The organism is Mycobacterium sp. MOTT36Y (assembly GCF_000262165.1).
GTDB lineage: Bacteria > Actinomycetota > Actinomycetes > Mycobacteriales > Mycobacteriaceae > Mycobacterium > Mycobacterium intracellulare.
On the sequence record NC_017904.1, the window covers coordinates 2577818 to 2693160 of the forward strand.

At 66.5% G+C, this 115343-nt stretch carries 108 protein-coding genes and 2 pseudogenes (2 of these 110 running past the window's edge); 58 read left to right on the forward strand and 52 right to left on the reverse strand.

Translation table 11 applies throughout. The features are described 5' to 3' along the window. Positions 1 to 9311 carry the 3' portion of a type I polyketide synthase gene (locus W7S_RS11800; RefSeq protein WP_014711554.1) on the forward strand. Its footprint begins 3235 nt before the window's first position, so 9311 of the gene's 12546 nt are visible here — the last part of the coding sequence; its start codon lies beyond the left edge, outside the window; the stop codon is at positions 9309 to 9311. Between the two features lie 26 nt (positions 9312 to 9337). Beyond that, positions 9338 to 11947: a sugar epimerase family protein gene (locus W7S_RS11805; protein ID WP_036455748.1), complete on the forward strand. Its 2610-nt coding sequence runs from the start codon at positions 9338 to 9340 to the stop codon at positions 11945 to 11947. On the opposite strand, the gene W7S_RS11810 is transcribed toward W7S_RS11805, so the two are convergent. The 10 genes from W7S_RS11810 to W7S_RS11855 all read right to left on the reverse strand — a co-directional run bounded on the left by W7S_RS11810 (position 11944) and on the right by W7S_RS11855 (position 20329). Beyond that, positions 11944 to 13170: a cytochrome P450 gene (locus tag W7S_RS11810; protein WP_014711556.1), complete on the reverse strand. Its 1227-nt coding sequence runs from the start codon at positions 13168 to 13170 to the stop codon at positions 11944 to 11946. The genes W7S_RS11805 and W7S_RS11810 overlap by 4 nt on opposite strands. Before the next feature lie 19 nt (positions 13171 to 13189). Next, a complete protein-coding gene (locus tag W7S_RS11815) occupies positions 13190 to 14149 on the reverse strand; it encodes an SDR family NAD(P)-dependent oxidoreductase (protein WP_014711557.1) in 960 nt (319 codons plus the stop codon). Between the two features lie 211 nt (positions 14150 to 14360). Further along, a complete protein-coding gene (locus tag W7S_RS11820) occupies positions 14361 to 14783 on the reverse strand; it encodes a hypothetical protein (RefSeq protein WP_014711558.1) in 423 nt (140 codons plus the stop codon). After that, on the reverse strand, positions 14780 to 15829 hold the full coding sequence (locus tag W7S_RS11825) for a dihydrodipicolinate reductase (protein WP_014711559.1): 1050 nt from the start codon (positions 15827 to 15829) through the stop codon (positions 14780 to 14782). The genes W7S_RS11820 and W7S_RS11825 overlap by 4 nt, the downstream gene beginning before the upstream one ends. Before the next feature lie 13 nt (positions 15830 to 15842). After that, positions 15843 to 16274, reverse strand: coding sequence for a hypothetical protein (locus W7S_RS11830; RefSeq protein ID WP_014711560.1), 432 nt, complete (start codon positions 16272 to 16274; stop codon positions 15843 to 15845). A gap of 13 nt (positions 16275 to 16287) precedes the next feature. Then, positions 16288 to 17013, reverse strand: a complete 726-nt coding sequence (locus W7S_RS11835; protein WP_008256388.1) for a hypothetical protein — start codon at positions 17011 to 17013, stop codon at positions 16288 to 16290. Next, positions 17010 to 17138: a hypothetical protein gene (locus tag W7S_RS27705; protein WP_007770904.1), complete on the reverse strand. Its 129-nt coding sequence runs from the start codon at positions 17136 to 17138 to the stop codon at positions 17010 to 17012. The genes W7S_RS11835 and W7S_RS27705 overlap by 4 nt, the downstream gene beginning before the upstream one ends. A 17-nt stretch (positions 17139 to 17155) precedes the next feature. After that, complete coding sequence (locus tag W7S_RS11845) at positions 17156 to 17950, reverse strand: CbbQ/NirQ/NorQ/GpvN family protein (protein WP_014711561.1); 795 nt, start codon at positions 17948 to 17950, stop codon at positions 17156 to 17158. 22 nt (positions 17951 to 17972) lie between these two features. Continuing rightward, the gene (locus W7S_RS11850) at positions 17973 to 19502 is read right to left on the reverse strand and encodes a nitric oxide reductase activation protein NorD (protein ID WP_014711562.1); all 1530 of its coding nucleotides are present in this window, start codon (positions 19500 to 19502) and stop codon (positions 17973 to 17975) included. A gap of 179 nt (positions 19503 to 19681) precedes the next feature. Then, entirely contained in the window at positions 19682 to 20329 is a 648-nt protein-coding gene (locus W7S_RS11855) for a hypothetical protein (RefSeq protein ID WP_095532428.1), read from the reverse strand. Between the two features lie 389 nt (positions 20330 to 20718). On the opposite strand from W7S_RS11855, the gene W7S_RS11860 reads away from it, so the two are divergent. Continuing rightward, complete coding sequence (locus W7S_RS11860; RefSeq protein ID WP_008256395.1) at positions 20719 to 21822, forward strand: dihydrodipicolinate reductase; 1104 nt, start codon at positions 20719 to 20721, stop codon at positions 21820 to 21822. A gap of 7 nt (positions 21823 to 21829) precedes the next feature. Here W7S_RS11860 and W7S_RS11865 read toward each other — a convergent pair whose 3' ends face one another. Continuing rightward, positions 21830 to 22429 (reverse strand): TetR/AcrR family transcriptional regulator, encoded by a 600-nt coding sequence (locus W7S_RS11865; protein ID WP_036428842.1) that lies wholly within the window; start codon positions 22427 to 22429, stop codon positions 21830 to 21832. A 209-nt stretch (positions 22430 to 22638) separates the two neighbouring features. Between W7S_RS11865 and W7S_RS11870 the strand changes: the two genes are divergently transcribed. The 4 genes from W7S_RS11870 (at position 22639) to W7S_RS11885 (ending at position 26124) form a co-directional block, all read left to right on the forward strand. Beyond that, the gene (locus W7S_RS11870; protein ID WP_008256400.1) at positions 22639 to 23427 is read left to right on the forward strand and encodes an SDR family NAD(P)-dependent oxidoreductase; all 789 of its coding nucleotides are present in this window, start codon (positions 22639 to 22641) and stop codon (positions 23425 to 23427) included. A 62-nt stretch (positions 23428 to 23489) separates the two neighbouring features. After that, complete coding sequence (locus W7S_RS11875) at positions 23490 to 24572, forward strand: dihydrodipicolinate reductase (RefSeq protein WP_014711564.1); 1083 nt, start codon at positions 23490 to 23492, stop codon at positions 24570 to 24572. Position 24573: 1 nt separating this feature from the next. Then, positions 24574 to 25392 carry a mycofactocin-coupled SDR family oxidoreductase gene (locus tag W7S_RS11880; RefSeq protein WP_036455750.1) on the forward strand — a complete coding sequence of 273 codons (819 nt, stop codon included), beginning with the start codon at positions 24574 to 24576 and terminating at the stop codon, positions 25390 to 25392. Between the two features lie 111 nt (positions 25393 to 25503). Continuing rightward, complete coding sequence (locus tag W7S_RS11885; protein WP_008256406.1) at positions 25504 to 26124, forward strand: hypothetical protein; 621 nt, start codon at positions 25504 to 25506, stop codon at positions 26122 to 26124. 12 nt (positions 26125 to 26136) lie between these two features. Here W7S_RS11885 and W7S_RS11890 read toward each other — a convergent pair whose 3' ends face one another. Then, a complete protein-coding gene (locus W7S_RS11890) occupies positions 26137 to 26766 on the reverse strand; it encodes a TetR/AcrR family transcriptional regulator (protein WP_008256409.1) in 630 nt (209 codons plus the stop codon). 92 nt (positions 26767 to 26858) lie between these two features. Here W7S_RS11890 and W7S_RS11895 point away from each other — a divergent pair, with 92 nt between their 5' ends. After that, positions 26859 to 28082, forward strand: a complete 1224-nt coding sequence (locus W7S_RS11895) for a cytochrome P450 (protein WP_036455752.1) — start codon at positions 26859 to 26861, stop codon at positions 28080 to 28082. Positions 28083 to 28184: 102 nt separating this feature from the next. On the opposite strand, the gene W7S_RS11900 is transcribed toward W7S_RS11895, so the two are convergent. Further along, a complete protein-coding gene (locus W7S_RS11900) occupies positions 28185 to 28853 on the reverse strand; it encodes a hypothetical protein (protein ID WP_179945108.1) in 669 nt (222 codons plus the stop codon). Between the two features lie 79 nt (positions 28854 to 28932). Here W7S_RS11900 and W7S_RS11905 point away from each other — a divergent pair, with 79 nt between their 5' ends. The 5 genes from W7S_RS11905 (at position 28933) to W7S_RS11925 (ending at position 34026) form a co-directional block, all read left to right on the forward strand. Further along, positions 28933 to 30450, forward strand: a complete 1518-nt coding sequence (locus tag W7S_RS11905; RefSeq protein ID WP_014711567.1) for a carboxylesterase/lipase family protein — start codon at positions 28933 to 28935, stop codon at positions 30448 to 30450. Between the two features lie 18 nt (positions 30451 to 30468). Beyond that, complete coding sequence (locus W7S_RS11910; RefSeq protein WP_014711568.1) at positions 30469 to 32472, forward strand: phosphotransferase; 2004 nt, start codon at positions 30469 to 30471, stop codon at positions 32470 to 32472. Continuing rightward, positions 32469 to 32963 carry a gluconokinase gene (locus W7S_RS11915; RefSeq protein WP_014711569.1) on the forward strand — a complete coding sequence of 165 codons (495 nt, stop codon included), beginning with the start codon at positions 32469 to 32471 and terminating at the stop codon, positions 32961 to 32963. The genes W7S_RS11910 and W7S_RS11915 overlap by 4 nt, the downstream gene beginning before the upstream one ends. Before the next feature lie 70 nt (positions 32964 to 33033). Further along, positions 33034 to 33423: a hypothetical protein gene (locus tag W7S_RS11920; protein ID WP_008256419.1), complete on the forward strand. Its 390-nt coding sequence runs from the start codon at positions 33034 to 33036 to the stop codon at positions 33421 to 33423. Between the two features lie 24 nt (positions 33424 to 33447). Beyond that, positions 33448 to 34026 (forward strand): AAA family ATPase, encoded by a 579-nt coding sequence (locus W7S_RS11925; protein WP_014711570.1) that lies wholly within the window; start codon positions 33448 to 33450, stop codon positions 34024 to 34026. Positions 34027 to 34035: 9 nt separating this feature from the next. Here W7S_RS11925 and W7S_RS11930 read toward each other — a convergent pair whose 3' ends face one another. After that, positions 34036 to 35103 carry a DoxX family protein gene (locus W7S_RS11930; protein WP_020822441.1) on the reverse strand — a complete coding sequence of 356 codons (1068 nt, stop codon included), beginning with the start codon at positions 35101 to 35103 and terminating at the stop codon, positions 34036 to 34038. Positions 35104 to 35198: 95 nt separating this feature from the next. Between W7S_RS11930 and pncA the strand changes: the two genes are divergently transcribed. Together pncA and W7S_RS11940 are read left to right on the forward strand one after the other, a co-directional pair. Further along, complete coding sequence (gene pncA / locus W7S_RS11935) at positions 35199 to 35759, forward strand: pyrazinamidase PncA (protein ID WP_014711572.1); 561 nt, start codon at positions 35199 to 35201, stop codon at positions 35757 to 35759. Continuing rightward, positions 35759 to 36559: a ketosteroid isomerase family protein gene (locus W7S_RS11940; RefSeq protein WP_020822443.1), complete on the forward strand. Its 801-nt coding sequence runs from the start codon at positions 35759 to 35761 to the stop codon at positions 36557 to 36559. The genes pncA and W7S_RS11940 overlap by 1 nt, the downstream gene beginning before the upstream one ends. A gap of 11 nt (positions 36560 to 36570) precedes the next feature. Here the strand turns inward: W7S_RS11940 and W7S_RS11945 are convergent, their stop codons facing one another. Next, positions 36571 to 36921 carry a DoxX family protein gene (locus W7S_RS11945; protein ID WP_008256426.1) on the reverse strand — a complete coding sequence of 117 codons (351 nt, stop codon included), beginning with the start codon at positions 36919 to 36921 and terminating at the stop codon, positions 36571 to 36573. A gap of 165 nt (positions 36922 to 37086) precedes the next feature. Here W7S_RS11945 and W7S_RS11950 point away from each other — a divergent pair, with 165 nt between their 5' ends. The 6 genes from W7S_RS11950 to W7S_RS11975 all read left to right on the forward strand — a co-directional run bounded on the left by W7S_RS11950 (position 37087) and on the right by W7S_RS11975 (position 43295). Further along, positions 37087 to 38058 (forward strand): sigma-70 family RNA polymerase sigma factor, encoded by a 972-nt coding sequence (locus tag W7S_RS11950; RefSeq protein ID WP_008256428.1) that lies wholly within the window; start codon positions 37087 to 37089, stop codon positions 38056 to 38058. Positions 38059 to 38070: 12 nt separating this feature from the next. Then, positions 38071 to 39396, forward strand: coding sequence for a sugar ABC transporter substrate-binding protein (locus W7S_RS11955; RefSeq protein ID WP_008256430.1), 1326 nt, complete (start codon positions 38071 to 38073; stop codon positions 39394 to 39396). Beyond that, a complete protein-coding gene (locus W7S_RS11960) occupies positions 39393 to 40361 on the forward strand; it encodes a carbohydrate ABC transporter permease (RefSeq protein WP_008256432.1) in 969 nt (322 codons plus the stop codon). The genes W7S_RS11955 and W7S_RS11960 overlap by 4 nt, the downstream gene beginning before the upstream one ends. Positions 40362 to 40395: 34 nt before the next feature. Further along, a complete protein-coding gene (locus W7S_RS11965) occupies positions 40396 to 41190 on the forward strand; it encodes a carbohydrate ABC transporter permease (RefSeq protein ID WP_014711574.1) in 795 nt (264 codons plus the stop codon). 2 nt (positions 41191 to 41192) lie between these two features. Next, positions 41193 to 42263, forward strand: coding sequence for an ABC transporter ATP-binding protein (locus tag W7S_RS11970; RefSeq protein WP_008256437.1), 1071 nt, complete (start codon positions 41193 to 41195; stop codon positions 42261 to 42263). 66 nt (positions 42264 to 42329) lie between these two features. Next, positions 42330 to 43295 (forward strand): patatin-like phospholipase family protein, encoded by a 966-nt coding sequence (locus W7S_RS11975; RefSeq protein ID WP_014711575.1) that lies wholly within the window; start codon positions 42330 to 42332, stop codon positions 43293 to 43295. A 21-nt stretch (positions 43296 to 43316) separates the two neighbouring features. On the opposite strand, the gene W7S_RS11980 is transcribed toward W7S_RS11975, so the two are convergent. Further along, entirely contained in the window at positions 43317 to 43604 is a 288-nt protein-coding gene (locus W7S_RS11980; protein ID WP_008256440.1) for a DUF3349 domain-containing protein, read from the reverse strand. A 222-nt stretch (positions 43605 to 43826) separates the two neighbouring features. On the opposite strand from W7S_RS11980, the gene W7S_RS11985 reads away from it, so the two are divergent. The 10 genes from W7S_RS11985 (at position 43827) to W7S_RS12030 (ending at position 52949) form a co-directional block, all read left to right on the forward strand. Continuing rightward, on the forward strand, positions 43827 to 44660 hold the full coding sequence (locus tag W7S_RS11985) for a DUF3097 family protein (RefSeq protein WP_014711576.1): 834 nt from the start codon (positions 43827 to 43829) through the stop codon (positions 44658 to 44660). 85 nt (positions 44661 to 44745) lie between these two features. Then, positions 44746 to 46314, forward strand: coding sequence for an iron uptake transporter permease EfeU (gene efeU, locus W7S_RS11990; RefSeq protein WP_008256458.1), 1569 nt, complete (start codon positions 44746 to 44748; stop codon positions 46312 to 46314). Between the two features lie 68 nt (positions 46315 to 46382). Continuing rightward, positions 46383 to 47561 (forward strand): iron uptake system protein EfeO, encoded by a 1179-nt coding sequence (gene efeO / locus W7S_RS11995; protein ID WP_170320562.1) that lies wholly within the window; start codon positions 46383 to 46385, stop codon positions 47559 to 47561. Positions 47562 to 47563: 2 nt separating this feature from the next. Then, a complete protein-coding gene (gene efeB / locus W7S_RS12000) occupies positions 47564 to 48880 on the forward strand; it encodes an iron uptake transporter deferrochelatase/peroxidase subunit (protein WP_008256463.1) in 1317 nt (438 codons plus the stop codon). A 162-nt stretch (positions 48881 to 49042) separates the two neighbouring features. Then, a complete protein-coding gene (locus W7S_RS12005) occupies positions 49043 to 49567 on the forward strand; it encodes an OsmC family protein (protein ID WP_008256466.1) in 525 nt (174 codons plus the stop codon). Positions 49568 to 49591: 24 nt separating this feature from the next. Further along, complete coding sequence (cynS, locus tag W7S_RS12010) at positions 49592 to 50077, forward strand: cyanase (protein WP_014711577.1); 486 nt, start codon at positions 49592 to 49594, stop codon at positions 50075 to 50077. Continuing rightward, positions 50074 to 51141: an acyl-CoA dehydrogenase family protein gene (locus tag W7S_RS12015; protein ID WP_008256472.1), complete on the forward strand. Its 1068-nt coding sequence runs from the start codon at positions 50074 to 50076 to the stop codon at positions 51139 to 51141. The genes cynS and W7S_RS12015 overlap by 4 nt, the downstream gene beginning before the upstream one ends. Before the next feature lie 10 nt (positions 51142 to 51151). Continuing rightward, the gene (locus W7S_RS12020) at positions 51152 to 51772 is read left to right on the forward strand and encodes an RNA polymerase sigma factor (protein ID WP_008256474.1); all 621 of its coding nucleotides are present in this window, start codon (positions 51152 to 51154) and stop codon (positions 51770 to 51772) included. After that, positions 51769 to 52038, forward strand: a complete 270-nt coding sequence (locus tag W7S_RS12025; RefSeq protein WP_008256475.1) for a hypothetical protein — start codon at positions 51769 to 51771, stop codon at positions 52036 to 52038. The genes W7S_RS12020 and W7S_RS12025 overlap by 4 nt, the downstream gene beginning before the upstream one ends. Then, positions 52035 to 52949, forward strand: coding sequence for a formate/nitrite transporter family protein (locus tag W7S_RS12030; protein ID WP_008256477.1), 915 nt, complete (start codon positions 52035 to 52037; stop codon positions 52947 to 52949). The genes W7S_RS12025 and W7S_RS12030 overlap by 4 nt, the downstream gene beginning before the upstream one ends. Before the next feature lie 12 nt (positions 52950 to 52961). On the opposite strand, the gene W7S_RS12035 is transcribed toward W7S_RS12030, so the two are convergent. Next, entirely contained in the window at positions 52962 to 54269 is a 1308-nt protein-coding gene (locus tag W7S_RS12035; protein WP_008256479.1) for an acyltransferase, read from the reverse strand. Between the two features lie 96 nt (positions 54270 to 54365). On the opposite strand from W7S_RS12035, the gene W7S_RS12040 reads away from it, so the two are divergent. Next, positions 54366 to 55337: an aldo/keto reductase gene (locus tag W7S_RS12040; protein ID WP_008256480.1), complete on the forward strand. Its 972-nt coding sequence runs from the start codon at positions 54366 to 54368 to the stop codon at positions 55335 to 55337. Beyond that, positions 55337 to 56314, forward strand: coding sequence for an NAD-dependent epimerase/dehydratase family protein (locus W7S_RS12045; RefSeq protein WP_008256482.1), 978 nt, complete (start codon positions 55337 to 55339; stop codon positions 56312 to 56314). Before W7S_RS12040 ends, W7S_RS12045 begins: the two co-directional genes overlap by 1 nt. Here the strand turns inward: W7S_RS12045 and W7S_RS12050 are convergent. The 3 genes from W7S_RS12050 to W7S_RS12060 all read right to left on the reverse strand — a co-directional run bounded on the left by W7S_RS12050 (position 56311) and on the right by W7S_RS12060 (position 58805). Continuing rightward, positions 56311 to 57411 (reverse strand): NAD(P)-dependent oxidoreductase, encoded by a 1101-nt coding sequence (locus W7S_RS12050; RefSeq protein ID WP_008256485.1) that lies wholly within the window; start codon positions 57409 to 57411, stop codon positions 56311 to 56313. The two genes, W7S_RS12045 and W7S_RS12050, sit on opposite strands and share 4 nt — an antisense overlap. Positions 57412 to 57417: 6 nt before the next feature. Continuing rightward, positions 57418 to 57936: a nuclear transport factor 2 family protein gene (locus tag W7S_RS12055; RefSeq protein ID WP_008256487.1), complete on the reverse strand. Its 519-nt coding sequence runs from the start codon at positions 57934 to 57936 to the stop codon at positions 57418 to 57420. A gap of 62 nt (positions 57937 to 57998) precedes the next feature. After that, the gene (locus W7S_RS12060) at positions 57999 to 58805 is read right to left on the reverse strand and encodes an acyl-CoA thioesterase II (protein WP_008256489.1); all 807 of its coding nucleotides are present in this window, start codon (positions 58803 to 58805) and stop codon (positions 57999 to 58001) included. A gap of 125 nt (positions 58806 to 58930) precedes the next feature. On the opposite strand from W7S_RS12060, the gene W7S_RS12065 reads away from it, so the two are divergent. The 5 genes from W7S_RS12065 to W7S_RS12085 all read left to right on the forward strand — a co-directional run bounded on the left by W7S_RS12065 (position 58931) and on the right by W7S_RS12085 (position 63379). Next, complete coding sequence (locus W7S_RS12065) at positions 58931 to 59320, forward strand: DUF1801 domain-containing protein (RefSeq protein ID WP_008256496.1); 390 nt, start codon at positions 58931 to 58933, stop codon at positions 59318 to 59320. 79 nt (positions 59321 to 59399) lie between these two features. Beyond that, positions 59400 to 60647, forward strand: a complete 1248-nt coding sequence (locus tag W7S_RS12070) for an acyl-CoA dehydrogenase family protein (protein ID WP_008256505.1) — start codon at positions 59400 to 59402, stop codon at positions 60645 to 60647. Continuing rightward, on the forward strand, positions 60644 to 61510 hold the full coding sequence (locus W7S_RS12075; protein ID WP_008256507.1) for a hypothetical protein: 867 nt from the start codon (positions 60644 to 60646) through the stop codon (positions 61508 to 61510). The genes W7S_RS12070 and W7S_RS12075 overlap by 4 nt, the downstream gene beginning before the upstream one ends. A gap of 78 nt (positions 61511 to 61588) precedes the next feature. Beyond that, entirely contained in the window at positions 61589 to 62518 is a 930-nt protein-coding gene (locus W7S_RS12080; RefSeq protein ID WP_008256508.1) for a TIGR03564 family F420-dependent LLM class oxidoreductase, read from the forward strand. Positions 62519 to 62596: 78 nt separating this feature from the next. After that, on the forward strand, positions 62597 to 63379 hold the full coding sequence (locus W7S_RS12085; protein ID WP_008256510.1) for an SDR family oxidoreductase: 783 nt from the start codon (positions 62597 to 62599) through the stop codon (positions 63377 to 63379). A gap of 73 nt (positions 63380 to 63452) precedes the next feature. Here W7S_RS12085 and W7S_RS12090 read toward each other — a convergent pair whose 3' ends face one another. The 6 genes from W7S_RS12090 to W7S_RS12115 form a co-directional block, all read right to left on the reverse strand. Further along, positions 63453 to 66356, reverse strand: coding sequence for an RND family transporter (locus tag W7S_RS12090; RefSeq protein ID WP_008256513.1), 2904 nt, complete (start codon positions 66354 to 66356; stop codon positions 63453 to 63455). Next, complete coding sequence (locus W7S_RS12095; protein WP_269147570.1) at positions 66353 to 66787, reverse strand: MmpS family transport accessory protein; 435 nt, start codon at positions 66785 to 66787, stop codon at positions 66353 to 66355. The genes W7S_RS12090 and W7S_RS12095 overlap by 4 nt, the downstream gene beginning before the upstream one ends. A 299-nt stretch (positions 66788 to 67086) precedes the next feature. Then, a complete protein-coding gene (locus tag W7S_RS12100) occupies positions 67087 to 67695 on the reverse strand; it encodes a TetR family transcriptional regulator (protein ID WP_008256516.1) in 609 nt (202 codons plus the stop codon). Positions 67696 to 67884: 189 nt separating this feature from the next. Then, positions 67885 to 68811 (reverse strand): alpha/beta hydrolase, encoded by a 927-nt coding sequence (locus tag W7S_RS12105; RefSeq protein ID WP_008256517.1) that lies wholly within the window; start codon positions 68809 to 68811, stop codon positions 67885 to 67887. Positions 68812 to 68964: 153 nt separating this feature from the next. Continuing rightward, positions 68965 to 69633, reverse strand: a complete 669-nt coding sequence (locus tag W7S_RS12110) for an enoyl-CoA hydratase-related protein (RefSeq protein WP_008256518.1) — start codon at positions 69631 to 69633, stop codon at positions 68965 to 68967. 34 nt (positions 69634 to 69667) lie between these two features. Continuing rightward, positions 69668 to 70297: a TetR/AcrR family transcriptional regulator gene (locus W7S_RS12115; protein ID WP_008256519.1), complete on the reverse strand. Its 630-nt coding sequence runs from the start codon at positions 70295 to 70297 to the stop codon at positions 69668 to 69670. Between the two features lie 136 nt (positions 70298 to 70433). Between W7S_RS12115 and W7S_RS12120 the strand changes: the two genes are divergently transcribed. The 4 genes and pseudogenes from W7S_RS12120 to W7S_RS12140 all read left to right on the forward strand — a co-directional run bounded on the left by W7S_RS12120 (position 70434) and on the right by W7S_RS12140 (position 75170). Next, positions 70434 to 71441, forward strand: coding sequence for a GTP-binding protein (locus tag W7S_RS12120; protein WP_008256520.1), 1008 nt, complete (start codon positions 70434 to 70436; stop codon positions 71439 to 71441). A 26-nt stretch (positions 71442 to 71467) separates the two neighbouring features. Further along, positions 71468 to 72292: an acyl-CoA thioesterase II gene (locus W7S_RS12125; RefSeq protein ID WP_008256521.1), complete on the forward strand. Its 825-nt coding sequence runs from the start codon at positions 71468 to 71470 to the stop codon at positions 72290 to 72292. Between the two features lie 1813 nt (positions 72293 to 74105). Beyond that, a pseudogene (locus tag W7S_RS27545) lies at positions 74106 to 74210 on the forward strand (GMC oxidoreductase); the annotation flags it as partial. Between the two features lie 132 nt (positions 74211 to 74342). Next, positions 74343 to 75170, forward strand: coding sequence for a DUF1906 domain-containing protein (locus tag W7S_RS12140; RefSeq protein ID WP_008256524.1), 828 nt, complete (start codon positions 74343 to 74345; stop codon positions 75168 to 75170). Positions 75171 to 75529: 359 nt separating this feature from the next. On the opposite strand, the gene W7S_RS12145 is transcribed toward W7S_RS12140, so the two are convergent. The 3 genes and pseudogenes from W7S_RS12145 to istA all read right to left on the reverse strand — a co-directional run. Beyond that, entirely contained in the window at positions 75530 to 75769 is a 240-nt protein-coding gene (locus tag W7S_RS12145; RefSeq protein ID WP_014382512.1) for a hypothetical protein, read from the reverse strand. 640 nt (positions 75770 to 76409) lie between these two features. After that, the gene (locus W7S_RS27155; RefSeq protein WP_238535852.1) at positions 76410 to 77150 is read right to left on the reverse strand and encodes an ATP-binding protein; all 741 of its coding nucleotides are present in this window, start codon (positions 77148 to 77150) and stop codon (positions 76410 to 76412) included. Between the two features lie 72 nt (positions 77151 to 77222). Continuing rightward, positions 77223 to 78773 (reverse strand): annotated as a pseudogene (gene istA, locus W7S_RS27845) (IS21 family transposase); the annotation flags it as partial. A gap of 212 nt (positions 78774 to 78985) precedes the next feature. On the opposite strand from istA, the gene W7S_RS12160 reads away from it, so the two are divergent. After that, the gene (locus tag W7S_RS12160) at positions 78986 to 79681 is read left to right on the forward strand and encodes an aminoglycoside phosphotransferase family protein (protein WP_008256532.1); all 696 of its coding nucleotides are present in this window, start codon (positions 78986 to 78988) and stop codon (positions 79679 to 79681) included. Between the two features lie 180 nt (positions 79682 to 79861). Here W7S_RS12160 and W7S_RS12165 read toward each other — a convergent pair whose 3' ends face one another. The 8 genes from W7S_RS12165 to W7S_RS12200 all read right to left on the reverse strand — a co-directional run bounded on the left by W7S_RS12165 (position 79862) and on the right by W7S_RS12200 (position 85942). After that, a complete protein-coding gene (locus W7S_RS12165; RefSeq protein WP_008256546.1) occupies positions 79862 to 80470 on the reverse strand; it encodes an LGFP repeat-containing protein in 609 nt (202 codons plus the stop codon). 118 nt (positions 80471 to 80588) lie between these two features. Next, positions 80589 to 81278 (reverse strand): type 1 glutamine amidotransferase domain-containing protein, encoded by a 690-nt coding sequence (locus W7S_RS12170; protein WP_008256548.1) that lies wholly within the window; start codon positions 81276 to 81278, stop codon positions 80589 to 80591. Further along, positions 81275 to 82231, reverse strand: coding sequence for an SAM-dependent methyltransferase (locus W7S_RS12175; protein ID WP_036428858.1), 957 nt, complete (start codon positions 82229 to 82231; stop codon positions 81275 to 81277). Before W7S_RS12175 ends, W7S_RS12170 begins: the two co-directional genes overlap by 4 nt. Positions 82232 to 82376: 145 nt before the next feature. Further along, positions 82377 to 82805, reverse strand: a complete 429-nt coding sequence (locus W7S_RS26215; RefSeq protein ID WP_080588015.1) for a cellulose-binding domain-containing protein — start codon at positions 82803 to 82805, stop codon at positions 82377 to 82379. A 118-nt stretch (positions 82806 to 82923) separates the two neighbouring features. Continuing rightward, positions 82924 to 83313 (reverse strand): hypothetical protein, encoded by a 390-nt coding sequence (locus W7S_RS12185; RefSeq protein ID WP_008256554.1) that lies wholly within the window; start codon positions 83311 to 83313, stop codon positions 82924 to 82926. Further along, the gene (locus W7S_RS12190; RefSeq protein WP_008256555.1) at positions 83310 to 84101 is read right to left on the reverse strand and encodes an SDR family oxidoreductase; all 792 of its coding nucleotides are present in this window, start codon (positions 84099 to 84101) and stop codon (positions 83310 to 83312) included. The genes W7S_RS12185 and W7S_RS12190 overlap by 4 nt, the downstream gene beginning before the upstream one ends. A 3-nt stretch (positions 84102 to 84104) precedes the next feature. Further along, positions 84105 to 85013, reverse strand: coding sequence for an RNA polymerase sigma-70 factor (locus W7S_RS12195; protein WP_008256557.1), 909 nt, complete (start codon positions 85011 to 85013; stop codon positions 84105 to 84107). A gap of 119 nt (positions 85014 to 85132) precedes the next feature. Then, positions 85133 to 85942, reverse strand: coding sequence for a PPOX class F420-dependent oxidoreductase (locus W7S_RS12200; protein WP_008256558.1), 810 nt, complete (start codon positions 85940 to 85942; stop codon positions 85133 to 85135). Positions 85943 to 86116: 174 nt separating this feature from the next. Between W7S_RS12200 and W7S_RS12205 the strand changes: the two genes are divergently transcribed. After that, on the forward strand, positions 86117 to 86824 hold the full coding sequence (locus tag W7S_RS12205; RefSeq protein ID WP_008256559.1) for a DUF899 family protein: 708 nt from the start codon (positions 86117 to 86119) through the stop codon (positions 86822 to 86824). Next, entirely contained in the window at positions 86821 to 87297 is a 477-nt protein-coding gene (locus W7S_RS12210; protein ID WP_008256560.1) for an SRPBCC family protein, read from the forward strand. Before W7S_RS12205 ends, W7S_RS12210 begins: the two co-directional genes overlap by 4 nt. A gap of 36 nt (positions 87298 to 87333) precedes the next feature. Here the strand turns inward: W7S_RS12210 and W7S_RS12215 are convergent, their stop codons facing one another. Beyond that, positions 87334 to 87972 (reverse strand): maleylpyruvate isomerase family mycothiol-dependent enzyme, encoded by a 639-nt coding sequence (locus tag W7S_RS12215; RefSeq protein ID WP_008256561.1) that lies wholly within the window; start codon positions 87970 to 87972, stop codon positions 87334 to 87336. Positions 87973 to 88451: 479 nt separating this feature from the next. Between W7S_RS12215 and W7S_RS12220 the strand changes: the two genes are divergently transcribed. The 7 genes from W7S_RS12220 to W7S_RS12250 all read left to right on the forward strand — a co-directional run bounded on the left by W7S_RS12220 (position 88452) and on the right by W7S_RS12250 (position 94599). Beyond that, entirely contained in the window at positions 88452 to 89210 is a 759-nt protein-coding gene (locus tag W7S_RS12220) for a TetR/AcrR family transcriptional regulator C-terminal domain-containing protein (protein WP_014380107.1), read from the forward strand. A 187-nt stretch (positions 89211 to 89397) separates the two neighbouring features. After that, positions 89398 to 90147, forward strand: a complete 750-nt coding sequence (locus tag W7S_RS12225; RefSeq protein WP_036455759.1) for a cutinase family protein — start codon at positions 89398 to 89400, stop codon at positions 90145 to 90147. Between the two features lie 83 nt (positions 90148 to 90230). Further along, the gene (locus W7S_RS12230; protein WP_014711581.1) at positions 90231 to 91115 is read left to right on the forward strand and encodes an MEDS domain-containing protein; all 885 of its coding nucleotides are present in this window, start codon (positions 90231 to 90233) and stop codon (positions 91113 to 91115) included. A gap of 198 nt (positions 91116 to 91313) precedes the next feature. Further along, positions 91314 to 92057 carry a GAF and ANTAR domain-containing protein gene (locus tag W7S_RS12235; protein ID WP_014711582.1) on the forward strand — a complete coding sequence of 248 codons (744 nt, stop codon included), beginning with the start codon at positions 91314 to 91316 and terminating at the stop codon, positions 92055 to 92057. Positions 92058 to 92179: 122 nt separating this feature from the next. After that, complete coding sequence (locus W7S_RS12240) at positions 92180 to 93325, forward strand: PP2C family protein-serine/threonine phosphatase (protein WP_041298225.1); 1146 nt, start codon at positions 92180 to 92182, stop codon at positions 93323 to 93325. 69 nt (positions 93326 to 93394) lie between these two features. Beyond that, positions 93395 to 93721, forward strand: coding sequence for a hypothetical protein (locus tag W7S_RS12245; RefSeq protein WP_014711584.1), 327 nt, complete (start codon positions 93395 to 93397; stop codon positions 93719 to 93721). A 167-nt stretch (positions 93722 to 93888) separates the two neighbouring features. Further along, entirely contained in the window at positions 93889 to 94599 is a 711-nt protein-coding gene (locus W7S_RS12250; protein ID WP_014941907.1) for a cutinase family protein, read from the forward strand. A gap of 55 nt (positions 94600 to 94654) precedes the next feature. Here the strand turns inward: W7S_RS12250 and W7S_RS12255 are convergent, their stop codons facing one another. From W7S_RS12255 to W7S_RS12280, 6 genes are all read right to left on the reverse strand, one after another. Next, complete coding sequence (locus W7S_RS12255) at positions 94655 to 95629, reverse strand: PPE family protein (RefSeq protein ID WP_041297831.1); 975 nt, start codon at positions 95627 to 95629, stop codon at positions 94655 to 94657. 23 nt (positions 95630 to 95652) lie between these two features. Further along, complete coding sequence (locus tag W7S_RS12260) at positions 95653 to 96810, reverse strand: metallophosphoesterase (RefSeq protein ID WP_014711587.1); 1158 nt, start codon at positions 96808 to 96810, stop codon at positions 95653 to 95655. 29 nt (positions 96811 to 96839) lie between these two features. Further along, positions 96840 to 97631: an ABC transporter permease gene (locus W7S_RS12265; protein WP_014711588.1), complete on the reverse strand. Its 792-nt coding sequence runs from the start codon at positions 97629 to 97631 to the stop codon at positions 96840 to 96842. 64 nt (positions 97632 to 97695) lie between these two features. Further along, positions 97696 to 98430, reverse strand: coding sequence for an ABC transporter ATP-binding protein (locus W7S_RS12270; RefSeq protein WP_014711589.1), 735 nt, complete (start codon positions 98428 to 98430; stop codon positions 97696 to 97698). 75 nt (positions 98431 to 98505) lie between these two features. After that, positions 98506 to 99525 (reverse strand): ABC transporter substrate-binding protein, encoded by a 1020-nt coding sequence (locus W7S_RS12275; protein WP_014711590.1) that lies wholly within the window; start codon positions 99523 to 99525, stop codon positions 98506 to 98508. Positions 99526 to 99732: 207 nt separating this feature from the next. Further along, a complete protein-coding gene (locus W7S_RS12280; RefSeq protein WP_014711591.1) occupies positions 99733 to 102087 on the reverse strand; it encodes a hypothetical protein in 2355 nt (784 codons plus the stop codon). Between the two features lie 94 nt (positions 102088 to 102181). Between W7S_RS12280 and W7S_RS12285 the strand changes: the two genes are divergently transcribed. Both W7S_RS12285 and W7S_RS12290 read left to right on the forward strand, forming a co-directional pair. Beyond that, entirely contained in the window at positions 102182 to 103129 is a 948-nt protein-coding gene (locus tag W7S_RS12285) for a LysR family transcriptional regulator (protein ID WP_238535847.1), read from the forward strand. A 516-nt stretch (positions 103130 to 103645) separates the two neighbouring features. Continuing rightward, the gene (locus W7S_RS12290) at positions 103646 to 104896 is read left to right on the forward strand and encodes a PPE family protein (RefSeq protein ID WP_041297832.1); all 1251 of its coding nucleotides are present in this window, start codon (positions 103646 to 103648) and stop codon (positions 104894 to 104896) included. Here the strand turns inward: W7S_RS12290 and W7S_RS26220 are convergent. The 4 genes from W7S_RS26220 to W7S_RS12305 all read right to left on the reverse strand — a co-directional run bounded on the left by W7S_RS26220 (position 104868) and on the right by W7S_RS12305 (position 108090). Further along, a complete protein-coding gene (locus tag W7S_RS26220) occupies positions 104868 to 105170 on the reverse strand; it encodes a hypothetical protein (protein WP_238535848.1) in 303 nt (100 codons plus the stop codon). The genes W7S_RS12290 and W7S_RS26220 overlap by 29 nt on opposite strands. Positions 105171 to 105432: 262 nt before the next feature. After that, on the reverse strand, positions 105433 to 106083 hold the full coding sequence (locus tag W7S_RS12295) for a zeta toxin family protein (protein ID WP_014380118.1): 651 nt from the start codon (positions 106081 to 106083) through the stop codon (positions 105433 to 105435). Positions 106084 to 106094: 11 nt separating this feature from the next. Continuing rightward, complete coding sequence (locus tag W7S_RS12300; protein ID WP_014711594.1) at positions 106095 to 106451, reverse strand: type II toxin-antitoxin system prevent-host-death family antitoxin; 357 nt, start codon at positions 106449 to 106451, stop codon at positions 106095 to 106097. Between the two features lie 136 nt (positions 106452 to 106587). After that, the gene (locus W7S_RS12305) at positions 106588 to 108090 is read right to left on the reverse strand and encodes a condensation domain-containing protein (RefSeq protein WP_041297833.1); all 1503 of its coding nucleotides are present in this window, start codon (positions 108088 to 108090) and stop codon (positions 106588 to 106590) included. Positions 108091 to 108658: 568 nt separating this feature from the next. Between W7S_RS12305 and W7S_RS12310 the strand changes: the two genes are divergently transcribed. Next, positions 108659 to 109201: an FKBP-type peptidyl-prolyl cis-trans isomerase gene (locus W7S_RS12310; protein ID WP_369751749.1), complete on the forward strand. Its 543-nt coding sequence runs from the start codon at positions 108659 to 108661 to the stop codon at positions 109199 to 109201. Between the two features lie 30 nt (positions 109202 to 109231). Here W7S_RS12310 and W7S_RS12315 read toward each other — a convergent pair whose 3' ends face one another. Beyond that, a complete protein-coding gene (locus W7S_RS12315; RefSeq protein ID WP_014711597.1) occupies positions 109232 to 109675 on the reverse strand; it encodes a limonene-1,2-epoxide hydrolase family protein in 444 nt (147 codons plus the stop codon). Between the two features lie 157 nt (positions 109676 to 109832). Beyond that, positions 109833 to 110594: an SDR family NAD(P)-dependent oxidoreductase gene (locus tag W7S_RS12320; RefSeq protein WP_014711598.1), complete on the reverse strand. Its 762-nt coding sequence runs from the start codon at positions 110592 to 110594 to the stop codon at positions 109833 to 109835. A gap of 359 nt (positions 110595 to 110953) precedes the next feature. On the opposite strand from W7S_RS12320, the gene W7S_RS12325 reads away from it, so the two are divergent. After that, complete coding sequence (locus W7S_RS12325) at positions 110954 to 111637, forward strand: GAP family protein (RefSeq protein WP_014711599.1); 684 nt, start codon at positions 110954 to 110956, stop codon at positions 111635 to 111637. Between the two features lie 51 nt (positions 111638 to 111688). Further along, complete coding sequence (locus tag W7S_RS12330; protein ID WP_041297835.1) at positions 111689 to 112456, forward strand: class I SAM-dependent methyltransferase; 768 nt, start codon at positions 111689 to 111691, stop codon at positions 112454 to 112456. On the opposite strand, the gene W7S_RS12335 is transcribed toward W7S_RS12330, so the two are convergent. Both W7S_RS12335 and W7S_RS12340 read right to left on the reverse strand, forming a co-directional pair. Beyond that, on the reverse strand, positions 112453 to 113688 hold the full coding sequence (locus W7S_RS12335) for an osmoprotectant NAGGN system M42 family peptidase (protein WP_008256614.1): 1236 nt from the start codon (positions 113686 to 113688) through the stop codon (positions 112453 to 112455). The genes W7S_RS12330 and W7S_RS12335 overlap by 4 nt on opposite strands. Positions 113689 to 113770: 82 nt before the next feature. Continuing rightward, positions 113771 to 114652 carry a CoA ester lyase gene (locus tag W7S_RS12340; RefSeq protein WP_014711601.1) on the reverse strand — a complete coding sequence of 294 codons (882 nt, stop codon included), beginning with the start codon at positions 114650 to 114652 and terminating at the stop codon, positions 113771 to 113773. Positions 114653 to 114831: 179 nt separating this feature from the next. Between W7S_RS12340 and W7S_RS12345 the strand changes: the two genes are divergently transcribed. Further along, a protein-coding gene (locus W7S_RS12345) for a class I SAM-dependent methyltransferase (RefSeq protein WP_014711602.1) crosses the window boundary here: on the forward strand, positions 114832 to 115343 show its 5' portion. 412 nt of this gene lie beyond the right edge of the window; only the first 512 of its 924 coding nucleotides appear in the window; its start codon is at positions 114832 to 114834; its stop codon lies beyond the right edge, outside the window.

A 115343-nucleotide genomic window follows, 5' to 3' on the forward strand; every position in this document is an offset into this window, starting at 1 on the left:
GTTACGGTTACGGCCCGGCGTTCCAGGGCCTGACCGCGGCCTGGGTGCGCGGCGACGAGATCTTCGCCGAGGTGCGGCTGCCCGACGCCGCCGGGAGCGTCAACGGGTTCGGCGTGCACCCGGCGCTGCTCGACGCGGCCATGCACGCGCTGGTCATCGGCCACCAAATGGCCGACCACACCGACGAAGTGGTGTTGCCGTTCTCCTGGCAGGGCGTGTCGCTGCACGCCGCGGGCGCGTCGGCGGTGCGCGCACGCATCGCGCCGGCCGCGGCCAGTGCGGTGTCGATCGAACTGGCCGACGGCCTCGGATTGCCGGTGCTGTCGGTGCGCGCGATGGTGGCGCGCTCGGTGAGCGAGCGGCAGCTGCGCGCGGCGGTGTCGGCTTCGGGTCCCGACCGGCTCTTCGAGCTGGAGTGGTCGCCGGCGACCGCCGGCGCGGGCGAGACGCCCCCGCACGAAGTCTTCGAATCCCTTGCGGCCGAGGAAGACCCGATCACGGGATCGTATCGTCGCACGCATGAGGCCCTGGCCGCCGTGCGGTCGTGGTTGTCCGAGCGCGACTCCGGGCTGCTGGTCGTCGCGACGCGCGGCGCGATGGGACTGGCGGGGGAGGACGTCTCCGACCTGGCCGGCGCGGCGGTGTGGGGGCTGGTCCGGTCGGCGCAGACCGAGCATCCCGGCCGGATCGTGCTGGTGGATTCCGATGCCGCGCTGGACGATAGCGCGATAGCGACCGCTCTCGCCGTCGGCGAGCCGCAGGTGCTGCTGCGCGACGGCAAGGCCCACACCGCACGAGTGCGCGGCAGCCGTGCGGTCGACGGCATCATGACACCCCCGGAGAACGGCCCCTGGCGGCTGGGGATCAGCAGCGCGGGCACCTTCGAAAACCTGCAACTCGAGCCGGTGCCCAACGCCGACGTTGCGCTGGAGCCGGGTCAGGTTCGGGTGGCTCTGCGCGCGATCGCCACCAACTTCCGCGACGTCATGATCACCCTGGGCATGTTCACCCACGAGGCGCTGCTCGGCGGCGAAGGCGCCGGAGTCGTGGTCGAGGTCGGACCGGGAGTCACCGAATTCGAGGTCGGCGATTCGGTGTACGGCTTCTTCCCCGACGGCAGCGGCACCCTGGTGCCCGGCGACGTCCGTCTGCTGCAGCGCAAGCCGGCCGACTGGTCCTACGCCGAAGCCGCCGGCATCTCAGCGGTTTTCACCACCGCATACATGGCGTTCATCCACCTGGCCGAGGTCCAGCCCGGGCAGCGGGTGTTGGTGCACGCCGCCGCCGGCGGGGTCGGGATGGCCGCCGTCCAGCTCGCCCGGCACCTCGGCCTGGAGGTGTTCGCCACCGCGAGCCGCGGCAAATGGGACACGTTGCGGGCCATGGGCTTCGACGACGACCACATCTCGGACTCCCGCAGCCTCGAGTTCGAGGACAAGTTCCGCTCGGTCACCGGCGGGGCCGGCATGGACGTGGTGCTGGACTCGCTGGCCGGCGAATTCGTCGACGCCTCCCTGCGCCTGGTCGCCCCGGGCGGCATGTTCCTGGAAATGGGCAAGACCGACATCCGCGACCCGGGCGCGGTGGCCCAGGAATACCCGGGCGTCCGCTACCGCGCCTTCGACCTGTTCGAGCCCGGACGTCCCCGCATGCATCAGTGGATGATCGAGCTCGCCGGCCTGTTCGAGGCCGGGGTTCTGAAACCGTTGCCGGTGACCACCTTTGACGTGCGGCGCGGTCGCGTCGCCTTGCGGTACCTGAGCCAGGCCCGCCACATCGGCAAGGTCGTCATGACTGTGCCTACCGGACCGGGTGCCGGCCTGGCCTCGGGCACCGTGCTGATCACCGGCGGGACCGGCATGGCGGGATCGACGCTGGCGCGCCACCTGGTGGCGCACCACGGCGTCGAGGACCTGGCGCTGCTGAGCCGGCGCGGACCGGACGCGCCGGGAGCCGCCGAGCTGGTCGCCGAGCTGGAAGCGGCCGGCGCCCGGGCGCGAGTGATCGCCTGCGACGCGGCCGACCGGACGGCGCTGGCCGCGGTGATCACCGAACTCTCGGCGACCCGGCCGCTGTCCGGCGTGATCCACGCGGCCGGCGTCCTCGACGACGCGATGCTCACCTCGCTGACACCCGAGCGGATCGACGCGGTGCTGCGGGCCAAGATCGACGCGGCCTGGAACCTGCACGAGCTGACCCGCGACCTGAATCTATCGGTGTTCGTGATGTTTTCCTCGATGGCCGGGCTGGTGGGTTCGTCGGGCCAGGGCAACTACGGCGCCGCGAACTCGTTCCTCGACGCGCTGGCGGCGCATCGGCGCGCGCACGGGCTGCCGGCGATCTCGCTGGGCTGGGGCCTGTGGGACCAGGCCAGCGCCATGACCGGCGGGCTCGACGCCGCCGACCTCGCCCGGCTGGGCCGCGACGGGATCCTGGCGCTGTCCTCGGACGAGGCCATGGAACTGTTCGACACGGCATTGATCGTCGACGAACCCTTCCTGGCGCCCGCCCGCATCGATCTCGGCGCGCTGCGCGCCCACGCGGTCGCGGTGCCGCCGATGTTCGCCGACCTGGTCAACGCGCCCACGCGGCGCCGGGTCGACGACTCGCTCGTGGCCGCGAAGTCCAAATCGGCTCTGGCGCATCGCCTCGACGGCCTGTCCGAGGCCGAGCAGCACGCCGTGCTGCTGGACCTGGTGCGCTCCCACATCGCCACCGTGCTGGGCAACACCTCCGCCGAGGCGATCGACCCGGACAAGGCGTTCCAGGAGTTGGGCTTTGACTCGCTGACCGCGGTCGAAATGCGCAACAGGCTCAAAACCGCGACGGGACTGGCGCTTTCGCCCACGCTGATCTTCGACTACCCGACACCCAACGGCCTGGCCGGCTACATCCGCACCGAACTCGCCGGGGCGCCGCAGGAGATCAAGCACGCCCCGGTCGCGCGCGCCACCGAGGACGATCCGATCGTTATCGTCGGCATGGCGTGCCGCTATCCCGGCGGGGTGAACTCCCCCGAGGATCTGTGGCAGATGCTCACCGAGCGCCGCGACGTCCTCTCCGATTTCCCGACCGATCGCGGTTGGGATCTGGCCGGCGTGTACAACCCGGATCCCGACGTCCCGGGCACCTGCTACACCCGGACCGGCGGTTTCGTCGACGGTGTCGCGGATTTCGATCCGGCCTTCTTCGGCATCGCGCCGAGTGAAGCCCTGGCGATGGATCCGCAGCAACGCATGTTCCTCGAGCTCTCCTGGGAAGCCTTGGAGCGGGCCGGAATTGAACCCGGCGCGCTGCGTGGCAGCGCCACCGGCATGTTCGCCGGCGTGTACACACAGGGCTACGGCATCGACGCCGCACCCACCGCGGAGGGCTTCCGGCTGACCGGTCAGTCCTCGAGTGTGGCCTCGGGGCGGGTGTCGTATGTGCTGGGGCTGGAGGGTCCGGCGGTGTCGGTGGACACGGCGTGCTCGTCGTCGTTGGTGGCGTTGCACATGGCGGTGCAGTCGCTGCGTTCGGGGGAGTGCGATCTGGCGCTGGCCGGCGGCGTCACGGTCAACGCGACGCCCGACATCTTCGTCGAGTTCAGCCGCATGCGCGGGTTGTCCGTCGACGGCCGGTGCAAGGCGTACGCCGGCGCCGCCGACGGCACCGGATTCTCCGAGGGCGGCGGCATGCTCGTGGTGGAGCGGTTGTCGGATGCGCAGCGGTTGGGACATCCGGCGTTGGCGGTGGTGCGGGGTTCGGCGGTCAATCAGGACGGCGCCTCCAACGGGTTGACTGCGCCCAATGGTCCGTCGCAGCAGCGGGTGGTGCGTGCGGCGTTGGCCAATGCGGGGTTGTCGGCGGCCGAGGTGGATGTGGTTGAGGGGCATGGCACCGGGACGACGTTGGGTGATCCGATCGAGGCGCAGGCGTTGTTGGCGACTTATGGGCAGGATCGGGGTACTAGCGGGCCGTTGTGGTTGGGGTCGATCAAGTCGAACATGGGTCACACGCAGGCCGCCGCGGGTGTGGCGGGTGTGATCAAGATGGTGCAGGCCATGCGCCATGAAACGCTGCCCGCGACATTGCATGTCGATGAGCCCAGCCCGCATGTGGATTGGTCGGCGGGTGCGGTGTCGTTGCTGACCGAGGCCCAGCCCTGGGGTGCGCAGCGCCCGCGCCGGGCGGGGGTGTCGTCGTTTGGCATCAGCGGCACCAACGCCCACGTCATCATCGAGGCTGTCCCATCTGAGGCCCTTCCGAGCCCTGTTCAGGTCACCGAGCGCCCCGAGGTGCCGGTCCTCCCGTGGGTGGTGTCGGCGAAATCGCCGTCGGCGTTGAGGTCTCAGGCCGCCCGGCTGGCGACCCATCTGCGCGCCCACCCGGATCTGGACGCCGTCGATGTGGGCTGGACGCTGGCGGGCCGGTCGACCTTCGAACAGCGGGCCGTCATCGTCGCCGACGACCGTGACCGCCTGCTGGCCGGGCTGGACGAGCTGGCCGCAGACGAACTGGCCCAATCAATCATTCGCGGGACGGCGGCGCCCGGCGGCAAGACCGTGTTCGTCTTCCCCGGTCAGGGCTCCCAACTACTCGGCATGGGTAGGGGATTGCACGACGCGTACCCGATGTTCGCCGAGGCCTTCGACGCCGTCCTGGCCGAACTGGACCAGCACCTGCTGCGCCCCCTGCGCGACGTCATCTGGGGCAGCGACGAAAGCCTGCTGAACACCACCGAATTCGCGCAGCCGGCGCTGTTCGCGGTGGAAGTTGCGCTGTTCCGGCTGCTCGAATCCTGGGGCATACACCCCGACTTCGTGATGGGCCACTCGATCGGCGAGCTGTCCGCCGCCCACGCCGCCGGCGTCCTGTCGCTGAAGAACGCCGCCGTCCTCGTCGCCGCCCGCGGCCGATTCATGCAGGCGCTGCCTTCGGGCGGGGCGATGGTCGCCGTGCAGGCCACCGAAGACGAGGTGCGGCCGCTGCTCGTGTCCTCCGAACAAGACAGCGTGGGCATCGCTGCCGTCAACGGGCCTGCCTCCGTGGTGATTTCGGGAACGCAAGGCGCGGTGACCGCGATCGCGGACCAGCTCCGCGCCGAGGGCCGCCGCGTCCATCAACTCGCCGTCTCGCACGCTTTCCACTCCCCGTTGATGGACGCCATGATCGACGAATTCGGCACCGTGGCGGCGGGACTGACCATCGGCAAGCCGACCATCCCGATCGTGTCCAACGTGACCGGCGGGCTGGCCACCGATGACTTCGGAACCGCGGCGTACTGGAAGCGGCACGTCCGCGAGGCGGTGCGATTCGCCGACAGCGTCCGATTCGTCCATGCGGCCGGCGGCAACCGATTCCTCGAAGTCGGGCCGAGCAGCGGTCTGACGGCGTCGATCGAGGAAACGCTGGCCGACAACCCGGTGACGGAGATTTTTGCGATGTCCGCGCTCCGCAAGGACCGGCCGGAGCCGACGGCCCTTGTCAACGCCGTCGCGCACGGGTTCGTCGCCGGCATGGCGGTGGACTGGCGCGGCGCCATCGGCACGGCGAATCTCGTCGAACTGCCCACGTATGCCTTTGACCGGCGGCGCTTTTGGCTCTCGCGCGACGACGCCCCCGCCGATGCCGCGGGCCTGGGCCTGGCCCCCGGCGAACACGCCCTGCTGGGCGCGGTGGTCGAACTGCCGGCGTCGGGTGGGGTGGTGTTGACCGGTCGGTTGTCGCCGGGTACGCAAGGCTGGCTGGCCGATCATGCCGTCGGCGGTGTCGTGCTGTTCCCGGGTGCGGGATTCGTCGAGTTGGCCATCCGCGCCGGCGACGAGGTGGGCTGCGGAATCCTCGACGAGTTGAATCTGGCCGCGCCGCTGGTGCTCCCGGCCGGCGGCTCCGTCGCGGTTCAGGTCGTGGTCGGTGGCCCGGACGACTCGGGTGCGCGCGCGGTATCGGTGTTCTCACGCGCCGAAGCGGGCTCGGGCTGGTCGTTGCACGCCGAAGGCGTGCTGCGCGCGGGGTCGGTGGAGCCGGGCGCGGACCTGTCCGCGTGGCCGCCCGCGGGTGCGGTCCCGGTGGAGGTCGGCGACGGGTACGAGCAACTGGCCGAGCGTGGTTACGGGTACGGGCCCGCGTTCCGTGGCCTGACCTCGATGTGGCGCCGTGGCGACGAAATTTTCGCCGAAGTGACCCTGCCGTCCGACGCCGGGGTGTCGGTGAGCGGGTTCGGGGTCCACCCGGTGCTGCTGGACGCGGCGCTGCACGCGGTCATCTTGTCGTCCGAGAGTGACGAGCTCGCCCCGGGTTCGATACTGGTGCCGTTCTCCTGGCAGCAGGTGTCGTTGCACGCCGCGGGGGCGGCGGCGGTGCGCGCCCGGATCATGCCCGTGGGCGCCTCGGCGGTATCGATCGAACTGGCCGATGGGCTCGGACTGCCGGTGCTCTCGGTGGCATCGATGGTGGCCCGTCCGGTGACCGATCAGCAGCTCCTGGCCGCGGTGTCTAACTCGGGACCGGACCGGCTCTTCGAGCTGATTTGGTCCGCTCAGCCGACATCGACGGTGCAGCCGGTGTCGGTAAGCGCTTGGGGTGCACCGGAATCCGCGGAATCCGACAACGGCGAGGCCGGACAATCCGTGGTGCTGTTCGAATCGGAGCCGGTGTCGGGCGACGTGATCACCGAGGTGTACGCGGCGACGCGAGCGGTGCTGCCGGTGCTGCAGTCCTGGTTGTCCCGCGACGTCGCCGGGACGCTGGTGGTGGCGACCCGGGGTGCGATGACGTTGCCCGGGGAGGACGTCACCGATTTGGCCGGCGCGGCGGTGTGGGGCCTGGTGCGGTCGGCGCAGACCGAACACCCCGGCCGCATCGTGCTCGTCGACACGGACGCGCCGCTGGATCCCGACGCGATCGCCGCCGTGTTGGCGGTCGGCGAGCCACAGGCGTTGCGGCGCAACGGGATGGTCTACACCGCGCGGGTGCTCGGCAGCCGCGCGGTCGGCGGCCTGCTGACGCCGCCCGAGCAGGGCCCGTGGCGGTTGGGCATGAGCAGCTACGGCACGATCGAGAACCTGCGGATAGAGCGGATTCCGGACGCCGACGCGCCGCTGGGACCCGGGCAGGTGCGGGTGGCGCTGTCGGCCATCGCCGCCAACTTCCGTGACGTCATGATCGCGTTGGGCCTCTATCCCGACCCGGACGCGATCATGGGCATCGAGGCCGCCGGCGTGATCACCGAAACCGCCTCGCAGGACGGGCGTTTCGAGGTCGGCGACCGCGTCATGGGGCTGTTCCCGGACGGCACCGGAACGATCGCCAAAACCGACGAACGACTGCTTGTCAAGGTGCCGGCGGGATGGTCACACACCGCCGCGGCGACTGCTTCGGTGGTGTTCGCCACGGCGCGCTACGCCCTGGTGGATCTGGCCGCCGCGAAGCCCGGTCAGCGGGTGCTGGTGCACGCCGCCGCCGGCGGGGTGGGAATGGCCGCGGTCCAGCTGGCCCGCCAGATCGGGCTGGAAGTGTTCGCGACGGCAAGCCGTGGCAAGTGGGACACGCTGCGGGCCATGGGGTTCGACGATGACCACATCGGCGATTCGCGCAGCCTTGAGTTCGAGGAGAAGTTCCGCGCGGTCACCGGCAGGACCGGCACGGCCGGGATGGATATCGTGCTCGACTCGCTGTCCGGCGAATTCGTGGACGCCTCCCTGCGGCTGGTCGCGCCCGGCGGGGTGTTCCTGGAGATGGGCAAGACCGACATCCGCGACCCCGAGGTCGTCGCGCGCGACCACTCCGGGGTGCGTTACCGCGCCTTCGATCTCTTCGAAGCCGGACCGGACCGCATCGCCCAGATGCTCGACGAGCTGGCCGCCATGTTCGCCGAAGACGTGCTGAGGCCGCTGCCGGTGACCCGATTCGACGTGCGCCGTGCGCCCGCCGCACTGCGCTATCTGAGCCAGGCCCGCCACGTCGGCAAGGTCGTCATGACCATGCCGGACGCGTGGACGGCGGGCACCGTGTTGATCACCGGCGCCACCGGGATGGCCGGTTCGGCGGTCGCGCGGCACGTCGTGACCCGTCACGGCGCGCGGAACGTGGTGTTGGTCAGCCGGCGCGGTCTTGATGCGCCGGGGGCGGCGGAGCTGGTGGCCGAGCTGAGGGCGGCCGGCGCGCACGCCGAGGCGGTGGCCTGCGATGCCGCCGACCGCGAGGCCTTGGCCAAGGTGATCGCCGACATCCCGATGCAACGCCCGCTGACCGGGGTGATCCATGCCGCCGGCGTCTTGGACGACGCGGTGGTGACGTCGCTGAATCCCGAGCGGATGGCTGCGGTGCTGCGTTCCAAGGTCGATGCGGCATGGAACTTGCACGAGTTGACCCGCGACCTGGATGTGTCGGCCTTCGTGATGTTTTCGTCGATCGCCGGCCTGGCGGGCGCCTCGGGTCAGGCCAACTACGCCGCCGGCAACTCGTTCCTGGACGGGTTGGCCGCGCATCGACGCGCCCACGGCCTGCCGGCGATCTCGCTGGGCTGGGGGCTGTGGGATCAGGCCAGCGCCATGACCGGCGGGCTGGGCGCCGCCGACCTCGCCCGGTTCGGCCGGGACGGGATCGTCGCGATGTCCTCGGAGCAGGCGCTGGAGCTGATGGACACCGCGCTCATCGTCGACGAGCCGTTCATGCTGCCCGCCCACATCGACCTCGCGGCGCTGCGGGTCAAGTTCGACTCGGGCACGCTGCCGCCCATGTTCGTCGATCTGATCAACGCGCCGACGCGGCGCCAGGTCGACGACTCGCTGGCCGCCGCCAAGTCGAAATCCGCTCTGCTGCAACGCCTCGAGGGGCTCCCCGAGGACGAGCAGCAGGCGATCCTGCTGGACTTGGTGCGTTCGCACATCGCCACCGTGCTCGGCAGCTCCAGCCCGGAGGCGATCCACCCGGACCGGGCGTTCCAGGAGCTTGGCTTCGACTCCCTGACCGCAGTCGAGATGCGCAACCGCCTCAAAGCCGCGACCGGGCTGGCGCTTTCACCCACGCTTATCTTCGACTATCCGAACTCGGCGGCGCTGGCGGGCTACATGCACCGAGAACTCGTGGGGGCGTCGGAACAAACCCCGGGGGGCGCGGCGCCGGGCGAAGCCGAGATCCAGCGCGTCGTCGGGTCGATTCCGGTCAAGCGGCTCCGACAGGCCGGCGTGTTGGAACTGCTGCTGGCGCTGGCCGACGAATCCAACGGCAACGCGCAGTCCGCGGCGCCGGCGACCACCGAAAAGGACATCGCCGACATGGACCTCGATGACCTGGTCAACGCGGCGCTGCTGGACGACGACGACTAGCCACCTATGACCACCAAAGGCATTCAGTGAGAATTGCTGTCACCGGGGCCAGCGGAGTGCTCGGCCGCGGACTCGCCATGCGGCTGCTCACCCAGGGCCACGATGTCGTCGGCCTTGCCCGCCACCGCCCCGAAAGCTGGCCGAGCGCAGCCGACTTCGTCGACGCCGACATCCGTGATGCCGCCGCGGTCAAGCGCGCCCTGGCGGGCGCGGAAGTGGTTGCGCACTGCGCGTGGGCGAACACTCCCGGACCAGACGAACGGATCGGTCACGAGGTCAACATCGACGGCGCCCGCAACGTGCTCGACGCGATGGTCGAGACCGGGTCCAGAAGAATCGTTTTCGCGTCTTCGGCACACGTCTACGGCGGCGGCGGTGCGCCCAAGGCCGAACACGAGGCCTTGACCCCGGTCACCGTCGATGGCCAACTCAATGCCCAGGTCGAACGCATGGTCGCGGAAGCGGGCACGGAATGGGTCGTGATCCGCTCCGCGCTGATCCTCGGCCGAAGCGTCGACAATTGGGTGCGCCGGATGCTGGCGCTACCGGTGTTTCCCGCCCGGTCCAGCGATCCCCGCATGCAAGTCGTCCATCTCGACGACGCGCTTCGGCTGTTCAACCAGGCGATCGTGGACGGTGGAATCGACAGCGGCCCGGTCAATCTCGCCGCTGCCGGACAGGTGACCTTCCGGCAGATCGCCGCCGCTCTCGGGCGCCCGGTCGTGCGGCTGGGCTTCGAGCCGGGCGAACTGCAACGGGCGAAGGGCGCTCCACTCATGGATCTCTCGCGGTTGCGGCACGAGTGGGGATTCCGGCCCGCGTGGGAATCCGGCGAATGCATCGACGATTTCGCGCTGGCCGTGCGCGGCCGGGTCACCGTGGGCAAGCGGGTGATATCGCTGCCCTGGCGGCTGGCCACCATCCAGGACCTACCCTCGGTCGACGCGCCGAGCGACGACGGCGTCAAGCCGAATTTGGCGGGCGCAGCGGGGGATAACGGGGAATTCGACACACCGATCGACCCGCGCTTTCCGACGTTTTTGGCCACGAACCTGTCGGAGGCACTACCCGGCCCGTTCTCGCCGGCGTCGGCGTCGGCGACGGTCCGGGGACTGCGGGCCAGCGCGGTGTGCGTCGCCGAGCGGTTGCGCCCGGGGGGCACGATCCAGCGCGAAATCGCGATGCGCATGGTCGCGGTGTTCGCCCACCGCCTGTACGGCGCGATCACGACCGCGCACTTCATGGCCGAGACGGTGCCTTTCGTGAAGCCCACGACGGTGGTGAGCAACAGTGGATTCTTCGGCCCCAGCATGGCCGCCTTGCCGATCTTCGGTGAGGAACATCCGCACTCCGACACCGATCGAATCCGCAAGCGACTGCGCACCGTCCGCAACATCGGGGTATTCGGCGTCAACCTGATCGGCCTGTCGGCCGGCGCGCCCGCCGACACCCGCGAATTCGTTGCCGACGTCGATCGCCTGGAACGCCTGACCGAAGGGGACCTCGCCGGAATCGACGATCGCCGGCTGCTGAGCCTGATCTTTCTGGCGCGGGACCAGGTGGTGCACGGCTGGGTGCTGGCCGCCGGCTCATTCCTGCTGTGCGCGGCGTTCAACGTGCTGCTGCGTGGTCTGTGCGGGCGGGACGTCGCCGCCCCCGGTGGGCCCGAATTGGTCAGCGCGCGTTCGGTCGAGGCGATGCAGCGGTTGGTGGTTGCCGCGCAGCGCGATCCGAAAGTGACGGCGCTGCTGGCTGAACCAGGGGACCGGCTGGACAAGCTGGCCGTCGAGGCTCCGGAATTCCATGCCGCGCTGCTGGCCGAGCTGGCGCTCATCGGCCACCGTGGGCCCGCCGAGCTCGAGATGCTGTCAACCAGCTACGCCGACGACCCCGAGCTGCTGGTCCGGATGGTGACCAGGGCGATGAGCGCGCCGTCGGCGCAGCAACCCCAGCGCCCCCAGATTCCGTTGCACGCCAAGCCAATTGCGGTGCTGGCCACCCAGCAACTGCGCGACCGTGAGGTCCGCCGCGACAAGGTGGTGCGGGCCAACTGGGTTCTGCGCACGCTGCTGCGCGAGTACGGGCGCAGGGCGGTCGAGTCGGGCGTCTTCGAAGCCGCCGATGATGTCTTCTATCTGCTCGTCGACGAACTGGATGCCCTGCCGGCGGACGTGGGCGCGCTGGTGGCCCGGCGCCGGGCCGAGCAACGCCGGCTGGTCGCGGTGGCGCCGCCGACGGTGTTCAGCGGAAGCTGGCAGCCAACCGCGCCCTCGTCGCCCGCCCTGGCCGGCGGGGACATCCTGCGCGGGGTCGGGGTGTGCGGCGGGCGGGTGCGCGGCCGGGTACGCATCGTGCGCCCCGACACCATCGACGACTTGCAGCCCGGCGAGATCCTCGTCGCCGAGGTCACCGACGTCGGATACACGGCGGCGTTCTGTTACGCCGCCGCCGTCGTGACCGAACTGGGCGGCCCGATGTCCCACGCCGCGGTGGTGGCCCGCGAATTCGGCTTCCCCTGTGTTGTCGACGTTCAGGGGGCGACCAAGTCGTTGCCGCCGGGTGCCCTGGTCGAGGTCGACGGCGCGACGGGCGAAATCCACGTCCTGGAGCTGGCCGCGGACGACGCGCTGAGCTAGTCGAATTCCATCTCCAGACCGACCGGCCCGCTCAGCCCCAGCATCGGCTTCCACTGCGCCGTCGCCACGCGCCGCGGGTTGGTCATGCGCCGGGCGAGGACTTTGAGCGCTCCGGCGAGTTCCGTTCGGGCGAGGTTCGCGCCCAGGCAATAGTGGGCACCGCCGCCGAACGTCAGAATGGGCGGCGGGTCCTCGCGGGTGATGTCGAACCGGCCCGGGTGCGCATAGACCTCCGGATCGCAGTTGGCGGCAAAGGTATTCACTGAAATGAAGGTGCCGGCCGGAAAGGTGTAATCGGCGAATGTGACGTCGTCGAGGACGGTGCGCAGGGTGGTGCAGACCGCGGGCGAATGGCGCATGCATTCCTCGACGGCCGGCATCGCGAGGTTGGGATCTTGGCGGAGCATCGCCAGTTGCTCGGGGTGATCGCACAGCGCGTGCATGCACGCGGCCAGCTGATTGCGGGTGGTGTCGGTGCCGGCGGACAGGATGCTGAACGCCAGCATGCGCATCTCCGCGTTGCTCAGCCGGTCGCCGTCGTCCTGCGCGCGGATCAGTTCGGAGATCAAGTCGTCGGTCAACCGGCTCCGCCGTTCGGCGATCATGTCGTCGATGTAGGCGTCGAACTCGTCCCACGCCCGCATCACGATGTGCTGCTCGTTCGCCAGGTCGGAGTCGAACCGCACGATCTTGAAAATGTCTTCCGCCCATAGGGAAAACTGCTCCCAGTCCTCGGGTGGTGCGCCCAACAACGCGCAGATGATCGGGATCGGGTAGGGCCGGGCGATGTCGGCGACGAAGTCGCAGCGGCCGGCCCCGGCGACCTGATCGATCAAATGGTTGATCACCGTGTCGATGGTGTCTTCCATGCGCGCGGACGCCCGCGGGGTGAATGCCTTGGAGACCAGACCGCGCAGGCGCCGATGTTCCTCGCCTTCCATGCCGAGGATGGTGCCCAGCACCCGGTCATAGAGCGGGCCGGAGGTTATCCCGCGAGCCGTCATGTGCATGCCGGGCGGGAAGACGAACCGGGGATCGCGAAGTATCCCTCGGGCGAGTTCGTAGCCGAGCACCTCGGGTCCCAGCGGCCCGAGGGCGATCGGAGATCGCTTGCGCGCCTCGTGGATCCGCGGGGCGACCTGGTGCACGGTGTCGGTGATGTCGTAGTGCAGTGTAGGCAGGCCTGCGTCGAAGACGCTGGGTGCTGTGGTGTCGACGGTCATGATGTCTCCTTGGCCGAAATCAACTCGGTTGGTAGCGCTTCGGTAGTACCTCGATAGGCGCCGAAATGGCCTCGCCCGGGGCTAACTCACCGGAGTCGGGCAAATCCGGTATCAACCTGGCCGTCGACGTGTCGGTTATCGCCGCGAAGGTGTCCCGCACCTTCTCGATGGTGAGATCGGCGTCGTATATACCCGTCGTCTGACCGAACACCCGGATGCCCACGTTTCCCCCACCCGCCTCGAGGTTGGCTCCGGATACCGGGCAACTCTCGTGAACCAGGAACGCCACCGCGGGTGACACCAGGCCGGTCGGAAAGTGATCCTCCATCAGCCTGGTGAAGGCGGACGGGTTGTTGAAATGGCGCACGGCGGTGGTGTTGGCGGCCGGCCCCAACGCATTGACCTTGATGCCCATCGGTGCCCCTTCGACGGCGAGACCGCGTGTCAGCCCGAAGATTCCGCCCTTTGCCGCACCGTAGATGGAAAGATTCTCCAGTCCGAACATCGCCCCGGAGGTGGTGTTCACAATGCGGCCGTAACCCTCATCGCGCATGTGGGGCCACGCCGCCCGGCACATCCACACGGTCCCCATCAGGTGCACGTCGATGACATTGCGAATGTCGGCGTCGGAGATCTCGTCGAAGTGCGCCATGAAGCAGACACCGGCATTGTTCACCAGGATGTCAACGCGGCCCCACACGTCCAGCGCGGTCTGGACGACCCGGCGCGCGCCGTCCTCGTCGGCGACGCTGTGCAGGTCGGCAACCGCCTCACCACCGGCCGCGCAGATCTCGTCGGCCACCTGTTCTGCGTTGGCCCGCAGGATGTTTCGGCCGTCGGGCCCGACGCCGAGGTCGTTGACGACGACCTTGGCCCCTCGCTGGGCGAGCAGCTTGGCGTGCGAGCGCCCCAGGCTCGGCTCCTGGCCGCCGGCCCCGGTGACGATCGCCACCCTCCCGTCGAACCGAAGCTCGGTCATGACCTCTCCGTGGCGAGGATCCGCAACGGCAATCGCGGCAGGGTGCACGTCGGGGACGGCCACGTGTTCCAGGGTCCCGGTGACAGCTTGAAATGGGCTATCCTCCTTGACCACTCGGTCACGACGCCGCGGTCGAGAGCCATGGGCAGATCGTCCAAGTCGAGCTCGCAAATTCCGTTCGGCTCACGATGTTGGGCCATGCCGTCTCCAATCACGGAATGTTGGTCGCCAGGAATGTCAGTGGCAGTCCCAGGATCGACACGTCGTTTTCGTCGAGAAAGGTGCCCTCGCCCTCCATGCGTTGCCGGAAACGCGTTGTCGCACCGTAGCGCTCGGCGACGGCGTCGGCCCTGGAAGCTTCCGGGACCCCGATGACCACGGTGAACACGCCGTCTCCGTGGCGCTCGATGAACTCGGTCACCGAAACGGCGACCTCCCCGGTCGACCCCGGGATCGGGCTGATCAGCTCGATGCCCCGATTCCAGTCGAGGTGAATGTCCAGGCCGAGCTCGGCCAGCTGCAGCGGCTCGAAGACGAACCCCAGATCGCTGAACATCTGGGTCACGGCCGCATGTCGTTCCGGTGCCACGGCGAACACGACGTGATGGAGCGAGGGTTCTTGTGTTGTCGTCATGTCGTCAGGACTCCGCGGGGAAGTAGCAGGGGGAGGTCGTTGTAGGTGACGATGCCGGGAGGCGCGGCGACGACGGCGGGTATCGCGGTGATCGCCGGCACGGCGGTGATGGTGAGGCCCAACATGATGTAGTCGTCCAAGGTCGTGCCCTCGAAGTCCGGCGGTGGCAGGAAGCTCAGCGTGGTCTTGATCGTCGGTCGGCCCTGCACCTCGACGGTGTAGCCCATGTCCAGTGGCCAATCCGGTTCCAGCGCTTGTCCCTTCCGCCATTGCCCGCCGATCTCGATGACCTCTCGACCGGCAACAATCCCTTTCCAGCGAACGTGAATGCCCGCCACGCAGCCCGCCGCGATGTTCCAGTCCCCTGGCAGGTGCAGATCCTCGGTGGTCTGGGCGTACTCGGCTTCACAACGGACCTCGTCGAGCTCGACGCCGAGGGCGTCGGCGAGCAGCAACACGCCGTCGCGGAAGATGCCGGATCCTTTCTCGGTGACAGCCGGCAGGTCCGGACGGTCGATGGGATAGCCGAAGCCCATAGGGATTTCGGTCGCCGGCGAGTTGTAGATCGTGGTATCAAAGGACTCCAGCACCGACACCTTGTCCACCCGCTCCGAGAGTCCCGCCGACACGATGGTGAACAGTTGGACGAAGCCGGGGTTGATGCCGGTGCCGAAGATGCTCGATCCGCCCGCCTGGCAGGCCTGGGCGATGCGCTCGCGTCCCGCGCCGAGAAAGTGGCCGGTGATGAACTCGGCGGTGCCCACCACATTGATGCCGGCCTCGAGGATGCGGACCAGCTCGTCGACGTCGGCGAACATCGGGTTGTAGACCACGCAGTCCGGCTTGAGCGCGAGCAGCGCCTCGATGTCGTTGGTCGCCTTGATATTCAGTGGCTCGATCCCGCACAGCTCGCCGACGTCGCGCCCTGCCTTCTCCGGCGAGAAGGCATAGCATCCGACCAGCTCCAGCGTCGCGTTCGCGGCAATCGCCCGGACGGAGCTCTTGCCGACGTTACCGGTCGTCCATTGGACGACCCGATAGGTCACCGGGCCGGCCCCGTCATGGGTGCGTCGGCGCCGGCGCTTGGCGGGCGAGTCGTTCGTCGTGGATCTTGACGAGTTCGCGGAACCCCAGCCGGTGGTACTTCGGTATCGGTTGGATGCCCCAGACGTCCTGCGCGGTGGCTTTGCCCTCGGCGCCCTCCGGGGGCCCGAACGGCGGGTAGGGGTACTTGCACTCCAAGGTGTCGTTGGAGTACCGGATCTTAAGCAGCTCACTGCAGATTTGGGTGAGGCTCAGCGTCGGGTACCCGTAGTAGATCGCCATGAACGGCAGCGTGAAGGCACCCTCGATCACCAGCGCTACCAGGCACACCAACACGGCGCGCTTGATCCAGGTGTGCATGCGCGCGTAGTACGGCGTCGTCCCGGGCTCGAGATCGGCGGCCGGGTCCTTGTCTTCGGTGGGGGACGGTACGGACGGACTAGTCATGGCACTGCTCCTTTTAGTCGGAGAAGATTTCGCGATTGACGGTGTGCAGGTACGGGATCGCGAGGAACGGGGTGATGTAGAAGATGTCGTAGAGCCACCAGCCGATGACCGGGAACACGACACCGGCGTAGCGCACGTCGGCGAACATGGTCATGTTGAAGACGTAGGCCGACCAGATCACCACCCCCATCCAGCAGGTGACGACCATCCACTGATGGCCCCAGCGCTTCATCTGCAAAAACCCGATCGCCGCCGCCACCCGCATCGAGAACACGGTGAGGATCAGGCCTGCCACGTAGGCCTTTTCGCCCGGGCCCGCCGCGCCGCCGATCCACAGCTCGTTGTAATGCCAGAAGTAGCCGGCGTCGAACATGTTGCCCCACCCGACCATCAGCACCCTGTTGATCAACGTGTGGTTGGCGACCAGGTCAAGAGCCCAGCCCAGACTGTTGAGCATCCCGTCGATCAGGACGAGATAGCCGATGAGGGTCACGATCATGGGCCGAACCGATAGCCCGGCGCGCAGGGCCTGGCGCTGCAGCCATACCCCGCGCATGAAGATGGGAAATCCGATCAGGCCCGGCGCCCACATGCCCATCAGGGCGGCGCCGACGATCATCCACTTGTCGGCGTGGCGCTGGGCCTGGCGTGATTCGTCGTGGTGATCATCGAGGCTGCGCGACGCGTCGGCGCGGTCGGGCGTGCCTCCCGAATTCCGTTTCAGCAGCGGTACATTCACAGATCCCACCAGCCCCGCGCGAACGACATGTAGAGCTGGACTCCGAACATCGCGAGCAGATAGCCGTAGATGAAGATCTGGAAGATGATGAGCGCCCTTTTGCGCTTCTCCTCCTGTCGGTCCATGCCGGTTGCTCCTTTCCCTAGGGCGAACTGGTCGAGGTGGCCAGGCTGGCTGCCGCGACTTCACGCAGACCGTCGGTGACCGCGCCGTCGGTGCTCAGCGGCGCGAGTATGCACGCGTCGGCGGCGTCCAATTCGGTTGCGCCGGCGGCGATCAGCTGGGCGGCGGTGACCAGCACCCTGGTCGACGGCGGTTCGAAGTGGAAGGCTTCGTCGGCGGTGCGGATCGCGACCGCGCACCCGACCAGCCGCTGGGCGGTGGCAAGGGGGATTCCGGATTCGGCGACGATCACGTCGGCCTCGCGGTCGGGCGGCAGATAATGCATCGCCAGCGTGACGAACCGTTGGCGGAACGAGGGTTTGAGCTCCTTGAGTGAGCTGCGATAGGCCGGGTTGTACGAACACACCAGCATGAACTCTTCGGGGGCTTTCACCACCTCGCCGGCGCGGTCCAGGTACAACGACCGTCGGTGATCGGTGAGGGAATGCAGGATCGCCAAGGAGTCGTGGCGGGCCTCGACGACTTCGTCGAGGTAGCAGATCGCGCCGGCTTTGACGGCCCGGGTGAGCGGGCCGTCGGTCCAGACGACGTCGCCGCCGGTCACCATGAAGCGCCCGACGAGGTCGGAGCTGGTGAGGTCGTCGTGGCAACTGATCGTGACTACCGGTCGCTGCAGCAGCGAGCCCATGTGTTCGACGAACCGGGTTTTGCCGCACCCGGTCGGGCCGGTCAGCATCACCGGCAGACGCCGCGCAAAGGCCTGTTCGAACAGCTGAACTTCGTTGCCGTTGGCGAAATATGTGTCGGTGGTCATCTCTTCCTCAATCGGTCGGCATTCACGCTGCGACCAGTTCGCGATGGACATGGGCCAATACCCGGGGTAATTCCTCGATGCGCCGGATCCGTTGCGACCGGCGCGGCCCGAACACCTCCGGGAGGGGGTCGACCCGGGTCGGCCCGACGCCCACGTAATACATCGACACCCCGGCCTCGTTGGCCTCCTGGACGGCGTGCGCGGCATCGGCCCAGGCGTAACGGCCCTCGTAGCCTTCGTCGGAGATCAGCCCGTCCCCGATGATGATCAGCAGGCGCCGCTCGGAGGCCTGGGCCAGCAGGCGGCTGGTCAAATGGCGCAGCGGCGCACCGAGTCTGGTGTAGCCGCGGGTGGACAGGCCCAGCCCGCTCGGCGGCACGAACCGGCGGTCTTCGAAGTCCTTCAGGCACCGCACCTCGACCCGGTGCCGGGTGTTGCCGGTGAACACGAAAACGCCATGGCGTTCGCGCGCCAGCGTCATGGCACGCGAAAGCGCGTCGGCACAGGCCAATTCGAGCTGGAACACGCGGCCCCCGTGTACCCCCAGCGACGAGCTGCCGTCGAGCAGCAGCGCCGTGGTGACGTCGCGGCTGCTGGGCAGCAGGTCGCGAAACACCCTCGGCTCCTTGGCCTCGCCCGTCGTCAGGTCGATGTAGTGGCTGACGTATTGGTCGACGTCGAGGTCCGAGCCGTCTTCGAGGCGGCTGGTCATTGCACGGTGGGTGTGTTCTTCGAACCACTTGCGGACGTCGACGGCCACCGGCACCGGACGGCGCAGGCGCCGGCCGTCGGCGTGCTCGACGACAGCGACGTGGTCGTGCATGAATCGCTGTGTCCACATGTTCCACTCGGGATAGGGAATCCCGGGCCGGTGTTGGGGTGTGACGTCGAGATCGTTGTCCTGCGGCCGGCTCGGCGGCGGCAGGTTCGGGTTGCGGACGCCCCCGTCACCGCCGACCGGAACCGAGTATGGCCGCGGAAGACGCTTCTGCGTCGTGGTCCACGGCATCCTCCCGAAGCTGCGTCGCAGCTTATCGGTCAATCCCTGCGGCGCCGTGTAGGCCAGCGGCAAAGCACCCAGCAGCGCAGGGACCGCCAATTCCCGCCCGGTGGCCGCCAATCCGGTTGCCCTGTCGAGCATCTGGACGCCGTCCATGTCCGCGGCTTCGGGGTGGATGTCGGGGAGTAGCCGTTGGACCTCGGGAACCAGGCCGGGCCACCGCGACGCGATCCAGCCGAGGGCGACGCCGCCTTCGACGAGCGTGAGCGCGCGCAGTTCGCGCGCGGATAGCTCGTTCAGCCGAAATTCGGTGACGCGTTCCTTGGATGGCGAGCATTGCAGGGCCACCCCGCAGGTCAGGGTTCTGCGTGTCCAGTCGGAGGGGGCGGGATAGGGGATGTGGACGAACGTGAGCGCCGCGTTCAATCCGAAGCCCCGCCGCTCGCCGGTGACGAGCCGCACGCCTTCGCGGCGCTGCTCGCTCAGCGCGACCGCCGTCACGGCGCAACTGCGTTCCAGCGCCATCGCATGGCCGTCGGAATGCTCAGTCATCGGCCCAATCCCGCGCTCCCCGGACCCGGCTCAGAACGTGCCGATGTTGGAGAACAGCCAGTACCAGAACCAGATGATCAGTCCGGTGCCGCCCCACGCGGCGACGTAACGAAGGATTTCCCATAGATAGCCCATGATGTGACTTCCTCGGTGGCGTAGTGGTTTTCGGGTCGCGCATTTCAGTCGGAGAAGAGTTCGCGGTTGACGGTGTGCAGATAGGGGATGGCCAAAAACGGGGTGATGTAGAAGATGTCGTAGAGCCACCAGCCGACGACCGGGAGCACGACGCCGGCAAAACGCACGTCGGCGAACATCGTCATGTTGAACACGTAGGTGATCCAAATGACCACGCCCATCCAGCAGGTGATGACCATCCACTGGTGGCCCCACCGCTTCATCTGCAGAAAGCCGATGGCGGCGGCGATCCGCATGGTGAAGACGGTCAGGATCAACCCGACCTCCAGGGCCTTCTCGCCGGGCCCCGCCGCGCCGCCGACCCACAGCTCGTTGTAGTGCCAGAAGTAGCCGGCGTCGAACATGTTGCCCCACCCGTTGAGCAGCACGCGCGCCAGAATGGTGTGGTTCGCCACCAGATCAAGCGCCCACCCGACGGTGTTGATGGCGGCGTCGATGATGACGAGATAGCCGAGCAGGGTGACCAGCATCGGCCGGACCGAGAGGCCGTCGCGTTGCGCCCGGCGCAGCAGCCGCACTCCCCAGAGGAACAGCGGCAGCCCGAAAATACCCAGGGCCGCCGTGCCGATCAGGAGGCTGCCGGAGATAAGCCATTTGTCGGCCCGGCGCTGCGCGAGCTGTGAGCGTTCCATGTGCTCGTCGATGGCCAGACCCGGCGGCGCGGCAGAGCCGGGCGATCGCGTGGCTGCACCTATCCCGGCGTCGCGCTGATGCAGCTTCGGCAAATTCACGAACCCTCCCCGCCATCGACACTGATTGGACCGGCGAGTGCACTATAACAGGCTGACTGCAGTCAGCAGAAGACGCCCACCGAGTCGACGGCGAACAGTCAGCGAGATTCGCTCCACTTCCCGCGGTTAGTGCGTGCCACAGGGCTAATGCGGAGTTCACGCGGCTTGTCCACGCCCACCAGCGGAGCGACAGTACTGACGAAAGTCAGCTGGCATTCGTTGACACGCCCGTTGCCAGACGCCTACGCTCAGCGAGCGCTCAGGCATTCTGGCCATGCAAAGGAGTAGCGATGACGCTCAAGTCGCCGGCCGAGAAGAAATATCGTGTAATCCAATGGGGCGTCGGCAATGTCGGGACGATCGCGCTGCGTCATTTCGTGCACAACCCTGCCTACGAACTGGTCGGCGTCCTGTGCAATCGACCGGAGAAAGTCGGCAAGGACGCCGGTGAGCTCTGCGGCAAACCGCCGACCGGCGTGCGGGCGACCACCGACAAGGATGCCATCGAGGCGCTCGACGCCGATTGCGTGTTCTATGCGCCGCTATGGTCCGACCCCGACGAGGTGTGCCGCCTACTGCGCGGCGGCAAGAATGTCGTCGCATCGGGTGGGGCGTGGTGGTATCGGACCGAGCACAGTCAGGCGGACATCGACAAGATCGACGCCGCGTGCCACGAGGGCGGCACGTCGTTTCATGCGGGTGGTGTCAACCCCGGGTTCGCCGGAGACCTGCTCGTCCTGACGCTGGCCCGAATCATCAGTCAGATCGACACCATTCACATCTACGAGGTGGTGAATTTCGGGCGCGACACCCTGAAGTACCTGTTCGAAATGGGGATGGGCAGCGACCCGGCCGGGTTCGAAGACGGCCCGAATCTGCTCGGACAGGCATGGCCGTTGTTCGCCCAATCGATGGCGATGGTCGTCGAGGGACTGGGCAAAACAGTCGAGAGATACACGACCGAGGTGGAGCTCGGGACTGCCACCCGCGACATCCCCTTCGAGGGAGGGGAGACCAGCGACATGCCGGGCTTCAAGGGCGTGATCAAAAAGGGGACTGTCGCTCGCCAGCACCACAAGTGGACGGCGTGGGTGGACGGCAAACCCCTCATCGTCTTTCACGAGATCTACACGATGGACACCTTCGACGCCATTGCACCGCAGGAGGATTGGCCCCAGCACTACCACTACCGCATTGTGATCGAGGGTGATTCCTCCACCGAGCTGATCCTGCAGGGCGCGCAGGACCCCAACGGCGGCTACGCGCTGCCCGGATACACCTGGACCGCGATGGGCCCCGCGAACGCCATACCCGCGGTCTGCGACGCTCCGCCGGGGTTCATGTCCCACAAGGAACTCGGCCTGATGCCGCTGCGCGGCGTCATACGCCCCTAGCGGCGGGTCAGGGTTTCAAACTTCGCAACGTCCTCGCGACGTAGTCTTCCAGCAGCGCATGGCCGGTCGGCCAGTGGTTGGTGGTGATCAACAGCGCGTAGAGACCCAGCAAGAAGAACACCGCACTGTTCATGGGATTGACGTGCGGATCCGTGTCACCGCGTTCCTGCGCCTGCGCGATTTCCTGGGCGACCAGGACGATCAACGGGTGATCCCTGCCGTCCTCGGTCTGCGGGCGGGTCTGGGAGAAGTGCAGCGCGAGAAAGTCATTGAAGAGCCGATCGCCCAGCCGCCGTTCGAGCCCGACCACCAGGCGGACCGCCTCATTCAACGCGGAAGCGAGATCGTGCTTGGACTTCAGGAATTGGGCGAACTGCTTGGCTATGCGATCCTCTTCGCGGCGCTCGAGCTCCAGCAGCACATGCTCCTTGGTGGGGAAGTGGAAGAAGAACGTCCCGTGCGCCACGCCCGCGGCGGCCACGATGGCACTGACGTCCGCCTCGGCCATGCCGGCCCGGGCGAACTCCGCGATCGCGGCCCCCATCAAACGCTCCCTCGTCTGCAGACGCTTTGCTTCTCGGGTCGACAGCCGATCCGTCACAGCCATGTGTTTCCTCACAGTTGACCCGACTCATGCGAGAGTTGCGGGGCTCAACGGCTCATTATGCCGTGTCCGCGCCAAAAACGCTTGCATAACTTGATCATTCTCAGACAATCAACGGTACCGCGAATGGGGGTCGGAATGATTCGTTGACTTTAGTCAGCCCAGTTCATAGATTAAACGGCGCACCCCACGCACGATCGAAGGAGCTCGGCATGGCGTTGGAACAGTTCCAGCTCGATGGGCAGGTCGCGATCGTGACGGGCGCCGGGAAGGGTGTCGGGGCGGGCATTGCCCGGGTGTTGGCGGAGGCCGGCGCCACGGTCGTCGGGACCGCGCGTACCGAGGCGGATATCGTTGGCACGATTGAGGGCATCGAGGCCTCGGGCGGCAAAGGGCTGGCGCTCGTCGCGGACGCGATGAGCCGCCCGGACGGCGAGCGCGTCGTGAACACGGCCATGGAACGCTTCGGGCGCATCGACATTCTCGTCAACAACGTCGGCGGCTCCACCTATGCGCGCTTTCTGGACATCACCGACGAAGACTTCCGGCACACCTTCGACTGGTGCGTGACATCCGCGTTCATCATGAGCCAGCTCGTCGCCCCGCACATGATCAGCGCGGGACGCGGATCCATCGTCAACATCTCGTCTGGTTCCGCCCGGTTCGGCATCCGCGCGTTGACGGCCTACTGCGTCGCGAAGGGGGGCCTCGAGGCGCTCACCCGCGCGATGGCACAGGAACTCGCGCCGAAGATCCGCGTCAACGCCATTGCGTTGGGATCGTTCGCCACCGACGGCTTGCGTGGCAGCCTGGACTTGATGCCCGGATCGCTGGAGAAAATGCAGGAGGCCACCCCGCTGCATCGGCTCGGTGACGTCGAGGATCTCGGGCGGCTCACGGTGTACCTGTGCACGCGCGACTGCTACGCGACGAACGCGATCTTCCACGTCGACGGCGGCATCGACTCGAACAACTCGCCGCTCCCAATCCCCGATTACTGACCTGGACCGCGACGCAACGCGCCATGATGGGTCATCGCTCACGGTCGGAAGGATGAGGGTAAGTGCGCAGAGTCATACAGTTTTCCACCGGGAATGTGGGCCGGCACTCGTTGCGGGCCATCATCGGCCGACCGGATCTGGAACTGGTCGGCGTGCACGCCGCCAGCGCCGACAAGATCGGCAAGGACGCGGCGCAGCTCTGCGGGCTGGACGAGCCGACCGGCATCATCGCCACCGACGATATCGACGCACTGCTCAATCTTGGCGCCGATTGCGTCGTCTACACGTCTCAGGGTGAGACGCGACCCATGGAAGCCATCGAACAGATGGCCAAGTTCCTCGCGGCGGGCATCAACGTCGTTGGCACATCGATGGTCTGGCTGGTGACACCCCGCCATGCCGACGATTGGTTGCGAGAGCCCTTGGAGCGCGCCTGCGCGGCAGGCAACGCCTCGCTCTACGTCAACGGCATCGACCCCGGCTTCTCCGGCGATACGCTGGTGCATTCGGCGGCCAGCCTGACCACGCGGATCTCGTCGATCACCGTGCAGGAGATCTTCGACTACGGAAACTACGACGATGCCGAGTTCACCGGCGCGGCAATGGGGTTCGGCACCACACCCGACGACGACTCACCGATGATGTTCTTGCCCGGAGTGATCGTGGCGATGTGGGGCGGTCAGGTCCGCAGTCTGGCCGACCATCTCGACATCACGCTCGACGACGTGCGCCAGCGCTGCGAGCCGTGGTACACGCCCGAACGCATCGAATGCACGATGATGACCGTCCAGCCGGGGCAGATGGCCGCGGTCCGATTCGCCACCGAGGGCGTGCGCGACGGCAAGCCGGTCATCACCCTCGAGCACGTCACCAGGCTCACCCCGGCCGCCGCGCCCGGCTGGGAATTCCCGCCCGATGGCCACACCGGTGTGCACCGCGTCGTCGTGGAGGGCGAGCCGCGGGTGGAGATCAACACCCACGTATCCCACCCCCTTTACGATTCCACCGATGCCGGCTGTATCTCGACCGCCGGCCGGGCGGTCAACGCGATCGACTGGGTGTGCCGCGCGCCCCAAGGGCTGATCGGGGTCGAGGACATCCCATTGTCAGCGACGATGCGCGGGCTGATGTGGAACGAGCACTGAACTGACCACCCCGGCTCCAGGACGCGTTGCCGGTAAACGCATTCTGATCACCGGCGCCGCCCGCGGCATGGGTCGCGGCCATGCGCTGCGCCTTGCGGAGGAGGGCGCGGACCTCATCCTCGTCGACATCTGCCGATCCCTGCCGCAGATTGAATATCCCTTGGCCACCGAGGACGACCTCACCGAAACAGTAAGGCTGGTACGGGCTTTCGGTCGCCGATGCGTGAGTCGCGTTGTCGACGTCCGCGACGAGGCGCACCTGCGGTCCGCGGTCGACGAGGGAGTCGGCGAGCTGGGCGGCCTTGACGGCGCGGTCGCCAACGCCGGCGTGCTGACGGTGGCGCCGTGGGACAAGACCACTGCCGAACAGTGGCGCACGGTGGTCGACGTGAACCTGATCGGCGTCTGGAACACCTGTGCGGCCGCGATACCGCACCTGCTCGAGCAAGGTGGAGGCAGCCTGGTCAACATCAGCTCCGCCGGCGCCATCAAGGGATTCCCGCTCCAGACGCCCTACACGGCGGCCAAGCACGGCGTCGTCGGCTTGACGCTGGCCTTGGCCAACGAGCTGGCGGCGCAGAACGTGCGTGTCAACACCGTGCTTCCCACGGGCGTGCCCACCGGGATGGTTCCGCCGTCGTTCGGGCCTCTCCTGGGTGAGCAGCGGTCCGATCTCATTCCCATCTTCGTCAATGCGATGCCCACGCCGGCTGTCGAGCCCGCCGACGTCAGCAGCGCAGTGTTGTTCCTGCTTTCCGACGAGTCCAGATACGTGACCGGGCTGGAGTTCAAGGTCGACGCGGGCGTCACCATCAACTGAAGCGAAACTGGTCCGATGGCGATTTGCCCGCCGGCCCACATAGTTTGCGTGTTCACGCTGCGGGTGGCCCGGGTACGGGTTACAAATAGCTGACCTCACAAAGGAGGGCTCATGACAAAGGTCCGGACGTCCGCGGTCGGCCTGGCGGCCGCCGCGATGCTGCTCAGCGCCGCGATCGCCGGCTGCGGCGAGGACAAGAACTCGACGGCGCCATCGGGTCCGGCCGCGTCGTCGAGCGCGGCCATCTCGTCGAGCGCCCCGTCTTCACCCGGGGCGCCGGCGAACTACAGCTCCTTGCTCATCCAGGCCTCCGACGTCGGCCCGCACGCCACCGCTGACGGGCCGCCCAGCCAGAATCCGGGCGGCATCGTCGGCGTGGGGCAGGTCTTCAAGAACCCCGACGGCAAGCGCACCATCATCGACACGATCGCGGTCTTTCCCGACGCGGCGACGGCCGACAAGACGGCCGCGAACATGCGCGACGTCGTCGGCAAGAAGGTCAGCGGCGAGCAGCAGCCCATCGACGTCGGCACCAACGGATTCATGGTGATCGGGCAGAGCACCGACCCGGCGAATCCGATGGAGATCTCTGAGGCGGTATTCGTCGAGGGCAGGGCCATGGTCGATATGGAATTCGACTGTGTCATAGGCAATCCCACGCCAGCCGACATCCTGCTCGATCTCGCGCGCAAACAGGACGCCGCGGTCAAGGCGGGTCTGCCGGCCAGCTGAGCGGCCGTTCCTTCACAGAGGCCAGCCGTCCGGCGGCAGCGTGTAGCGCAGTTCGGCCGCCGGGGGCAATGGCCGCCGCTCATCGACCGATATGGCATCGACGACGAGGGCGACGTAGCGTCGCCAGCCGTCGCTGTCGGAATCCATCGTCGAGAGCACGCTGAAGAGCATGGCGATCAACCGAGGCAGGTCGTCGCTGACCAGGTCGGCGCGAATCCTGCCGAGGCGCTGGCCTTCCCGGGCAAGCTCGGCGAGCGCGGCATTGAGCGACATGGAGATGTCGGACGTGAGGGACCCGGCCCGGCGGGCGGCGGCCAGCAGGCTGTGTTCGCGCGCGCCGAGCGAGATCGCCGCTTCGATCAATTCGGTCAGACCGCGCAGAGGATCCTTCGCGCGGCGGGCGCCGTCGATCACCGGCGTGAGATCCTCGGCGATGCTCTGTTCCAGCGCCGCCAGGACGAGATCCGCCTTGGTCGGAAACCTGCGGTAGAGGGTTCGTTCGCCGACGCCGGCCCGGCGGGCGACCGCCTCCACCGGGGCGTCCGGGCCCAACTCGCCGTAGACCTCGCGCGCCGCGCGCAGTATGCGCTCGACGTTGCGCGCCGCGTCCGCCCGCAACGGCCGGTCCTCCACCGCGGTCATCGTGACAGCGTAACCGACAGTTGACTACCGACAACGGTCCCTTTACGCTCTACAACTGGCAGATAACTGACATTTAATGGGAAACGCGGCTTATGTCAATATCTTTCGAGGCATCCGACTCCTGCTCGGACGCGGAGCTTCCTGCACTGCCCGTGCCGCGTCCCGCCCACTGTCCGCTCGCAACGCCGGTAGAGTTCGCGAGCTGGCGGGAAGAGCCCGGGCTACGACAGGCGATGTTCCACGGCAATCCGGTCTGGGTGGTGAGCCGCTACTCCGACATCAGGGCGGCGCTGGTCGATCCGCGGCTGTCCGCGAAGACCATTCCGGACTCCATCATGCCCACCAACGCCGACAACGAGGTCCCGGTGATGTTCGCGCGCACCGACGATCCCGAGCATCACCGGATCCGGCGGATGATGACCGGCAACTTCACCTTCAGGCGTTGCGAATCGATGCGGCCGCAGATCCAGGAGATGGTCGACCATTTTCTTGACGAGATGATCGCGGTGGGGCCGCCTGCCGATCTGGTGCGTGAATTCGCCTTGCCGGTACCATCATTGGTGATCGCGCTGCTGCTGGGTGTGCCGCCCGAAGATCTCGAGCTTTTCCAGCGCAACACCACCGCCGGGCTCGACCAGAAGACGTCCGAGGCGGAAAAGGGACAGGCCTTCGGGGCGATGTACGCCTACATCCAGGAGTTGGTGCAACGCAAGGAGCGCGAACCCGGCGACGATCTGATCAGCCGCATGATCACCGAGTACGTCGCGACGGGTCAACTCGACCACGCGACCGCGGCGATGAACAGTGTGATCATGATGCAGGCGGGTCACGAGACCACCGCCAATATGATCTCACTGGGAACCGTTGCGCTGCTGCAACATCCGAGCGCCTTCGAGCGGCTCGGCCAGACCGACGATCCCGCCCTCATCGCGAACGTCGTCGAAGAGCTGATGCGCTATCTGAGCATCGTGCACAGCCAGGTCGACCGCGTGGCGACCGAAGATCTGGTGATCGGTGGCCAGTTGATCCGGGCAGGGGAGTTCGTGATGATGAACCTGCCCGCCGGAAACTGGGACACCGAATTCGTCGGCGACCCAGAGAGTTTCGACATCGATCGAAACACGCGCGGACACTTGGGTTTCGGGTACGGCGTGCACCAGTGCATCGGGGCCAACCTGGCCCGCGTGGAGATGCAGGTCGCGTTCGCCACCCTCGCGCGACGGCTGCCCGGGCTGAAGCTGGCCGTTCCGCCGGAGGAGTTGCGGTTCAAAGAGGCCGACATTTACGGCATGAAAGAGCTTCCGGTCACCTGGTGAACCCACCACCGCGTCGCACACCACCACCACCGCCGAACGTGGAGTTGTTGGTGTCGAATGCCGCGATTTCACGCAACAACTCGACGTTGGGCAATGAAATCCTCAGCAGCTGAACGCCGCGCCGACCCCGTCGGGCGGCGGCACCGACTTCAGGCAGCCGAACGGCTGAATGCCCGCGGGCGCAAAACGCGCCGCCGACTGATGCGCGTAGTTCACGCAATACAGGCCGGCTTGGTCCGCGCGGCACCGATAGTCGCCGAACGACAGCGAATCCCCATTCGCCAGCTCCGGTCCGTTGCCGTTGACGAAGGGGCCGGGGTCGGCCCGCGCGGCTCCCACCTGCAGGCGCATCCCGTCGAAGGTGACCCAACCGCCCTGCCATTCGCCATACGCGGTCGCGGGCGCCGGCGCCGGAGTCGCCAGGTTCACCAGGCAATTCAGCGCGCCGTCGGTGTGCGCGGCATCCGTCATGCAGGAGACTTTGCCGCCCACCGCCGCCAGGGCGATGTCGCTGCCCAGGGGTGTGGCCACGCCGTCGCGTATAGCCGTGTGGTAGCGGCCAGGATCGGCGGGCCGGGCCGCCTCTATCCACGCGATGACGTCGGAGACCGCGGCGCCGGCGGCCGGCGCGGCGGATGCTCCTGGCGTCTTGCTTCCGGACGGCCCAACGGAGGTCTGGGTGGTACTCGGTGTCGGCTCCGAATGGTTGCCCGTGGTGTGTGAGCAGCCGGCGACCAGTACCGACGCGGCGATCATCGCAGCTATCCGCATCCAGTCAGGCTAACCGCCGCGCCGGGCAAATAACGCGCTGCGCGCGCGTTAACGCCGTCATGTCGGTTACCGTCGGGTTATGCATGACCGGACTGTCCGCGCACGCACGGCCACCGGCACCGTCGAGGGTTTCACCCGCGACGGGGTCCATCGGTGGCGGTCGATCCCGTATGCCCGTCCACCGGTGGGAGACCTGCGCTTCCAAGCGCCGCAGCCGGCGGCGTCGTGGTCTGGGGTGCGGCACTGCCACGGCTTCGCCAATTGCGCACCCCAGCAGCGCCGTTACACCCTGCTCGGCCTGTCGGGTCTGGGCGGCCGCTATCAACCGATGAGCGAGGACTGCCTCACCCTCAACGTCGTGGCGCCCGAGGGTGCCACGGAGGGGCCGCTGCCGGTGATGGTCTTCATCCACGGCGGCGGGTACTTCCTTGGCAGCTCGGCGACACCGCTCTACGACGGCGCGGCCCTGGCACGCCGGGGATGCGTGTACGTGTCGGTGAACTACCGGCTGGGCGCGCTGGGATGTGTGGACTTCTCGTCGCTGTCGACACCCGACATCACCATTGACAGCAACTTGTATCTGCGCGATCTGGTGCTGGCGTTGCAGTGGGTGCGCGACAACATCGCCGGGTTCGGCGGTGACCCGGACAATGTGACGATCTTCGGCGAGAGCGCCGGCGCGTGCATCACCGCCTCCCTGCTGGCGGTGCCCTCCGCCAAAGGCCTGTTCGCCCGGGCCATTTCGGAGAGTCCCGCATCGGGCCTCACGCGGTCCAAAGAGGTTGCCGCCGAGTTCGCGAACCGCTTCGCCGGCCTGCTGGGCGTGCGCAAGCAGGACGCCGCCGACGCGCTGATGCGGGCGTCGGCCGCCCAACTGGTGAAAACCCAGCACGCATTGATCGACGAGGGCATGCAGAACAGGCTGGGTGCCTTCCCGATTGGTCCGGTCGTCGGGGACGACGTGCTGCCGATGGATCCCGTCGAGGCGATGCGGCGCGGTGACGCGCACCCGGTACCGCTGATCGTCGGCACCAACGCCGAAGAGGGCCGGCTGTTCACCCGGTTCCTGGCGATGTTGCCGACCAACGAGTCGATGGTCGAAGAGCTACTGGCCGAGGCGGAACCCGCTATCCGCGAACGCATTACCGCCGCGTACCCGGACTACCCCGAGCGGGCGGCGTGCATCCAGCTCGGCGGTGACTTCGCGTTCGGATCGGCGGCCTGGCAGATCGCCGAGGCCCACAGCGCGCACGCGCCGACCTACCTCTACCGGTATGACTACGCCCCGCGCACGTTGCGCTGGTCGGGTTTCGGCGCCACCCATGCCACCGAGTTGTTGGCCGTCTTCGACGTCTACCGCACCAGATTCGGCGCCCTGCTGACCGCGGCGGCCGACCGGCGCGCGGCGTTGCGGGTCAGCAACCAGGTGCAACGGCGGTGGCGCGCCTTCAGCCGCACCGGCGTCCCGGGCGAGGATTGGCCCCGCTACAACGCCACCGACCGCGCCGTGATGGTCTTCGACCGCAAATCGCGGGTCGAGTTCGATCCACACCCGCACCGCCGGATGGCCTGGGACGGCTTCTCACTCGCGCACTGACCTGGCACGCTAACCCTCATGCACGCCGAGACCGAGCAAGTCATCGAAACCCCGAGTGACCTCACCGCCTCCTGGTTGGCCGCGGTGATCGGCACCGGAACCATCGCCGATTTCTCGGTCGAGCGCATCGGCACCGGCCAGATGAGTGAGTGCTACCGCATCCGGCTCAACTACGCGCAGGCCGACGGCGGGCCCGAGTCGGTGGTGCTCAAGGTCGCGGCCACCGACCCGGTGAGCCGGCAGACCGGGCTGGCGCTGGGACTCTACGAGCGGGAGGTCCGCTTCTACGGCGACATCGCGCCTCGACTGGGCGGGCCGATCGCGCCCTGCTATCACGCGGCGGTCGACACCTCGACGGGCGTGTTCGACCTGCTGCTGGGCGACGCGGGCCCGGCCGTGGTCGGCGATGAAATCGCCGGCGCCACAATCGAACAGGCCCGCCTCGGCGCCGTCGAACTCGGACGGCTGCACGGCCCGCTGCTCGGTGACGTCTCGCTGGCCGAAGCGCCGTGGCTCAACCGCGAGGCGCCGCTGAACCAGGCGATGATCACCCCGCTGTACGCCGGATTCGTCGACCGTTACGGCGACCAGATCGCACCGGAGCACCGCGTGGTGTGCGAGCGCCTGGTTGCCGCGTTCGACGCCTACCTCGACCAGGAGGCCCAGGCGTCCGGGATACAGGGCCTGGTGCACGGCGACTACCGGTTGGACAACATGCTGTTCGGTACCTCGGGCGCCGACCGCGCGCTGACGGTGGTCGACTGGCAGACGGTGTCGTGGGGACCGGCACTGACCGACCTGTCCTATTTCCTCGGGTGCGCGCTGCCCACCGAGGACCGCCGCGAGCACTACGACGCGCTGCTGCGGGCATACCACGAGGCGCTGGGGCCCCAAGCGCCCCTGACCCTGGCCGACGTCGCCGACGGCGTGCGCCGGCAGAGCTTTTTTGGCGTGATGATGGCGATCGTCTCCTCGATGCTGGTGGAGCGCACCGACCGTGGTGACCAGATGTTCATGACGATGCTGCGCCGGCACTGCGATCACGTCCTGGACACGGACGCGCTGGCGACGCTGCCCGCCGCGGTGGCGCCCGAGCCGTTGCAACCCTCGCCCGAGGATGAGCTCGCCCACGATCCCACCGCCGAACCGTTGTGGAGCGAGAGCTGGTACGCCGACTTCGCCGACACCGCACAGGGATTGGGGGGCTGGTTCCGCCTCGGCCTGGTGGCCAACGAGCAGACCGCATGGGTGCACGTGCTGCTGTGCGGCCCCGACGTGCCGACCGTCGCCGTCGACGCGCAGGTTCCGCTGCCGGCGGACCCGTGGACGGTGCGCGCCGACGAGTTCGAGCTCGGCCATTCCGCCGGTACGCCATTGCGGAGCTATCGCGTCGACGTGCGCGCGCGGGGTCAGGCGTACGCCGACCCGGCGGCGCTGTTGCGCGGGGAATCCGGAACGCCGGTCGACATGACCATGAGCCTGGTCTGGGACACCGACGGCACGCCGTACAAGTACGGGGTGACGACGCGGTATGAGATTCCGTGCACCGTCTCGGGCACCGTCAGCATCGACGGGATCGATTACCGCCTCGACGCGGTTCCCGGCCAACGCGATCACTCCTGGGGGGTGCGCGATTGGTGGGGCATGGATTGGATGTGGAGCGCGCTGCACCTGGACGACGGCACCCATCTGCACGGCGTCAACATCCGCATTCCCGGGGCGCCCGCGTTCAGCATCGGCTACACCCAACGCGCCGACGGCCGGGTCACCGAGCTGCAGACCGTCGACTCGCGAGAGTCCTTCGACGGCAACGGGTTACCGCTGGAGGCGACGCTGACGCTCAACCCGGGGGAGATCACCGCCAACGTGGACGTCCGCGGCCAGGCGCCGGTCCGGCTTGTCGCCGCCGACGGGCGGGTCAGCCAGTTCCCCCGCGTCTGGGCCACGATCACCACCGCCGACGGGCGCAACGGTGTCGGCTGGCTGGAATGGAACCGCAACCTCGGCGAACAATCCGGGTGAGCCGAACGGCTCCCGTCGTCGTGATGGGCGTATCCGGATCGGGCAAGTCGACCGTCGGGGCGGCGCTCGCGCAACGTACGTGGGTCCCGTTCGTTGACGCCGACACGCTGCACCCGGCCGCCAACATCGCGAAAATGGCGGCCGGCGAACCGCTCGACGACGACGACCGCTATCCCTGGCTGGACAAGGTCGGCGAATGGCTCGCCGCTCACCGCGACGGCGGGGTGGTGAGTTGTTCGGCGCTGAAACGGACGTACCGCGACCAGTTGCGCGCGCACTGCCCGGGTGTTGAGTTCCTGCATCTGTCCGGTTCGGCGGAACTGATCGCCCGCCGGCTGGCGGCCCGGACCGACCACTTCATGCCGGCCGCGCTACTGCGCTCGCAATTGGACACCCTGGAGCCCCTCGGCCCCGACGAGGTCGGCGGGACCGTCGACGCCGGCGAAGACGTCGAGGCGATCGTCGACGCCGTGCTGCGGCAGCGCGGCTAGCAGGGCCAAACGCGCCGGTGTATCATTCTGCTACAGAACGTAACGACATGCTGCGCCCCAGGAGGAAGTCATGGCCGACGCTCCCGATCGTGTGACCCGGGTGGCGTCCGACCTGATGGACAGCGCGGCCTCCGAAGGCGCCCGCCAGAGCCGTTCGGCCAAGCAGCAACTCGACCACTGGGCGCGTGTCGGGCGCGCGGTGTCCAGCCAGCACACCGCCTCGCGTCGGCGGGTCGAGGCCGCGATGGCCGGCCAGCTGGCGACCGGCGAACTCACCGTCGAGGAAGGCGTGGTGTTCAACGCCGAGATCTCCGCGGCTATTGAAGAAAGCCTGGTGCACGCCAACTACGGGGCGACGCTGGCCGGGCATGGGGTCACCACGGTCGCCCTCAACGAGGACGGCGACATCGTCGAGCACCTGCCCGATGGCGCCGCCGTAATGCTGGCGCGCGGGCGCTGACCCGGCGTTCGCCGGCGCGGTCCGATGCAGCGACTTGACCTGGTGGTCGGGCCGAACGGTGCCGGCAAGTCGACCTTCATCGCGTTCACCCTGGCGCCGCTGTTGCCCGGCAGCCCGGTCGTCAACGCCGACGAAATCGCAAGGCAGCGCTGGCCGGGGGAGTCGGCGGGGCGCGCCTACGAGGCCGCGCAAATCGCCGCCGACACGCGCGCGAAGTTGATCGACCTGGGGCGGTCGTTTATCGCGGAGACCGTGTTTTCCCACCCGTCGAAGCTGGACCTCATCCGCACCGCCCACCGAGCGGGCTTCACCGTCGTCCTGCACGCGATGCTCATCCCGGAAGACCTTGCCGTCGAACGTGTCCGGCACCGCGTGCGGGCCGGCGGCCACGACGTACCGGAAACCAAGGTCCGAGAGCGCCATCGTCGCTTGTGGACGCCAGTCACCGACGCCATCGCGCTATCCGACGTCGCCACCGTCTACGACAACAGCCGCCTTCGCGGGCCGCGCATCGTCGCCCGCCTCACCGGCGGCACGACGATCGGTTCACCGGACTGGCCCGCGTGGACGCCAGGGGCCTTGCGGTCACGCTGGGCGGACTAACCCGCGCAATTACCAGGACAGCTTGCGCCGACCGGTCTCGACCTGCCCGCCGACGCGCTCGCGTGCGGTGTCGGCCAAGTGGCTGCCGCGCTTGCGCGCGGTCTCGGCGAGTTCCTCGGAGCGCACCCGCGCCGTGTCGGCCAGCTTCTCACTGCGCTTGCGCGCCTTTTTGGCGAGCTTCTCGCTGCGTTTGCGCGCCTTCTTCGCCAGCGGTGCGGCCCGATCGGCGGCCTCTTCGGCCAGTTCTTCGCCGCGCTTACGCGCCTTCTCGGCCAGGTAGGCCGCGCGGTCGGCGGCCTCGTCGGCCCATTCCTCCCCGCGCTTGCGGGCCTTCTTCGCCAGCGGCTTGCTGCGCTCGGCCGCGGTGCTGGCCAGCTCGCGGCCGCGCTCCAGCGCGGTCTCGGCATACGGCGCACCGCGCTGCGCCGCCGTGCTGGCCAGTTCGCGGCCGCGTTCCAGCGCGGCTTCGGCGTAGGGCGCACCCCGTTCCGCCGCGGTGCTGGCCAGTTCGCGGCCGCGTTCGGCGCCGACGTGCAGGCCGTGCGCGATCCGGTCGCCCAGCTCCGACAATTCGCCGTCGAAGGCCGAATCGTCGGATCCGGGCCACGCCGACGACACCCGCTCGGAGAGCCGTTCGGCCGCGCGGCGTCCACGCCACCCCAGCGACGGCTTGCCCGCGGTGTCGGCGGAGGCGATCAACAGTCCGCCCAACAGGCTCAGGTCGGTCAGAAACTGCTGCCGTTTCTGGGCTTTGACCGCCGGATCGCTTTCGTTCCAGAACGAGTGCGCCCCAATGTTGGCCGGTAACACCGTCACCGCCAGCGCGGCCGAAGCGATGCGCGGAAGCTTCCCGCTGGCGAGCAGCAGGCCACCACCGATCTGGACGGCCGCGGTGATTTGGGCGACCGTCTCGGGGTCGCTCGGAATGTTGGCGCTCACCGAATCCGGCAACGCCTGCAAGCCGTCCACTGCCGGCGCCGCCGCCTGGGCCGCCGATTTGGGGTTGAGTAGTGAATTGACTCCTTGCCCGATGAATGCGACTGACAACAGGGGTCGCGCGATTCTCCTGATCACCATGGCCGGTGTATTACCCGACTGCCTGTCGAGCAAACCGTGACGCCGATTTGCGCAGCTAGGGCGGCGCTCTGGCCCAGCGGGATAGTGTGGAGCCCGTGCGAGCGTTGATCGTCGTCGACGTGCAAAACGATTTCTGCGAGGGCGGCGCCGTGCCGGTGGCCGGCGGCGCCGCCGTGGCGCCCGCCATCAACGCCTACCTGTCTAGCGCGCCGGGCTATCGCCACGTGGTGGCCACCCAGGACTTCCACATCGACCCGGGCGGGCATTTCTCCGACCGGCCGGACTATTCCTCGACCTGGCCGCCGCACTGCGTCGCCGGAAGCGCGGGCGCCGAATTTCGGCCCGACTTGGACACCGCGCGCATCGATGCCGTCTTTCGCAAAGGCGCCTACTCCGCGGGGTACAGTGGGTTCGAAGGTGCCGACGAGAACGGCACCCCCCTCCTGGAGTGGTTGCGGCAGCGCGGCATTGACGACGTCGACGTGGCCGGCATCGCCACCGACCATTGCGTCCGGCGGACCTCCGAGGACGCGGCGCGGGCGGGTCTGAGGACCCGGGTGCTCGTCGACCTGACCGCGGCCACAACAGCGGATGCGGCCGCCCAGGCGCTGGCGGAATTGGAATCCGTCGGCGTCGAATTGGTGGGGGGATCGTAATGGTGGTGCCGCTGGACCGGGAACGTCTACTCGCGGCGGTGGAGCGCTCACCGCAGGCGGCCGCCGCGCACGATCGGGCCGGATGGGTGGGGCTGTTCACCCGCGACGGCCGCGTCGAGGATCCGGTGGGCTCGCGGCCCCACGTGGGGCATGAACAGATCGGCCGTTTCTACGACACGTTCATCGGCCCGCGTGACATCAAATTCCACCGCGATCTCGACATCGTCGTCGGCACGACGGTGTTGCGCGATCTCGAGCTCGAGGTCGCCATGGGCCCCGCCGTGACCATGTACATCCCCGCATTCCTGCGCTACGACCTCCGAGAAGCCAACGGCGAGTGGCTGATCGGCGAACTACGGGCGTACTGGGAACTGCCCGCCATGATGGCGCAGTTCCTGCGCACCGGACCGGGCGCGGCGAGCCCGGCGCTGCACCTGTCCAAAGGCCTGCTGACCAATCAGGGATGGCGGGGGACCGCGGGATTCATGGCCGGATTCCGTCGGGCGGGGGCACGCCACCAACGGCTGGTGCGGACATTCCTCGCCGCCGCCGCGCGAGGAGACGCATTCGCCGCGGCACGCGCGCTGTCATCAACGGCCCCAATAACTTTGGGTGATCGCGATCCGCTTGAGCTGGCCGAATTGGTGGAACAACTGGACGGGGCCGGCGCGACCAAGACCAAGAGCGCCGGCCCGACGGTCGCGGTCTCCATCAACTCGGGCCACGGGCGCGCCATCATGTTCGCCGATGTGACCCGGCGCGGCAACGCGATCGAGCGGATCCGGTACTTTCCCGGCTGATCCGACGATGTTCAGTGGGCGACCATCAGCGCCAGCGACGTTGCGGACAGGCACAAGTAGGCCCCGGGGAACGCGATGTTGTACAGGACGCGCGCCTTCACATGCGTCAACACCGCGCCGACGAAAAACAGGACCAGGCCTGCGGCGGCGGCGATGCCCAGTTCGCGGGCGCCCAGCAGCCCGACCACGATCCCGGCGGCTCCGGCCAGCTTCACGGCGCCCAGCGCCGGTAACCACGAACGCGGTACCCCGACTTGGGCGGAGTTCGCCAGCACGAATCGAGCCGGAACGAAATCGGCGATGGCGATCGCGGCGGTGACGGCCGCGGTCGACAGGGTGATCACGACAAGTGCGGTGTTCATGTGGATCAATCCCTTGTCGCGCAGCGAGTTCCGCGGCGAATTGTCTGGTTACTGAGCGCGCCGCGGCGCACAATCGGTAGGGTCATGGTGTTGGTCTCCTTCGCAACAGGAAGTCCAGTGGATGCGGTCATCTCCTTGACGATTCCCGTGCAGAAAAGGTGACCCATGAGCGCAACAACGGATTTGGTGGCTCTCGCGGAGCGTTTCGACGCGGATCGGCGGCACCTGCGATCGGTCGCGTTCCAGCTGCTGGGTTCGGTGGCCGACGCGGACGACGCGGTGCAGTCGGCGTGGCTGAAGGCCAGCCGCGCGGACTTTCGGGCCGTCGACAACCTCTCCGGTTGGTTCACGACGATCACCGCGCGCGAGGCGCTGGACCAGCTGCGGGCGCGCAAGCGCCGCGCCGAGCAACCCCTCGCCGAACCCGACGAGCTGGACCGGCTGGCCGGGGCGGCGTCGGCGCCTGCCGACGAGGACGCGCTGCTGGCGGAGTCGGTGAGCAGCGCCCTGCTCGTCGTGCTCGACCGCCTCTCACCGGCACAGCGCGTCGCTTTCGTGCTGCACGACGTGTTCGCCATGCCGTTCGAGACGATCGCCGCGTTGTTGCATCGGTCGCCGGACGCGGCGAAGAAACTCGCCAGCCGGGCCCGCGGCCGGCTGCAGGCCGCCCCGGCCGCCCAGCCCCGCAGCACGGCCGGCCACCTCGAGGTGGTGGAGGCGTTCCTGGCGGCCTCCCGCGGTGGCGACATCGCCAGCCTGCTCGAGCTGCTCGCACCCGACGTCGTGCGCACGGTTGACCGCTCCCTGGTCCCCGCGGACGTGCCCACCACGGTGCGCGGCGCCAGGCAGGTCGCCGAGGAGACCCGCCGCTTCGCCCGGCGGGCGCGCGCCGGTGCTGTCATGCTCATCGACGGGGCACCGGGCATCGTGATCGCCGCCCGTGGGCGCGCTCAGGTCCTGCTGGTGATCGGCATCGGAGCCGACGACCGCATCCACACGATCGACATCACCGGCGATGCCGAGCGCATCCGCCGGGCGGCGCTTACGCTGCCGGCCCGGCCGATCCAGGAACATCACAAGCTCGTCGGGTACCAAGGACGTCAGACACAACCGGCCAACGGCCGGGAACGCGGCTAGACCGGGAGAGCCATGCTCGACAAGCCGTTCGGACGGCGCAGCCTGCTGCGGGGCGCCGGCGCGCTGTCCGCCATCGCGCTGGCACCGTGGTCCGCCGGCTGCGCTCCCGACGACGACGCGCTGACCTTCTTCTTCGCGGCCAATCCGGACGAGCGAGAGGCGAGGATGCGCATCATCGACGAGTTCGCGCGCCGCCACCCCGACATCAAGGTGCGTGCGGTGCTGTCCGGGCCGGGCGTCATGCAACAGCTTTCGACGTTCTGTGTCGGCGGCAAATGCCCCGACGTGCTGATGACGTGGGAACTGTCCTACGCGGAACTCGCCGACCGCGGTGTGCTGCTGGATCTGAATCCTCTGTTGGCGCGGGACAAAGCGTTCGCCCAGCAGCTCAAGGCGGACAGCATCCCGGCGCTGTATGAGACGTTTGCGTTCAACGGAAGCCAGTTCGCCTTTCCCGAACAATGGTCGGGAAACTACCTGTTCTACAACAAGCGGCTGTTCGCCGACGCTGGGGTGCCCGCCCCGCCCACCACGTGGCAACGGCCCTGGGATTTCAGCGGATTCCTGGACACCGCCCGCGCGCTGACCAAGCGCGACGCCTCCGGGCGGGCGGCGCAGTATGGCTTCGTCAACACCTGGGTGTCGACCTACTCGGCGGGACTGTTCGCGATGAACAACGGCGTCCCCTGGTCCAACCCGCGGCTGAATCCGACCCACCTCAATTTCGATGATGCCGCCTTCCAGGAGGCGGTGCAGTTCTACGCCGACCTGGCCAACGAACACCGGGTCGCGCCCAATGCATCGGAGACGCAGTCGATGTCCACCCCCAACCTGTTCGCGGTGGGACGGGCGGCGATCGCGCTGGGCGGGCACTGGCGCTACCAGACCTACCTTCGCGCCGAGGACCTCGATTTCGATGTCGCGCCGTTGCCGGTCGGCCCGGCGCTCGCCAACGGGCGTGCGGCGTGTTCGGACATCGGCGCCACCGGGCTGGGCATCTCGTCGACCAGTCCACGCAAGGAGCAGGCCTGGGAGTTCGTGAAATTCGCGACGGGTCCGGTCGGCCAGGCGCTGATCGGTGAATCCTGCCTGTTCGTTCCCGTGCTGCGGTCGGCGCTCAATTCGGAAGGATTCGCCAACGCCCATCGGCGGATCGGCAATCTCAGCGTGCTCACCGAGGGCCCGGCGTATTCGCAGGGTCTGCCGATCACCCCGGCCTGGGAGAAGGTGAATGCGTTGATCGACCGCAACTTTGGCCCCGTCCTGCGCGGACGCCAACCGGCCACGTCCTTGGCCGGCCTGTCCCGCTCCGTCGACGAAGTGCTACGCAGCCCATGACCGCGATTCATTCGGGTGGCGCGGCCACCCCTGCGCCGAAGGCGGGCGCAACGGTCCCGGAAAACCCGAGCCCATGGCGCCGCCACGCGTGGGCGGGCCGGCTGTTCGTCGCTCCCAATTTGGTGGCCGTCGCCCTGTTCATGCTCTTTCCGCTGGGCTTCTCGCTGTACATGAGCTTTCAGCGGTGGGACGTGTTCACACCGCCGAAATTCGTGGGGCTGAAGAACTTCGGGGAGCTGTTCACCGCGGATCCGCTGTTCCTGATCGCGATCCGCAACACGGTGATCTTCACCCTGGGGACCGTGGTGCCCACGGTCGTCATCAGTTTGGTTGTCGCCGGTGTGCTGAACCAGAAAGCCAGGGGCATCGGCATTTTCCGCACCATTGTCTTCCTCCCATTGGCCATCTCGTCGGTGGTCATGGCGGTCGTGTGGCAGTTCGTTTTCAACACCGACAACGGCTTGCTGAACATCATGCTCGGCTGGGTGGGGCTCGGCCCCGTCCCATGGTTGGTCGAGCCCCACTGGGCCATGGTCTCGCTGTGCATCGTCAGCGTGTGGCGCAGCGTACCGTTTGCCGCCGTCGTCTTGTTGGCCGCGATGCAGGGCGTCCCGGAGACGGTGTACGAGGCGGCCAAAATCGACGGGGCAAGCGAGATAAGGCAATTCGTCTCGATCACGGTGCCGTTGATCCGAGGATCGATCTCGTTTGTGGTCATCATCTCGGTCATCCATGCCTTTCAGGCGTTCGACATGGTCTACGTCCTCACCGGCGCCAACGGCGGACCGGAATCGGCGACCTACGTCCTGGGCATCATGCTGTTCCAGCACGCGTTTTCGTTCCTCGAGTTCGGATACGCGTCCGCGCTGGCGTGGGTGATGTTCGCCGTCCTGCTGGTGCTGACCGTCGTGCAGTTGAAAGTGAGCCATCGACGTTCTTTGGAGACTTCGCGTGGGCTTAAGTGAGGGGGTCGTCAGGCGCACCGCCTTGCGCGGCGGCATGGTCTATGCCGCGCTGCTCGGCATCGCCTGGTGCGCGCTGTTCCCGATCGCGTGGGCGGTGTCGGGCTCGCTGAAAACCGAAGGCGAGGTCAGCGAGCCCACCCTGCTGCCGGCGCACCCGCGGTGGTCCAACTACACCGAAGTGTTCGCGCTGCTGCCGTTCGGGCGGATGTTCTTCAACACCGTGCTGTACGCGGGGTGCGTCACCGCGGGGCACGTGTTCTTTTGCTCGCTGGCCGGATATGCGTTCGCGCGACTGGATTTCCGCGGCCGCGACGCGCTGTTCGTAATGTATTTGGGTACGTTGATGGTGCCGTTGACGGTGACGGTGATCCCGCAGTTCCTCGTCATGCGGACCCTGGGATGGGTCGACACTCCGTGGGCAATGATCGTGCCGGGCTTCTTCGGTAGCGCGTTCGGCACGTACCTGATGCGGCAATTCTTCCGGACCCTACCGACCGATCTGGAGGAGGCGGCGATACTCGACGGTTGTTCGCCATGGCAGGTCTATTGGCGCATCCTGCTGCCCCACGCCCGGCCGGCGGTCATGGTGCTCGCGGTGCTCACCTGGGTCAACGTCTGGAACGATTTTCTCTGGCCGTTGTTGATGATTCAGCGCAACAGCCTGGCCACGCTGACGCTGGGGCTGGTCCGGATGAAGGGTGAATACGTTGCCCGGTGGCCGGTCCTGATGGCAACCTCGATACTCATCATGCTGCCGTTGGTCGTCATCTACGCGTTCGCGCAACGCTCGTTTGTCCGCGGCATCGCGGTCACGGGGATGGGTGGCTGATCGTGGCCTCGGTGAGCTTCGAGCAGGCGACGCGGCGCTATCCCGGAGCGGATCGCCCGGCGCTGGACAACCTGGATCTCGTTGTCGGCGACGGCGAGTTCGTCGTTCTGGTGGGGCCATCCGGATGCGGCAAGACCACCTCGCTGCGGATGGTGGCCGGGCTGGAAACCGTGGACTCCGGACGCATTCGGATCGGTGACCGAGACGTCACCCGTGTCGATCCCAAGAACCGCGACGTCGCGATGGTCTTTCAGAACTATGCGCTCTACCCGCACATGACGGTGGCCGAGAACATGGGCTTTGCCATGAAGATCGCCAAAACCCCGAAGGCGCAGATCCGTGAACGGGTATTGGACGCGGCGAAATTGCTTGACCTGCAACCGTATCTCGATCGCAAACCGAAGGACCTGTCCGGCGGCCAGCGTCAGCGAGTGGCGATGGGGCGCGCGATCGTGCGCCGGCCGCAGGTGTTCCTGATGGACGAACCGCTGTCCAATCTCGATGCGAAACTGCGGGTGCAGACCCGCAACCAGATCGCCGCATTGCAACGGCGGCTGGGTACGACCACCGTCTACGTCACCCACGATCAGGTCGAGGCGATGACCATGGGTGACCGCGTCGCCGTGCTGCGCGACGGCGTGCTACAGCAGTTCGCCCCGCCCCGGGAGCTCTACCGAAACCCGGCCAACGTCTTTGTGGCGGGTTTCATCGGGTCGCCGGCAATGAATTTGTTCACCCTGCCGCTTGTGGATTCCGCCGTGTCGCTTGGTGATTGGCCCGTCGCGGTGCCGCGGGAGATCGCCGGTGCCGCGGGGGAGGTCGTCGTCGGGGTCCGTCCCGAACACTTCGAGGTGGGCGGCCTCGGTGTCGAAATGGAGGTCGACGTGGTGGAAGAACTGGGTGCGGACGCCTACCTGTACGGGCGAATCACCGGCTCCGGCAAGGTCATCGATGCGCCGATCGTGGCGCGCGCCGACGGACGCAATCCACCGGCAAGGGGCAGCAGGGTGCGCCTGCACCCGGAGCCGGGACACGTGCATTTCTTCGGCGTGGATGGTCGCCGACTGTGTTGATCGTGCTCGCGGTTTTCGGCGTGCCGCGCCGGGACAGCCCCGCCCGGTCCGGCTAGGCTGGTGGCAGTGAGTGACGTGCGTGCCGACCTGGTGTGCGAAGGCGGCGGTGTCCGGGGGATCGGACTGGTGGGAGCGGTGGACGCGCTCGACCAGGCCGGGTACCGGTTTCCCCGGGTCGCGGGAAGCAGCGCGGGCGCGATCGTCGCCTCGCTGGTGGCCGCCCTGCAGGTCGCCGGTGAGCCGATCAGCCGGTTGGCCGACATCATGCGCTCCATCGATTACCGGAAGTTCCTCGACCGCAACCTGATCGGGCGGGTTCCGCTGATCGGCGGCGCCCTGTCCCTGCTGACGTCGGACGGTGTGTATCGGGGGGCCTATCTCGAGCAGCTGCTCGCCGGGCTGCTCGGTGATCTGGGCGTGCGGACGTTCGGCGACCTGCGCACCGGCGAACAGCCCGAACAGTTCGCGTGGTCCCTGGTGGTGACGGCCAGCGACCTGTCACGGCGCCGGCTGGTGCGAATCCCCTGGGACCTCAGCACGTATGGCATCGACCCCGATGACTTTTCGGTCGCGCGCGCGGTCCACGCGTCGTCGGCCATCCCGTACGTGTTCGAACCGGTTCGGGTCGCCGGCGCCACATGGGTGGACGGCGGATTGCTGTCGGACTTTCCGGTGCAGTTGTTCGACCGGCCGGATGGCCAACCACGGTGGCCCACATTCGGAATCCGGCTGTCGGCACGTCCCGGCATCCCGCCCACGCATCCCGTCCACGGCCCGGTGTCGTTGGGGTTCGCCGCGATAGAGACGCTGGTGAGTAACCAGGACAACGCCTACATCGACGATCCCTGCACCGTCCGGCGCACCGTCTTCGTGGCCGCCGACGAAGTCAGCCCGATCGACTTCGACATCACCGTGCAGCAGCGTGAGGCCCTTTACCGACGAGGATTGCAAGCGGGCCAACAGTTTCTGCAGACCTGGAACTACGCCGACTATCTCGCCGCGTGCGGCGGCCCGGTGCCTAAAACAACATGAGGGCGCTGAATTCGGACGCGGCTACCCGCGCGAGCATCGCATCACATGAACGCGACGCTGGACACGCTCGACGTCCTCGGGTGTCGGCAGCTGGTTGGTGATCCGGGTGATCTCCACCCCGATGTCGATCGGGCTGATCGGCCAGACGCGACGCGCGATGAGATCGCTTGCGATGGCGCTGATGTCGTGGCCGCAGAGTCGTCGGCGCGTCAACGCCACCAACGGCACGTGACCGGGGGCCGGCATGCCGGTGGGGTAGCCGGCCCGCACAAACGCGACAATGCTTGTCACCCAATGCGACAAGTCCATACGTCCACCTCGCTAACCGCCGCAAGTTGCGCATGAGCGGCAGTGCTTGCCTTAGCTAGCAACGTACCATCGCCGACGCGATCAGCCAGGTAACGCCACACAGTTAAACGCATGTTTTTGCGGCGTGCCCGCGCTGGTGCCCCCAGAGTGATCTTGCCGACTATCGCCACACCCTGGCGCGCCGTAACACTGTTTGGGCGCAAGGCTTTCTAGGATTGCCGCGTGGTGGATCGTTATGGGAGCGATGTGTTGGCCGCGGGGCGACGCAAGCCGCGCTCGACCGAACACCCGGCCGACCTGGGCCTGGTTGTCGAGGACGTCGAAACCGGCTACGTCGGCGCGGTGGTGCGCGTCGAATACGGTCGGGTGGACCTGGAAGACCGACGAGGCCATGTGCGCGGCTTTCCTTTGGGCCCTGGGTATTTGCTCGAAGGCCGCCCCGTCATCCTCACCGCGCCTCGACGGGCGGCGCCCGCCGCCGCGACCAGGACGGCGTCGGGCTCGGTCGCGGTGCCCGGTGCCCGGGCACGGGTCGCCCGCGCCAGCCGAATCTATGTCGAGGGCCGTCACGACGCCGAACTCATCGCCCAGGTGTGGGGCGAGGACTTGAAGATCGAAGGCGTCGTCGTCGAGCAACTCGGCGGCGTCGACGATTTGGTGGACATCGTCGCCGAATTCGCTCCCGGGCCGGGGCGGCGTCTCGGAGTGCTCGTCGACCACCTCGTCACCGGCTCCAAGGAAGCCCGCATCGCCGACGCGGTGCGGCGGGGCCCGGGCGGCGCCGACACCCTCGTCGTCGGTCACCCCTACGTCGACATCTGGCAGGCCGTGAAGCCGCAGCGGCTGGGGCTGGCCGCCTGGCCGGACGTGCCGCGGCAGGTGGACTGGAAACACGGCGCGTGCCAGGCGCTGCGCCTGCCGCACGCCGATCAGGCCGACATCGCCCGGGCGTGGCGGCATATCCGTTCGCGGGTACGCGACTGGAACGATCTGGAGCCGGCGCTGATCAGCCGGGTCGAGGAACTCATCGACTTCGTGACGCAGCCGGCCCGCTGACCTCGGCGCCCGAATGGCCAGGCCGCCAGGAGCCTTTCGGGTCGGCTACGCTAAGCCGCAGATCGGCGGGACAGAAACAGGGCGCATGCAGGGCGTATTCGGCGTATTTGTAGGCACGTTCCTCATCGGCCTCCGCGAAGGCCTCGAGGCTTCGCTCATCGTGAGCATCGTCGCCGCCTTCCTCAAGCGCAACGGCCAGACGATCCGGCCGATGTTCGCCGGTGTGGCCTCGGCCGTGGTGCTCAGCGTCGCGGTGGGTGTCGGCCTCGACCTGTTCGCCGCGAGCCTGCCGCAGGTCCAGCAAGAGATGATGGAAACCGTCATCAACGCCATCGCCGTGGTGTTCGTGACGTCGATGATCATTTGGATGAACGGCAACGCCGCGCAGCTCAAGGGCGAACTCGAGCGCGACGCCGGGCGGGCGGTCCATCGTGGCGGCGCGCTGGCGCTGGCCGCGATGGCGTTTCTCGCCGTTCTCAAGGAGGGCTTCGAGACGTCGGTGTTCCTGCTGGCCGCCGCCGAGACGTCGCACGGGAACCGGTGGTTCGCCCTGCTCGGCGGCGCCGCGGGTATCGCGGCGGCGATCGGGCTCGGCGTGGGCCTGTACTTCGGTGGCGTGCGACTCAACCTCGGCCGATTCTTCCGAGTGACCGGGGTGTTCTTGGTGCTGATCGCCGCCGGGCTGGTGGTGGGCGCCCTGCGCACCGCACACGAGGCGGGCTGGGTGAGCATCGGCCAGCAGCAGGTGCTCGACCTGTCCGGGTGGATACCGAGCAATTCCGTCCTGGGCGCGGTGACCGCCGGCGTATCCGGCATCCCCGCCGACCCGCGCCTGATCGAGGTGCTGGGCTGGCTGCTGTATACCGTGCCGGTGCTCATCGTGTTCCTGTGGCCCGCCGGCGTCGCCGCCGCCCCGCGAGCCCGGAGCCGGCTGCTGGCGACCGCCTCGACACTGCTGCTCGTCGCGGCGGCAGGGCTGGCGATCATGGCGCCCGCCGGTGGCTCGTCGCCGAACGCGCGGCCGCGCACCGTCACCGACCGTTCGGGCCACACCTCCGCGGTGTCGATGGGGACCGGGCCGCACGGACGCGAGCTGACCGTGGCCCCCGCGGGCGCCGCGACCGTCCACAGCATCGTGCTCGTCCCGGCGGACCACCAAACCGTGGACGGCTTGCCGGTACAGGTATGGCAGGCTTCCGAGGCCGCCGGTGCCGATGGTGCGCCAGAGGTCACGCTGGATCAGTTGCTGAGCATGACGGGGGGTCGGCTGCCCGTTGGTCTCGGGGTCGGCCGCACTCCAGGGCCGTTTCAGGGTCAATGGTCGACGACCACGGTGTACACGGTGCTCGCCCGGGGTGATGTCGTGGTAAGTGCGCAAGCGACAAGCAACCGCACGGCGATCTTGACCGGCGGCGGGCTGACCGGCGCCAAGACCGTCAGTCTGGGCGGCCTGGCGACCGACTGGTCCACGTCCTGCGCCGAAGACCACTCGACCGCGGCCGAGATCGCCACGAGCGGACGCAATCGCGCGGACCGGCAGCTCTGGAATGTCTGGCTTCCGTTGGCGCTCGGCGGTTTCGCCCTGCTCTGCGGTCTCGGCGCTATAGCCTCGATGCGGCGCCGGCACGCCGGCCACACGAGAGGGAACGATTGATGGTGAAGCGTACCGCGAGGCACCACACCTTTGAGATGCGTTTGGCGGCAACGGCTTTGGTAGCCGGCATGCTGTCGGCTACGACCGGCTGCAGCCACCCGGGCACTAACTCGGGCCCCGCGACGCAACCGAGGCCGGGTGGCACCAGCGCCGTCAAGGTCACCATGACCAACGACGCCGGCAAGGACGGCTGCGCGCTGGACACCGCCACCGTGCCCGCCGGCCCGGTGACCTTCACGGTGGCCAACACGAACGCCCCCGGGATCAGCGAAGTCGAGTTGCTCAGGGACCAGCGGATTATCGGCGAGAAGGAGAACCTTGCGCCGGGCCTGGACCCGGTGTCGTTCACCGTCACGCTGGACGGCGGCGCCTACCAGCTCTATTGCCCGGGGGCGAGCACCGAATACCAGACCCTGACGGTGACAGGTACCGCGCCGGCGACGCCGACGGGCACCGTGGCCAGCATCCTCAGCCAGGGCACCAAGGACTACGCGGCCTACGTCGTCAATCAGATCGCCCAACTCAACGACGGCGTGAAGGTCCTCGACGCCGCGGTGCAGTCGGGCAATCTCGACGCCGCGAAGACGTCCTACGCCAAAGCCCGGTTGTTCTGGGAGCGTTCGGAGTCCACCGTCGAGGGCTTCGTGCTGCCAGGCTATGCGGTCGGTGACAATGCCGGCAGCCTCGACTATCTGATCGACATGCGGGAGTCCACCCCGGTCGACGCCAAGGTCGGGTGGAAGGGTTTCCACGCCATCGAGCGTGACCTGTGGCAGGGCGGGGCGATCACCCCCGCAACGAAGGCGTTCAGCACCGAATTGGTCGGCAACGTCGGCAAATTGAACGGCATCGTCACCACCCTGACGTATAAACCCGAGGACTTGGCCAACGGCGCCAGCGACCTGATCGAAGAGATCCAGAACACCAAGATCACCGGCGAGGAAGAGGCGTTCAGTCACATTGACCTGATGGACTTTTCGGGCAACGTCGAAGGCGCCCAGCAGGCGTACGCGTCGTTGCGCCCGGGCCTGGACAGAATCGACGCCAATCTCGTCAAGCAGATCGATCAGCAGTTTCGCAACGTGCTCGCCACGCTCGACGGGTACCGCGACCCCACCGCCCTGGGCGGCTACCGGACCTACACCCCCGCGCTGAAGGCCAGCGATGCGCCCAAGCTGACCGCGGTCATCCAGCCGCTCCATCAGAGCCTGTCCACCGTCGCCCAAAAAGTCGTCGCGGGCGGCTGATCGTGACCGACGACACCACCGGTTTGGCCGACGACGGCCCGGACGGCATTGGGGCACGGCCGGACTCGGCAGCGGTGTCGCGCCGGCGCGCGCTCGGTGGCGCCATGCTGGCCGGGCTCGGCGGCGCGGCCCTCGGCGCCGTCGGGGGAGGCCTCGCCGGGCACGCGATGACGGCCGGACAGCGCGGCGGCGACGACGACACCGTCGACCTGCGTCGCAGTTACCCGTTCTACGGGCAGACGCACCAGGGCGGAATCGACACCCCACCACAGCGTTACGCCATGTTCATGTCGTTCTCCCTGGCCGCCGGCGCCGGCCGCGCCGAGCTGCAAACCCTGTTGGCGCGATGGTCGGCCGCGGCCGCGATCCTGCAGCACGGGAAGCCGGTCGGTACCGTGCAGCCGCAGGTCGATGTGCAGCCACCCGCCGACACGGGGGAGGCTTACGGGCTGAGCCCGGCCAGCCTGACCGTCACCATCGGCCTGGGCCCGGCACTGTTCGGTGACCGATTCGGACTGGCCGCGCGACGCCCCACCGGATTCACCGACCTGCCACCGCTCAACGGGGATAACCTCGATCCCCGCCTACACGGCGGCGACCTGTCCGTGCAGGCGTGCGCCGACGACCCCCAGGTCTGCTACCACGCCGTGCGCAACTTGGCCCGGCTCGGACGCAACATCGTCTCCCCGTTCTGGGCGGTGCTGGGATTCGGCCGCGCCTCAGCAGGTCCGGGCCAGCACACGCCGCGAAACCTGTTGGGATTCAAAGACGGAACCCGCAATGTCGCCACCGACGCCGAATACCACAAATTCGTCTGGGTCGATAACAGCGACCAGCCCTGGATGAACGGCGGGACCTACCAGGTCGTCCGCAAGATCCGGATGCTGCTCGAAACATGGGACGTCGACCGGATCGGCAACCAGCAGAGGATCTTCGGCCGAACCAAGGACGAAGGCGCACCGCTGAGCGGCAAGGCCGAATTCGATACACCCGACTTCACCGCCAAGGGCACCGACGGCAACCCGCTCATCGATCCGATGTCCCACGTCGGCCTGGCCGCCCGCGAAAACAACGACGGCATCATGATCCGCCGGCGGTCCTACAACTACACGGACGGTCTGGACGCCAACGGCCAACTCAATGCCGGTCTGCTGTTCATCTCCTACCAAAACGATCCGCAAGATTTTATCCGCCTGCAGAACCGCCTGGGCGCCCACGACCTACTCAACGAATACATCCGCCACATCGGATCAGCTATCTTCGCGGTTCCTCCCGCGCCCGCTGAAGGCCACTACATCGGGCAAAGCCTGTTCCGCTGAGCAAACTTCGCCGCGCCGTGGCGGCGCTGAGCGCCGCCGCGTTTCACCCATGTGACGTTTCGTGGCGCGCGGGTAAATCAATCCCACCCGCCGTCACGCATCGGCGCCCGCCAAACACTAACTCCGTGAAACCGCACAATCAGCGAGAAACGGAGAACACCCATGACCGACGCGCTCGTCATCGACGCCGAAGGCCTCGACCGGCTGTCGTGTAACGCCAAGGCCAACCCCGAGAGCGGCAAGAAAACGCTCAAGGCCAAGACGGTGTGTGAGACCGGATTTCGCAACATGACCTACGTCCGCGACCTGGCGCCGATGCTGGTGGGGGAGCCGCCCGCGCTGCTCGGCGACGACTCGGCACCCAACCCCTCCGAAACCGCCCTGGCCGCGCTGGGCTCATGCGTGTCCGTGGGACTGTTGGCCAACGCCACACATCGTGGCGTGACCCTCACCAAAATCGAGGTCGAGATGGAAGGCGACATCGACATCTCCGCGGTGTGGGGCGTGGGGGACACCCCCGAACGAAAGCGCCTCGGGTTCAGCGAGGTCCGTTGCACGGTGAGCCTCGCCGGCGACGCCGACGAAGCCACGCTCAAGGAGATCCACGACAACGCCATCGCGTGGTCGCCGGTCGTGAACACGTTTCGCAACCCGGTGAGCCTCGAATCGACGCTGCGCACCGGATAAGCATCGCGACCTCAAACCATAACCATGGCAAAGACATTGACCAAATCCGACCTTGCCGAGACGATCAGGCTCGCCCGCGTCAAGCACGGACTGAGCTGGGCGAAAATCGCCGAAACCATCGGCAAGGACCCGGCATGGACCGTCGCCGCGCTGCTCGGGCAGCATCCGCTCTCGGCCGGCGACGCCCGGGCGGTGGCGTCGCTCCTCGGCCTCGACGAGGAGGCGGTGGCCGTTCTGCAAATGATGCCGCACCGGGGATCCGATGCGACCATAGCGAAAGATCCGACGATCTACCGGTTCCACGAGGCGCTGGCGGTCTACGGTCCGGCGATCAAAGAACTCATCCATGAAGAATTCGGGGACGGCATCATGAGCGCGATCAACTTTCAGCTCAGCGTGCAGCGCCGTCCGCACCCCCAGGGCGACAGAGTCGTCGTCACATTCGACGGCAAGTTCCTCGATTACGCGTGGCAACACTCCGCCGAGCCGGCGCAGGAGGTGGCGAAATGACGGCGACCCTGGATCCCGCGGCCGGCCGGCTGGATGTCGGCCTGTTGGAAGACATTCGGGCCCACGCCGCGGCATTGGACGGCGGCGAGCACCGGTCCCGCCGCAGCTTCACCGCGCTGGGGGAGGCCGGTCTGCTCGGCATCGGCGCCCCGGCCAACGCCGACGGCCGGCTCCCGGCGATGGCCGAGGTGATCCGGTTGATCTCGGGGACGTGCATGAGCACAGGCTTTTCGCTGTGGGCCCATCGCATGGCGGTCGAGTATTTGCTCACGGCCGCAACACCGTTCGGCGCGGCCGCAGCCGACCGGCTGCTTTCGGGAACCGTGCTGGGAGTCACCGGCATGGCCGCGGCGTTCAAAGAGGCCGCGGGCTGTGGCAGCGTGGAGTTGACCGCCACACCGGTGGCCGGTGGCTACCGGGTGTCCGGCCCGATCAGGTGGGCCAGCAACCTCTATCCCGACTCGACCATGGTGACGGCGGTGCGCACCGATGCCGGCGAGAGATTGATCGTCGCGTTGACGTTGGACACACCCGGGGTGCTCCTGGGTGAGCACTTCGAGCTGTTGGCCATGGGGAGCACGGCCTCGTCGTATCTGAACCTGGACGCCGCTCACGTGCCCGACGGCCAGGTGCTGTCGCGCGACTTCGAAGGCTTTTTGCACGCGGTCCGCCCGACTTTCCTTGTGCTGCAGTCGGCGATGTGTCTGGGACTGGCCAGGGCGGCAATTGAGCAGGCCAGGCTGGGGCTCGGCGGTGTCAACGCGGTGTTCGGCACCGACGTCGACCGCGTCTCCGAGAGGCTCACCGACGCCGAGGCGACGTTGGCCCACTTGGCCGCCGCGGTGGGCGGCCCCCGGTCGCCGGCCAAGAAGAAGCTGCTGTCGCTGAGGCTCACCGCGGCCGAATTATCCAGCGCCAGCACTGATTTGGAGATGCGAACCGCCGGTGGGAAGGGATATGTGAGCCGGACCTCGGTGAGTCGCCGCTACCGGGAGGCCGCGTTCATCCCCGTCCAGTCGCCGTCCGAGGGCCAGCTGCGCTGGGAGTTGGCCCGATGCGCCTGAGCATGGACCGATGGTGACCCCGGTGGCGGTGCCCCCGGAGGGCACCCGACCACCACGGCTGGTCGGCGGGGTTCCGCTGGCCAGCCTGGTGCGCGACTACCACCGCCCCATGGTGAATTTCGCCCGGACCATGGTGGATTCGCCGGCCGTCGCCGAAGAAGCCGTGCAGGAGGCGTGGGTGCAGGTGCTGCAATCGCCGGATTCGTTCCAGGGGCGCTCGTCGGTGAGCACCTGGCTGTTCGGGATTGTCAAGCACACCGCGTCGCGCCACCGGCGCCGGGAATCGCGGATCCGTCATCACGAGATGCTGGCGACCGCGGATGCTGACCCCCTGTCGGGCCGCATGCACCCCGACGGCCACCCCGACGCCGGACACTGGCGCGAGCCGCCGTCGCGGCGCTTTCTGCCGGAAGATCACACGGTCCAAAGCGAACTCGTCGGGTACGTCCGTGCGGCGCTGGACGCCTTGCCCGAGCGGCAACGGCAACTGGTCATCCTGCGCGACATCGTCGGCGCCCCCGCCGACGAGGCGGCCGAGCTCCTCGATCTGACCGCCGAGGCGCAGCGGGCGCTGCTGTACCGCGCCCGCGGAAATCTCCGAAACGAACTGGAAAAGCGGTATCAACGATGACCGTTCACGACAACACCGTCCCCGCCATCGATTGCGTCGACTTCGTCCGCCTGGTCGACGACCTCGTCGACTCCGACCCGCGGCAATGGGGACCGATCGTGGCCAAGCACCTCGACGAATGCCCCCCGTGCCTGGTCTACCTGCAACAGATGCTCGACCTCAAGATCCTGCTCAGCCACGTCTTCGACGGCGAGCGCCTCACCGAGGACCACGTCTCTGGAGTCCTCCACGCGATCAACACCTTACGGAAAGGCGAACACGGATGACCATCAACGCTCCAGCGCAGCCGCTGCCGAGCTCGGCAACGGCGGGCACGGTCACCGCGTTGCCCACCGGCGTCGTCACCACCGACCGCGCGCCCGAGGATCCCTTCGAGCCGCTGACGGTGGGAGCGATGGTGGAGCGGGTAGCGGCCATGGCAGTGGAAAAAGCCGCGCATCCGTGGGCCTTTCTGATGCGCTCCCTGGTCGGTGGCGTGATGGTGGCGTTCGGGGCACTGCTGGCCCTGGTGGTCAGTACCGGCGTCAAGACGCCCGGGGTGGCGAGCCTGTTGATGGGCCTGGCGTTCGGCATGTCCTTCGTCCTCATCCTGGTGTCGGGCATGTCGCTGATCACCGCGGACATGGCCGCCGGTTTCCTCGCCGTGCTCAAACGCACGCTCAGCGTCGGTAACTACGCCCTCCTGGTGACCGTCGGACTCGTCGGAAACATCGCCGGCGCACTGGTATTCGTCACCATTTGCGCCGCGGCCGGCGGTCCCTACCTGGGCGCCTTTGCCGAGCGCGCCGCGACCGTCGGTACCCTCAAGGCGGGCCAGCCCTTCTGGACCGCGCTCCTGCTCGCCGTCGTCTGCACGTGGTTCCTGCAGACCTCGATGTGCATGTTCTTCAAGGCCCGCAGCGACGTCGCGAGGATGACGTTCGCGTTCTATGGCCCGTTCGCATTCGTGATCGGCGGCACCCAGCACGTGATCGCCAATGTCGGATTCCTCGGTCTTCCGTTGTTGCTCAACCTCTTCCATCCGACCGCGCCCCGCGGCGCGATCGGCTGGGGATTCGGTGCGCACGGCTTGCTCACCAACATCGGCATCACCACCGTCGGCAACCTCATCGGGGGAACGGTTTTCGTGGCGCTGCCGTTCTGGATCATCGCGCGGCTGCAGCACCGCCAGATCTGACTGCCGGGGTCGTCATAGAGCGTTCGCGCGGCGGGCCGTGGGGCGCAACGCCGCGAAGAGCGCCCCGGCGGCGAAGACCACCGCGATCACCCACGGAAACCGCCCGTCTGGGGCGAAGCCCTTGGCGGCGACCACGGCGAGGGCGTAGGCGGTCATCGCGGCGCCGGTGAGCATCACGGGCTCGGCCCGGCGCTCGCTGAGCGGGACACCGAGCAGTGGCAGGGGAGCGGCGAAAATCCTTCGCGCCCACCATAACAGCGCGATCTCGGCTGCCGTCACGACGCTGAGGATGGCCACCCATTCCAGCCGGGCCAGCCACCAGGCGGCGCTTCCTTCCGGGGGTTGCGGCAAGAGTCCGGCCGGATACCCGACGATCGCCACGATCACGACGGGAATCATGTGCCACAGATAGAGGGCCATGATGTTGTTGTTGGCGATGGACAGAGCCCGCTCGACGCGGGCCGCGCGCAGCGCGCGGTTGAGCATGGGCGCGAGCGCCATGACGATGCCCGTTTGCGCGCCACCAAAGGCCATCAGCGCCACGGTAGGCGGTGTCGTGTTGTCGATGGTCTGGCCGGGAACGCCGATCATGCTGACCGGATAGACTCGCAGCCAGATCAACCCCGCCAGCCCCGCCGCCGAGGCACCGGCCAGCAACCAGGGCCTGCGGCCCGTCAATAGCCCACCGCGCCAGGCGATTCCGAGCTGATACAGGGCTCCCCAGCCCAACAGGTAGTTCAGCCAGTCGAGGTAGTGCACGTGAGTGCTGAGCCTGGCGGCATCGACGACCGCGACCCCCAACACGAGCGCCGCGGGCGCCCGAAGGCCCCAACGGCGGTGTGCGGCAATCCCAACCGGCGTCAGCGACACCACCACCAGATACACCGCCAGGAACCAGAGGTGCATCGCCACCGCCCAGCCGGCGTACTCGAGCACCGAGCCCGCGACACCGCACGCGTCCAGCACAACCACCGCCACCGACACCAACGCGGTGTACGCCGCGGTCGGCCCGAGCACCCGGGCCAGCCTGTGCTGCAACCAGGTCTGGCGCGAGACTCCGCCGGTGTCGCGCCGATGCGTCCACGACACCGCGCCGGCGTAACCCGCCACCAAAAAGAACGTCGGAACCGCTTGGAACGGCCAGGTCAGCCACTGGGTCCAGGGCATGTCGACGAGCGGGTTCTGCCGGCCGAACTGTCCGTCGTGGTAGGTCACCGACCCGGCCAGCCAGTGTCCCAGCACGATCAGCACCACTCCGGATACGCGGTAATAGTCGACCGCCAGATCGCGGGCCGGGCGCGGGCTGTTTGCGCCGCCCATCAGATCGGGGGAAGCTCGACGCGGGACACAGCGCCACGGTACCGTCCAGCGCTCAGCGAGGCCTCGCTGAACCACGTCAAGAAGAGGAGAAGGGCCATGAAACAGGCTCAACTCGGTGAGCTGCGGGTCGGGCGCCTGGGACTGGGCGCGATGGGAATGTCGGTCGCCTATGCCGGCGCCGGCAGCGACGACGCCGAATCGATCCGCACCGTCCATCGCGCCATCGACCTGGGTGTCACCCTGATCGACACCGCTGAGGTTTACGGCCCTTACGTCAACGAGGAACTTCTGGCGCGTGCCCTGCGGGGCCGTCGCGATCAGGTGGTGGTGGCAACCAAGTTCGGTCTCATCTCGCATACCGGCCGTGACGGGCTCGACAGCAGCCCCGCCAATATCCGCCTGGCCGTGGACGGTTCGCTGCGGCGGCTGGAAACCGATTACATCGATCTGTACTACCAGCATCGCCTCGACCGCCAGACCCCGATCGAAGAAACGATGTCCGCGCTGGCCGAGCTGGTTTCCGAAGGGAAGATCCGGCACATCGGCCTTTCCGAAGTCGGCGTCGACACCATCCGCCGCGCGCACGCGGTGCATCCCGTCACGGCCGTCCAATCGGAGTATTCGCTGTGGACGCGCGACCAAGAACCGGCGATCTTGCCGTTGCTGCGCGAGCTGGGCATCGGTTTCGTCGCCTACTCACCGCTGGGCCGCGGCTTCCTCACCGGTACGGTCCGCTCCACCGAGGAGCTCCCCGACAGCGACTACCGCAAGACCAATCCGCGGTTCTTCGACGAGAACTTCCAGCACAACCTGCGATGCGCGGACGAAGTGCGCGAGATCGGCGCTGACGTCGGCGCCACGGCGGCCCAGGTCGCATTGGCGTGGCTGCTCGCGAAAGGGCCCGACATCGTGCCCATCCCGGGCACCAAACGGGTCACCCGCCTGGAAGAAAACGTCGGGGCCGACGCGCTAGAGCTGACCCCGGACCAACTGGCGCGGCTCGACCGCCTCACCCCACCCGTGGGAGGGCATCACGCCGAGGCGCAAATGGCATGGATAGACCGCTAGTGGCCGACAAGAAGCTGGTGATCGGCGCGAGCGGGTTTCTGGGATCACATGTCACACGGCAACTGGTGGCGGCGGGTGAAGACGTGCGAGTCATGTTGCGCCACACCAGCTCCACCGCGGGCATCGACGATCTCGACGTCGAGCGCTGCTACGGCGACGTGTTCGACGACGCCGCGCTGCGCGCCGCGATGGCGGGCTGCGACGTCGTCTACTACTGCGTCGTCGACGCCAGAATGTGGCTGCGTGATCCGGCGCCGCTGTTCCGCACCAATGTCGAGGGCCTGCGCCATGTTCTGGACGCGGCTCTGGGCGCCGACCTTAAGCGGTTCGTATACACCAGCACCACAGGCTCTTTGGCGATCAGCGACGGCAAGCCGGTCACCGAGGAGGACCCGCACAACTGGGATCAGGGCGGCGCCTACATCGAAGCGCGGGTGGCCGGCGAAGACCTGCTGCTGTCGTACGCGCGGGACAAGGGCCTGCCGGGCGTGGCGATGTGCATCTCCACCACCTACGGGCCGGGCGACTGGGCGCCGACCCCGCACGGTGCGCTGCTCGCCCTGGTCGCCAAGGGCCGTTTTCCGTCCTATTTCGATTACTCGTCCGAAGTGGTGGGCATCGAAGACGCCGCCCGGGCAATGCTTCTCGCCGCCGAGCACGCGCGCGACGGCGAACGCTACATCGTGTCCGACAGGTACATGAGCATCCGGGAGCTGCATGAGATCGCCGCCACCGCCGTCGGAAGGCGATCGCCGCGCATCGGCATCCCGATGTCGGTGCTGCGGGCCGGGGCGCGGGTGAACGACGCGGCGGCTTGGCTGCTGGGCCGCGACCTGCCGTTCGCCTACGCGGGAATCCGGATGGCCGAACTGATGTCGCCGCTGGACCACTCCAAGGCCACCCGCGAACTGGGATGGACGCCCGAACCCGTCGAGGACTCGATCCGTAAGGCCGCCGTCTGGTTTGCGTCGCGCTAGTCGACGCTGGCCAATGCCGCCGTGCCGTACTTCTTTTCGATCAATCCCCAGGGGTCGGCGTAGGGGCCGCGCCCTTCCAGCCGGCGCTGCACCACGAAGACGGCGCGCAGAATCGGCCGCAATAGCGGGCCAAGCAGCCGCAGCACGTTGCGCACAGGGCCCTGCGAGTCGGCGAGCCAGGCCACCGTCTGCTGCCAGTCATGCTCTTGAAACTCGAGCAGCGCCTGCGCTTCGGTGGTGTCGTACCAGCCGGTGAAACTCCAGCCGCGATCGTCGCCCGGGTCGCCGGGCAGGCCGGCCGAGGGGCCGAGCGGGCCCAGCCCCGCCGCGGTCATGAGGTCGTCTTGCAGCCGGTGCTGCAGCATCACATACGTCTCGTTGCCGCCGATGAGCAACACCTTGCCGGAGATGGCCGTTTCGCGGTCGACGCCGTTGGCGAACGCCAGTGCCACGTCGCGCGCATCCACCGCGTGAATGCGGTTATCGCTCGGCATCGACCGCATCAGGACGAGATAGTCACCGTTGATACCGGCCTGGGTGTCCGGCGAGATGACACCCGCGAGCCGGTAGAGCGCGTAGGGCAGGCCACTGGCACGGATCGCCGCCTCGGCAAGCACCTTGTCCTGGCCGTATTGATCGATGGGATTCACCGGGGTATCCGGGGTGATCCGCTCGGGCTGGCGGAAGGGATTCCGCGATCCGTACACCGCTGCGCTGGACGCCATGAGGAACAGCGGTGGGCGGGGGAGCGTGGCGCAGGCGGCCAAGAGATTCTCGGTGCCGCCGACGTTGACGCGCCGGGCCAATGCAGGGTTGCGATACGACGGCGGAGAGACGATGGCGGCCAGGTGGACGACGGCCCCGGGACGGTGGGCCGCGACCAGATCACGCACCGCGTCGGCGTCCAATAGATCGGTGTAGGCGGGGATCAGCGTCCCGGATTGGCCCGCGGCGGCCAGTTCTTTCTCGACGGCCACGGTGTTGTCGTTGCGCAGATCCATCGCGACGACGGTGTGCCCCCGGTCGAGCAGGAGCTGCGTGCAGCGCCTACCGACTTGTCCGAATGCGCCCGTGACCAGAACGGTGTCGACAGCCACGACGCGTCACCGATCCATCAGCCGGCCGGCGATTTTGGCGATCGCCGTGCGGATTCGGGGGGACACGTAAATCGAGAATAGCGGGGTCACGATGTCCTCGCGGAGCCGAGTTAGCTTGGAGCTCTTGATAAGCCAGCGGCCCGCGACGTTTTCATAGGTTTCGTGGTAATGGCCGTAGCCGACCAAGGTTGCCCCGGGCCCGAACCGAACGACGTCTTGCAGCGCCCATATCCCACGCGCCGTCGTTGCCGACGTGAGCTCGATTTCGGGGGTGTGCACCTGGTGCGCGGTGGCCTGGGTGGGTCGGCCCAGGGCCTGGCGGGTAAAGGCGACGAAGTCGTCGGCGCCGGCGATCACCTTGCCGCCCGCTTCGGAGGTGTCACTGACGAAGTCGTCGGCAAAGATCGTTCGCCAGGCCGCCCAATCCTTGGTGTCCAGGTAGCGGCAGTAGCGCGCTTTGAGCTGCTTGATGGACTCGATCGCGGGCAAGCCGTCGGTGACCAGGTTTTCCGCGCGCTCTGTCATTGCGGCTCGATTCTGCCCGTAAGGGCCCCGGCGTGACGTTTCACTGGCGAAGTGTAAACCTGTCAGCCCTTGAAGTAGACGATCTGATGTGTGGTGGCCAGCAGTCCGCCCGCCCGGGTCCACACCTGCGCGCTCTGATCGAAATAGCCGTTTGCGAAGCGGTTGGCGTGGGCGGTGGCCAGCACGAAGTCGTCTCCGACGGCCTCGAGTAGCTGCTGATCGGCGTGAAAGTACGTGGTCAGTGAGATCGTTCCGGACGGGAGGAAGCCGCCGTGACGCAGGAACACCCGCGGGTAGAAGATGTCGCACAGCGCCGCGAGCGCCGCGTAGTCGACCGGGCGGCGCGCGCGGTCGCGCACCCACAGCGTGGTGGTCGAAGAGGGGCTGGGGTCCCCGCCTTTGCCGGGCATCGCCCCCTCGACGTAGCGCGTGTCGTAGAGGCCGGTCCATCGCACGAGGCCCGGATCGACGGCGGACAACTGCTCCGGGGCCGGCGCGCTCGGCGGGTGCGCTTCCGTGTCGGCCCAGCTCTCGCGCCGGATCGCGAAGATCGCGGTCGCCGTGGTCTTGACCACCCCATCCTGGCTGAGCTCGACAATCCAATGCTGGTTGGTGCGGTTGGTGCGCGCGGCCCGAAGCGCGATGTCGAAGTCGCCGTCGGCGATCGGTGCGGCGAAGTTGACGGTCAGGGCGAGCGGCTCGCCGATGCGGTCGGGCTGCCCTTCGACGGCGGCCAGCATGACGGCGGCCGTGATCCCGCCGAATGGCCCGACCATGTTGGCCCACTCCGCGTGCGTGCGACCGCGTCGGACGTCCGCGCTGACGGTGTCGAGGCGGACGGCTTCGTCGAAGGGATGTGTGTCGGTCATGTTGGTCGACGGCAGACTACTTGCGGTCGAACTCGCCGCTGGACACGGGGTCGTTGCACCCGACCGGCGATTCACCTCCCCTGATACGGTCCGGCGAGCGACAGCCTGAACGAAAGCGAACCGCGATGACCAACTCCAAGCACGACGCCGCGGCCAAATCTCCCGCCTCGTTGATCGATGCCAGGATCGAGGAACTGGGGGATTGGCGCGGCGAGACGCTCGCCCGGATCCGGCAACTGATCAAGGAGGCCGTCCCCGACGTAATTGAAGAGTGGAAGTGGCGTGGCGTTCCGGTGTGGTATCACGACGGGATGATCTGCACTGGCGAGACGTACAAGAACGTCGTGAAGATGACGTTTGCGAAGGGGGCGTCGCTGCAGGATCCCGCGGGTCTGTTCAATTCGAGCCTCGACGGCAACACCAGACGCGCAATCGATTTCCACGAGGGCGACACGATCGACGAGAACGCGTTGACGGCGCTCATTCGGGCCGCGGTCGACCTGAACAGGTCGTAGGGCGCCACCTGTACAGCGCCGTCGCCGTTGCTGTACAGTCGCCCAGCACAAGGACGACGGTCGAGTGAGAGGCCAGCCGGTGACTTCCGAGTCGGTCGAGGAATTTCGGCGCCGGGCCAGGGCCTGGCTCGCCGCGAACATGCCGCGACTCGATCCGGCCGAGGCGGTGTCGCTTCAGCGAGATCAGCTGCCGGCCTGGCACCGGGCCCGCGAATTGCAGAAGCTCCTGTGGGAGGGCGGATTCGCCGGCATCTGTTTCCCGCGTGAGTATGGCGGCCTGGGGCTGAGCTACGAATACAAGAAGGCCTTTGACGCCGAGTCGCTCGGCTATGAGACGCCGCTTCTGCTCAACGTCCCGTCCTTCGCCATCTGCTGCGCCACGATCCTCGATATGGGCAGCGAGGAGCAAAAGCAAACCCACATCCCGGCCGCGCTGCGCGGCGACGAGGTACTGGTGCAGCTGCTCTCGGAGCCCAGCGGGGGATCGGACCTGGCGGGCGTCATCACCCGCGCCGAACACCGCGACGGCCGGTGGATCATCAACGGCGCCAAGACCTGGAGCACCTGGGCATTCGCCGCCGATTACGGGCTGTGCCTGGCCCGCACCAACTGGGACGTGCCCAAGCACGACGGTCTCACGATGTTCCTGGTGCCGCTTCGGCATCCCGGCATCACGATCAACCGCGTTGAACAGGTCAACGGGTCGATCGAGTTCTGCGAAGAGTTCTTCGACGACGTCGACGTGGGGGATGACGCCGTTGTCGGCGAGCCGGGCAAGGGCTGGGAGGTTGCGTCGCGCCAGCTCTACCACGAGCGCCGCAGCATGGGCGACGGTTCGGAGTACACCAGCGGGCCGGGAATCGCTGAGGCCGAAGATGTTTCGGTCGACCTGCTGGCATTGGTCGACAAGACCGACCAGCACGACAGCGAGCGGGTCCGGGAGATGATCGGTCGGGCCCTGGTTCACCGCACGGTCCACGGCCAGCTCAGCGAGCACGTCTTTCATGCCGTCGCCGGCGGCGCCCTGCCGCCAGCCGCGGGATCGATCATCCGGCTATCCATGGCCGCGGTGCACGACGTGGAAACCGACACCGCCCTTGCCGTGTCCGGGACGTCGGCCGTGGTCGCGGACGACGGTGCACTCCTCGACATCGGGACGCGCTATCTGGGCCGGCAGACCGCCAGCATCGGCGGTGGCACCACCGAGATGGCGCGCAACGTGATCGGCGAGCGGGTGCTGAATTTTCCGCGCGAGCGCGCCGATGACCGGGGCGTGCCGTTCAATCAGGTGCGACGCGGCAAAAGCCTGGGAGGAGAACGGAATTGAGCGACCAGCTTCGTGACATCCGAGAGTTGGCGGGGGACACCGACGCCTACCGCGACGAACTGTACCGACGCTGGACGGGCCTGCTGAGCTACCGCTACATCGGCCGCAAACACTCGTCGATGAATCTCGGCGAGACCGACGACACCGTCACCATCCGCCGCGACATGCGCAACGAGGCGGGCGGAATCATGGTGGCGCCGTTGGCCATTTCCTCCCCGGAGGGTTGTCAGACCGACATGGTCGCCGTGCCCAACCCGGTGATCGCGTCGGTACAGATCGTCGACCCCGGCTACGACGTGACGCGGGTGGAGATCGTCGGGTCTGGCATCGTGCACCAGGGCCGCACCATGGGCTACGGGCGCTGCACGATCGTCGACGCCGATAACCCGCAGCGGGTGATCGCGTTCAATGAGGGGCAGGGAGCGATCATCGGCATCCCGCCCGAAGGCCTGGACAGGATGGATGTTTCGGGCACGGAGCTGGTGATCGAGGACTCTCCGGATCTGCCGCCGCTGTGGCGGGCCTTCGGCGCCAGCCGTCGCGGCGACGGCCATTGGGTCCTGCCCGAGCTCAGCACCGAACTCGCGTCACCGGATGCGGCGTTGCACATCGGACCCCAGCACGTCGTTCTCGAGACCGCCGCAATCGATTTGGCCGCCGAGGTCGCGGGAAGCAGAAAGCTGCAGGTCGTGAGCTGGCACGTGATGTTCATGTCGCGCGGCAAGGTGGGTCCATTCCGGGTCGAGGGCACCGCGCATCCTGGCGGGCCCGGGCGCGTCGGCGTGCGCATGCTGCTGCACGACGAAGGCAACGCCGACAAGGCCGTCACCTCCGCTGCCGCGGTCTTCGACGTCGTCGGCTGAGCCGGGCTTGGCGACCTCCGCTCGGGTGCGCCCCGGGGAAGGGCGATAACCTTCCCGAAGGCGACGCGAAGGAGCGTGATGGTCATGCAGATCTCCATGTTCGGGCAACTCAGCGGATCGGGCGGTCAATCGCCGATCGACGCGACGATCGCCAACCTCGCTATGCTGCGCGACGAGGGCTTCACGCGGGTGTGGATGAGCCAATTGCCCTATGAGCCAGACCTTCTCACGATTCTGGCCATCGCGCTGCACGAGGTCGACACGATCGAGGTGGCCAGCGGTGTGGTGCCGATCCAGAATCTGCATCCGATGCTCATGGCGCAGCGTGCCCTCACGCTGAGCCTCGCCTCGGGTGGCCGGTTCACGCTCGGGCTCGGCATGACCCATCAGGCGGTGACCGAAGGGATGTGGGGCATCCCGTGGGACAAGCCGGTGCGCAGGCTGAACGAGTACCTTGACGGGTTGTTGCCCCTGCTGGCCGGTGAACCCGCCGCCGCCGCGGGGGAGATTGTGACCACCCGCGGTGCCCTGATGATCACCGGGGCGCCGAAGCCCGACGTGTACATCGCGGCCCTGGGCCCGCAGCTGCTCAAGGTCGCCGGGCGGCGCACGTCGGGCACCTGCACCTGGATGACCGGCCCCAAGACGCTGGCCGAACATGTCGGCCCGACGCTGCGGCGGGCGGCCGCCGATGCCGGCCGGGAGGACGAGGTGCGTGTCGCCGCGTCGTTGCCCGTCAGCGTCACCGACGATGTCGACGCCGTCCGCAAGCAGGCGGCCGAACAGTTCGCCATCTACGGCGAGTTGCCGTCGTACCGTGCGATGCTCGACCGCGAGGGCTACGCGGGGCCGCAGGATGCCGCCATCATCGGCGACGAGGACACCGTGCGCGGCCGGCTCGACGAGCTGCGCGCCGCGGGCGTCGACGAGTATGTTGCGGCGGCATTCGATCCGTCACCGGAGGGCCGGGCCCGCACGCGGGCGCTGCTGCGCGCCTACGACTCCTGACCCGGCGTTTGGCTATGGCCATACATTGCCTCCGGAACGTATGGTGCAGAGACGAACTCAGAGGACAGGAGAAGCGCAGTGGCAGAACGGTTGGCGGGAAAGGTCGCCCTCATCAGCGGCGGCGCCCGGGGGATGGGCGCATCGCACGTGCGGTCGCTGGTCGCCGAGGGAGCCAGGGTGGTGTTCGGTGACATCCTCGACGACGAGGGCAAGGCGGTGGCGGCCGAGGTCGGGGACGCGGTCCGCTACCTGCACCTCGACGTGACCAAGCCGCAGGATTGGGACGCGGCGGTGGCGACCGCCCTGGGCGAGTTCGGCCGCATCGACGTGCTGGTCAACAACGCGGGCATCATCAACATCGGCACGCTGGAGGACTACGCGCTCTCGGAGTGGCAGCGCATTATCGACATCAACCTGACGGGGGTGTTTCTCGGCATCCGCGCCGTGGTGAAGCCGATGAAGGAAGCGGGCCGGGGATCGATCATCAACATCTCCTCGATCGAAGGCATGGCCGGCACCATCGCCTGCCACGGCTACACCGCAACCAAATTCGCGGTGCGCGGGCTGACGAAGTCGGCCGCACTGGAACTGGGGCCCAGCGGAATCCGGGTGAACTCCATTCACCCCGGGCTCATCAAGACCCCGATGACCGATTGGGTCCCCGACGACATCTTCCAAACGGCGCTGGGCCGGGCCGCCCAACCCGTGGAGGTCTCCAACCTCGTGGTCTATCTGGCCAGCGACGAGTCCAGCTACTCCACCGGCTCGGAGTTCGTCGTCGACGGCGGCACCACCGCCGGACTGGGGCATAAGGACTTCGCCAACGTGGAGACCGACGCGCAGCCGGACTGGGTCACGTAGGAGTCATCTGCCGCGAAAGCGCAACTGCCGGCGGGATCCCGAGTGGGACCGTCGGCAGGTGCACTCTCGAGCGTCAGGCGTGCGCGGTTACCGATTCGCGTTCTTTGGCGGCGGGTTTGGGCCACGGCGAGGGGACCGGCCGTTGACGCACGTGCTGTGGCCACCAGAACCACTTGCCCAGTAGCGCCGCAATCGATGGTGTCATCAGCGACCGCACGATCAGGGTGTCGAACAGCAGACCCAGCCCGATGGTGGTCCCCACCTGGCCGATGACCGTCAACTCGCTGACGGCCATCGTCATCATCGTGAAGGCGAACACCAGGCCGGCTGAGGTGACCACCGAGCCGGTGCCGCCCATCGAGCGGATGATGCCGGTGTTCAGGCCGGCGTGGATCTCTTCCTTGAACCGCGCGACCAACAGCAGGTTGTAGTCGGCGCCCACGGCCAGCAGGATGATCACCGACATCGCGAGCACCATCCAGTGCAGTTCGATGCCGATGAGGTGCTGCCAGATCAGCACCGACAGTCCGAAGGACGCGCCCAGCGACAGCAAGACCGTCCCCACGATGACCGCCGAGGCCACCACACCGCGCGTGATGAGCAGCATGATGATGAAAATCAGGCACAGCGAAGCGATTCCGGCGATCAACAGGTCGTAGGTGTTGCCGTCGCTGAGGTCCTTGTAGATCGACGCGGTGCCGGCGAGGTAGATCTTGGAGCCCTCCAGCGGCGTGCCCTTGAGCGCCTCGTAGGCGGCCTTCTTGATCGCCCCGATGTGCGAAATGCCTTCCTGCGACATCGGATCGCCGTCATGGCTGATGATGAAGCGCACGGCGTGCCCGTCGGGGGAGATGAAGTTCTTCATGCCCTTCTTGAACTCTTTGTTGTTGAAGGTCTCCGGGGGCAGGTAGAACGAGTCGTCGTTCTTGGAGGCGTCGAACGCCTTACCCATGGCGCTGGAGTTCTTCTGCGCCTCTTTCTGCTGATCCTGCAGGCCCTTCTGGGTCGAATACATGGTCAGCATGGTCGTTTTCATCGCCTTCATGTTTTCGATCATGGAAGGCATCAGCGCCACCATCTGGGGCATCAGGGTGTCCAGGTGGTCCATGACCGGCAGCAGACTTTCGATGTCGTCGGTCATGGTGTCGATGCCGTCGAGGCCGTCGAACACCGAGCGCAGCGACCAGCACGCCGGGATGTCATAGCAGTGCTTTTCCCAGTAGAAGTAGCTGCGCATCGGCCGGAAGAAGTCCTCGAAATCGGCCATGTGGTCGCGTAATTCGTTGATGTCGATGGTCATGTCGTGCATCTTCCTGACCATGACGTGCATGTCGTTGGCCATCTGCACGGTGATGCTGGACATCTTTTCCATGCTGTCGATGGTCGTCTGCATCATGTCGGCCTGGTGCAGCATGTCGGCCATTTGATCTTCTTGGTATTTCTGGCTCATCTGCTGGCTGACGCCCTGCATGCTGATCTGGAAGGGAATCGACGTGTGTTCGATCGGCGTGCCCTGCGGGCGGGTGATCGCCTGCACGCGCCCGATGCCCGGGACCCGGAAGACCGTCTTGGCGATCTTGTCGATCACCAAGAAGTCCGCCGAATTCCGCAGATCGTGGTCGCTTTCGATCATCAGCACCTCGGGGTTCATCCGCGCCTGCGAGAAGTGGCGATCCGCGGCCGCATACCCCTCGTTGGCCGGCAGGTCCGTCGGTAGGTAGTTGCGGTCGTTGTAGTTGGTCCGGTACCCGGGCAGGGTCAGCAAGCCCACCAACGCCACGCCGATGGTGAGGACCAGGATCGGGCCGGGCCAGCGCACGACGAGCGCACCGACCTTGCGCCACCCGCGAATGCGTTGCGTGCGCTTGGGTTCCAGTGTCTTACCGAAGCGGATTACCACGGAGATGACCGCGGGACCCAGCGTCAACGCCGCCGCGACGACGACCACCATGCCGATCGCCAGTGGGATACCCAGCGTCTGGAAGTAGGGCAGGTTGGTGAAGTGCAGGCAGAAGGTGGCGCCGGCGATGGTCAAGCCCGACCCGAGCACCACGTGCGCGGTGCCCTTGTACATCGTGTAGTACGCATCTACTCGGGACTCGCCGATAGAGCGGGCTTCCTGATATCGGCCGATCAAGAAGATCGCGTAGTCGGTGGCGGCCGCGATACCCAAGGTGACCAACAGGTTGGTGGCGAACGTCGAGAGCCCGATGAGCTGGAAATAGCCTAGGAACGCGACCATTCCGCGTGCGGCCGACAGCTCGAGCACCACCATCACCAGCGTGAGCAGCACCGTAATGACGGAGCGATAGACCAACAGCAGCATCGCGATGATGACGGTGAACGTGGCCGCCGTGATGAGCTGCATGCTGCGGTCGCCGGCCTCGTGCTGGTCCGCCGACAACGCCGCGGGACCGGTGACGTAGGCCTTCACCCCTTTGGGTGGGGTCACACTCTTGACGATGTGTTGGACGGATTCCACCGACTCGTTGGCCAAGGCCTCGCCCTGGTTACCGGCGAGGTAGACCTGGACGTAGGCGGCCTTGCCGTCGTTGCTCTGCGCGCCCGCTCCGGTGAGTGGATCGCTCCACATATCCTGTACGTGCTCAACGTGTTTGGTGTCGGCGTCGAGCTTCTTGACGATGTCGTCGTAGTAGGCGTGCGCGTCCGCGCCCAGCGGATTCTGGCCCTCGAGGACGATCATCACCGAGCTGTTGGACTTGTACTCGTTGAACACCGCGCCCATGCGCTTGGTCGCGACGACCGACTGCGCGTCATCCGGTGCCATCGACACCGAGCGCATCTTGCCGACCTCCTCCAGCTGGGGGACGGAGACGTTGAGCACCGCGATGATCGCGATCCAGCCGAGAATGATCGGTACGGCGAACGTCCGGATGAGCCGGGGGATCTTGTCCCGAACGGGTTCGTCGACAACGGGGATGGTGTCGGTGCGGGCGTCGTTGAACGTTGTGCTCATGCGGATTTCACCATGCAGAAGGTCAGGGCGTGTACGCCGTGGGTGAGGTTCTCGTCCTTGACTTCGTCATCGATGGTGATGCGGCAACCGAGGGAGTTGCCGTCGCTTTGTGCCGAGAGGTTCGGGAACACCGACGGGGCGGTGGTGCTCAGGACCAGCGTCCACGGCAGCGGCGCGCCGTCGATCCGCTTCGGGTCGGCGGACAGATCCAGGTAGTTCACGTTGGCTTGGGCGGCCGAGCCGAAGACCTCGTATTTGACGACCTTGGGCTTGAACGGCTTTGACTCATCGAGTCGCGGGCTGGTCATGACGCCCGTGTCGTGCGCGCCGAAGAACGACTTGACCCGAACGACGGCAAATCCGCCGACCAGCACCACCGCCACGATCAACAGCGGCAGCCAGGCGTTGCGCACAAGTCTCGATATCTGCACCTGGGTGATCCCTTCCTCATCACGCGGACGTGACGCGGATCAGCGTTTGCGCGACTGGAGGTCGTGGACAGGTGAGTGCCCACAGTCGCACCGATCAACAACGAACTGCGTGGATTGCTTGGTTCGTGCGCGCAAGACCGTCAAACGCGGTGAAAGTCGCCCATCCCCACTGCCGACGTCCCCGGCGGCGACACCCGGCTCACCTTGTTGCTGAAGCCTCCCCGGGTAACGCCACCAGCGCATAGTACATGATGTGCATACCTTGCAGTGTATGCAACATTTGCTGCTGGTGTTTCAGGTCACTTCGTGAAGATGCTGTTCACCAGCGCGGCGGCACGCTCAACATAGGGCATCGGCGTGTCGGCGGTTTCACTCGCCTCACCGCTCGCCCAGCGTTCCAGGCCCGACCGCACCGCCGTCAGCGCCAGCGCGGAAATTAGCGCGGCCATCTCGTCGTCGGGCTGCATCGCCTGGCGGCGGACGATGATGTCCGTCAACTGGTTCTGGAATCGTTCCAGATCGGCGAGGAACGCCGCCAGGACGGCGGGCGAAGTCTTCGCGAGTTCGAGCATGTGAGCTGCGTGTTCGCGCCGAGGGGGGACGTCGCGCAGGTGGTGTGCCGCCAGGGTGATCAGTTCCGCGAGGACGACCGAGTAGGGGGCGGGTCCGGCGGCGACGAAATCCTCGGCCAGCTCGGCGGGTATGTCAGAGGGGCCGTAGGCGAGTGCGGACTCTTTGTTGGGGAAGTAATTGAAGAACGTGCGGGTCGAGACGCCGGCTTCGGCGCAGATTTCGTCGACCGTGACCTTGTCGAATCCCCGTTCCAGCGTGAGCCGTACGGCGGCGTCGCGGATGTCGGCGCTCGTCTGCCGGCGGCGGCGCTCGCGTAGCCCCAGGGGATTGGCCATACTCATATAGTTGCACGTTGTGCACAGTTTGCAGTCAAAAGGTGCCATCTGGCGGTGCGGAGGCGAGGCCGCCCGGCACCGTCCAGGGCGAGCGGCGGCGTTCCGCGTTCTCGCCGCCTCGCACCAGCCCTGTTCTTGCGCAACATCATTCGGCCAGCCGCTGTGGTGCAAGAGGTGGGTTCGGGCCGGTCATCCGCTGGGGGTGAGGGCGCCCCGCAAATAGTCGCATTGGCTTTGGAAGAACTTCGCCGAGATCGCCGCCTTGTCGGCGATCTGGTCGAACGCGTGAAACGCGCCCGGAACGATCTCCTCCTGCACCGGGACGCCCGCCTCGCGCAGGCGTCGCGCGTACTCCAGACTCTCGGAGTAAAAGAGGTCCAGCGTTCCCACGCCGATCCAGGCGGGCGGCAAGCCCGACAAATCCTTGCGGCGAGCCGGTGCCGCCTCTTCGGGATCGGCCCCATTGAGGTACCACTGCCAGGCCAATTGGTTATCGGATTCGGTCCACATGATCCGCCTGGGGCCGTCACGCCGGGCGCCGGTGCGATCGTCGAGCATCGGATACACCAGCATTTGGAAAGCGATTTTGACGTCCTGGCGGTCGTGCGCCCGCTGCGCCACCGCGGCGGCGAAATGCCCGCCGGCGCTGGCGCCGCCGACGGCGACTCGATCCGGGTCCACCCATGGCTGGCGCGCCAGCCAGAGCAGGGCCGCATAACAGTCCTCGACCGGTATCGGGTAGGGGTGTTCGGGGGCTAGCCGGTGTTCGACCGCCGCGATCGCGACGCCGGTGAGCTGAGACAGTTGGCGCAGATACTTGTCGTCCTGGGCGGCGTGGCCCATGATGGTGCCGCCGCCGTGGATCCACAGCAGCGCCGGTGCGTGGTCGGCAAGGCCGGCCGGACGGTGCAGGCGGACGCTGACGTGCTCGTTGACCGCGGCCACCGGCACGGTGCGGATGCGGCCGGCGTTGCCCATCAGGTTCATGATGGCGCGCTGCAGCTTCAGACCGCGGTGCAAGGCGTAACCCCGGGGCAGGAATCGAGCCACTTTGCGAAGACCGGGATCCAAGACATGGGGCGACGTGTAGGCGTTATCGGGAAGGCCGTTTGCCATCGGATGCCTCTGTTCCCTCGCGCCGGCAGACATGCTGACCATACAGGACGCAGGTAATGTCCATGCGTGGGAATTTGAACGAGTTTCAGCGGTATTCGCGCCGTCACGTGTCGGCCCGGCTGCGGACGCATTGGCCAAGCGGCACAGCCCGTTTCAGAGCGCCTCGTCGCTGTCGGTCAGTGCGCGCACGACGTGACCGAACATCGTCTGTTTGATCGCTCCGAGCGTGCCCGGGTCCTTGCCTCCGAATGGGCGAATCTGGTCGACGGCCGTGCCGGTGACCGCGTCCGCCGGACAGGCGACGTCGACGAGGCCGAATTGTGCTGCGTCGGGCCCGGTGAACCGACGGCCCGTAGTCATCGAGGCCACCGCGGCGCGAGGAGTGAGTTTGGACTGGATGAGCGCGGCCATGCCCGGGTTGAACGGAATGCGGATGTCGACCTCGGGAAAACAGAAGTACCCGCGATCGTCGCGCATGGCGCGAAAGTCGTGCGCGATCGCCAGCATTGCTCCGGCACCGAACGCGTGACCGACCACGGCGGCGGCGGTGGGAACGGACAGCGTCAGCACGCGCGCGAGCAGCCGGTGCACCCGATTGATGTACCAGGAGCCCCGGTCGGTGTGGGCGCTCAGCCAGTCCAGATCCAGCCCGTTGGAGTAGAACTTTCCGCCGGCGGTGGTGACCAGCCCCAGGGCGCCGTCCGAGATGACCTGATCGAGCGCGGCCTCAACGTCATCCAAAAATGCTGGGGAGAAACGGTTCTCATCGTCGCCCAGCCGGATGATGGCGATCTTGTCGTCGTAATCCAGTTTTACAGCCATGTGTTCCCCTGACTTCTTTCATGGTTCTCATCGGTCAGCCGCGTCGTTGCCGCGGGGCGGGAGGGCCGATCTCCAGCACGGCGCGCACGGCCGCGCGCAGATGCGCTCGCGCTGTGGCGCTTCCGAGGCGGTCTCGCCGAAGCAGCAACGCGGTGGGCAGGTCGACGACGCAGCTGGTTATCGTGTCCACCGCCGCCGCGTCCTTGCGCTCCCACACCGCGACCGCAAGCCGCACCATCAAATCGACGAGAAGTTTGTCGAGGCGTCGCAATTCGTCGGCAATGTCGTCGGGGACATCGTCGGCGAGTACTTCCTCGCGGCGCACACGCAACAACAGCGTCGATGAGCCGGGATATTGCTCAGTGAAAACCACCGGCGCGTCGGCGGCGGCCACCACCGCTTCGATGGGACCGCCCGGGTCGGTACCGGTCGCGGCGTCGTCGACAAGTGCCGTCTGTACCGCCAGGAAACGCCGGCCAGCCCGCAGCCAAGCCTGGCCCATCAGCCCGCCCCGCGATGTGAACGTGTGGTACACAGCGCCGTTGGAGACACCCACGGCCGCGCCGACCGCCCGGATGGTCACCGCGCTCGGGCCCGACCGCGCCACCAGGTCCTCGACGGCGTCGAGTACGGCGTCGGGATCGTGAAGGCGGGGCCGCGGCATGCAACCACCATAACAGAGCGGATGCTCTATTACGCGCCGGGGCGTGAGTATCTCCCTGTGCCGCGGGGCACGATCCGACCGTGATATGGCGCCGGTTAGCATCGGACGTCCGGATGTCGGTGCGGAAGGTAGGGCATTGGCTGCGATACCCGTCATCGCGCTCACCGGTCATCTCGGCGCTGGCAAGACGACGCTGCTCAACCACTTGTTGCGCCATCCCGGCACCCGAATCGGTGTCGTGGTGAATGATTTCGGCGACATCAACATCGACGCTTCTCTGGTGGCCGGTCAGGTCGACGAACCGGCCTCGATCGCCGGCGGATGCATCTGTTGCCTGCCCGATGGCGGTGGGCTCGACGACGCACTCGTCAAACTCGCGGATCCGGCCCGGCGCCTTGATGCCATCGTCGTCGAGGCCAGTGGTCTGGCCGACCCCGTGGCGATCGCGCGGATCATCGGTTTCAGCGAGATACGGGGGGTCCGGCCGGGGGGACTCGTGGATGTCGTCGATGCGGTGAACCATTTCGACACCGTCGACTCCGGGACGCTACCGCCGGTCCGCTATGGTGCGGCGTCGCTGATCGTTGTCAACAAGCTCGACCAAGTGCCTGACTGCGAGAGGTCGGCTGTGGTGCAGCGCGTCACACAGCGTGCGGCGCAACGGAACCCGCACGTTCATGTCGTGGGCACATCGGGTGGCCGGATCGACCCGGAGCTGCTCTTCGACGCGTCTGGCACGTCCGGACAGGTTGGCCAGCTCTCGTTCCTGGACTTGGTGCCCGAGCACGAGCATGACCACGTCCATGCTGATGCGGTCACCGTGGCCGGCGCTGGTTGTATCGACCCCGACGCCCTGGTCGATCTTCTCGAACAGCCGCCTCCGCAGGTGTTCAGGATGAAAGGCATTGTGGCTGTGTGGGAGCGCGCGACCGTGCGCGAATACGTGATCAACTTGGTGGGTGGCGCCGTCCACATCGCGAAGGCGCCGTCGGGAGCAATGGCCAATTGCCTCGTGGCGATCGGGATGCATCTCGACATCCCCGCCGTACGCGCGCGGCTCGATGACGCGCTGCAGCCTGTGTCGGGGTCGGCGTCGGCACCGGCGTTGCGGCGGCTGCAACGGTACCGGCGACTCAGCGCGTGAGTGAGGATCCGGCAAGATACGTCGTGATGTCATCTTCGCTCGGCGACGTGCTCGCCACCTTGGAGCTCGACCGAGTCGATCAGTGGCTTTTCGTCGGGCGGCAGCTTCCCGCGCCCGCCAACCATATACTCGGTGGGCACATCTCGGCTCAGGCGTTGTTGGCGGCAAGCCATACCGCACCGGGCCGAACGCCGCACAGCGTCCACACGTACTTCCTGCGGCCCGGCGACTCGCGTCACCCGGTTGATTTCGAGGTCGTCGACCTCCAAGAAGGCCGGACGTTTTCTGCTCGACGGGTCACCGCACGCCAAGACGGCAAGATTCTGATGGAGGCCATGTCGTCGTTCAAAGTCGCCGATTTCGCTCCCGCGCAGGTCGTCTATCAGCCACCTATGCCGCCGGCTTCCAGCCCGGAATCCTTGCCGTGGGTTGCCCCGCATCTCGCGGAATCCGACGAGAGCGCCCAAGGGCGGTGGGCGAGCCTGCGCTGGTTCGAGCGCCGGATCATCGACACCGAGGCTGCTCCGCCCGCCCGCGCGCCGATGTGGTGGCGACCCGACGGGCGAGTTCCCGGTGACCCGGTGCTGACCGCCAGCCTGGTGGCGTACCTGTCGGCGGTGACGTTGACCGAACCGGCATATGCCGCACGCGGCGGTGTCGGGGCATCGGCGCAGCGCGACCATTCGGTGTGGTTCCACGGTCCGGCGGCGTTGTCGGATTGGCTTCTCTACGACCGGTCCTCGCCGAGTAGCGCCGGTTCGCTGGCACTGGCGAGTGGGACGATGTTCAACCGCACCGGCGAACTGGTGTGCACGGTGAAACAGGAGATGTATTTTCCGACGCGCAATTGATGGGACAGTCACAGTGCACGTTCCGATGGTTCACTATCGCAACGCGTGACATCGTACCGTCTCAATATGGCCGCGCCGCAAGGCAATTCCGTCACAGTGACGTAATTAGGCCATAGGGTTTTCCACGGTGGGGAAGGGGATACGGTGGTCGGGTGCGGTCTGTAGCGCGACCCGGTGTCTCTTCTCCGCCATATCCTTACACTGTCTCGTGGTGATCGGAGTCTCGTGGAGCTCTCTGCGCCCGACGAAGGAGTCGTAAGCCGAGCCGGCCACGATGTGATCGCAGTAGCGCTTACCGCCTTGCATAATCGTCACCGTGACGAATCGGGCGGGTCGGGGATTCCCACCCACCTCGCGGGGGCCCGGAAGCCGCTGCGTAAAAGTGCGAGGTAGTGATTGCGAGGCCGCCGGATTGGGTAGTCGGTTTACACTCACGCCCAGCTAAAGTCTGGACGCCTGAGATGGGAGGGCTCGATGAGTGTGTTCGTTCGTCGCGTCGTGTGCACCGTGGCGGTGGCATTAGGACCAATGGCCTACGTGGCGGCGGTATCGTCCGGCGTGGCCTCCGCCCAGCCCCCGGATTGCGGTGCCGGCAACTGGTGGAACCCGGGGGCCAATGCGTGCCAGCCGGTGGCACCGCCGCCCCCTGATTGCGGTCCTGGCAATTGGTGGAATCCCGGGGCCAATGCGTGCCAGCCGACGGCACCCCCTGATTGCGGTCCGGGCAACTGGTGGAACCCGGGGGCCAATGCGTGCCAGCCAGTGGCGCCCCCGCCGCCGGAGTAGCGCCTCGTACGTACCCTCGCCGAGCGCGGCGAGGTGGGATCGGGGCCGTAGCGCGTCCGCGCCCAGCATCGGACCCGCATTGGCCGCACATTGGTGCGGGCCTTATGTGCCGCCGCCACAACGCAATTCGTCACTGTGACGTAATGATGGCGGTAAAGGCCCGGTCAGGCGAGCGAGGCCGAGGATCACTCAATGGGCTGCGCGCGATGTCGTGCGGAAGCGCTCGATCAGACGATCACAAGAGTTGGTTCATTCGCGCGACTGGCGCGTACCCACGCGACAGATTTGCCAACTGAGCGTTCTCGGCTTGCTGCCATGGAAGGCAGTGGACAAGGGTTACTGGACTCGTTTTAGCCCCGACGCGGGCGCGCTAGCCGCCTTGCGCCGGTGAGCATTATGCCGATAAGCGACATTATGTCGGGTAATCGGGAGAAGGCTCCACTCTCGGACGTTGCCATCAGTATCGGTGTCCTGCGGCATGAGTTGGGCATGACATTGACACCGTCAGACTTGGAGTTGATCCGCTGCTCTCCCGTTAATGGGTGCGGACAACTCAAACCCTGAGCAGTACCACGCCCTTCGAGCCGAGCAAGGCTATCGTTGCGGCATTTGCGGTATCAGTGAGGCGGACGTTGATCTCACAGGGTTGGCGGCCGTCCGCGCGCTGATGGTCTGCTCAAGGTTCCGTTCGCCGTAGAGGCGCGAAGCTGCGTCGGGCTAACCCGCCAAAAGGAGATCATCATGCCCGTCGGCCGCGTCTTTGTCGACCGGGTCGTGCGCGGCGATTGCGGTCGTCATATCAGCCCCCGGGACGCCGATAGGCGTTAATGGACGGTCGAAGCTTCGGCTTTCTCGTATATCCGAAGATACGAGCGCGAGATCACGATTGCGGTAACGGTCCTTAGCGACCACAGCACAGTCGTGCTCCTGCACTGCGCGGCGAGCAGGGTGACCCGCGGTGAAGTTGCCATCGTGACTAAAGACCCTCCCTGCTGCGGCGCGGGACGGATATGCACCAATCCAATATGGATGTTTACCGGCCGATGCTTCGGCTATGCCCACCATCACTTCCGGCAACACCAACGCGCCGACCATGCGCATCGCCGAGCGCGCAGCGCGGGCGATCGTCGGTAGGTCGTTCTCCCGCATGTCCTTTCGCGGTTATAGCCGAACGATCACCGCTTGGTATCTATTTGGGCATGCAACCGCGTTTCGACTGGCGCAGCACTATCGGTAACAACAGTCACATGTTTAACCTTGCGCCGTGCGCAATTTGCCCTCTGCCGCCACCGATGTGCCATTGCGCACTGTCTCCCGGCGCGACGCGCTGCGCTACGCCGCCACGTTGGCCGGTCTGGGTGCCGCATCGGTAGCTTGCGGCATGCCGACAGCGACTGCCGCCGCTCCCCCTCAGCTGATCGACTTTGCCGCACACCAGATTCCGGCGCAGCAGATCCGGGCTGCCGGCTATAGCGGGGTGGTCAACTACGTCTCGTTGTCACGTCCCGGCTCCTCGTTCGGCGCCAAGCCCATCACTCGGTCCTACGCCGACTCACTGACAGCCGCGGGTTTGGTGATTGTCAGTAACTACCAATACGGCAAGCCGGGCGGGTCGACACCGTCAGACTTCACGCGGGGCTACGCGGGCGGCGTCGCGGATGCGCGCACCGCCTGGCGTTTGCACACCGCGGCAGGCGGCGGCCAGAGTGCGCCGATTTTCTTCACCATCGACGAGGACATCAACCGCAACACCTGGATTCACACCGCGCTGCCGTGGTTTCGCGGAATCAACTCAGTTCTTGGGGTTCAGCGCACCGGGGTCTACGGAGGTGTCAGGGTCTGCCAGTGGGCCGCGGCCGATGGCGTTATCGGGTCTTCGAGCACACCTGGCCGCCGGTGGGCCTGGCAAACTCGAGCCTGGTCCGGTGATCAGGTCCACCCCGCCGCTGTTCTCTACCAGCGCGTCGTGAGCACCGCGTCCAATCCCGGGCCGAAGGTCGGCGGATTCGAAGTGGACGTCAACGACGTCCTGGCCCCCGACTGCGGCCAGTGGAACCTCCATGCGGGTCGTCCAAGCGGCGACGTGCGATAAGGTGTTGCCGCCACTTCCGGCAATACCAACGCGCCGCTCATGCTCGTCGCAGAGCACGCAGCGCGAGCGTCCATGGAATAAGTCGGTTAAGCGCCGACATCAACGATGTTGCGGTGCAATCTGACCCAGGGCTGGCGTGGGCTTATGCGCCAGACGGCAGAACTACGCCGGGTTCATCTGATGAATCAGGCCCGCTGGAGGCCGTGCTCACCGAGGAGGATCTGAGGCAACCAGCTCGCGAATCTAATCCCGTGTGCACACTGCACCACCAGCTTTTGCATGGTGGAATGTGCCCATATGCAACCGCTGAAAAGCGCCTCACCCTGTGTGCGGGTTGACTGATCAGTGAGCTCCGGTCGCTAACTCATCGTCAAGGCCGTGCCCACGGCGACGCTGATCACCACCATGAGGGACACCCAAATCACCGTAATCGACACGCCCACGATCTCTTCTTCCGTGAGGCGCCAACGCGGTTCGTCGACAAGAGCGGTTTCCCTTAGGGGCGCAACCGCGTTGATTGCTGCGACCGCCAAGAGAAGATCGTTCGCGTCGTCCGCATCCTTCTCGATTGCCTCAAGCGCGGCGATTGCGGTCGTCATATGAACCCCCAGGATTGCGGTCGCCAACAGGCGTTATCTCGTATACCCACGGTAAGAGTGCGAGATCAAGATTGCGGCAACGCTCCTTAACGGTCGCAGCACAACCTCCCCGCTCCAGGAACAATGGACCATGCGCAACGCCCGTCCCCTCGAAATCGCGCTCGGCATTGCGCTGGCCACTCGGCGATTCTGAAGGCATGACATCGGGACTGGCGCCTGAATACGACGGATTCGAATATGCAGTGTTACCGGTAATCCGGACGGTTCCGCTATCGCACGTCGCGATTAGCCTTGGTGGCCTGAGGCAAGCTTTGGCTATGACATCGACTCCCTCTGGTGTGGAATTAATCCGCCTGAGGTGATCGACGGCTCGGCCCGTTCGACAGGATAAGGCGGATGCCGCCGTACGGATTCGACATTGATGATGAGTTGCACGATCAGTTGCGTGCTCCAGTTCCACCGGGCGTACTGGCATGGGTTGAGCGCCAGACAAAATGTCAGGTCATTGCGCAGCGGCCGTTGGAAGGCGGCCAGTTGTCGCCTGCCAGGGTGATGGGACCTCTGGTTTGCCATGAGCATGGGACCGGGTTGTTCCGGTTGTAGGCCGTGTGTTGATAGTGGCCGAAGGGGTGGTTGCCGGTCAATCCGACGCAGTCGGAGAGGCCGGCTTTCGGTTCCCTGGCTTCTGGCGTTGCCGATAGGACTCGCCTTCGACGACGAGTTCGTAGGCCGCTGATTGCAGCCGGTCCATCGCGGATTGGGCCAGCAGCGGGTCGGCCATCATGGTCAGGATCTCGGGTGGTTCGCGGTTGCTGGTGATGACGGTCGATGCGGCGCGGTGGCGTTCGACGATGATCTCGTAGAAGTCGGTCGTCTCGGTGGCCTCCAGACGGTGCAGCGCGAGGTCATCGATTATCAGCAGTTCGACGCGGTGCAGTTTGCGCATCTCGTCTTCGTAGCTGCCGTCCAGGCGTGCCCCCCGAAGGCGTTTGAACATTTTGTCGGCCCGTTCGATGTGCACGCTGTGATGCCGGCGTACCGCGATGTGACCTAATGCGTTGGCCAGGAACGTCTTTCCCACTCCTACCGGTCCCATGACGAGCACGTTGTAGGCGTCGGCGAGGAACCGCAGTGAGGTCAGCTCGGCCCATAGTTGTTGATCGAAAGCCACGGCGGCGGAGTCATCCCAGGCCTGCAGCTGCATGGCCGGATCGAGATGGGCAGCCTTGGCGCGGCGGGTCGCGGATTCGCGGTCGCGGCGGGTGACCTCATCTGCGAACAACAGTTCCAGGAAGTCGTGGTGTGGTAGCCGGTTGGTACGGGCCAGCGCCAGCCGTTCGGGCAGCGTGTCGAGCAGCTGGCCGAGTTTGAGGCGGCGCATCAACGCTTTGAGCTCGCCGGACACCTCGATCGGCTTGACCGCCGGCGTGGCGTCGGGGCGCTGTGGGCTCGATGAAGGCCTCCGCACCGCGAAATCAGAGCTTTCTCGGACAAACCGCGACGCTGCCCCGGGCGGTTTCGGTAGCAGGGGCAGTTGTTCACCGCCGCCGCGGGTCAAGATCCGCTCGATCAGCCCGACGTCGATCACCTCGGCGTCCAGGGCACGCCGGCACGCGTCGTCGACCTCCTCGGCGCCGTGGCGGCGCACCAGCCCCAGCAGCCGGTAGACCTGACGCATCTTGGTCCACGGCAGCGGATGCTCGAGCACCGCTGCCGCGTAGGTGCCGACATGGGTGCCCTGGGCGGCTGCCTTGCGCTGCAGGGCATTCAGATCACGCATCGCATAGACCGAGACCTCAGAGGGAAGATCGGCCGGATCAGTATGGCGGCGACCCGGGGCCACGACCGGATGCACCTTGATCAGCTCACCACGCCAATAGAGCTTGACCGAGTGTGCATCAGCACGGGCCTCGATGCGCTTGCCGACCAGCTCTCCGGGCACGCTGTAGAGGGCTTTGGCGACCTGGACGTGGCGGTCCGGGGCCACTTTCGGGCGCGTCCAGATCGGAACGTCGAAGGCGGTGTCGGGTACGGGCCCTAGTGCGGGCAGCTCATCGCCGATGAACACCTCGGCCGGCCGCAGGCGGGTGGTGCCGTGAATGCGCATACCGGCGGTCTGAGCGCACCAATGTTCGGCGCGGCTGCGACAGTCATTGAGATCCCGAAAGTCCTCTCCGGCAAAGAAATTCGATCGCACATACTGCACCATGCGTTCCACCCGCGGCTTATCTTTCGGGCTGCGCACCCGCGCCGGGTCGACCGCAAACCCACGAGCCTGCGCATACTCGCGGAACGCATCGTTGAGCCGAGGCTCGGTCGCATGCGCGGTGGTGACGATGGCTTTCATGTTGTCAGGGATCACCACCGCGAACACCCCGCCGAAGAACGCCCACGCCGCCTCGAACCCGGCGATCACATCGTTCAGGGTCTGGCGGTAGGTGGGCCAGACGAACATGTGCCGCGAATACGCCGCGGTAAAGATCAACCCCTGCACGACTCGGCGCCGACCATCGCTGGCGTCGGTGAGCATCCCGAGGCGGCCGAAGTCGACCTGCACCTCCGCACCCGGTTCGCAGTCGGCCACCGGCACCGTGGCTTGACGGCGTCCGAAATCCAATTCGGTTGTGACGTAACGATTCAGCGTCCGATAGGACACCACCACACCGCGGCGCCCAAGCAGCGTGTGGATCTTGGTCAGCGTCAATCCGTCTTTGAGCCAGGCCTTGATCTGCTCATGCTCTGCAGCGATCGTCTCCCACGCCAGGCTCTTGCCGCTGGGCCGGTGCGTACGCACTCCGGCAATCACCGCCGCGATCAACTCATCAGTGAGCTGACCGTCTCCGCCATCGCGGTCCAGCCCACTGGCACGGGCTCGGTCGACGTAGCGTCGCACCGTTTTGCGGTCGGTGCCCGACAGCCGGGCCACCTCCCGCAACCCCAACCCCTGCAGCCACAGCCGCAGCATCTCCACGATCTCGATCACCGACACCTCCCGGTAGCTCATCAGGCCAATACAGCGGCCCAACAACCGGAAGAACCCGACACCACGCCGGGTGGTCCCATAACTGGCAAACCAGCCAGTCGAGTGGTCCCATCAATGGCAAACAGGTGGTCCCATGCTCATGGCAAAACCAGCTCTGAAGTGGTCCCATTCACCTGGCAGCCGACAGCCAGTCCGCGGCGATTCACCGTCTTGTTCTCGATAACCGAAGCGCTGTGATCCTGCAGCGATTCGTCTTGGACTGGATCCGCGACGAGCCGTGGGCTCCTGCGAACGAGGTACTGATCTTAGGTCTTTTGGCCGACACATCGGTTCCAGCGCCGAAGGTGATTGCCGCCGACCCGCACGGACAGGACACCGGTGTGCCCACCGTATTGATGACCGCACTGCCAGGCGCCGTCGTGTGGGACCCACCAGAGCTAGACCCATGGCTGGACGCCGTCATCGACGTCATGATGACGATTCATGCCATACCGGCGCCGCAACAGTTACGCCGGTGGGAGCCTTACCCGCCGGAGAACGCCCCACCGACGTGGACCCGCTACCGGTGGGCATGGGAACGCGCCGTCACCACGTACCATGACGTGCGCCCAAGCAGCGACCGTGTGTTCTTACACCGCGATTTTCATCCCGGCAACATCTTGTGGCAGCAAGGCAAAATATCCGGACTTGTCGACTGGGTCTCGTCGTGCGCCGGACCCGTCCAGGAGGATATCGCCCACTTCCGCGTGAACCTGGCCATGCACCACGGACAAGCCGTCGCAGATCGCTTCCTGCGGCACTGGATGCACGCCAGCGGCCAGTTTGAATACCACCCCACCTGGGATCTACTAACTGCGGTGTCCATGGGCGGCGACGAACCCAACCACCAACTCGACGAATTCATCGCAGCCGCCGCCAACCGCCTCTGACCGCGTTTCCTGATCAACGCCTCCCGCCGACGCGATCACCGCCACAACGCAATGTCGGGGAAGCGGGAAACAGATCACCCATCCACAGGAATTGACAATTCCTCAGCAGGGGGTGTTTCAGATCAACATTCGTCTGTTGGCGCCAGACGACGACCCGTGACTGGGAGTTGGGGCCGCGGGCTACAGCCCGGATGGTACGACGTTGCCGTTTACCGTCACTTCGACCTGGCCGGTCTTCGGGTTGTACTCGATTTTGCCGTGCTCGAAGTTCGATACAAGCAGATCGCCAACGGTGTTCACGTCGCTGGTCGGAAAGCCCAGCGGTCCCGCCGACCCGTTATTGCCGGTGATCGCGGGCGCGCCGTTCGGGTCGCGCGGAACATTCCATGCCTCCCGGATCTTGCCCGTGGTGATAAACGCGGGTGTACCGACCGCGTCGTTCCTGGCGGTGATCACGCCGCCCTGGAACTGCTGAAATACCAAGCCGCTCTCCCGTTTTCCCGCGTTGCGGTCACCCGTCAGCGGTTTGCCGAGGGCCTGCTTCTGATCCTGGGTTGCCGACGAGTACTTGGCGGCGATCGGGCCGGTCAGGATCACCTCGACGTTGCCCTCACCGATGAGCTTCACCTCCGCGGGCGGCGCTGGAGTCTTAGACGTGGTGGTGGCGTTCACCCCTGCGTGAGGCGGTGCCGACGCGTCGACGCTCTTGCCATTGCCGCAGCCCACAGCAATCAGTGCGACGGCGGCCAGGCCGGCGACTGCCGCGTGGCGGTATGCGATCGTTCTCATGAGCTTCCTCTCGCGTCTTCCTGAGGCAGGCGGTCGCGGTCGTCGTGGCTCCGAACGAACTTACCCGCGGTCATCGACGGCGAGCCAGGGCACCTAACGGAGGATCACCGCAGCTTTGTCAGCTGCCCAGCACCGAGACGATCTTCTTGGCGGTAGCCTTGGCCGATCCCGGATTCTGGCCTGTGACCAGCCGCCCATCGACAACGACGTGCGAGGCGAAGGGAATCAGACCCTTAACGTAGCGGGCGCCGCGCTTCTTGATTTCCGCTTCGGCGTTATAAGGCACCAGCTTGTTGACCCGGGCCAGGACCTCCTCCGACCAGGCGAACCCGGTGAGCTTGCGCCCGGCAACCAAGAGCGATCCGTCCGACAGCTTGGTGTTGAGCAGGCCGCAGTAGCCGTGGCAGACCGAGGACACGACTCCCCCGTGCTCGAAGATCTCGCGCGTGATGCGTTGCAGGCCTTCGCTATCCGGGAAGTCATACATGACCGCGTGGCCGCCGGTGAAGTAAATCGCGTCATAGGCCGTCGAGTCGATCTCATCGGGTGCGGCGGTGCGGGCCAGCAGCGCCATCTTCGTATCGTCGGCCTTCCAGGCCTTGGCGCTCTTGCCGAAACTGGGGAACTTCAACGAGCGCGGCTCCAGCGGTGAAGCGCCGCCTTTCGGGCTGACGATCGTCTGTTCGTAACCCGCTTCGGCGAAGACGTCATAGGCGTGCGTCAACTCGGAGAGCCACAGCCCGGTCGGCTCGGCGGGGTCGTCGTAATGGGCGACGTTGGAGACGACGTTGAGGATGCGCTTGGTCATCCTCCCAGGATTCCACTTATAGCCCGCCCTGTGCCCAGCGTCGACGTGTAGTAGGTGACACCGTTCATCGTTTGTCGATTGTCGTCGGTCTGTGGGATCGGCCCCAACTCGTGGTCCGCGAGCAGTCGACCCATTGGAGTTGCGACCGATGTCCAGCCGCGCGCGTCGAGGTACGCGCCGACGTCGTGGCGCTCGCCCTCGAACTCGATCACGGTGAAGTCGGGTTCAAAGCCGTGCCGGCGCCACTTGGCGGTCGCCGCCTGCATGCGTTCGTGGGCCGCGTCGGGGTCCATGTCGGCCGTATTCGGGACGGCCTCGGTGCCGAGTCGACTTCCTGGCGCGCTGAGCGCGGTGACGGTGTCGAGCAGCTGGTCCTGGGCCCCGGGTGCCAGGTAGCCAAACAGCCCCTCGGCGATCCACGCCGAAGCTCTGTTGGGCTCGAAGCCCGCCGCGTTCAGCGCCGTCGGCCAATCCTGGCGCAGGTCGGTCGCGACGGGGCGCACGTCGGCTTTGGGTTCGGCGCCAAGACTGGTCAGCGTCGTTGTCTTGAACTCGATGACGGCCGGTTGATCGATCTCGAACACCGTCATCCCTCCGGGCCACCCCAACCGATACGCGCGGGTATCCAGGCCCGAGGCGAGGATGACGGCCTGGCGGATGCCAGCCGCGGCGGCATCCGCAAAGAATTCGTCGAAGTACCGTGTGCGCGCCGCGATCGACGCGGGCATCTGTGCCAGGCCCCACGGGCTGCCCTCCACGTCGACATCCGACGCGGACAGCTCACCGGTAGCCCAGCGGGTCAGAAAGGTCACGCCGACCGCGCGGACCAACGGCTCGGCGAAGGGATCGTTGATGTCACCATTGGCGGTCGCTATGGCCCGCGCCGCGGCCGCCATCGTCGCCGTGGTTCCTACGCTGGTGGCGGGATCCCACGATCCCTTCGTTGGTGGCATTCTCTACCTCCGAAGTTTTTGGCTACGTAGTGCGTTGCGCTGCGCTCGGAGGCAACGAACTCGCCGCTGCACGGCAAGAAGCGCATCGGCGCCCGGCTTGGGCCGGTGGGCCCCGGAGCGGCACAGGCTCAGTGCACCGTCGGCGCTAAGTGCAAGGATATTGCCCGTTGAGCACGCAATTCACCGGTGGTGAGTAGGTACCGCTCAGCACGCCCCTGAAACCACCTGTGGCCGAACTACCGGGCGCAATGACGCGATTCCAATTCGCGGGAGTGAGCACATGGTGCGTGCCAGTCTGCGTGACGGTGCTGTTCCACGCGTGCAAGACGGATTCGCCCGCCGGCAAGTCGAATTCGAGTTTCCAATCGTTCAGCGGCGCCATGCTCGAGTTGGTGACGGTGAAGTGGGCGATGAAACCGCTCTGCCACGAATGGGACACCGATAACGTTGCCGTGGCAGCGGCCGCGTGAGCTGCCGGCGTGATGGCGAGTCCGAGTATGACAACCATCAAGGCCGCCACGGCCGCGTGAAGCGCTGTGCGCCAGCGCTTCACGCAATTGTCCACTCCCGCCATACCAGCAACACTAAAGCCGCAGAGGCGACATCGGGCCTCGCATCGCGGGTAAGCCGCAGTACCTTTGCCCAACCGAAACCGTCATGAAATCTAGCCTTGATCCGTCCCCGGACTCCCCTTAGTCGCGCCCTCGGGTGAGGATCAGCAACCCGGTCGGCAGCGTGGCGATCGCGAGGGTTGTGGTCTGCGCAACCGCGGCCGTCGTCGTGACGTTCTCGAGGTGTGTGACGTGGAAGACCAAGTGCGGGACTGCGAACAGCAGGTAGGCGCCCAGTGCGACCCGGACCAAGCGTCGTTCCATCGTCATCGCGGCGGCGACGACGACGAGTGCCAGCGCGAGGTTCATCGCGCCGTAATCGCGCATGAGGTGTTCGGAGTAGGGCGGGATGCGATCGACCCACGGGACATAGTCGTAAAAGGCCCGAGGAGCCAGCGTCGCGACGAGCCCGACCGCGACTTCCACGAATGCCAAAAACCACAGTCCGCCGCGCAGCACGGGGCTGGTCATCGTCGCCTCAAGTAAGCGCGGATGGCGTCGCGGTACGGCAGCCGGCCGGCGGCTTGCTGTTCTTCGAGGTATTGCTCGAACGTGATCGTGCCGGCGGTGTGCTCGGGGGTCAGCAGCCCGCCGCCACGAATCCCACCAAATACCTTGCCGGGCAATCGGATCGGGACCATGGGACGACGCCTACCGGCAATCGCCAGGTAGCTGCGGGCGAGATCGTCGAGCGTACGCGCCTGTGGACCCCCGAAATCTGGTGCGCGCCCGATCGGCTCGCCGAGGGCCAAACCCGCCAACCGTTCGCCCACGTCGCGCACGTCGACCGGTTGGAATTTCAGGCCTGACGGCAGCGCCATGACCGGCGGTTTCGCGAGCACGCGCAATACGAAAGCGATCAGGTCGTGAAACTGCGTCGCCCGCAGCACCGTCCATGGCACGCCCGACTCGGCGATCGTGCGTTCGTTGGCGAGCATTCTGCGGTAGAAGGCGAAGGGAACGCGATCGATCCCGACGATGGAGACGTACAGCAGATGCGCTGAACCCGCCCGTTTGGCAGCCGCGACCAGGTTCTCGGTGGGATAGACGCAGTGCACGATCGTGTCGACGCCGTCCAGCGCAGCATCGAGCCCAGCACCGGTCTGCACGTCCCCCACGACATGTTCGACGTCCGCGCGTTGGTTCGGGCGCCGTCCGCGGCTCAGGACCCGGACGTCCTTGCCCGCGGCCGTCAGCTGGTCGACGACGACGCGGCCTACAGTTCCGGTGCCGCCGGTTACGAGTACACAGTTCGTCACGTCTTATGAACCGGATGGCGCCACCGGATGTGACAACTGCTTGGCAAGAAAGCGCAATTTGTCCGGATTGGCCAAGACCCGCAGCGCCGCTATCTGGTCCCCGGCGATGTCGAAGCACAGGACGCCGGCCAGCGTGTCGCCGTCGAACGCCAGCATCGCGGGCTCGCCGTTGATCTCGGCGACGTCGAGACGCGGACCCGCCTGCGCCAGGTTCCTGCCGAACACGCGCGCCACATAGCGGGCCGTCCGATCGCGGCCCGAGACGACGCGCCGGGCGGCCGCCACCTTGCCGCCGCCATCGGCCGTCGACGTCACGGTGTCGGTCAAGATTTCGACGAGTCCGTCCACGTCGCCGGCTCGGGCGGCGGTAAAGAACCGTTCGACGAGGCGCCGCCACTGCGCCCGGTCCGGTTGGAAGCGCCGCCGGGGCTCACCCAGCCGCTGGCGCGCCCGCCGGTACAGCTGGCGGGCATTGGCTTCCGAGGTTTCCAGGATCTCGGCGATCTCGAAATGGCTGTAGGCGAACGCTTCTCGGAGCACGAACGCCGCACGCTCGGTGGGCCCGAGTCGCTCCATCAGGCTCAGCAGCGCGATCGATACCGACTCGCGCTGTTCGGCGGTCTCGAGCGGCCCGAGCGTCCGGTCGTCGGTGAGAACGGGTTCGGGAAGCCACGGGCCGGGGTAGACCTCCCGGCGGGCGCGGGCCGACGTGAGCCGGGTGAGGCACAGGTTCGTGACGGCCGTGGTGAGCCAGGCCGGCAGCGATTCGATGGCCTCCGCATCAGCGCGGTGCAGGCGCAGGTACGCGTCCTGCACGGCGTCTTCCGCCTCGCTCGCCGACCCCAACAGCCGGTATGCCAACCCGAACAGACGCGGCCGCTGAGACTCGAAATCCCGCACGACATCGCTCACCCGTGCAAGCCTGCCACCGGTGCGCGCGGATCAGAATCGCTGAGAAACCTCGCCCGATATCTCGACCGCGGTGGCACGTTGACGAGTGGCGTTGCTGAACCTGGAAGCGCGACGTTGGGCTACTCGAATCGAGACGACGGGGTCAGCTCCGCGTGGACCGTGCGACCGAACTTGGACCGCATCAAGCGATGCGCCGACGGGACCAGGACGCCGTGCAGGAAGGGATACTTCTGCCGCAGCAGGCGCCCCACCTGCCGATACTCATCTCCGTCGAGCAAGCGCACGACGCCAGGTTGCACGGGTCCCGTCGGCTTGCCCGACCCCGTGGACGGCCCGAATTCGACGGTTGGGTTACGCCGGATCCGGCGGATCTTGACCGCTTGCTCGAAACTCCGGAAGTAGGCGCGATCGCCGTCCACGACGATGCTGACGGGGCTCGAGCCGGGGGTGCCGTCCTTGCGAAAGGTGATCAGCCGGATCGTCTTCTGGCGCACCAATGGCGCCAACGTCTGGCTGGTGGCCATGGGAACGCTGCCCAGTACGTAGCCCAGTTGATGTAGCCGCAGCACGAACGCCGCGACCAGGGCCACCGATACCGCACCGAGCGCCCACGCTTGGGCGGGCGAACCTCCCAGGTCAAGGTCCATCACGTGGTTCACGGTATGCACGGTGTTGGCCACAATGAACCCCGCGAGGGCGACAGCCAGAGCGTCCGCCCAGATCAGGGCGAGCAGCAGCGTGATTCCCAGGCCTATCTGGAACGCGCCCACGTCGTGCAGAAAGTGCTGGTGCTCGCCAAACCCGACGGCACGGGCGAATGAGGGCGGATCGAGCACACACCAGATCCCGATGCCGGTGGTGACCGTCCCGACAAAGGCCGTCACCGCGATCAGGTATGCCCGCGCAATGCCACTCAAGCGCTTCATCATGCCGCCTCTCCCACAATTGGCTTGTCTGTTCCTCATTCGCTAGACGGGACGGGGCGGCAACATGTGACATCGCTAGCGGCGGCATCGACGGGCCGCCCATCCCTACCGATGAATCCCGGGCGCTCCGGCAGTCAGTCCTTCCAGACGAACAAATCGAGAGCGAAGGTAGATGCCATGCCCCCCGAAACCGCGGCCTTGCCGCCTGTGGTCGATCACCGAACCTGGCGCGCCGAACTCGACAAACTGCGCAAACGTGAGAAGGCCGCCACCCGCGAGCTGGATGCGATCGCCGCGCAGCGCCGCCGACTGCCGATGGTCGAGTTGCCCGACTACATTCTGATCGGTGCCGACGGGCCCATCCGCCTGGTCGACGTGTTCGACGGTCGCGCCCAGCTCATCGTCTACCACCACATGTGGTCGGACGGCGCGGAGTGGCAGTGCAGCGGGTGCACCGGCTTTACGTCACAGTTCACCCGGCTGGAGTTCCTCGACCGCTATGACGCCCGGTTCGTCGTTGTCACCAACGGACCGATCGAGGAAGCACTCGCCTACAAGCGCAAGGTCGGCAATCGCATGGATTGGTATTCGTCATCGCAGAGCCCCTTCGCCGCCGACATGGATGCGCCACCCGGCGGCGGTTTCGGCGTCAACGTGTTCCTACGCGACGGCGGCACCGTGTACCGCACGTGGCATACGAACGGGCGGGGCACCGAACAACTCAGTCACACCTTCGCGTTGATCGACGTCCTGCCATGGGGCCGCCAGGAGGAATGGCTCGATTCACCCGAAGGCTGGCCCTCGCGACCCACATACTCCGGATGGCTCGACTCCCCCGCTATCGCAGCCGCCTACGGCCCAGGGACAAACGAGGACAACGCATGAGCGCCAGCGATGAACGATACGTCGTCACCCGCACCATCGCCGCGACCCCGGCCGAGATTTTCGCTGTCCTCGTCGACCCAGCGCGCCACCAGGACACCGAGCCCACCGACTGGGTCCGCGACCCGGTCGACACTGCGCCGCTCACCGGCGCGGGACAGATGTTCGCGATGAACATGTACCTCACGCGGGCGGGAGGCGACTACGTCACGCACAATCTGGTCAACGTGTTCGACGAGAACCGTGTCATCGGGTGGATGCCGGGCGTGCTCGACGACGCGGGCGGGCATGTGCCCGGCGGGTGGTTCTGGCGTTACGAACTCGCCCCCAACGGCCACCGCACGGACGTCACCCTCACTTACGACTGGAGCGGCACGCCGCAGCACTTCCGAGAACGCGTTGGTGAAATGCCCATTTTCTCTGAGGATTACCTGGTCGCATCGCTGGCCGCTCTGGAGCGATGGGTCGCGGACTGATCACATCTCCCCTACCCGGCACCAATGCACCCATCGTCAAGCGGACAGCAGCCGTTGGCGCAGTACAGGCAGTCCGGGCCCATCGAGTTTGTCCAGCAGCGCGCTGCGGCCGCTGACGGCCATCATCAAAGCGGACGCGCGGCCCCGGATTTCGGCTCCCTTACGCCAGGATCGATCAATGTCGGTGCCGTGCAACGAGATGCCCCGCAGTCGGCCCAGCCGCACGAAGCCAACGGGCCATGGCCCAGTCAGGAAATCCAGCGCAAGCCCGACGCTTTCGGGATCGGGATCAAACGGGAGCCCGAGCGGAATGCTGATGTCGCCGCCGTGGATCAAGATATCGGTGAACGGAGCCACCGGCCCGATCACCGGCGGGCTCAAAGGGTGATCGGCGCACTGACGCAGGGTGGCAACGATTTCTGCGGCCGGCCGCTGCGCACGACGACGCGCGAGCTCATCAATCGCGCGGTTCAGGCTGCCGCGGCGCAGAGCCATCGTCATGGCCGGCGGGAGTCCATCAGCGACCGAGCAGGCGAGATGGGCGGCCACCGTCTTGACGTCCCAGCCGGCACACAGGCTTGGCGTTGCCAGCTGGGTGTCGTCCAACCCTTCGACCAGTGTCGCGATCCGGCGCCGCTCGTTCGCGACAGCGGCGAAGACACGCTCGCGGTCCACTCGCACGAGAAAAACTCTATCGCTGGGATGCGACCGCCGTAGCGGCTAAGAAGGATTTTAGCGCGCCTGGCGTGCATCGCCGTTGATGGCTAGTGGCACGAATCCGTCTGTGGCACCAAAGGTCTGGAGGGAACCAGGGGCCGTTACCGCAGCCGGAACCGCGGAGCAATCGTCAGGTCTCGTATAGACGGGAGCGGCGCCGACCGGGCGTTGAGAGGCGTCGACGTGATGTTGCTGCCGCGGTCGCGGACTTCGACGCTTATCGGGGCCGAGCGCGCCAGTCAGGGATCGCTGTCGGGTCGGCTTCCTTATCTACTGAGATGCCCGCAATCGCCCCTATTGCGATCGGTAGCAGCTGTAGAGTCGGCGATACAAAGAATTACCGAGGTGATCATCTCGCCGCATCTGGTCGACAAACACCACTTGTATAGGCCGAATCTTCGATGACACGTCACCGATCCAACGTAGGAGGCGATTCGGTGAACGGTGATGGCCGCGACCGCACACAGCGTGACATAGCCGATGCTGACCAGCAGGTGGTGACATCGGCTGATGGAGACGATGCTCCCCGGGGCGCGCGGTTGACCCGCGAAGTGGTTTTGGATACCGCCATCGCGCTCGTTGACCGCGACGGTCTGCCGCAGCTGACCATGCGTCGGCTGGGGGCGGCCTGCGGCGTGGAGGCGATGGCGCTGTACCGCCACGTTCACAGTCGCGGTGACCTGCTCACCGGCATCATTGACCGCATCGTTGATCGCCTCCACGCCGAACAACTTGCCGCGCGTCGTCAAGAGGACGGCTGGCAGGACTACTTGGTCCGCCTGGCGCATGGGGTACGCCAAATCGCCCTTGAACACCCGCAGATATTCCCGCTGTTGGCCACGCATGCGCCCGAAGCGCCATGGGTCCGCCCGCCGCTGCGCAGCCTGCGCTGGATGGAAACCTTCCTCGAGACGCTCTTCTCCTACGGCTTCGACGACGATGCGGCGGTGGCCGCCTACCGCGCCTACACCACGTTCCTGCTGGGCCAGTTGCTTCTGGAAGTGCACGCCCACGGCGCCGAGCTACATCCGGACGAGGCCATTCTCGACGGCGAACCACCGCGTCGGCATCTCACGGGCTACCCGTGCCTGCAGCGGTTACAACCGATGTTGTCCGAGGATCACAGCACCGCAGAGTTCGAAGAGGGACTCGAGTCGTTGCTCGATCGCATCGAACTTCTGATGGCTCGTCGCTAATAGGGCTGTCGCCGCCGACAACCCAACAATCGCGCCCACCTGTTTACAACGTAAGCCCTGCTGTTTACGCTGTAAACGACGCGGCGTGCTCGTCAGCCACCAGCAATGCGACTCTGGTCCGTTGCGGCCGAACGGTGCACTGCGGTTCCGGTCAGGCCCGAAACGACGAGGAATACGAAACGTGCGCGTGCATTTGGTCGTTGGATTTGTAGGTATTGCGCTGGCATCGGTGCTCCCGTCCGCCGCGGTTCCCCTCGCCGTCGCCCGGGGATGTCCCGATGTCGAGGTGGTGTTCGCACGCGGCACCGGTGAGCCACCGGGCGTGGGCCCGACGGGACAGGCGTTCGTTGACGCTGTGCGCTCGCGGGTGCGCGCCGGCTCGTTCGACGTGTACCCGGTTAACTACCCCGCCAGCGACCAGTGGGACACCGGCCTCGAGGGCATCAAAGACGCTGGCGCGCATGTGGTTTCCACGGCCAACGGATGCCCCAGGACCAAGATGGTGCTCGGCGGCTATTCGCAGGGCGCGGCCGTGATGGGCTTTGTCACCTCGGATGCGGTGCCCGAGGGCGTTGATCCCGCAACGGTACCGAAACCATTAGCACCTGAAGTGGCCGATCACGTCGCCGCGGTGGTGCTGTTCGGAATGCCCAATGTGCGGGCCATGAACTTCCTGGGTCAGCCGCCGGTGGTCATCGGACCGACGTATGCGGCCAAGACCATCAAGGTGTGCGTTCCCGAGGACCCGGTGTGCTCTGATGGCCTCAATTTCGCCGCGCACAACACCTATGCGGACAACAGCAGCATGATTGACCAGGGCGCAAATTTCGCCGCCGGGCGGCTTAATCAAGATGCCGGGAACCCCCCGATTCCCGGGCCGGCGCCTGTTAACCCACCACCCGCGCCGGGTGACTGGTCTGGAAACCCCACCGGCTGATGGCGCGGAATGAGGATTGGCTCTGCACGCAGCCACCGCCGACGTGCTCGACGCTTGATTCCATGGAGCCCACAGCAGCAGAGGTGACCCCGGCTTTCGAGCATCTCGGCTGGAAGTTCCAGGACCGCACCGACTTCCACGCCCGTGCTGCGCAGTACATCGCCGAGGGACTCGCTCACAATTACTGGATTGAATTCGTCGGGCACGGTAGCCGCGAGCAATTGTGGGCGGAATTGACGGCGCTGCCCGGCATCGCCGACCGGCTTACGGCCGGCGGTGTCGGCGTGACACCGGCATCGAAGTTCTACGCCGTCTTGGACGGCACCGACATTGTGGACCCCCATACCGCAGTAGCCATCAGTGTGGCGGCCCTCGATCGCGCAATCCAAAATGGTTACAACGGCTTTCGCGTGGTCGTCGACGCTACGCCACTGGCCCGCCGCCCCGACCAACGAGCCGGCCTGTCGCAATTTGAGTTCCTCCTCTCCCGCACGATGACAGGGCTGCCCTTTTCCGCGCTGTGCGCCTACGACACCCATCAGCTGGCGGGCGCCGCGGACGAACTCATCTGTCTTCACCCCGATCTCAGTGAGCGTGCGCCCCGTTTCCAGCTGCACCCTGCACCGCAAGCAGCGTTCGCGCTGACGGGCAATATCGATTTACACAGCGACGGGCTCTACACCACCGCATTGCAACGCATTTGGCCGCTGCTCGACGATGACCCGCTGATCGTCATCGACGCGCAGGGCCTAGAGTTCATCAGTCACCAGCAGCTTTACACCCTCGATCACTACGCGCGCACCAACGGCCGCACCGTGATCCTGCGAACCGGCCAACGAATCCCCACCAGGCTGGTCGGCGTGCTTCAACTGACGAATGTGGAGTTGCAGCCGGCACCGCCGCACCACGCAACGCAAGCGACAGGGCCCTCCGCCGGGCAGGTCACCTACGCAGGATCGGCGGGATGAACGTAGGGGCACCGCGGTCACGTGGTTTTACAACGGAGTTCGGCAGCGCGCGGACTGCGACAGGCGCCCGCGCCAGCAGTGGGCAGGATTTCGTCACAGCGACGTTGCGGGCCGGCGGGAGCCAAGGGCCGGCCAGGTCGAAACCTGGCGCACCGGCGCACCTTTGGTGGCGTGAGGCTATGACGAGGCGGGTTGAGGATGCCATACGGTAACGAAAGCCCCGATGTGGCGGCATCGCGTTCGCGTGCCGAGCCCACCGCGGTATTCACCGGCTTAGCCGACATCGTCTACCAAGGCTCAACGCCCGCAGAGATCTATGCTGCGATCTGCATCGCAGCCACACTCATGGTTCCCGGCTGCGACCATGCCAGCGTCATGTTGCGCGACAAGCACATCGCCACGACGGCGGCAGCCAGCGACAGCGTCGCCCGCAAGATCGACAAGCTCGAGCAAGCGCTCGGCGAAGGCCCTTGCCTGGATGCCATCTCGGAGGAAACCCCCCAAATCGATCCCGATCTCCGCGCCGGCAGTCAGTGGCCCGCTCTGGCCGCCCGGGTCCTCACCGAAACACCGGTGCACGGAATCATGGGCTTTCGCCTGCTCGTCGGCCCCCACAAAATCGGCGCCCTAAACCTGTTCTCCGACAGCCGCAATGCGTTCGACATGGTGGCCGTCGAACGCGCAATCCTTTTGGCGGCTTTCGCCGGCGTCGCCGCCAACGCCGTGGCTCAAGGCGAAGATGCCGCGACATTGCAACGCGGCCTTGCCAGCAACCGCGAGATCGGAAAAGCCATCGGCATGCTCATGGCGCTCAACGACCTCACCGAAGCCGAGGCCTTCGACACGCTGCGCCGCGTCTCCCAAGAGGCCAACATCAAGCTCGTCGACGTCGCCGCCGCAATGGTGCAACGCCACACCCGCGGCGCCGCGGGCGAGATCTGAACGTGGTCGACCTGCACGCAACGCATTACAGGTCTCTAGAACAACCCGAGTCGACCTGGGCCTTCACAAGTGATCGGGAATTGATTCCGTTGCGTGCTCCCATCACGCCCGCCGCGCGGTCCTTGTCCGTGCTGCTGATCGAGGACGACCGCGCCGATGCGCTACTCGTCGAAGATCTGATCGATGATGCCGTCAGCGGCATACGGCTGGTGTGGGCGCGGTCGATGGCACACGCGGAGCAGGTGTTGGCCTCGGCGCGGCCCGACTGCGTGCTGCTGGACCTGCATCTGCCGGACGCCAGCGGAATGGACGCTCTCGAGCGCATCACCAAACGTGATGCCACCGTACCGATTGTCGTGCTGACGGGGCTGAACGATGAAGATTTCGGAGCTTCGGCGGTGGCGGCCGGTGCCCAGGACTTCTTGGTCAAGGGCCGCGTCCAACCCGACGTGTTGCGCCGTGCGCTGCTGTATGCGATCGAACGCAAGCGCGCCGAGCTGATGGCCGTCGACCTGGATGCCACCCAGCTGCGGGCCCGCGAGAACGCAATACTCGAACGGGGCCTATCGGCCTCCCCGCTGCTACTGGACAACCCGGGCGTCGACGTCGTCGCCCGGTACCGGCCCAGCCGTGAGCACGCGCTGCTATGCGGAGATTTCTACGACGTCGTCCAAACGCCCGACCGCACCGTGCATGTGCTGATCGGTGAGGTCGCTGAGGACGGTCCCCATGAGGCGCCACTAGGTGCGGCATTGCGGATCGCGTTTCGTGCGCTCACCCTCGCCGGCGTGCACGACGTGGCGAGGATGCACCACCTCGAGCGAGTGCTGCGTTCAGAACGAAGCGGATCGGGGATCTGCGCCACGGCGCTCACCCTGCAAATCTCCCCCGACGGCCCGCGTCTCAAAACGATCCGTGCCGGGCATCCCGGGATGTTGTTACACGGCGACGGCACGGTGGAATGGATCATGCCTCCGGCCGGCCCGGCGCTGGGACTGCGCGCCGACGACTGGCCACAACACGAGCTGGAACTGCCGGATGATCAGGGCCTGGTGTTGGTGACCGACGGACTCTTCCAAGGGTTTTCAAGCAACGACAGCCAACCCCTGGACGAGGATGGTCTGCTCGCTCTGGCCCGTTCCCTAGCACACTTGCCCGGCATACAATTCGTCGACACGCTCATCGACAGTGCCCAAAAGCTTGCCCAGCCGCTCGGTGGGTTTACCGATGACATCGCCGTGCTGCGCCTCGAACGGTCTGCCAGATGACCACCATCGCCGCGCTTGCCGCGGCGGCGGTTGCCAGAAGCAACGGCGTCTGGCCGAAGGGAGAAAATCGTGTGGCCATTCAAAAAGAAGAAGCCGGCCGAAAAAGCTGCTCCCGAGGCTAAGGTCTACTACTCCACTCCTTTTGGCGACACGAAGGACGGCAAACAAAAGCCATTTTTGCTTGAACGCGACGGTGCGTGGTTCGTCCCGGTTTTTCGCAGCGTGGAGACGATGAACGAGTTCTATGAACGAATGAACCGCGCCGCGTACATGATACTTGAGGGAGACATTAAAGGCGTGCTGGAGACCAACCGCTCAATTGAGGTGATGAAAAACGTGGGAATTGTGATTGAGCCGTTGAGCGAACATCCCGTTGAGATCGCGCCTGACGTTTGACGGACGCTGACGAGAGTCAGGGCTCGACACTGCGCCAGGCGCGCAGCGCGTTCGTCGTGATGCGGCGCGCCGGCCTGGTTGCGCCTCACCCTCAGTGGCAGGACCTCAGTTCGCTGCCGCTGAATAATTGCCGGTTTCGGGTCAATCGCGTCTGGGCATTCGCATGCATGAGCTCGCTACGATCCATTCGCTATCTCGCTACTGCGGTAGTAACAGCCTCCGCGGCGCTGTTGAGCGCGCCCGTCCCGGCGGCCTCCGCCGAACCGTGTCCCGACGTCGACGTGGTCTTTGCTCGCGGCACCGGCGAACCACCCGGGGTCGGCGGGGTCGGGCAGGCGTTCGTCGACGCGCTCAGCTCACGAGTCGGCGGCAAGTCCGTGGGCGTCTCTCCGGTGAACTACGAGGCGAGCGGCGACTTCAACGGAGGCATCGCCTTCGCCCGAACCTTTGTGGACGGGATCAAGGACGCCGGCGGCCACATCGAATCCACGGCGTCGAACTGCCCCAGAACCAAAATGGTGCTCGGCGGGTATTCCCAAGGCGCCGCCGTGGCCGGCTTTGTGACCTCCCCTGCCATACCCAAGGAAGTGCCACAGGAGTTCGTGTCCTATGTGCCGCAGCCGCTGCCGCGGGCGGTCGCTGATCACGTGGCCGCGGTGGTCCTGTTCGGAACACCCTCCAATGAATTCCTGCGCGGCGCCGGCGCGCCACCCATTACGATCGGTCCGCTGTACGCAGGCAAGACCATTCAGTTGTGCGCCCCCGACGACACGGTTTGCAATGGCGCCCCTCCTGGACCGCCCGGGATCGCGCATACCCTGTACGCGGCGAACGGCATGGTCGACCAGGGCGCGGATTTTGCTGCCCAACATCTGTAGCGCGACAGTGTGAATAGTCCTGAGACACAGCGGTATTGTGGCGCCGGATGCCCGCTCACCACAGGAGGTTGGACGGGTCGATCAGGACATAGTCGCTATCCGATGTCTCGAACTCAATGCCGCGGGGCATCGCGGCTTTCGCCCATGATTGGGGCACCGACAGTGCCCCGATCGAGGACGCGCGACCTAACCGCGCCGTTGCCGCGGCCGTAGCGCCACCGACCTGACCCGGGTGTTGCAGCAACGCTGCGGCCCTTCTCAGTGACGCTGTCTTGTTAAGCGAACTCAGACGGTTTATCGCGAAGTCGGTGGGAGCGGATAGTGAACCCAGTTTTGACAGAGGTGATGTCGCCGTGGACAGGCATGCGTCGAATGTCGTTATCGGCGAACGGGACAGCGCCCGCAGCGCTCGGGGAATCACGGGCATCACGTGGCCGCCGGCCGATACCACTTGCGGAGCCGCGATCAGGCTCCACGCGGTTTCGGCGATCGCGGGGTCGTGCTGGCCCGATCCCACGGTCGGCGGCGTGTCGAATGGTGTCAGAGTTGACGCGGCCGCAGAGGCTGCGGCATAGGCGTACATGGCGTCGACGTCCTGTGCCCAGATCCGTTCGTAGCCAGCGTCCGTGTCGGCGATTGCGGGGCCGTTTTGGGCCAGGCCGTTCGCCGTCACGAGCGCCGTCCGCAGCGTGCGGTTGGCGTCGATCACCGACGGCGACACCACCGCCCCTAACGCGGACTCGAATGCGTCGACGGACGCTCTCGCTTGGCGCGCGGCCTGCCGCGCCCGCGCGGCGACGGCGTTGAGCCATGCGGTAAAGGACACCACCGCCGCTGCGACCGCGATCGACGCCGGGTGCTGCCGTGCCTGGAATAGCATCGACGCCACCGAGCGATAGCTCTCCGCGGTGTCGTATAGCTGCGCCGCCGTTTCATCCCACGCCTCGGCCGCCAGGCTCATCGAGGCCGAGCCGGGACCTGAATACAGTCGGCCGGAATTGATTTCCGGTGGTAGCTCACCGAGACTCACTGATTACTCACTTCAGGTGCGCGTCACCTAACGACGGCGGAGTGTGATGCGCCTGTCCGCTCAAGCGAATGGTTCGCCGGTGCTACGAACGCCTTGTTGAGCGTGAGGCTCCGTTCGGCCTTGGAATACCAGCCTTGCGGTGCGTATTGGCTGGTGTGCAGGTAGCACTGGACACGCACCTCGGCGCTGCCGGGCGTGAAGGTGAGCAGCCTGCTGATCGGAAGTGTGGTGATGGGCATATGGTGGCGGCTCAGTGATGCGACGTTGAGAAACCATGTGCCCCAGCGTTGTTCGATATGGGTTTTGCCGCCATAGTTGTCGTCGGGGTGGGTGTGGGTGTGCCCGGCGACCCACAAGTGAACCCGGCCGGAATGTTCGGTGAGGAAGTCTTCGAACGCCCCGGAGTCTGGTTTGCTGTCCACCCAGTACAGGTAGGACGCCGCGTGTGGGGTTCCGAGTTCGAACGGGCGATGATAGTGCTCCAGCAGCTGCCCGTCCGGCCCTCTGCGAACGCCTTCCCACTCCCCGGAGGCCACGGTGGTGTCCTTGAGGACGTAATGGTGGACGACGATGATGATCGAATCGGGGTTGGTCAGCACCATGTGTTTCCACCAGCGGAACGCCTCGCCGCTGACGACGCCGCCCGGGTTGCCGCCGAGCGGGCCCCGCCCCACGGTCTGGGTGGGTTCGTTGCGGTCGCTGAGCATGAGGAACAAGAGGTTGCCCACCCGGAAGGAATAGTGGTCCCACGCGCCCTCGACTGGATAAGGTCGCGCGGCGGCGTCGACTCCGGAGAATTCGGTGTGCTGTCCGAGGGGATCCACCCACTTCTGCCACCACCATGCCTCGGGCTGGTGTAGGCCGCTGCGGTCGTGATTGCCGCAGACGCTGTAGATGGCCTCGCGTCGGTGGCGACGCAGGCTCCCGAACTGGCGGCGAAGCTCGGATCCCTCGGCGTCGTCGGGAAGATGGTGATGGGCCCCGGACATGTCGCCGACGTCGATGGCGATATCCCACTCGAACGGTGGGCCACCTTCGGATCCGCCGGACTCCGAATGCGTTATCGCCTCGGCCAGGCTCTGTCTGCCGTAGCGCTTGTCTGTCCCGACGTGCGCATCACCGAATGCCCAAAGACGAAATGAATTGTCCGGCAGGCGATGATCGTGGTGGTCCTCCGGCATGGGTCTCCTTGTCCGATTGGATGGTCGAGTCATTCAGAATTGGTTTCGATCAGTCCCCAATATCGGCGGATACGCTGATCGGCCACGTCGAAGACGGCGTCGATGGCAATGCCGATCAAAAGGATTACGATCATGATGGCAATCGCCGACGGCATATCGCTGAGGTTCTGAGCGTTTTCCAACAGCACCCCGATCGACGCGGTGTCGCTGATCAGCACCACCAATTCGCCGGCCATCAAGCTACGCCAGGCGAACGCCCATCCCTGGCGCAGACCGGCGACGAACATCGGTAGCGAGGCGGGCAGAACCACATGCCGGTAGAGCCCAAACCCATGCAATCCCAAATTATTTGCGACCCGCAGCTGCAGTGGCGGGATTTGTCCGGCTCCGGCGAGCACCCCGGTGGCCACCGACGGTGCGGCGCCGATGACGACGACGAACAGGATCGCCGACGTGTGCAGGCCGAAGAATATGATGGCGAAGGGAAACCAGGCGATGGCCGGCATGGTCTGCAGACCGGTGATCACCGGCCCGAAGGCCATGCGCAGCAGCCGGTTTTGCGCGATCACTGCGCCGACGACCGACCCGATGAGCAATGCCAGCGCGAAACCGGCCAGCGCCCGGCACATCGTGATCCCGATCGCGTCCCACAGCACGGCCTCATGCAGGCGCTGCCAGAGGTTGGCTGCGACGGTTTTTGGGCCGGGCAGCACGAATGACGGCTTCCACCCGCTGAGGTACATAAGCTGCCAGATCAGCAGAACCATCGCGACGGCAAAGACTTTCGCCCGCATCGCCGCCAGCGCCGACCTGATCCGCACTCGGTTCGGGTGCGGCGCTTGGGGCGTCGACGCAGGCCGGTGACTCTTGGTAGAGAGATCGCTATCAAGCACCGCCACGGTTTCCCTCGTTCCGTAGCTGGGTCGAGATGCGGGAGGCCAATTCGGCAACGCCCGGGTTGTTGGCTCTGTGGTGGCGCGCCACCGGGACCGCGATCTCTTCGACGATGCGACCGGGCCGCGGGCTGAGCAATACGACACGGTCGGCGAGTCGCACTGCCTCGTGAACGTTGTGCGTAACGAACACGACGGTCAGTCTGCGTTCGTCGACGATGCGCTCGAGCTCTTCGTGCAGGCGATCACGTGTCAGGGCATCCAGCGCCCCGAACGGCTCGTCCATCAGCAAGACGTCGGCGTCTTGAGCGAGCGCACGCGCCAATGCGACGCGCTGCTGCATGCCACCGGACAGTTGATGAGGACGCTTGTCGGCGAAGTCAGCCAAGCCAACCGTTTGCAACAAGTCAGTCGTCCGCTGGCGGCGTTGCCGGCGCGGCACCGAGCGCGCCCGCAAGGCCAACTCGACGTTGGCGGCCGACGTCAGCCATGGGAACAGCGCCGGTTCCTGAAACATCAAGGCCACCCGTTGCCCATCGGTGCTGACCTCGCCGGCGGACGGTTGGTCCATCCCGGCGATCAGCGACAGCAGTGAGCTCTTGCCGCAGCCGGATGCCCCGACAACGCAGACGAATTCACCGGAGTTGACTGTCAAGGTGATGCGATCGAGGGCTGTGACGGCCGATCGGCCCCGGCCGTACTGCTTGGTCACGTCGGTGAGCCGCACGGCCCGTGACGTTTGGGCGCTCGCTTCGGGTGGCGGCCCGGTGAGGTGATCAGACTGAACGTAGTGGATCACGGGTCACCTGTGGCTTGCCGGCTCGGCGAGCACTTTGTTGAGCGGTCCCGGCTCGTACAGGCCGCTGATATCGAGTGGCTTCAGCAACCCTATGTCCACGGCCTTGGTGACCTGGTCGCGCAGTGAGGCCATTCCGGGGTCGTTGGTGTAGGTGGTTTCCTCGAAGGAGGCCGCGAGTACATCCGGTTCAAGGCCCTTGCCAAGATCTTTCGCCAGCGCGGCATTTGCAGATTGGGCCGCGCCACTGCGGTCCGTGGCGATACGTTCGGTCGCCTCGGCCTGGGCGCGCAGCAGTCCAGCGACCGCGTCAGGATGGGCCGCAAGAAATTCTTGGCGGACGACCAGGACGGTGATGGTGTTGGGGTCCGACCACAGTCGCACCCCACCGGCCTTGATCATCTGCACATCGAAAGGCGCGGAGTCGATGGCGCCGGCGATTTGGTTGGTAAGGAATTGTTGGACGATCGCCGATTCCGGGCTGGTCGGCTTGACCGAAACATCGCCGCCTCCTTGGATATTCGTTTTCAACCCGTTGCGGGCGAGCCAGTCGCGGAGGCTGACGTCCTGGGTCCCGCCGAGCGCGGGGTCCGCCACGGTCTTCCCTTTGAGGTCTGCTGCGGTCTTGATGTCGGGTTTGACGACCATCGAGGTACCTCCGCTGGCCGCGCCGGAGATGATCTTGATCGCTTTCCCTCCCGATTTCTGCCAGGCGTTGAAGGCGGGATTGGGACCGACGTAGGCGGCATCGAGTTGGCCAGACAGCAGCGCGGTCACTTCCTCGGTCCCTCGACTGAATGGCTTTGCGGTGAAGTTGACTTGGGGTCCGAGTTGCTTGGTGAAGAAGCCGTCGTGGAGAGCCACCAGTGCCGAGGCGTGCGTGATGCGCGGCAGATATCCCAGGCGCAGCGATACGGCGGAGGAGGTCGGCGACGCGCCCTGGCTCGAGCACCCGGCCAGCACGGCGACGGTAGCTGACGCGGCGATCAGCGCGATGAGCTTGCTGCCGAATCGGTGCAGTGACATGGTTTCCTCAAATCGAAACGGATCAGAACCTGGCGGATTTGGCCGCGGCTCACAACGAGAGTTGCTGCCGTACCGCGGGAGCGGTGAGTGCTGATGGCGCGGCGGTGCGCGCGCGTCAGACGGCCCTGGGTGCCGGACAAGCCGCGCAAGTGATGCGGCGCAAGTCGATGTGGAGGCGGCGCGTAAGGCCGGTTCGAAGTCGGGTCACTACGGGGTCCCCATGGTTCGGGTCACGAACAGCGGGCTTGTCCATACCTGATGCCCATCGAATTGCTTGCCGCGCACGTATATTGCGCTGTCGCCCTTGGGCAGCTGCAGGTTGAGCGCGCCGGTGACGGTGGTCGGCAGTGCCTTCGGTTCGGCGATGCGTTCGATGCGGACGCGCAGATTGAGACCGCCGACGGCGATGTCACGATGTCCTTCGGCGACGAGCTCCGCCCCGGACAGGCTCGCCCCGGTGTGCAGGCCGTCTTCCTGCACCGTCGCGTCGAGTTCGAAGCGCGCGCGGCTCAGGTCGGCGAGCCGTATCACGATGCCGATATCCGCCCCGTAAGTCTTGGTATCCCAAGCCACGGCCGATCCGTCGACATCGACGATCTGCTCGGGATGGGTGATCGCCCACGGCGTTACGTGTTCGACGGCGGTGCCATCGATACGCAGGCGACCCGACCAGCTGGCCCAGCGGTAGCGGTCACGGTGCCGAGCGCCACCCCAGCTGATGCGAACCAGGCTAGGGGAAAGCCCCGTTTCGGCGTGCAGGTCACGACGCCAGAGCAAACCGGCGCTGTCGTAGACTGTCACGTCATCCCATCCCGTCGTGCCATACAAGGCGTAACCGGCGGTCAGTTCTCCGGCGTCAGTGGCGAACTCGTCACCCATCCAGTTCTCACCGCTGCGCAGCAGGGCGACCGCGCGCGCACCGGTTGTGGCCCAGGTGCGGCGGGCGCGCAGCGAACGACCGACGTCTGCGGCGGAAAGGGCCGGCGCGAGGACGCCGGTGAGCCCGCCGAAGCCGCCGAAGATGTTGGCGCCTGGCGCCCCGGCCCCCGGCCGTCCGCGGTGTTCATCGCTGGCGGCGCTCGCCCCCAGCCGTAGGCCGCGCGCCAGGGCGTCTTCGAAGAACCATGGGCTACTCCCCCAGGCCGAATGCACCTCGATCAGCCGCTCGAGCTCGGGGTGGTGCCAGTCCAGGATCGCTCGTCGCCCGCCCACGTGCGGGATCAAGAGGTAAGACTCCGGGTCCTTCTCGTAGGCGGCGTATAACTGGGTGACCGGCCAGGTCTGCGGGCTGGGCGCCGTGGTTGCCATGCGCTGGTGCCATTCCAGCGAGCGAGCCAACGTGGTGTCCTCACCAAGGAAGACGACGTTGTGGTCGCCGCCGGCGCCGGCGGTACCGCACCACTCCACTCCGGGGTAGCAGACAAATGCGCCGTCCTCGGCGATCTGCCTGCACGCCCCGACGACGTCGTCCCACGTGTCGTCGGTGATCTGAAAGTCGTTGGCGGTATAGCCAAGTACGTCGAGCGCGGCGATATCGCGCGCGTGGTGCAGATTCCAGTCGGTGTCCTGAGTGCCGACGGTGTCGTTGGAATGAACGTGCAGGTCGCAGAAGTACGCCCGCGGCGACGGGAAGTCGTCGACGATGTCGATCACGGTCTCACCGCCCTGCAGCACGGCTGTGCTTGTCTCGGCGGCAACGTCGATGCGGGCGGCGACCGGCGGCACGCGGAGCGACGCCTTGGACCACCCCTTCGCAGGCGTACGGGCGCTGTCCACGACGACACCGTCGATGAGCGCATGCATCGTCGCGGCAACGTCGGAACAGGTGTTGCCCCAACGGTCTTGCAGATGGGCATGCAGGTGCACCGCCGGCGCCTCGCTGCGCACGATGCGAGGACCGTGCACGACGACTCGTTCGGGTGCACCCGGTACGACCGCAATTCGATGCACATCAGCGTGCGCCATGCGCGACGTGCCCAGCGGGTCGACGAACAGGTGGACCTCGAACTCGTCCTCCACGAAAGTCTGCACGCGCGTCCCGGGGCCGCCGAAACGGCGGTCGCCGCAGCGGATCTCGATCACATCACCGGGACGCAGGTACCCGTCCACGACGTGGATCAGCAGTGACTTCTGAAATGGCCGCTCCCCGCCTTTGACGTCATATCTCGTGACCAGTTGCTGCACCGTCGCGGCACCGTCATCGGAGGCCCCGCCGATCAGGGACCGACTCACCAAGCGGGCGGCCGCGAAGTCGCGGGCGTCCGGCGACGTTGTCTGCAGATCCCAATCCGAGTAGTAGCGGAAGCACAGCTTCAGCCAACCGCTGTCGGCAATGCCGGATCCCCCGACGGTGTAGGTGAACACCAACTCCTCGAGAGAACCCGCGACCACCCGGTCATGCGAGCAGCGCAACTCCCCCAGGAACGCAAGGCGGTCAAACTGTTCGGTGATTTCGTCGCGCACCGCTGCCACCGAGCAGTCATTGCCGGCCATGCCTGGCTGCGGACGCACCACGATGCCGGCAGCCGCCAAGGCAGCCGATGACGACGGATCCGCGGACATGCCCTTGATCCTGAAGGCAACGAAACCCACGAGTCCAGTGAATAGATATGATGCGATTAATCACGAAAGATGAAGGATTGTGAACCTGCAGCAATTGCGCTACGTCGTGGCGTTGGCCGAGGCGAATAGTTTCACCAAGGCGGCCGAGGCGATGTTCGTCGTGCCATCAGCCTTGAGTCAGCAGGTCGGTCGGTTCGAAAGTGAGATCGGCTTACGGCTGTTCGAACGGACGACCCGCTCGGTCTCGCTGACACCCGCCGGTGAAGCGCTGATGCCGCTGGTGCGCCAGGTGGTTGCCGGCATTGACCAGATCGCCGTTGACGCACAGGCTCTCGGCGGCACGGTCGTTGGCCGGCTCACGGTCGGGATGATGGAGATCCCATCCGAAAGCCTCGATGTGGCCACTCTGATGGCGACCTTTCACTCGCACTATCCCGACGTCAGCGTGACGTTGCGCAGCGGCGGCAGCGACGTGCTGATCGAGGCGGTCCGCGACCGGAAGCTGGACGTGGCGATCGTGGGCTCCAACGTATCCAGGACCGGCGGCGCCTTGACGTTCACCCATTTGTTCAGCGAGCCGCTCATCGCCGTCATGCCCGCCCACCACCCGCTCACGAAAAAATCATCGGTGTCGATAACTGCGCTGGCCGCATTACCGTTCATCGACTTTCCCCCTGGCTACGGTCTGCGACACGAAACCGACCGCGGCTTCGCCAACGTGACGCGGCGAGTGGCTTTCGAAGTGACGCGTGTCGATGAGGTCACCCACTTCGTGCGCAAAGACCTGGGTGTCGCGTTGCTGCCCGAATCCGTCGCCCGCACCCGCGCTAACGCCGATCCGAGCCTGGCACTGCGGCCGGTCGCCGGAGCTGACATGCACCGCCGGGTAAACCTCGTGGCACCGCGCCCTGAAGAGCGCTCCGCCGCATGCCAGGCCTTTGTCGGTTGCGTCGCCGACCACATCGAACAGACCGTGCCGTCTCGCGACGCGTTGTCGAAAAAGACTGCGGGAACCTCGAAGCGGACCCGCCGCTCCAACTGATCATTGCGGGTCGCCGGAGCTGACCGTGCATGCAGCTCAGGCACCGGAATCCGTGAAGCAAGCCAACATTCGATGGCGGCGCAATGTCGTCGCCGTTCGAGCGGGAAGCCGACAAACGGCCTCGCGGCCAAGTGCCCCTTTCGAATTATTTGACGCCAAGATTTTTACTAATGAAAACTGTTTCATCGGGCAACAGTTCGTGCGGAAGTTGGCTTCCGTTCACGCCGGGGTACTTCGCGATTCGTCCGAGGTAGACGGGGCGCAGGGACGCTTATGCCGACCCTCGTCGCCAAGACGCACCCACTGCCCCCGGGGGGTGGTGACCGTGCGGAGTCGGCCCTCGTTGGTCGATGTTGCTTCCGCCGGAGCTGGCTAGTCTTCTGGGCACATGAGGATTCAAGCCGCGGGCGGCCAGGGTTTGCGATAGCTGAGCGTGCTGAATGCTGTTGAACGACAACGTTATCGGTGGTTGAGATGCCGGCCGACGTTGGCCATATCCGGATGCGGAGGAAAGCAATGGAATTCGGAGCGTTACCTCCGGAGATCAACTCCGGCAGGATCTACTCAGGCCCCGGGCCGGCCCCGTTGTTGGCCGCCGCGGCCGCCTGGGACGGATTAGCGTCCGAATTACATTCCACGGCAGCGTCTTACGGGACTGTGATCTCGGAGTTGAAAGCGGGTTGGAATGGCCCCTCCTCGATTGCAATGGCGTCGGCGGCGGCACCGTACGTTGCGTGGCTGATCAGCAGCGCCGCGCAGGCCGAGCAGTCGGCCAGTCAGGCGAAGGCCGCGGCGGGCGCGTATGAGGCCGTCTTCGCGGCCACGGTGCCGCCGCCGGTGATCGCGGCCAACCGGGCGTTGTTGGCGACACTGGTCGCGACCAACATCCTGGGCCAAAACACCCCGGCCATCGCGACCACCGAGGCCCAGTACGCCGAGATGTGGGCCCAAGACGCGGCCGCGATGTATGGCTATGCGGGTTCCTCGGCGGCCGCGACTCAACTGGCACCGTTCACCACGCCACCGACGACCACCGACAGCAGTGCGGAAACCAACCAGGCCGCCGCGGTCGCCTCGGCGGCCCAGTCGTCGGCGAACTCGAACGTGGAATCCGCGGTCTCCCAGGCGCTCTCGCAGGCCCCAGCCGCGGCACAAACCGCGGCGACGACGTCGCCGGGAATCTCGCTCGGTCTCGGGGAAGCCACGGGAGGCCTGAAAAGGTTCAACAACTTCCTCAACGTCCTGACCGGGCCCTACTCGCCGATCGGCATCGGGACTGCGGGGAAGGGTTTCTATCAGCTCGCGCTCAATGTCCGCGGGATGGGCGCCAACCTGCGAAGCATCGGTGGCACACTGCATCCGAAAGGCCTCCATGGGGTTCTGGCTCCGCTGCTGCACAGCGATCTGCTGACCGGCTCCACGTCGTTCCAGCCGCCGGGTGCGGCAACGGTGTCGGCGGCGGTGGGTCGTGCCGGTGTCGTCGGATCGCTGTCGGTTCCGGCGAACTGGGCCTCGGCCGCGCCGGCGATCAGGACCCTGGCCGCCGAGCTGCCCGAGACGATGCTCGACGCCGCACCGGCGATGACCGTCAATCCCGGCAAGGGCCTGTTCGGCCCCACCGCCCTGTCGAGCCTGGCCGGACGCGCCGTCGGGGGCAGCGCCGCCCGCGCGGTGGCCGGGCCGGCGGTCCGGGTGCCCGGGGCGGTGGCCGTCGATGACATCGCCACCACCTCCACGGTCATCGTGATCCCGCCGAACCCGAAATAAGGAAAGGCACGGCTTCGGTGCCTCCCGGCACCTCCTGCAACGTCACCGAGCCACCGCTGTGTTGCGCTGGCGGCACGGTTGACAGGGCTTGGTAGCTCATCGAGTGTGGCCGTTCGAACGCCGTGACCACTTCGGTGACTTTCGAACCCGAGCTGGCGAATTCACGAATTGAGCCGACTCCGAAAGGCTCTGGCCCATCGACCGGGCGAACGCGGGAGTAAAACATCCCCGGTATGTCACTCCAATTGTTTCCGTTAATGAGCCAGTCGAACACCGCGTCGATCGGCGCGGCGAGTCCGACGCCGGCTTACCGTCCGCATCGCGCCCATCGATCATCCCGACCGGTAGGTTCGCGGGCCACCGGAGCTGCTGCGCAAAGGGCTGACCGCGGGCATCGCGATCGTCACGGTTGCCATCGATGTCAATGCGGGCATTTCCGTCGTGGTATGAGCATTATCGAACCGAGGCGGGCGACGGGGTCAGGACCGTGCTGGCAAATCGAGAACAATTTGCGGTTCCGAGATCCAGACTCCCGCTTACGATCCCTGCGCGAGCTCCAACGCCGCCGCGACGACCGGCTTGGCCCAAGCCGGTGTGGAGCTCAAGTCGGACGGCCCGACGATGCGGCCGCGGTCCATGTGCAACACCAAGACCGGCTTCGGCGCCTGGCCCTCGGCGGGATCGGCGCTCGCCGAGTTGTCGTACATCCGCAACCCGGTGAGCACCGGCAGTAGTTTCACGAGATTGATCAGGCTGTGGCGGTATCGGCGACGGACGTCGGCGTCGGAAATGTCATGCCCGCCGGCGCGGACCCGTTGGCGCACCCGCTCGATGCAGGTATCGGCGCTGTCGAGGCCCACATAGAAAACATGGACCTCGAGTCCGCGCTTGGCGGCCTCGGCCAGCAGTGCCGGCATCGTGGTGCCGCCGAGCGTCGTCTCGAAGGTGAAGTCGAGGCGTTGATCGATCGCCCGCTGCAGCATCTTTCGGCCCTGTTCCCACGCCGCGGCGTTGGCCTCGGCCTGGCCCAATCCGGGGTTGGCCGCCATGATCTCTCGCGCGGCCTCGTCCGGGTTGTAGTACTCACCGCCCTTGTCGCGGATCGTCGCGCCCACGACGCTGCTCTTGCCGACGCCGTTGACGCCCGCCAACACGTGTATCTGCGCCGGTGTCGTCGTGCGAGCCATGGGCCGCCGGATCAGCGCAGTGGCGCGGTGCGTGCCGCCTTCACCGCGGCGGCGCCCAGCTCCTCCGGTGTGGCGTCGAACGCGGCGGCGACCCCGGCTTTGGCCTTCGGCGTCTGCATGGTCGCCAGCAGTTCGTCGAAGCGTTCACTGAGGTCGTCGAGGGCGGGGGCCGCCGTTGCGGCCAGGGCCTCGAATTCGGCGTACGACAGCAGCACGGCCCTGGGGGTGTTGTGCTTGGTGATCACCACCGCCCCGCTGACCGCGGCCTCATCGAAGACTGTGCCGAACTCATTTTTGAGGCGGCTGGCGGTCACCGAGGGGACATCGACGAGCTTGCCGTCGCGGTTGCGGAACGAGACGGTGGACATGGCGCTCCCTCCTTGGTCTGCACCTTAGCCATTCTAGCTGTTTTGTCCATTTTGTACGAATAGGTCATTTTGTGCCGAATGCAATGCCGCGGCCCCGTCGCTCGGGCACTCATCGGAGACGTGCGCGGTGCAGTCGCTACAGATGAAGCCCCGCGCTTTCCACTAGATTGCCGGCGGAGTCCGCGCGGTTCGCGGTCGCTCTCGCGGCCGCGGCATTGACCGCGGCCGCGAGCCGCCGGCGATTGGGCACCACGGCGGCGCCGTGTTCGACGACGCGAAGACACGTGGCCTTGAGCGCCCGGACATACCGCTCCACCGAATCGCGGGCGACCGGATTCTGCGGGAATGCGACCGTCAATGTCGTCTCGTCCTCAAATCGATTCACCCACATACGAACGTCATCCGACGACCTGCCGTCGCCGTAGATTCCAGCATTCAAGCCGTCCCATTCAGAACTGAGCGGAATCCCGCGTACGTCGGCGTACGACAGCATATGGAGCTTGCCCGCGGGTGTTCTGATATGACCTCCGAAAGAAGCCAGCTCGACAACCCGCTCAAAGGGGACATCGGCCAAGTCGATTCCCGAATCGAACGACGCTTGCGCGGCGGTGACCGCATCGCCGAAAGACAATCCTGCGACCGGGACGGTGACCGGGATGAAGCTGGCGAACCAGCCCGGTGTTACGAATTCGGCCGGCGTGCTGCGCGTGTCGTACGGCGTGATCCCGTAGTACGTCTGCGCGCCGGTCAGTTCGTGTTCGGCGAACGCGGCACAAGCAAACACGCCGCCGCTGAAGCGAGCGCCCACATCCGTGCACACGGTCTCGAACCGCTCCGCCTGATCGTCGTCCATGAGCGGAACGACGGCCACGCCGCTGCCGCACGGCACGGATGGATGACCAAGTGGCAAGGGAAAACTCGGGAGAGTCCCCCCGTTGTTTTCCGCGAACCGAACCCAGGTGCGCACTTGCGGGGACTGCAGCGTGAGCGCCGCGGTGTGCTGATGCTGCCGGACGCAGTAGTTGTCATAGCTGGCTGGTTCGGGCAACTGCACTGGAACCCCGCCGCCCACCAATGCGGCGTACATGGAATGGATTTCGAGGAAGATCACGCCGACCGACATCCCATCGATGACCAAGTCGTCTGCGCTCATATAGAACGTGAAGTGATCCGCGTGCTGAACAACTCCGAAGGTAAAGCAGTCCCACCGCAGTGGGCTCGGTGTGGCCAATATGTGCGCGCGCAGTTCGGTGGGCGTCATTTCGCCCCGTTCGAGCGGTGAAAATTCGATGTCAGCGGGATCGCTGAAGGTGTGCCGGACAACGCGGCCGCCGGCTCGATACTTGAACCAGCTGTGGTACGTGTCGTGCCGACGAAGGTGAGCGTTGATCGCCTGGGTCATGGCGGGTATTTCGCACGTGCCCGGCATATCCCAGGCGCCGACGTTCAGGCGCGTCATATCCAGTCCGCGGGTTGCGTGGTCGCTGAATCGACGAAGATGCTCGACTTGCTGATAACTTGCGGGAACGTCACTTATCGGCGCCTGCCGGGCTTTATGATGTGCGGCGGGTGTCGCATGCCAAGAAATGACCGCCCCGGTCCCCGGATCCCAGTTATGAACCGTCCCAAATGTGACCACAAAACCTCCTCGGGGCCGCGGCGAAATTGCCGATGGCCGCAGCGATTGGGCACCATACCCAGAAGGATGTGGCACCTACGGACGTCTATTTAACAAATGTCTACTAAGGGCCACTCGATCAATGCCGATGGCGTTATTCCACGAATGTCTACTAATGGGCGGCGCATGAGGGGGCGATCATACGCGCACGTCAGAGGGGCTTTCGCAGCTCGCGTTAGCGTACATTTGACAGTGCGGGCAACACTAGAGCCGAATCGAAACTGTTAGTTACATCACACCAGCGAAAATGGCGGGGAGGCGCGCTCTTCCCCTCCGCGAGTTTCCTTACCGTACGCACCGTTGGCAGAATTAAGCGTTATTCCTCATTTGTCTAATTGCGAATGGCGGCTCGGCCTTAATTTGTCCGGACATTGCCGATAAATCCTCGCCGTTTTGTGCAATCCGGTTATGCAAGAGCCTTCAGGAGCCGAAACGGTGACGTCGGCCGCGATGATGGGCCGGCCGACAAGGCCTACGAGCGAGGGGCACGAGAGGTCGCTGTAGCGTGACGGCCGTGAACTCCTTCCGGATGTATTCGTCTGTGGCGCTCGCGGCCGGTGCCGCGGCAACCGCTCTCCTGCTCGCTGGATCGGGCACGGCCAACGCGGCCGACTCGTGCCCAACCGCGGCACCGCAGAATGGTGGAACGCCTGACTGGACTCTCGCCGGGAACACGGGGAGCGTCGCCGTCACCGGGTCCACCGACACGACTGCCCCGCGGGTGACCGTGACGGCACCGTTCGCCGTGACCCAGACCCAGGTGCATACGCTGCGCGCCGGAGATGGACCGGTGGTCTCGAGCACCGCCAAGGTCTCCGTCTGCTACATGGGTGTCAATGGTCGTGACGGTTCGGTGTTCGACAGCAGCTACCAACGCGGCGCCCCCGTCGACTTCCCGCTCACGGGCGTCGTGCCGGGCTTCCAGAAGGCCATCGCGGGACAAAAGGTCGGGTCCACGGTCGCCGTCGCGATGGTCCCCGCGGATGGCTACCCCGAAGGTCAGCCCAGCGCCGGAATCCGCCCGGGCGACACGCTAATTTTCGCGATCAAGATCCTCAGCGCATCGGGCTAGCTCCGCCCGCCAAACACCCTGCGCCGGCGATTAATTCGTCAGCGGGGCGAACATCAGCGCGGGATCGATGCCGAGTTGCTGCGCGACGTGGGCGGTGTCCCAATACTCTCGCCAATGAGTGATCGCACTGTCGCGAACCTCGAAAATGGCTGTGACATAAAACGTGACGGCCACGCCATTCATAGAGTTCACGTCGACTCGTTCGACGACGACGGTGTCGCCGTCGGACACGATCCTGCGAATCTCGCTTCCCTCGACCATGCCGGTCGACAGCGTGTTGTGCTTCTCGAGTTCTGCGCGCGCCGCGTCGCGTCCCCGCACGACCGGGGACAGCGGAACGTGGAGTTGCCACACGAAGTCCTCGGCCATGAGCGCGGTCATCGCGTCGATGTCCATGCTCGCGCCGTAAGCGGCATGTATAAAGTCGACCACGATCTTCTCGTTGTCGTTTTTGGTTGCAACACTTTTCGACATCGCGTTTCCCTTACGTGCCAGTGCGGGTGTTCGTCATTCGTCGAACTGTAGAGGGCCGCGCGCTTCGGCGTCCGCGCTTCGCGCGATTCGCGCAGGTATACGAAGCGCTTAGCTCCACGCCGTGGTGGGTACTGCCGGGGCAGCCGCGCGTTCTGCGTCAGACTTGGTTGAATCCGCCGTCGGCGGTAACCGTGGATCCCGTGGTGAAGCTGGACAGATCGCTCGCCAAAAAGACCGCAGCATTGGCGATCTCGATGGGATCGGCGAAGCGACCCAATGGAATGGTCGCGATGCGGCCGGCGCGGAACTCTTCGATCGACGCGTCCGGGTCGGTTTGCGCGGCCAGTCTATCGCTGCCCGGGGTGGCGGTGGACCCGGCGACGATGACGTTGACCCGGATGTTGCGGTCGGCGAGCTCGCTGGCCCAGGCGCGGGCCAGTGATCGGACCGCGGCCTTGGTGGCCGCGTAGATGCTCAGCCCGGCGCGGCCGCGGTCGGCGGTGGTGGAGCCCGTCAGGATGACCGAGGCGCCGTCGTTGAGCAGGGGCAGCGCTTTTTGGACGGTGTGCACGACCCCCTTGACGTTGGTGGTCAGCAGCGCGTCGAGGTCATCGTCGGTGATCTCCCCCAGCCGCGCCACCCTGGTCACCCCCGCGTTGGCCATGACGATGTCGAGGCCCCGGCCGGCGGACCCGACCTCCCCATAGAGCCGATCCAAGTCCTCCGGAACGCCGACATCGCCGGCCACGGCGGTTGCCCTCGGCCCCAATTTGCTTGCCGTGGTATCGAGTTCGGCCTGACGCCGGCCCGTGATGAACACCCGTTCGGCACCTTCGGCGAGGAATCGCTCGGCGGTGGCCAGCCCGATCCCCGAATTGGCGCCGGTCACGACGGCGGTCTTGCGGTCGAGCAGTCCCATTCAGTTCTCCCGGTGTCGGCGCGGCGGTGTCGGCGGTCTATTCCCGAGTTCGTTTGGAAGCCGGGTCATTTCCAGCAAAACCCGATGAGGTATTCGTGCAGCCCCTGCGGTGTCAGCGTGTTCATCGGTGGCGCGCCTCCGGATTCGATGTGCTGTGGCTGTGTGGATGCGTCCGCCGCTTCGTCGACGCCTCGATCATGCCGCGGATCGCCCCGCTGGCGCCATCGCCCCCTGCGTGAGCGCTCCGGTCTGACCGTATTGTCTGCAGCATGATCGCCGCTTTGTTCGTGTCGCCGTGGTCAGTGCCCAGCCGCTTCCGAGCACCCGGCGAATCCGCACGCTAGGCCCGGTACAGGCGCGTGGCAGCTCTGATTCTTGCCCTGGCGGGGCTGGCGTTTCTCGATTCGCTGAACGTCCTCAACGTGGGCGTCGTCTCGGCGGTCATCTTCGACAGCCGGCTCGGTCGCCGCTCCCCCATCCCGGGCGCCTTGAGCTTCGTCGCGGGCGTGTTCGCCGTGACGACCACCTTCGGCCTGTGCACGGTGCTGGGAATCAGCTTCATCACCGAGGCGTTCGATTTTCACATCACGCCGGCCATCCGGTTTCGTGGCGAACTGCTGTTGGGGATCGTGCTGATCGGCTTGGCGTACTTCCCGCTGACCGCACAATCGTCGGCGCCCGGCTGGGCGATGGCGGCCATGCGCAAACGTCCGTGGCTGCTCGGATTCCTCGGGCTGGCGGTGGGAAGCGGACAGGCGCCGACCGCGGTGCCCTACCTCACGGGCCTGGCCATGCTGGCCGCGCTGCATCCCCGGCCGCCGCTCTGGCCGCTGGTCATCATCACCTACTGCGCAATCGCGGTGTCGCCGCCGCTGGCGATCCTTGCGCTGTCGATGAGACGAACGGTGCGGGCGGCGCGCATTCAGCGGGGACTGGTGCGCGTGCTCACCCGCTACGGCCCAATGTCGGTGCGGCTTCTGTTTCTCGTTTTCGGGGTCGGCCTCATCGCCGATGCGCTCGTCAATCACAGCGCCCTCTGGTGACGCGCGATCCTTCTCACGTTCTGCATAGCGAGCTGGATTACGTTGTCGCGTGTGACTGATCGTCAAGCGCGCGCAATGTCGTTCGGATCGATCGCCGAAGACTACGACGGGCTGCGTCCGCAGGCCCCGCAGCAGGCGGTGGACTGGTTGATGCCGTCGGAGTGCGAGGTGGCCGTCGACGTGGGCGCGGGGACGGGGCTGTTCACCCGCACGCTCATCGGCAGGGCGGCACAGGTCATCGCCGTCGAGCCCGATGCCCGGATGCGCGCGGTCCTGGCCGAGCGGTCCCCGGGCGTCCGCGTCCTCGAGGGCAGCGGTGAGTCGATCCCGCTCCCCGACCGTGCCGCGGATGCCGTGTTCGTCTCGGCGGCGTGGCACTGGATGGATCCCGAACGGGCGGTTCCGGAAATCGGGCGCGTGCTTCGCGACGGGGGGCGCTTCGGCCTGATTTGGACCAGTCGAGATCGCGACGTGGACTGGGTCCGCGACCTCGACCTGCTGCCCGGCGACGAAAGGACTGAGGCGGACGCCCCCGAACGCTTCCGCCGGCTCCACGAAAACGTCGCGCTCCCCGATCCGCAGATCTTCCACCAGGTGGCCCGCGAGGCGTTCACCTTCGTGCGCACGATGAGGCTCGACGACGTCGTCGGGATGGTGGGCACCTACAGCAGGATCATCACCGCGTCTCCCGACGACCGCGAACGCCGGCTGGCCAACGCCCGCGCTGTGTTGCGTGAGCGCTTCGGAGCGGCTGATTGGATCGATGTCCCCATGCAGTCCCGCTGCTGGCGCGCCGATCGGATGCCCCGCGGCGCTTAGGCCTGGGGTCCCTCCGACGGCGGCCAGGGCGTTCCGGGCGACGCCTCGCCCGGGCTTTCGTAATCGCCGCGAGACAGCGGCACCCACCGCTCGCTGGGCGCGGGCTGCTTCGACGACGGAAAGTCGCGCAGACTGCCCGTCGGCTTGGCGTCCCACTTGGCGAACGTCAACGGCGTCTGCAGCCACGCGTGCAGCAGGTTGTAGGCGGCTTCGAGCGAATCGATGTGGGTGCGCTCCCAGCCGTGGCTGCCGTCGAGGCCGAAGCCGACGAGCGCGGCGCGGGTGTTCGCGCCCGCCTCGATCGCCGCGGCGGCGTCGGAGCGGTAGTAGCGAAAGATGTCGCGCGCGAACGGGATTCCCCGCTCCTGGGCGAGGCGGCAGAGCTTGCGGGTCAGGTGGTAGTCGAAGGGCCCGTGCATATCGGCCATCGGGATCGTCACGCCGTCCTCGAGCGAGTGCTGCCCGGGCGCGCATACCGCGTTGTCCACCGACACCAATTCGGCGACGTCGGCGGGCAGCCCGTGGCTGGCCCCGTGACCGACCTCCTCGGTGATGGTGACCATGATCGTGGTGCGGTGCGGCAGCACCACCTTGTTCTCGGAGAAGTTCTTGGCCAGCGCGAGCGCGATCGCGACGCCCGCCTTTCCGTCCAGGTGTCGGGAGACGATGAAGCCGTCGGCGGTGAGCTCGGGGCTGGTGATCAACGCGACGAAGTCGCCGATCTGCAGGCCGAGGCGAAGCAGGTCCTCGCGCGAGGACACCTTGCGGTCGATCCGAACCTCGACGTGGTCCCAGTCGGTGGGTTGGGTGTCGATCTCGTCGCCGAACGCATGTCCGCTGGACTTGAGCGGCATGACCGTGCCGGTGATGAACTCGTCGGGGTCGTCGATGAAGATGCGCACGCGGGCCCCCGCGGCGAACCGGGCCGAGAAGGTGCCGACCGGGACCAGTTCCAGGCGGCCATTGTCCTTGAGGTCGCGGACCATGCAGCCGATGGTGTCCGAATGAACCACCAGCGCCCGGTCGGTGGTCGCCGACTCCCCCGGGAGCTCCGCGGTCAGCGCCCCGCGCCGCGTCAGCGTGAACGGCACGCCGAAGTCGTCGAGGATGTCGCCGATTAACTGCATCACCGCGTCCGTGCGCCCCGACGGACTCGGGGTCTGCAGCAGCGCGAGCAGCGTGTCGATCATCCACGTGCGGTCGGCCTCGGCCATGGCCGCGGTCTGGCCCACCTTGTCTCCTCTCGAGTCGTCGGGAATCGCGTACAACCTACCGTGTCGCCGACCCCGATCGCCCGGCCCGGCCTAATCCGAGCTAGGAAGCGGTTTCCAGCTCCGCGATCAAATCGGCCAGGGCGAGAATCCGCTGGGCGTCGCGCACGTGCAGGCTCTCGATCATGCGGCCGTCGACCGTGATGACGCTGGTGCCCGCGGCCCGCGCCTCCTCGTAGGCCGACACGACCTTGCGGGCGTCGTCCAGCTCCTTGCGCGAAGGGCCGAACAGCTCGTTCGCCGGGGCGATCTGTGACGGATGGATCAGGGTCTTGCCGTCGAATCCCATTTCGCGGCCGTGCCGCGCCTCGGCCCGGAATCCGCCCTCATCCGTGATGTCGTTGAACACGCCATCCAGAATGATTTTTCCGGCCGCCCTCGCGCCCAGCAGGGCCATGCCCAGCGCGGGGACGACGGGCGCGCGCCCGGGGACGTGCAGGCCGTGCAGCTCGTTGACGAGATCGTTGGTGCCGACCACCAACCCGGCCAGGCGCTCGCTGGCCGACGCGACCTCCTCGGCCCTCAGAAACGCCCGGGGCGTTTCGATCATCACCCACAGCTGCAACGACTTCGGTGCCCCCAGCGTGTCGAGCGCGTCGGCCAGCTCCCGAACCTGTTGGCCCGTCTCGACTTTCGGCACCAGCACCCCGTCGGCGGCGGAACCGGCCACCGCGGCCAAGTCGTCGCTGTGCCAGTCGGTGTCCAACCCGTTGATGCGCACCACGACCTCGCGGGGCCGGTAGCTGTCCGACGAGACGGCCTCGCACACCGTCGCGCGCGATTCGGCCTTCGCGTCGGGCCCCACGGCGTCTTCGAGGTCGAATATCAGCACGTCCGCCGGCAGCGATTTGCCCTTCTCCAGCGCCCGCGGCTTGTTGCCGGGCAAGTACAGGGCGGAGCGGCGCGGGCGCAGGGTCGGTGCCATAGCGTGATTCGCTTCCTGTCGTCTAGTCGTGCGGGAAAGGAGTCACCTGCATGTGGCGCGTGGTGACGGCGGCATAGCAGGAAAGTACCCTTCGGTAGCGGTGGTGCAGTCGCGGGTGGCGGCGCGGCAGAGGCCGAAACGGCCGGGCGCGGCGGCCGGATCCTGGAAGGAAAACACGGATGTCATCGATTGATTCGGCACGCAGCGAGGGCGATAGCTGGGACCTGGCCTCCAGCGTGGGGGCGACCGCGACGATGGTGGCGGCCTCCCGGGCGTTGGCGTCTCGCGAGCCGGACCCGCTGCTCGACGACAGGTTCGCCGAGCCGCTGGTGCGGGCGGTCGGACATCCCTTCTTCTTCCGGATGCTGGACGGCCAGATCCCGCTCGAGGGTGACGACTCGCCGATGACACTGCAGCAGCGGCGCGAGCAGATGACGGTGCGGACCAGGTTCTTCGACGATTTCTTCCGCGCCGCGACGGCGGCTGGCGCACGCCAGGCCGTCATTTTGGCCGCCGGGCTCGACGCCCGGGCCTACCGGTTGTCGTGGCCTGCGGGCACCGTGGTTTTCGAGGTCGACCAGCCCGACGTCATCTCGTTCAAGACCGACACGCTCGCCCAGATCGGCGCGGAACCGACCGCCGAGCGCCGCACCGTCGCCATCGATCTGCGCGATGATTGGCCAACCGCCTT

Excerpts from the sequence above, each read along its gene's own strand:
- W7S_RS11810 (WP_014711556.1), bottom strand. The coding sequence starts at position 13,170 with ATGACCGTCGACACCACAGCACCCAGCGTCTTCGACGCAGGCCTGCCT.
- W7S_RS11815 (WP_014711557.1), bottom strand. The coding sequence starts at position 14,149 with ATGACCGAGCTTCGGTTCGACGGGAGGGTGGCGATCGTCACCGGGGCC.
- W7S_RS11820 (WP_014711558.1), bottom strand. The coding sequence starts at position 14,783 with ATGACGACAACACAAGAACCCTCGCTCCATCACGTCGTGTTCGCCGTG.
- W7S_RS11830 (WP_014711560.1), bottom strand. The coding sequence starts at position 16,274 with ATGACTAGTCCGTCCGTACCGTCCCCCACCGAAGACAAGGACCCGGCC.
- W7S_RS27705 (WP_007770904.1), bottom strand. The coding sequence starts at position 17,138 with ATGGACCGACAGGAGGAGAAGCGCAAAAGGGCGCTCATCATCTTCCAG.
- W7S_RS11845 (WP_014711561.1), bottom strand. The coding sequence starts at position 17,950 with ATGACCACCGACACATATTTCGCCAACGGCAACGAAGTTCAGCTGTTC.
- W7S_RS11850 (WP_014711562.1), bottom strand. The coding sequence starts at position 19,502 with ATGACTGAGCATTCCGACGGCCATGCGATGGCGCTGGAACGCAGTTGC.
- W7S_RS11855 (WP_095532428.1), bottom strand. The coding sequence starts at position 20,329 with ATGGAACGCTCACAGCTCGCGCAGCGCCGGGCCGACAAATGGCTTATC.
- W7S_RS11860 (WP_008256395.1), top strand. The coding sequence starts at position 20,719 with ATGACGCTCAAGTCGCCGGCCGAGAAGAAATATCGTGTAATCCAATGG.
- W7S_RS11865 (WP_036428842.1), bottom strand. The coding sequence starts at position 22,429 with ATGGCTGTGACGGATCGGCTGTCGACCCGAGAAGCAAAGCGTCTGCAG.
- W7S_RS11870 (WP_008256400.1), top strand. The coding sequence starts at position 22,639 with ATGGCGTTGGAACAGTTCCAGCTCGATGGGCAGGTCGCGATCGTGACG.
- W7S_RS11885 (WP_008256406.1), top strand. The coding sequence starts at position 25,504 with ATGACAAAGGTCCGGACGTCCGCGGTCGGCCTGGCGGCCGCCGCGATG.
- W7S_RS11890 (WP_008256409.1), bottom strand. The coding sequence starts at position 26,766 with ATGACCGCGGTGGAGGACCGGCCGTTGCGGGCGGACGCGGCGCGCAAC.
- W7S_RS11895 (WP_036455752.1), top strand. The coding sequence starts at position 26,859 with ATGTCAATATCTTTCGAGGCATCCGACTCCTGCTCGGACGCGGAGCTT.
- W7S_RS11900 (WP_179945108.1), bottom strand. The coding sequence starts at position 28,853 with ATGCGGATAGCTGCGATGATCGCCGCGTCGGTACTGGTCGCCGGCTGC.
- W7S_RS11905 (WP_014711567.1), top strand. The coding sequence starts at position 28,933 with ATGCATGACCGGACTGTCCGCGCACGCACGGCCACCGGCACCGTCGAG.
- W7S_RS11910 (WP_014711568.1), top strand. The coding sequence starts at position 30,469 with ATGCACGCCGAGACCGAGCAAGTCATCGAAACCCCGAGTGACCTCACC.
- W7S_RS11920 (WP_008256419.1), top strand. The coding sequence starts at position 33,034 with ATGGCCGACGCTCCCGATCGTGTGACCCGGGTGGCGTCCGACCTGATG.
- W7S_RS11925 (WP_014711570.1), top strand. The coding sequence starts at position 33,448 with ATGCAGCGACTTGACCTGGTGGTCGGGCCGAACGGTGCCGGCAAGTCG.
- W7S_RS11930 (WP_020822441.1), bottom strand. The coding sequence starts at position 35,103 with ATGGTGATCAGGAGAATCGCGCGACCCCTGTTGTCAGTCGCATTCATC.
- W7S_RS11940 (WP_020822443.1), top strand. The coding sequence starts at position 35,759 with ATGGTGGTGCCGCTGGACCGGGAACGTCTACTCGCGGCGGTGGAGCGC.
- W7S_RS11945 (WP_008256426.1), bottom strand. The coding sequence starts at position 36,921 with ATGAACACCGCACTTGTCGTGATCACCCTGTCGACCGCGGCCGTCACC.
- W7S_RS11950 (WP_008256428.1), top strand. The coding sequence starts at position 37,087 with ATGAGCGCAACAACGGATTTGGTGGCTCTCGCGGAGCGTTTCGACGCG.
- W7S_RS11955 (WP_008256430.1), top strand. The coding sequence starts at position 38,071 with ATGCTCGACAAGCCGTTCGGACGGCGCAGCCTGCTGCGGGGCGCCGGC.
- W7S_RS11960 (WP_008256432.1), top strand. The coding sequence starts at position 39,393 with ATGACCGCGATTCATTCGGGTGGCGCGGCCACCCCTGCGCCGAAGGCG.
- W7S_RS11965 (WP_014711574.1), top strand. The coding sequence starts at position 40,396 with ATGGTCTATGCCGCGCTGCTCGGCATCGCCTGGTGCGCGCTGTTCCCG.
- W7S_RS11980 (WP_008256440.1), bottom strand. The coding sequence starts at position 43,604 with ATGGACTTGTCGCATTGGGTGACAAGCATTGTCGCGTTTGTGCGGGCC.
- efeU (WP_008256458.1), top strand. The coding sequence starts at position 44,746 with ATGCAGGGCGTATTCGGCGTATTTGTAGGCACGTTCCTCATCGGCCTC.
- efeO (WP_170320562.1), top strand. The coding sequence starts at position 46,383 with ATGCTGTCGGCTACGACCGGCTGCAGCCACCCGGGCACTAACTCGGGC.
- W7S_RS12005 (WP_008256466.1), top strand. The coding sequence starts at position 49,043 with ATGACCGACGCGCTCGTCATCGACGCCGAAGGCCTCGACCGGCTGTCG.
- cynS (WP_014711577.1), top strand. The coding sequence starts at position 49,592 with ATGGCAAAGACATTGACCAAATCCGACCTTGCCGAGACGATCAGGCTC.
- W7S_RS12015 (WP_008256472.1), top strand. The coding sequence starts at position 50,074 with ATGACGGCGACCCTGGATCCCGCGGCCGGCCGGCTGGATGTCGGCCTG.
- W7S_RS12020 (WP_008256474.1), top strand. The coding sequence starts at position 51,152 with ATGGTGACCCCGGTGGCGGTGCCCCCGGAGGGCACCCGACCACCACGG.
- W7S_RS12025 (WP_008256475.1), top strand. The coding sequence starts at position 51,769 with ATGACCGTTCACGACAACACCGTCCCCGCCATCGATTGCGTCGACTTC.
- W7S_RS12030 (WP_008256477.1), top strand. The coding sequence starts at position 52,035 with ATGACCATCAACGCTCCAGCGCAGCCGCTGCCGAGCTCGGCAACGGCG.
- W7S_RS12035 (WP_008256479.1), bottom strand. The coding sequence starts at position 54,269 with ATGGGCGGCGCAAACAGCCCGCGCCCGGCCCGCGATCTGGCGGTCGAC.
- W7S_RS12040 (WP_008256480.1), top strand. The coding sequence starts at position 54,366 with ATGAAACAGGCTCAACTCGGTGAGCTGCGGGTCGGGCGCCTGGGACTG.
- W7S_RS12055 (WP_008256487.1), bottom strand. The coding sequence starts at position 57,936 with ATGACAGAGCGCGCGGAAAACCTGGTCACCGACGGCTTGCCCGCGATC.
- W7S_RS12060 (WP_008256489.1), bottom strand. The coding sequence starts at position 58,805 with ATGACCGACACACATCCCTTCGACGAAGCCGTCCGCCTCGACACCGTC.
- W7S_RS12065 (WP_008256496.1), top strand. The coding sequence starts at position 58,931 with ATGACCAACTCCAAGCACGACGCCGCGGCCAAATCTCCCGCCTCGTTG.
- W7S_RS12080 (WP_008256508.1), top strand. The coding sequence starts at position 61,589 with ATGGTCATGCAGATCTCCATGTTCGGGCAACTCAGCGGATCGGGCGGT.
- W7S_RS12090 (WP_008256513.1), bottom strand. The coding sequence starts at position 66,356 with ATGAGCACAACGTTCAACGACGCCCGCACCGACACCATCCCCGTTGTC.
- W7S_RS12100 (WP_008256516.1), bottom strand. The coding sequence starts at position 67,695 with ATGGCCAATCCCCTGGGGCTACGCGAGCGCCGCCGCCGGCAGACGAGC.
- W7S_RS12105 (WP_008256517.1), bottom strand. The coding sequence starts at position 68,811 with ATGGCAAACGGCCTTCCCGATAACGCCTACACGTCGCCCCATGTCTTG.
- W7S_RS12110 (WP_008256518.1), bottom strand. The coding sequence starts at position 69,633 with ATGGCTGTAAAACTGGATTACGACGACAAGATCGCCATCATCCGGCTG.
- W7S_RS12115 (WP_008256519.1), bottom strand. The coding sequence starts at position 70,297 with ATGCCGCGGCCCCGCCTTCACGATCCCGACGCCGTACTCGACGCCGTC.
- W7S_RS12125 (WP_008256521.1), top strand. The coding sequence starts at position 71,468 with ATGTCATCTTCGCTCGGCGACGTGCTCGCCACCTTGGAGCTCGACCGA.
- W7S_RS12145 (WP_014382512.1), bottom strand. The coding sequence starts at position 75,769 with ATGACGACCGCAATCGCCGCGCTTGAGGCAATCGAGAAGGATGCGGAC.
- W7S_RS27155 (WP_238535852.1), bottom strand. The coding sequence starts at position 77,150 with ATGCGCCGCCTCAAACTCGGCCAGCTGCTCGACACGCTGCCCGAACGG.
- W7S_RS12165 (WP_008256546.1), bottom strand. The coding sequence starts at position 80,470 with ATGAGAACGATCGCATACCGCCACGCGGCAGTCGCCGGCCTGGCCGCC.
- W7S_RS12170 (WP_008256548.1), bottom strand. The coding sequence starts at position 81,278 with ATGACCAAGCGCATCCTCAACGTCGTCTCCAACGTCGCCCATTACGAC.
- W7S_RS12175 (WP_036428858.1), bottom strand. The coding sequence starts at position 82,231 with ATGCCACCAACGAAGGGATCGTGGGATCCCGCCACCAGCGTAGGAACC.
- W7S_RS26215 (WP_080588015.1), bottom strand. The coding sequence starts at position 82,805 with ATGGCGGGAGTGGACAATTGCGTGAAGCGCTGGCGCACAGCGCTTCAC.
- W7S_RS12185 (WP_008256554.1), bottom strand. The coding sequence starts at position 83,313 with ATGACCAGCCCCGTGCTGCGCGGCGGACTGTGGTTTTTGGCATTCGTG.
- W7S_RS12200 (WP_008256558.1), bottom strand. The coding sequence starts at position 85,942 with ATGATGAAGCGCTTGAGTGGCATTGCGCGGGCATACCTGATCGCGGTG.
- W7S_RS12205 (WP_008256559.1), top strand. The coding sequence starts at position 86,117 with ATGCCCCCCGAAACCGCGGCCTTGCCGCCTGTGGTCGATCACCGAACC.
- W7S_RS12210 (WP_008256560.1), top strand. The coding sequence starts at position 86,821 with ATGAGCGCCAGCGATGAACGATACGTCGTCACCCGCACCATCGCCGCG.
- W7S_RS12235 (WP_014711582.1), top strand. The coding sequence starts at position 91,314 with ATGCCATACGGTAACGAAAGCCCCGATGTGGCGGCATCGCGTTCGCGT.
- W7S_RS12250 (WP_014941907.1), top strand. The coding sequence starts at position 93,889 with ATGAGCTCGCTACGATCCATTCGCTATCTCGCTACTGCGGTAGTAACA.
- W7S_RS12260 (WP_014711587.1), bottom strand. The coding sequence starts at position 96,810 with ATGCCGGAGGACCACCACGATCATCGCCTGCCGGACAATTCATTTCGT.
- W7S_RS12275 (WP_014711590.1), bottom strand. The coding sequence starts at position 99,525 with ATGTCACTGCACCGATTCGGCAGCAAGCTCATCGCGCTGATCGCCGCG.
- W7S_RS12280 (WP_014711591.1), bottom strand. The coding sequence starts at position 102,087 with ATGTCCGCGGATCCGTCGTCATCGGCTGCCTTGGCGGCTGCCGGCATC.
- W7S_RS12290 (WP_041297832.1), top strand. The coding sequence starts at position 103,646 with ATGGAATTCGGAGCGTTACCTCCGGAGATCAACTCCGGCAGGATCTAC.
- W7S_RS12295 (WP_014380118.1), bottom strand. The coding sequence starts at position 106,083 with ATGGCTCGCACGACGACACCGGCGCAGATACACGTGTTGGCGGGCGTC.
- W7S_RS12300 (WP_014711594.1), bottom strand. The coding sequence starts at position 106,451 with ATGTCCACCGTCTCGTTCCGCAACCGCGACGGCAAGCTCGTCGATGTC.
- W7S_RS12310 (WP_369751749.1), top strand. The coding sequence starts at position 108,659 with ATGTATTCGTCTGTGGCGCTCGCGGCCGGTGCCGCGGCAACCGCTCTC.
- W7S_RS12315 (WP_014711597.1), bottom strand. The coding sequence starts at position 109,675 with ATGTCGAAAAGTGTTGCAACCAAAAACGACAACGAGAAGATCGTGGTC.
- W7S_RS12320 (WP_014711598.1), bottom strand. The coding sequence starts at position 110,594 with ATGGGACTGCTCGACCGCAAGACCGCCGTCGTGACCGGCGCCAATTCG.
- W7S_RS12340 (WP_014711601.1), bottom strand. The coding sequence starts at position 114,652 with ATGGCACCGACCCTGCGCCCGCGCCGCTCCGCCCTGTACTTGCCCGGC.